103 protein-coding genes and 1 tRNA gene (1 of these 104 only partly in view) are annotated in these 115,343 nt (G+C 61.9%); 44 read left to right on the forward strand and 60 right to left on the reverse strand.

What is annotated here, in order from left to right; genetic code table 11:
• Together J2045_RS03485 and J2045_RS03490 are read left to right on the forward strand one after the other, a co-directional pair.
• Nucleotides 1-1,185, forward strand: the 3' portion of a protein-coding gene (locus J2045_RS03485; protein ID WP_307369447.1) for a phosphoethanolamine transferase. Its footprint begins 543 nt before the window's first position; only the last 1,185 of its 1,728 coding nucleotides appear in the window; its start codon lies beyond the left edge, outside the window; it ends in the stop codon at nt 1,183-1,185.
• Nucleotides 1,182-1,571: a diacylglycerol kinase gene (locus tag J2045_RS03490; RefSeq protein WP_307369450.1), complete on the forward strand. Its 390-nt coding sequence runs from the start codon at nt 1,182-1,184 to the stop codon at nt 1,569-1,571. The genes J2045_RS03485 and J2045_RS03490 overlap by 4 nt, the downstream gene beginning before the upstream one ends.
• Nucleotides 1,572-1,682: 111 nt before the next feature.
• Here J2045_RS03490 and J2045_RS03495 read toward each other — a convergent pair whose 3' ends face one another.
• Complete coding sequence (locus J2045_RS03495) at nt 1,683-2,222, reverse strand: cytochrome b/b6 domain-containing protein (protein WP_307369452.1); 540 nt, start codon at nt 2,220-2,222, stop codon at nt 1,683-1,685.
• 3 nt (nt 2,223-2,225) lie between these two features.
• Entirely contained in the window at nt 2,226-2,492 is a 267-nt protein-coding gene (locus tag J2045_RS03500) for a PepSY domain-containing protein (protein ID WP_307369456.1), read from the reverse strand.
• Nucleotides 2,493-2,647: 155 nt separating this feature from the next.
• Between J2045_RS03500 and J2045_RS03505 the strand changes: the two genes are divergently transcribed.
• Together J2045_RS03505 and J2045_RS03510 are read left to right on the forward strand one after the other, a co-directional pair.
• A complete protein-coding gene (locus J2045_RS03505; protein WP_307369458.1) occupies nt 2,648-3,316 on the forward strand; it encodes a response regulator in 669 nt (222 codons plus the stop codon).
• Nucleotides 3,306-4,661 (forward strand): sensor histidine kinase, encoded by a 1,356-nt coding sequence (locus tag J2045_RS03510; protein WP_307369460.1) that lies wholly within the window; start codon nt 3,306-3,308, stop codon nt 4,659-4,661. The genes J2045_RS03505 and J2045_RS03510 overlap by 11 nt, the downstream gene beginning before the upstream one ends.
• Before the next feature lie 144 nt (nt 4,662-4,805).
• Here J2045_RS03510 and J2045_RS03515 read toward each other — a convergent pair whose 3' ends face one another.
• From J2045_RS03515 to J2045_RS03535, 5 genes are all read right to left on the reverse strand, one after another.
• The gene (locus tag J2045_RS03515; RefSeq protein ID WP_307369463.1) at nt 4,806-6,434 is read right to left on the reverse strand and encodes an FGGY-family carbohydrate kinase; all 1,629 of its coding nucleotides are present in this window, start codon (nt 6,432-6,434) and stop codon (nt 4,806-4,808) included.
• Nucleotides 6,435-6,487: 53 nt separating this feature from the next.
• Nucleotides 6,488-7,216 (reverse strand): SDR family oxidoreductase, encoded by a 729-nt coding sequence (locus J2045_RS03520; protein ID WP_307369466.1) that lies wholly within the window; start codon nt 7,214-7,216, stop codon nt 6,488-6,490.
• 21 nt (nt 7,217-7,237) lie between these two features.
• Nucleotides 7,238-8,500, reverse strand: coding sequence for a sugar ABC transporter permease (locus tag J2045_RS03525; RefSeq protein ID WP_307369468.1), 1,263 nt, complete (start codon nt 8,498-8,500; stop codon nt 7,238-7,240).
• Entirely contained in the window at nt 8,497-9,318 is an 822-nt protein-coding gene (locus J2045_RS03530; RefSeq protein WP_307369470.1) for an ATP-binding cassette domain-containing protein, read from the reverse strand. Before J2045_RS03530 ends, J2045_RS03525 begins: the two co-directional genes overlap by 4 nt.
• A 73-nt stretch (nt 9,319-9,391) precedes the next feature.
• Nucleotides 9,392-10,438, reverse strand: a complete 1,047-nt coding sequence (locus J2045_RS03535; protein WP_166600756.1) for an ABC transporter substrate-binding protein — start codon at nt 10,436-10,438, stop codon at nt 9,392-9,394.
• A 276-nt stretch (nt 10,439-10,714) separates the two neighbouring features.
• Between J2045_RS03535 and J2045_RS03540 the strand changes: the two genes are divergently transcribed.
• The 3 genes from J2045_RS03540 to J2045_RS03550 all read left to right on the forward strand — a co-directional run bounded on the left by J2045_RS03540 (nt 10,715) and on the right by J2045_RS03550 (nt 14,034).
• Nucleotides 10,715-11,725, forward strand: coding sequence for a LacI family DNA-binding transcriptional regulator (locus J2045_RS03540; protein ID WP_307369472.1), 1,011 nt, complete (start codon nt 10,715-10,717; stop codon nt 11,723-11,725).
• Between the two features lie 192 nt (nt 11,726-11,917).
• Nucleotides 11,918-13,420: a dihydrolipoyl dehydrogenase family protein gene (locus tag J2045_RS03545; protein WP_307369474.1), complete on the forward strand. Its 1,503-nt coding sequence runs from the start codon at nt 11,918-11,920 to the stop codon at nt 13,418-13,420.
• Nucleotides 13,417-14,034, forward strand: a complete 618-nt coding sequence (locus J2045_RS03550) for a CDP-alcohol phosphatidyltransferase family protein (protein ID WP_307369476.1) — start codon at nt 13,417-13,419, stop codon at nt 14,032-14,034. The genes J2045_RS03545 and J2045_RS03550 overlap by 4 nt, the downstream gene beginning before the upstream one ends.
• A gap of 17 nt (nt 14,035-14,051) precedes the next feature.
• Here J2045_RS03550 and J2045_RS03555 read toward each other — a convergent pair whose 3' ends face one another.
• Nucleotides 14,052-14,660 (reverse strand): RNA polymerase sigma factor, encoded by a 609-nt coding sequence (locus tag J2045_RS03555; protein ID WP_307369478.1) that lies wholly within the window; start codon nt 14,658-14,660, stop codon nt 14,052-14,054.
• A gap of 187 nt (nt 14,661-14,847) precedes the next feature.
• Between J2045_RS03555 and J2045_RS03560 the strand changes: the two genes are divergently transcribed.
• The 10 genes from J2045_RS03560 (at nt 14,848) to J2045_RS03605 (ending at nt 26,225) form a co-directional block, all read left to right on the forward strand.
• Entirely contained in the window at nt 14,848-15,612 is a 765-nt protein-coding gene (locus J2045_RS03560) for a TVP38/TMEM64 family protein (protein ID WP_370872989.1), read from the forward strand.
• A complete protein-coding gene (locus tag J2045_RS03565; protein WP_307369483.1) occupies nt 15,609-16,319 on the forward strand; it encodes an SDR family NAD(P)-dependent oxidoreductase in 711 nt (236 codons plus the stop codon). Before J2045_RS03560 ends, J2045_RS03565 begins: the two co-directional genes overlap by 4 nt.
• Nucleotides 16,316-17,053 (forward strand): SDR family NAD(P)-dependent oxidoreductase, encoded by a 738-nt coding sequence (locus tag J2045_RS03570; protein ID WP_307369487.1) that lies wholly within the window; start codon nt 16,316-16,318, stop codon nt 17,051-17,053. The genes J2045_RS03565 and J2045_RS03570 overlap by 4 nt, the downstream gene beginning before the upstream one ends.
• Before the next feature lie 75 nt (nt 17,054-17,128).
• On the forward strand, nt 17,129-17,398 hold the full coding sequence (locus J2045_RS03575; RefSeq protein WP_307369490.1) for an anti-sigma factor family protein: 270 nt from the start codon (nt 17,129-17,131) through the stop codon (nt 17,396-17,398).
• Nucleotides 17,399-17,480: 82 nt separating this feature from the next.
• Complete coding sequence (locus tag J2045_RS03580) at nt 17,481-18,710, forward strand: ABC transporter substrate-binding protein (RefSeq protein ID WP_307369491.1); 1,230 nt, start codon at nt 17,481-17,483, stop codon at nt 18,708-18,710.
• A 21-nt stretch (nt 18,711-18,731) separates the two neighbouring features.
• The gene (locus tag J2045_RS03585; RefSeq protein ID WP_307369493.1) at nt 18,732-20,441 is read left to right on the forward strand and encodes an ABC transporter permease; all 1,710 of its coding nucleotides are present in this window, start codon (nt 18,732-18,734) and stop codon (nt 20,439-20,441) included.
• Between the two features lie 3 nt (nt 20,442-20,444).
• Complete coding sequence (locus tag J2045_RS03590) at nt 20,445-21,116, forward strand: ATP-binding cassette domain-containing protein (protein ID WP_307369496.1); 672 nt, start codon at nt 20,445-20,447, stop codon at nt 21,114-21,116.
• Nucleotides 21,109-22,221: an FAD-dependent oxidoreductase gene (locus J2045_RS03595; protein ID WP_307369498.1), complete on the forward strand. Its 1,113-nt coding sequence runs from the start codon at nt 21,109-21,111 to the stop codon at nt 22,219-22,221. Before J2045_RS03590 ends, J2045_RS03595 begins: the two co-directional genes overlap by 8 nt.
• 197 nt (nt 22,222-22,418) lie before the next feature.
• A complete protein-coding gene (locus J2045_RS03600) occupies nt 22,419-23,348 on the forward strand; it encodes a FecR domain-containing protein (protein ID WP_307369501.1) in 930 nt (309 codons plus the stop codon).
• 6 nt (nt 23,349-23,354) lie between these two features.
• Nucleotides 23,355-26,225 (forward strand): EAL domain-containing protein, encoded by a 2,871-nt coding sequence (locus tag J2045_RS03605; protein WP_307369503.1) that lies wholly within the window; start codon nt 23,355-23,357, stop codon nt 26,223-26,225.
• Here the strand turns inward: J2045_RS03605 and J2045_RS03610 are convergent.
• Entirely contained in the window at nt 26,200-26,562 is a 363-nt protein-coding gene (locus J2045_RS03610) for a YbaN family protein (protein ID WP_307369506.1), read from the reverse strand. The genes J2045_RS03605 and J2045_RS03610 overlap by 26 nt on opposite strands.
• A 166-nt stretch (nt 26,563-26,728) precedes the next feature.
• Between J2045_RS03610 and J2045_RS03615 the strand changes: the two genes are divergently transcribed.
• The 4 genes from J2045_RS03615 (at nt 26,729) to aguB (ending at nt 31,813) form a co-directional block, all read left to right on the forward strand.
• Nucleotides 26,729-27,982: an NAD(P)/FAD-dependent oxidoreductase gene (locus J2045_RS03615; RefSeq protein ID WP_307369508.1), complete on the forward strand. Its 1,254-nt coding sequence runs from the start codon at nt 26,729-26,731 to the stop codon at nt 27,980-27,982.
• Nucleotides 27,983-28,265: 283 nt separating this feature from the next.
• Complete coding sequence (locus J2045_RS03620; RefSeq protein ID WP_307369511.1) at nt 28,266-29,624, forward strand: glutamine synthetase family protein; 1,359 nt, start codon at nt 28,266-28,268, stop codon at nt 29,622-29,624.
• A 9-nt stretch (nt 29,625-29,633) separates the two neighbouring features.
• Nucleotides 29,634-30,932 (forward strand): NAD(P)/FAD-dependent oxidoreductase, encoded by a 1,299-nt coding sequence (locus J2045_RS03625; protein WP_307369514.1) that lies wholly within the window; start codon nt 29,634-29,636, stop codon nt 30,930-30,932.
• Between the two features lie 11 nt (nt 30,933-30,943).
• Nucleotides 30,944-31,813, forward strand: coding sequence for an N-carbamoylputrescine amidase (gene aguB / locus J2045_RS03630; RefSeq protein ID WP_307369516.1), 870 nt, complete (start codon nt 30,944-30,946; stop codon nt 31,811-31,813).
• Nucleotides 31,814-31,823: 10 nt separating this feature from the next.
• Here the strand turns inward: aguB and J2045_RS03635 are convergent, their stop codons facing one another.
• The 3 genes from J2045_RS03635 to rirA form a co-directional block, all read right to left on the reverse strand.
• Nucleotides 31,824-32,351 (reverse strand): gluconokinase, encoded by a 528-nt coding sequence (locus tag J2045_RS03635; protein WP_307369518.1) that lies wholly within the window; start codon nt 32,349-32,351, stop codon nt 31,824-31,826.
• Between the two features lie 50 nt (nt 32,352-32,401).
• The gene (locus J2045_RS03640; RefSeq protein WP_307369520.1) at nt 32,402-34,066 is read right to left on the reverse strand and encodes a GMC family oxidoreductase; all 1,665 of its coding nucleotides are present in this window, start codon (nt 34,064-34,066) and stop codon (nt 32,402-32,404) included.
• A gap of 188 nt (nt 34,067-34,254) precedes the next feature.
• Nucleotides 34,255-34,731, reverse strand: a complete 477-nt coding sequence (gene rirA, locus J2045_RS03645) for an iron-responsive transcriptional regulator RirA (protein ID WP_166600735.1) — start codon at nt 34,729-34,731, stop codon at nt 34,255-34,257.
• Nucleotides 34,732-34,942: 211 nt separating this feature from the next.
• On the opposite strand from rirA, the gene J2045_RS03650 reads away from it, so the two are divergent.
• Nucleotides 34,943-35,941, forward strand: a complete 999-nt coding sequence (locus J2045_RS03650) for a Fe(3+) ABC transporter substrate-binding protein (protein WP_307370086.1) — start codon at nt 34,943-34,945, stop codon at nt 35,939-35,941.
• Between the two features lie 74 nt (nt 35,942-36,015).
• Here J2045_RS03650 and J2045_RS03655 read toward each other — a convergent pair whose 3' ends face one another.
• Nucleotides 36,016-37,644 (reverse strand): thiamine pyrophosphate-binding protein, encoded by a 1,629-nt coding sequence (locus J2045_RS03655; protein WP_307369522.1) that lies wholly within the window; start codon nt 37,642-37,644, stop codon nt 36,016-36,018.
• 200 nt (nt 37,645-37,844) lie between these two features.
• Here J2045_RS03655 and J2045_RS03660 point away from each other — a divergent pair, with 200 nt between their 5' ends.
• Nucleotides 37,845-38,315 carry an Lrp/AsnC family transcriptional regulator gene (locus J2045_RS03660; RefSeq protein WP_307369524.1) on the forward strand — a complete coding sequence of 157 codons (471 nt, stop codon included), beginning with the start codon at nt 37,845-37,847 and terminating at the stop codon, nt 38,313-38,315.
• 39 nt (nt 38,316-38,354) lie between these two features.
• On the opposite strand, the gene J2045_RS03665 is transcribed toward J2045_RS03660, so the two are convergent.
• From J2045_RS03665 to J2045_RS03685, 5 genes are all read right to left on the reverse strand, one after another.
• Nucleotides 38,355-39,416 carry a M48 family metallopeptidase gene (locus J2045_RS03665; protein ID WP_307369525.1) on the reverse strand — a complete coding sequence of 354 codons (1,062 nt, stop codon included), beginning with the start codon at nt 39,414-39,416 and terminating at the stop codon, nt 38,355-38,357.
• Nucleotides 39,406-40,473, reverse strand: a complete 1,068-nt coding sequence (locus J2045_RS03670; protein WP_307369528.1) for a YjgN family protein — start codon at nt 40,471-40,473, stop codon at nt 39,406-39,408. The genes J2045_RS03665 and J2045_RS03670 overlap by 11 nt, the downstream gene beginning before the upstream one ends.
• Before the next feature lie 115 nt (nt 40,474-40,588).
• Entirely contained in the window at nt 40,589-40,981 is a 393-nt protein-coding gene (locus tag J2045_RS03675; protein WP_307369531.1) for a GFA family protein, read from the reverse strand.
• Nucleotides 40,982-41,090: 109 nt separating this feature from the next.
• A complete protein-coding gene (locus J2045_RS03680) occupies nt 41,091-42,587 on the reverse strand; it encodes a CoA-acylating methylmalonate-semialdehyde dehydrogenase (RefSeq protein ID WP_307369534.1) in 1,497 nt (498 codons plus the stop codon).
• 106 nt (nt 42,588-42,693) lie between these two features.
• Entirely contained in the window at nt 42,694-43,599 is a 906-nt protein-coding gene (locus J2045_RS03685) for an NAD(P)/FAD-dependent oxidoreductase (RefSeq protein WP_307369538.1), read from the reverse strand.
• A 136-nt stretch (nt 43,600-43,735) separates the two neighbouring features.
• Between J2045_RS03685 and J2045_RS03690 the strand changes: the two genes are divergently transcribed.
• Together J2045_RS03690 and J2045_RS03695 are read left to right on the forward strand one after the other, a co-directional pair.
• Complete coding sequence (locus tag J2045_RS03690) at nt 43,736-44,197, forward strand: Rrf2 family transcriptional regulator (RefSeq protein WP_307369540.1); 462 nt, start codon at nt 43,736-43,738, stop codon at nt 44,195-44,197.
• A gap of 33 nt (nt 44,198-44,230) precedes the next feature.
• Nucleotides 44,231-45,112, forward strand: a complete 882-nt coding sequence (locus tag J2045_RS03695; protein WP_307369542.1) for a LysR family transcriptional regulator — start codon at nt 44,231-44,233, stop codon at nt 45,110-45,112.
• An 18-nt stretch (nt 45,113-45,130) separates the two neighbouring features.
• Here J2045_RS03695 and J2045_RS03700 read toward each other — a convergent pair whose 3' ends face one another.
• A complete protein-coding gene (locus tag J2045_RS03700; RefSeq protein WP_307369544.1) occupies nt 45,131-46,093 on the reverse strand; it encodes a helix-turn-helix domain-containing protein in 963 nt (320 codons plus the stop codon).
• A gap of 130 nt (nt 46,094-46,223) precedes the next feature.
• Between J2045_RS03700 and J2045_RS03705 the strand changes: the two genes are divergently transcribed.
• From J2045_RS03705 to J2045_RS03720, 4 genes are all read left to right on the forward strand, one after another.
• A complete protein-coding gene (locus tag J2045_RS03705) occupies nt 46,224-47,069 on the forward strand; it encodes an alpha/beta fold hydrolase (protein WP_307370087.1) in 846 nt (281 codons plus the stop codon).
• Nucleotides 47,070-47,288: 219 nt separating this feature from the next.
• Nucleotides 47,289-47,918 (forward strand): HupE/UreJ family protein, encoded by a 630-nt coding sequence (locus J2045_RS03710; RefSeq protein WP_307369546.1) that lies wholly within the window; start codon nt 47,289-47,291, stop codon nt 47,916-47,918.
• Between the two features lie 160 nt (nt 47,919-48,078).
• Nucleotides 48,079-49,182, forward strand: coding sequence for a branched-chain amino acid aminotransferase (locus J2045_RS03715; RefSeq protein ID WP_307369549.1), 1,104 nt, complete (start codon nt 48,079-48,081; stop codon nt 49,180-49,182).
• Nucleotides 49,183-49,347: 165 nt separating this feature from the next.
• Entirely contained in the window at nt 49,348-50,211 is an 864-nt protein-coding gene (locus J2045_RS03720; RefSeq protein WP_307369551.1) for a DUF6671 family protein, read from the forward strand.
• 28 nt (nt 50,212-50,239) lie between these two features.
• On the opposite strand, the gene J2045_RS03725 is transcribed toward J2045_RS03720, so the two are convergent.
• The 3 genes from J2045_RS03725 to J2045_RS03735 all read right to left on the reverse strand — a co-directional run bounded on the left by J2045_RS03725 (nt 50,240) and on the right by J2045_RS03735 (nt 51,413).
• Entirely contained in the window at nt 50,240-50,542 is a 303-nt protein-coding gene (locus J2045_RS03725) for a hypothetical protein (RefSeq protein ID WP_307369553.1), read from the reverse strand.
• Between the two features lie 188 nt (nt 50,543-50,730).
• Nucleotides 50,731-50,807: transfer RNA gene (locus J2045_RS03730), tRNA-His, on the reverse strand.
• Nucleotides 50,808-50,972: 165 nt separating this feature from the next.
• Nucleotides 50,973-51,413 (reverse strand): phasin, encoded by a 441-nt coding sequence (locus J2045_RS03735; RefSeq protein ID WP_166600720.1) that lies wholly within the window; start codon nt 51,411-51,413, stop codon nt 50,973-50,975.
• Between the two features lie 245 nt (nt 51,414-51,658).
• Here J2045_RS03735 and J2045_RS03740 point away from each other — a divergent pair, with 245 nt between their 5' ends.
• The gene (locus J2045_RS03740; RefSeq protein WP_307369555.1) at nt 51,659-55,402 is read left to right on the forward strand and encodes an ATP-binding protein; all 3,744 of its coding nucleotides are present in this window, start codon (nt 51,659-51,661) and stop codon (nt 55,400-55,402) included.
• A 21-nt stretch (nt 55,403-55,423) separates the two neighbouring features.
• Here the strand turns inward: J2045_RS03740 and J2045_RS03745 are convergent, their stop codons facing one another.
• The 3 genes from J2045_RS03745 to J2045_RS03755 are packed head-to-tail and all read right to left on the reverse strand — an operon-like array spanning nt 55,424 to nt 58,665.
• Complete coding sequence (locus tag J2045_RS03745) at nt 55,424-56,440, reverse strand: sensor histidine kinase (RefSeq protein ID WP_307369557.1); 1,017 nt, start codon at nt 56,438-56,440, stop codon at nt 55,424-55,426.
• Nucleotides 56,440-57,138, reverse strand: a complete 699-nt coding sequence (locus tag J2045_RS03750) for a response regulator (RefSeq protein ID WP_307369560.1) — start codon at nt 57,136-57,138, stop codon at nt 56,440-56,442. Before J2045_RS03750 ends, J2045_RS03745 begins: the two co-directional genes overlap by 1 nt.
• Nucleotides 57,139-57,186: 48 nt before the next feature.
• Entirely contained in the window at nt 57,187-58,665 is a 1,479-nt protein-coding gene (locus J2045_RS03755; RefSeq protein ID WP_307369561.1) for a DUF4153 domain-containing protein, read from the reverse strand.
• 312 nt (nt 58,666-58,977) lie between these two features.
• On the opposite strand from J2045_RS03755, the gene J2045_RS03760 reads away from it, so the two are divergent.
• Both J2045_RS03760 and J2045_RS03765 read left to right on the forward strand, forming a co-directional pair.
• Nucleotides 58,978-59,622, forward strand: a complete 645-nt coding sequence (locus tag J2045_RS03760; protein ID WP_307369563.1) for a LysE family translocator — start codon at nt 58,978-58,980, stop codon at nt 59,620-59,622.
• A 190-nt stretch (nt 59,623-59,812) separates the two neighbouring features.
• Nucleotides 59,813-61,387 carry an ABC transporter permease gene (locus J2045_RS03765; RefSeq protein ID WP_307369565.1) on the forward strand — a complete coding sequence of 525 codons (1,575 nt, stop codon included), beginning with the start codon at nt 59,813-59,815 and terminating at the stop codon, nt 61,385-61,387.
• Between the two features lie 253 nt (nt 61,388-61,640).
• Here J2045_RS03765 and J2045_RS03770 read toward each other — a convergent pair whose 3' ends face one another.
• Nucleotides 61,641-63,593, reverse strand: a complete 1,953-nt coding sequence (locus J2045_RS03770; RefSeq protein WP_307369567.1) for an acetoacetate--CoA ligase — start codon at nt 63,591-63,593, stop codon at nt 61,641-61,643.
• Between the two features lie 225 nt (nt 63,594-63,818).
• On the opposite strand from J2045_RS03770, the gene J2045_RS03775 reads away from it, so the two are divergent.
• Both J2045_RS03775 and J2045_RS03780 read left to right on the forward strand, forming a co-directional pair.
• Nucleotides 63,819-65,627, forward strand: coding sequence for an AsmA family protein (locus J2045_RS03775; protein ID WP_307369569.1), 1,809 nt, complete (start codon nt 63,819-63,821; stop codon nt 65,625-65,627).
• Between the two features lie 94 nt (nt 65,628-65,721).
• Nucleotides 65,722-65,955 (forward strand): DUF6460 domain-containing protein, encoded by a 234-nt coding sequence (locus J2045_RS03780; protein WP_307370089.1) that lies wholly within the window; start codon nt 65,722-65,724, stop codon nt 65,953-65,955.
• A 21-nt stretch (nt 65,956-65,976) separates the two neighbouring features.
• Here the strand turns inward: J2045_RS03780 and J2045_RS03785 are convergent, their stop codons facing one another.
• The 5 genes from J2045_RS03785 to J2045_RS03805 all read right to left on the reverse strand — a co-directional run bounded on the left by J2045_RS03785 (nt 65,977) and on the right by J2045_RS03805 (nt 71,632).
• On the reverse strand, nt 65,977-66,798 hold the full coding sequence (locus J2045_RS03785; RefSeq protein ID WP_166600712.1) for an ABC transporter permease: 822 nt from the start codon (nt 66,796-66,798) through the stop codon (nt 65,977-65,979).
• A 10-nt stretch (nt 66,799-66,808) separates the two neighbouring features.
• Complete coding sequence (locus J2045_RS03790; protein ID WP_166600711.1) at nt 66,809-67,714, reverse strand: ABC transporter permease subunit; 906 nt, start codon at nt 67,712-67,714, stop codon at nt 66,809-66,811.
• Nucleotides 67,715-67,724: 10 nt separating this feature from the next.
• The gene (locus J2045_RS03795; RefSeq protein ID WP_307369572.1) at nt 67,725-68,879 is read right to left on the reverse strand and encodes an ABC transporter ATP-binding protein; all 1,155 of its coding nucleotides are present in this window, start codon (nt 68,877-68,879) and stop codon (nt 67,725-67,727) included.
• An 87-nt stretch (nt 68,880-68,966) separates the two neighbouring features.
• On the reverse strand, nt 68,967-70,067 hold the full coding sequence (locus tag J2045_RS03800) for a polyamine ABC transporter substrate-binding protein (RefSeq protein WP_307369574.1): 1,101 nt from the start codon (nt 70,065-70,067) through the stop codon (nt 68,967-68,969).
• Nucleotides 70,068-70,204: 137 nt separating this feature from the next.
• Complete coding sequence (locus J2045_RS03805) at nt 70,205-71,632, reverse strand: helix-turn-helix domain-containing protein (RefSeq protein ID WP_307369579.1); 1,428 nt, start codon at nt 71,630-71,632, stop codon at nt 70,205-70,207.
• Between the two features lie 239 nt (nt 71,633-71,871).
• Here J2045_RS03805 and aceA point away from each other — a divergent pair, with 239 nt between their 5' ends.
• Together aceA and J2045_RS03815 are read left to right on the forward strand one after the other, a co-directional pair.
• A complete protein-coding gene (aceA, locus tag J2045_RS03810) occupies nt 71,872-73,161 on the forward strand; it encodes an isocitrate lyase (protein WP_307369581.1) in 1,290 nt (429 codons plus the stop codon).
• Nucleotides 73,162-73,341: 180 nt separating this feature from the next.
• Complete coding sequence (locus J2045_RS03815) at nt 73,342-73,590, forward strand: SMc00767 family acetate metabolism repressor (RefSeq protein WP_054150807.1); 249 nt, start codon at nt 73,342-73,344, stop codon at nt 73,588-73,590.
• Nucleotides 73,591-73,695: 105 nt separating this feature from the next.
• On the opposite strand, the gene J2045_RS03820 is transcribed toward J2045_RS03815, so the two are convergent.
• Nucleotides 73,696-74,571: a LysR family transcriptional regulator gene (locus J2045_RS03820; RefSeq protein WP_307369588.1), complete on the reverse strand. Its 876-nt coding sequence runs from the start codon at nt 74,569-74,571 to the stop codon at nt 73,696-73,698.
• 89 nt (nt 74,572-74,660) lie between these two features.
• Between J2045_RS03820 and J2045_RS03825 the strand changes: the two genes are divergently transcribed.
• Nucleotides 74,661-74,885, forward strand: a complete 225-nt coding sequence (locus J2045_RS03825) for a hypothetical protein (protein ID WP_307369590.1) — start codon at nt 74,661-74,663, stop codon at nt 74,883-74,885.
• Nucleotides 74,886-74,940: 55 nt separating this feature from the next.
• Here J2045_RS03825 and J2045_RS03830 read toward each other — a convergent pair whose 3' ends face one another.
• From J2045_RS03830 to J2045_RS03845, 4 genes are all read right to left on the reverse strand, one after another.
• Nucleotides 74,941-77,466, reverse strand: a complete 2,526-nt coding sequence (locus J2045_RS03830) for a methyl-accepting chemotaxis protein (RefSeq protein ID WP_307369592.1) — start codon at nt 77,464-77,466, stop codon at nt 74,941-74,943.
• A gap of 217 nt (nt 77,467-77,683) precedes the next feature.
• Nucleotides 77,684-80,212, reverse strand: coding sequence for a methyl-accepting chemotaxis protein (locus J2045_RS03835; RefSeq protein ID WP_307369594.1), 2,529 nt, complete (start codon nt 80,210-80,212; stop codon nt 77,684-77,686).
• A 292-nt stretch (nt 80,213-80,504) separates the two neighbouring features.
• A complete protein-coding gene (locus J2045_RS03840; RefSeq protein WP_307369596.1) occupies nt 80,505-80,654 on the reverse strand; it encodes a hypothetical protein in 150 nt (49 codons plus the stop codon).
• A gap of 173 nt (nt 80,655-80,827) precedes the next feature.
• Entirely contained in the window at nt 80,828-82,009 is a 1,182-nt protein-coding gene (locus J2045_RS03845; protein ID WP_307369598.1) for a BaiN/RdsA family NAD(P)/FAD-dependent oxidoreductase, read from the reverse strand.
• Nucleotides 82,010-82,131: 122 nt separating this feature from the next.
• Here J2045_RS03845 and J2045_RS03850 point away from each other — a divergent pair, with 122 nt between their 5' ends.
• From J2045_RS03850 to J2045_RS03875, 6 genes are all read left to right on the forward strand, one after another.
• On the forward strand, nt 82,132-83,568 hold the full coding sequence (locus J2045_RS03850) for a glutamine synthetase family protein (protein ID WP_166600702.1): 1,437 nt from the start codon (nt 82,132-82,134) through the stop codon (nt 83,566-83,568).
• 13 nt (nt 83,569-83,581) lie between these two features.
• Nucleotides 83,582-84,868 (forward strand): NAD(P)/FAD-dependent oxidoreductase, encoded by a 1,287-nt coding sequence (locus tag J2045_RS03855; RefSeq protein ID WP_307369602.1) that lies wholly within the window; start codon nt 83,582-83,584, stop codon nt 84,866-84,868.
• 184 nt (nt 84,869-85,052) lie between these two features.
• Complete coding sequence (gene zwf / locus J2045_RS03860; protein WP_307369604.1) at nt 85,053-86,525, forward strand: glucose-6-phosphate dehydrogenase; 1,473 nt, start codon at nt 85,053-85,055, stop codon at nt 86,523-86,525.
• An 11-nt stretch (nt 86,526-86,536) separates the two neighbouring features.
• The gene (gene pgl / locus J2045_RS03865; RefSeq protein WP_307369607.1) at nt 86,537-87,235 is read left to right on the forward strand and encodes a 6-phosphogluconolactonase; all 699 of its coding nucleotides are present in this window, start codon (nt 86,537-86,539) and stop codon (nt 87,233-87,235) included.
• A gap of 122 nt (nt 87,236-87,357) precedes the next feature.
• The gene (gene edd, locus J2045_RS03870; RefSeq protein ID WP_307369609.1) at nt 87,358-89,175 is read left to right on the forward strand and encodes a phosphogluconate dehydratase; all 1,818 of its coding nucleotides are present in this window, start codon (nt 87,358-87,360) and stop codon (nt 89,173-89,175) included.
• A gap of 277 nt (nt 89,176-89,452) precedes the next feature.
• Nucleotides 89,453-91,249, forward strand: coding sequence for a methyl-accepting chemotaxis protein (locus J2045_RS03875; protein WP_307369613.1), 1,797 nt, complete (start codon nt 89,453-89,455; stop codon nt 91,247-91,249).
• Between the two features lie 206 nt (nt 91,250-91,455).
• Here J2045_RS03875 and J2045_RS03880 read toward each other — a convergent pair whose 3' ends face one another.
• From J2045_RS03880 to J2045_RS03915, 8 genes are all read right to left on the reverse strand, one after another.
• The gene (locus J2045_RS03880) at nt 91,456-92,784 is read right to left on the reverse strand and encodes a DUF2778 domain-containing protein (protein WP_307369615.1); all 1,329 of its coding nucleotides are present in this window, start codon (nt 92,782-92,784) and stop codon (nt 91,456-91,458) included.
• A gap of 185 nt (nt 92,785-92,969) precedes the next feature.
• A complete protein-coding gene (locus J2045_RS03885; protein WP_307369617.1) occupies nt 92,970-93,674 on the reverse strand; it encodes an SDR family oxidoreductase in 705 nt (234 codons plus the stop codon).
• A gap of 121 nt (nt 93,675-93,795) precedes the next feature.
• Complete coding sequence (locus J2045_RS03890; protein ID WP_307369619.1) at nt 93,796-94,203, reverse strand: hypothetical protein; 408 nt, start codon at nt 94,201-94,203, stop codon at nt 93,796-93,798.
• Nucleotides 94,204-94,362: 159 nt separating this feature from the next.
• A complete protein-coding gene (locus J2045_RS03895) occupies nt 94,363-95,451 on the reverse strand; it encodes an ABC transporter ATP-binding protein (RefSeq protein WP_307369620.1) in 1,089 nt (362 codons plus the stop codon).
• 14 nt (nt 95,452-95,465) lie between these two features.
• On the reverse strand, nt 95,466-97,121 hold the full coding sequence (gene bglA, locus J2045_RS03900) for a beta-galactosidase BglA (protein WP_307369622.1): 1,656 nt from the start codon (nt 97,119-97,121) through the stop codon (nt 95,466-95,468).
• A 38-nt stretch (nt 97,122-97,159) separates the two neighbouring features.
• Entirely contained in the window at nt 97,160-98,302 is a 1,143-nt protein-coding gene (locus tag J2045_RS03905; protein WP_307369624.1) for a carbohydrate ABC transporter permease, read from the reverse strand.
• Nucleotide 98,303: 1 nt separating this feature from the next.
• Nucleotides 98,304-99,314, reverse strand: a complete 1,011-nt coding sequence (locus J2045_RS03910) for a carbohydrate ABC transporter permease (protein ID WP_307369626.1) — start codon at nt 99,312-99,314, stop codon at nt 98,304-98,306.
• 122 nt (nt 99,315-99,436) lie between these two features.
• Complete coding sequence (locus J2045_RS03915) at nt 99,437-100,795, reverse strand: ABC transporter substrate-binding protein (protein WP_307369629.1); 1,359 nt, start codon at nt 100,793-100,795, stop codon at nt 99,437-99,439.
• A gap of 280 nt (nt 100,796-101,075) precedes the next feature.
• Between J2045_RS03915 and J2045_RS03920 the strand changes: the two genes are divergently transcribed.
• Nucleotides 101,076-102,101, forward strand: a complete 1,026-nt coding sequence (locus J2045_RS03920) for a LacI family DNA-binding transcriptional regulator (protein ID WP_166600689.1) — start codon at nt 101,076-101,078, stop codon at nt 102,099-102,101.
• A 24-nt stretch (nt 102,102-102,125) separates the two neighbouring features.
• Here the strand turns inward: J2045_RS03920 and folD are convergent, their stop codons facing one another.
• From folD to rem, 16 genes are all read right to left on the reverse strand, one after another.
• Nucleotides 102,126-103,025, reverse strand: coding sequence for a bifunctional methylenetetrahydrofolate dehydrogenase/methenyltetrahydrofolate cyclohydrolase FolD (gene folD, locus J2045_RS03925; RefSeq protein ID WP_166600688.1), 900 nt, complete (start codon nt 103,023-103,025; stop codon nt 102,126-102,128).
• Nucleotides 103,026-103,147: 122 nt separating this feature from the next.
• Entirely contained in the window at nt 103,148-103,972 is an 825-nt protein-coding gene (locus tag J2045_RS03930; RefSeq protein WP_307369633.1) for a WecB/TagA/CpsF family glycosyltransferase, read from the reverse strand.
• A gap of 137 nt (nt 103,973-104,109) precedes the next feature.
• Nucleotides 104,110-104,649, reverse strand: a complete 540-nt coding sequence (locus J2045_RS03935; protein ID WP_166600686.1) for a flagellar basal body-associated FliL family protein — start codon at nt 104,647-104,649, stop codon at nt 104,110-104,112.
• Nucleotides 104,649-105,014, reverse strand: a complete 366-nt coding sequence (locus J2045_RS03940) for a hypothetical protein (RefSeq protein WP_112240379.1) — start codon at nt 105,012-105,014, stop codon at nt 104,649-104,651. The genes J2045_RS03935 and J2045_RS03940 overlap by 1 nt, the downstream gene beginning before the upstream one ends.
• A gap of 29 nt (nt 105,015-105,043) precedes the next feature.
• Nucleotides 105,044-105,598, reverse strand: a complete 555-nt coding sequence (locus J2045_RS03945; protein WP_307369635.1) for a rod-binding protein — start codon at nt 105,596-105,598, stop codon at nt 105,044-105,046.
• Between the two features lie 33 nt (nt 105,599-105,631).
• Nucleotides 105,632-105,985 carry a hypothetical protein gene (locus J2045_RS03950; protein ID WP_205911169.1) on the reverse strand — a complete coding sequence of 118 codons (354 nt, stop codon included), beginning with the start codon at nt 105,983-105,985 and terminating at the stop codon, nt 105,632-105,634.
• Between the two features lie 67 nt (nt 105,986-106,052).
• On the reverse strand, nt 106,053-106,802 hold the full coding sequence (gene fliR / locus J2045_RS03955) for a flagellar biosynthetic protein FliR (RefSeq protein ID WP_307369638.1): 750 nt from the start codon (nt 106,800-106,802) through the stop codon (nt 106,053-106,055).
• Nucleotides 106,799-108,886 carry a flagellar biosynthesis protein FlhA gene (gene flhA / locus J2045_RS03960; protein ID WP_307369640.1) on the reverse strand — a complete coding sequence of 696 codons (2,088 nt, stop codon included), beginning with the start codon at nt 108,884-108,886 and terminating at the stop codon, nt 106,799-106,801. The genes fliR and flhA overlap by 4 nt, the downstream gene beginning before the upstream one ends.
• 117 nt (nt 108,887-109,003) lie before the next feature.
• Nucleotides 109,004-109,270, reverse strand: a complete 267-nt coding sequence (locus J2045_RS03965) for a flagellar biosynthetic protein FliQ (RefSeq protein WP_166600681.1) — start codon at nt 109,268-109,270, stop codon at nt 109,004-109,006.
• 59 nt (nt 109,271-109,329) lie between these two features.
• Complete coding sequence (flgD, locus tag J2045_RS03970) at nt 109,330-109,800, reverse strand: flagellar hook assembly protein FlgD (RefSeq protein ID WP_307369644.1); 471 nt, start codon at nt 109,798-109,800, stop codon at nt 109,330-109,332.
• The gene (gene flbT / locus J2045_RS03975) at nt 109,791-110,240 is read right to left on the reverse strand and encodes a flagellar biosynthesis repressor FlbT (RefSeq protein ID WP_166600679.1); all 450 of its coding nucleotides are present in this window, start codon (nt 110,238-110,240) and stop codon (nt 109,791-109,793) included. Before flbT ends, flgD begins: the two co-directional genes overlap by 10 nt.
• On the reverse strand, nt 110,237-110,584 hold the full coding sequence (gene flaF / locus J2045_RS03980; protein ID WP_307369648.1) for a flagellar biosynthesis regulator FlaF: 348 nt from the start codon (nt 110,582-110,584) through the stop codon (nt 110,237-110,239). Before flaF ends, flbT begins: the two co-directional genes overlap by 4 nt.
• Before the next feature lie 36 nt (nt 110,585-110,620).
• Complete coding sequence (locus J2045_RS03985) at nt 110,621-111,682, reverse strand: flagellar hook-associated family protein (RefSeq protein WP_307369651.1); 1,062 nt, start codon at nt 111,680-111,682, stop codon at nt 110,621-110,623.
• A gap of 6 nt (nt 111,683-111,688) precedes the next feature.
• Nucleotides 111,689-113,143, reverse strand: a complete 1,455-nt coding sequence (gene flgK / locus J2045_RS03990) for a flagellar hook-associated protein FlgK (protein WP_307369653.1) — start codon at nt 113,141-113,143, stop codon at nt 111,689-111,691.
• Between the two features lie 21 nt (nt 113,144-113,164).
• A complete protein-coding gene (locus J2045_RS03995) occupies nt 113,165-114,373 on the reverse strand; it encodes a flagellar hook protein FlgE (RefSeq protein WP_307369655.1) in 1,209 nt (402 codons plus the stop codon).
• Nucleotides 114,374-114,498: 125 nt separating this feature from the next.
• Nucleotides 114,499-115,170, reverse strand: a complete 672-nt coding sequence (rem, locus tag J2045_RS04000; protein WP_166600675.1) for a transcriptional activator Rem — start codon at nt 115,168-115,170, stop codon at nt 114,499-114,501.
• Nucleotides 115,171-115,343: the final 173 nt, after the last annotated feature.

Consider the following 115,343-nt stretch of genomic DNA (forward strand, 5'->3'; position numbering starts at 1 on the left):
GTCAACATGATGATCATCCTGCCCTGCCTCGTGGTGTTCGGGCTTGCCGGGCTTTCGAACAGCGGAACCTTCATCTTCAACATCCGCCAGCATCGGGACTGGTTCCGGACCCTGAACCCGGTTTTTCCGATGGCGAGCGCGGCCGGTTTCTTCATCGGTGAAAGCAAGGAGCAGACCATCGTTGTCCAACCCCTGGGCACCGATGCCAAGGTCGTGGAAGAGGCGGCAGCAGGCCATCGCAAGCCGCGTGTCACCGTCGTCGTGGTCGGCGAGACCGCACGGGCCATGAATTTTCAGCTCGGCGGCTATCAGCGAGAGACCAATCCGGAGCTTTCGAAGCGCGATATCGTCTATTTCACGGATACGTCGAGCTGCGGCACAGCGACCGCAGTTTCGGTGCCGTGCATGTTCTCCGTCTTTGGCCGCACCGACTACTCCCACGCCAAGGCGATGGCAACGGAGGACTTGATGGATGTGCTGGCCCATGCCGGGATCAAGACCGAATGGTGGGACAACAATACAGGCGACAAGCACGTGGCCGACCGGATCCGGAAAACGGACTTCTTCAAGTCCAACGATCCTCGCTTTTGCTCCGGTGGAGAATGCCTGGACCAGATCCTGGTGGACGGTCTCGACACATGGCTCGACAAGGTCGACGGCGATGCGGTTCTCGTTCTTCACCAACTCGGCAATCACGGGCCGGCCTACTATCTGCGCTATCCGTCGGAGTTCGGGAAATTCCTGCCCGATTGCCGCTCGGTGGATTTCGACACCTGCACGCCCGAGACGATCACCAATGCCTATGACAATGCCCTGCTCTACACTGACCACATCCTCTCGGAAGTGATCGACAAGCTGGGCTCCCATGGCGACCGGCTCGATACCGCCATGATCTACATGTCGGATCACGGAGAATCGCTCGGGGAAAACGGCCTTTATCTGCATGGGGCGCCCTACCTGTTTGCACCGAAGGAGCAGACCCATGTTCCCTTCGTGCTCTGGACCTCACCGGGTCTTCGGCTGGCTACAGGGATCGACAAGCCATGCCTTTCGGCCAAGGCGGATGAACCGCACTCCCATGACAATCTCTTTCACAGCGTTCTGGGCCTCATGCGGGTGAAGACTTCGGTCTACGACCCCGCCCTGGACATCTTTGCGGCCTGCCGGAGCGGGGTATCCTCATGAGGCAATCTCCGGAATTCGCCCCTCCCAAACGCGCCGGCCTGGCGCATCTGTGGGCGGCGACGGGATACTCGGCCGGTGGCCTGATCCGTCTTGCAAAAGAAGCCGCCTTCCGCCACGAGGCCGTGGCGGGCGTCGGCCTGATGGCTGCCTATGCGACCATGGACGTCACGGCGGCGATCCGGTTGTCCGCTGCGATCCTGTTCCTGGTGCTGGTCGCCATGGAGGCCGTGAATACGGCGATCGAGGAGATCATCAACCACATCTCGCCCGAGGTTTCGGACACGGCAAGACATGCAAAGGACCTGGGCTCGCTTGCAGTCTTCTGCCTGATCTCGGCCAATTCCATCCTGCTTCTCTATGCCCTCGCCGTGCACCTCCAGGTTTGACTGGGCTCGCCCCAAGGGCTGCCGAAAGGCAGGCTCTCCAGCTTACGGTCAGCAAGACAGAAAAGGACGCCGCAATCTGCGGCGTCCTTTTCCTGTTGCGGGCGATCGGGCTCAGAGAATATCGCCAGCCGCCGGTGCGCGCTTTCGGCCGGTGATCATGGCGAGAGCGAGGTTCTCATGGTGGCGGAGGCTGGCATGGATTACGCCTGCGACGTGCAGGGCAATCGCCACCAGCAGCAGTTCGGCCAGCGTTTCATGGGTTTCTTCCACCCATTCGACACCCCAATAGGCGTCGGTCGTCTGCATCCAGCCGGTGAGCGCGATGCCACCGACTATGACCAGCAGCAGCATCACCATGGCCGCACCAAGCGGGTTGTGCCCCAGATAGCGGGGCTCCCGATGGCGAACGACATCCCCGGCATAGAGCAGCGTTCGCTTCGGCGAGCGAATGAACTGGCTGAAGCGGGCGTATCGGGTGCCGGCGATGCCGAGGACGAACCTCAGGCCGATCAACCCGGCTGCCGCATAGCCTGCCACTTCGTGCAGGCTCTGCAACTCGTCCGCCGTCAACCAGCACAAGGCCACACTGCCCGCCAGGCTCCAGTGAAAGAACCGGACCGGACGATCCCAGACCTTGACTGTCGACGCCATGGATCAGTCCTCGATCTTCATGTCGATGGACTGGAAGGTCTGCGGGTTGAAATAGGCTTCGACCTTCTTGCCTTCGCCATTGATGGCATAGGCCTCGTAACAGCCGTCCTCGGTCTTGATCGAACGAACCTTCCAGCCTTCGCCCTCAAGCTTCGCCTGGAGCGCTTCGCGCGGCTGCCAGTCGGCCATGGCCACATTGCATTTTTCCGCAGCGAATGCGGTGCCGCTGAAGCCTGCTGCGAGGCTGAGAGCGATGATGATCTTGCGCATGGGATGTGCTCCTTTCCTGTTTTGGACACGCTTGGAAGATCAACGGGCAAGCTGACAGCCACCTGAAGGCGCAGGGACACAGCTTGCGGGCGGTTCAGCAGCCTGTCAGTTTCAGATGCGATGAGGGAGCACGACTTCTGGATAGGGACTAATGCATGCGGGTCTTGCTGGTGGAAGACGACGAGATACTGGGCGATGCGGTGAAGACGCATGTACACCGCCAGGGGCATGCCGTGGATTGGGCGCTTTCGCGCGACGAAGCCGAGGCAAGCCTTGCGGCCGCCACCTACGATCTTGTCCTTCTCGACCTGCGTCTGCCGGATGGCAGCGGGCTCGACATCCTCAACGCGCTCCGTGCCCGCCGCTGCGAAATGCCAGTCATCATCATGACCGCCCATGACCAGGTCTCGGACCGGATCGCAGGACTGAATGCAGGCGCCGACGATTACCTGGTGAAACCCGTCGATCTCGGCGAATTGCAGGCACGCATCCACGCCGTGTCGCGGCGCTACGGAACGCACAAGCTCCCGGCGCTCACAGTCAAGGACCTCTCGATCTATCCGTCAGAGCGGCGGGTTGCCGGTGCGGACGGGGCAGAAATCCAGCTTTCTTCCCGCGAATGGGCGGTGCTCGACCGTCTCATCGCCCGCAAACGTGCAATCGTGTCCAAGGGACAGATCGAGGAGGCGCTCTACGCCTTTGGCGCGGAGGTCGAAAGCAACACGGTCGAGGTCTATGTCAGCCGGTTGCGCCGCAAGCTCGGCAAGGATGCCATAGAGACCGTCCGCGGTGTCGGTTACAGGATTTCATCTGATGCGAACTGAACCCAGCAGCCTTGCAGGTCGGCTCGTCCTGTCGATTTCGATCCTGCTCATCGTGTTCTGGACCGTCGGTGTCGGGCTCGCCATCCACGTGATGCGCTCCGAGTTCGACGAAGTCTTCGACAGCGCCTTGCAGGAAACCACGGAACGGCTCGCCCCCCTCGTCGTCGACGACTATTTTCGCCGGGACGAGGGCACAGGGCCGAACCAGGTCGCCGCCCTCAACCCTGGCACGGCAGACGAATACCTGACCTATCAGGTGCGCGACGCATCGGGACGCGTGCTTCTGCATTCGCACAATGTCGGCTCCGAACCCTATCCGGCGCCCTTGCGCCCCGGCTTCTGGAGTGACGAGGACCGCCGGATCTTCACCATAGCGACCGTCAGCGACAGCCTCTTCGTGCAGGTCGCGGATTCGCTCGCCCATCGTCGGGAGGCCACGCTCGAAAGCGCGCTGACCCTCTTGCTGCCGATCCTGCTGCTGCTGCCGCTCGGCATGTTTGCGACCCGTTGGATCGTCGTCAGGGCAACGAAACCCGTCAGTGACCTGCGTGACGAAATCAGCATGCGGGACGGGACCAATCTCGACCCCATCCCCCTTCAGGGCCTGCCGCGCGAAATTGCCTCGATTCCCGGCTCGGTCAACACGCTTCTCGGTCGCCTCAAACACGCCTTGCAGGCCGAGCGGGACCTCGCCGCCAATAGCGCCCATGAGCTCAGGACACCGCTGGCCGGTGCCCTGGCGCAGATGGAGCTGCTGGCTGGTCAATTGACCCAGACGGAGGACAGGGCACGGGCAGAACGGGTGCTGGAGGCGCTCAGGCGCCTGTCGCTGATGCTGGAAAAGCTGCTGCAGCTGTCCCGCGCCGAAGCGGGGATCGGCCTTTCGCCGACGCCCGTCGATCTGGTCGGTCTCGTCGCGCTGCTGGTGGATGGCTTCCGCCGGTCCAATCCTGCCGCCATGGTCGAGGTGGAGCTGGCGCCGGGCCTCGGCAAGCTTCCCCGTGCGGTGGACCCCGACGCCTTCGCCATCGCCTTTAACAATCTGCTCGAAAATGCCTTCCGCTATGGCATGCCAGATAGACCGATCACGGTCTCTCTGGGCGCGGACGGGCGCATTTCCGTGACCAATGCCGTATCAGGCCCGCTGGATCCTGACGTCGATACATACCGCGCTCGCTTCAAGCGGGGCCAGACGACCAAGCCCGGTTCGGGCCTTGGTCTTGCGATCGTCGACAAGCTGATGGCACAGATGAACGGTCACATGAGCCTGCGGGTGCTGGCCATACCAGGGGAACCGAGGCGCTTTCAGTGCGAACTGTCCTTTGCGGGAGAACGCCGAGCCTGACGCCTGTGGCTCCTGCGCAGCCTGTGACTCACAATCACTCGGGAGGGCCTACCGGCCCCCTGCCTATGAAATTCCGATGCGGTGGATGCCTGGCGCCCTATGGTTCAATGTCGGTCGCCACGCCCCCGACGACAGAGCGGAGGTCTATCGTATCCTTCGCGCGACATCCTGAAGACTGAGAAACGCCTGATACCGATGGGCATGGGTTTCAGCCACCCCGCCGCCCGCTGGCGCATAGACCGACGCCACGGACGAGAGCGCTTCCATGGCATTGCGAACATTGGGAAACGCTCCCGCAGCCACACTACCTAGGATGGCCGAACCGAGAAGAACGGGCTCGTCGGCGGCGGGCGCGATGACCGGTTTGCCACAGGCATCCGCCAGGATCTGCCGCACCATCGAACTTGCGCCGGCACCGCCGCTGATCACCACGCGTTCGACAGATGCCCCCGCCTTCGCCTGGGTCTCGATGATCTGGCGTAGCCCGTATCCGATGCCGCAGAGACCGGCGACGTAGAGTGCGACAAGATTGTCGATATCCCGCTCCATGCCGAGGCCCGCGACAATCGCCCGAGCATGGGGATCGGCGAAAGGCGCCCGGTTTCCAAGAAACTCCGGCACGACATGCAGGCCATTGGCCAGCTCCACCACCTCTGAAGGCTTTGAAACCATCCCTGCCGCGACCTCGCCCACGAAGACAGGCAGTGACTTGCCCTGCAAGCGGGCCGCCTCCGTCGCGTCTCCGGCTGCCGGGTGAAAGGACAGCAACTGGTCGATCGCGGCACCGGCGGCACTCTGGCCACCCTCGTTCAGCCACATGCCCGGCACCATGGCCGAGTAGTAGGGTCCCCAGACGCCAGGCACGAAGACAGGCTCGACGGTGGAAGTCATGGTGCAAGACGACGTGCCGAAGACATAGGCGAGGTTCTCGGCCGGCTTGCCGCCGATCCCGACCGTGCCAATACCCCCGGCATGCGCATCGATCATGCCGGCCGCCACCGCCGTACCAGGCTTCAGACCCATGGCATTTGCGGCTTCGTCTGTCAGGCCACGACCCAGGCGCGTGCCGGGCTCGACGATCTCGGTGCCGATCCGGGCGAAGTTCTCGTTGGCCAGTTCACCAAGTCCGATCGCTTCAAAATAGCTCGCATCCCAGCGCGCCTCATGGGCCAGATAGGTCCATTTGCAGGTAACCGTGCAGGTCGAGCGGGAGAGGTCACCAGTCGACTTCCACGTCAGGAAATCAGCGAGGTCGAAGAACTGCCAGGCGGAGGCGAATGTCTCATGCCGGTTTTCCTTGAGCCAGAGGATCTTCGGCGTCTCCATCTCAGGCGAGATGCGTCCGCCGACATACCTCAGCACCTCATGGCCCATCGCGTTGATGCGCTCTGCCTGGCCAACGGCGCGGTGATCCATCCAGACGATGATGTCGCGTTCGGCCTTTTCCGAGGGCCCTACCGCCAACGGCTTGCCGCCCTCCCCCAGAACCACCAGCGAGCAGGTGGCGTCGAAGCCCAGCCCGACGACCTGCGCCGGATCGACACCGGCCGACGAAACCGCTTCGCGAATGATGGCGCAGACAGCGTTCCAGATCTCCGTGCTCGACTGTTCGACGATCGAGCCCGCCTCGCGAAACAGCGAGATATCACGTTTGGCCACCGACAGCATGTGACCGCTGAGGTCGAACAAGCCCGCACGGGCGCTGCCCGTTCCAACATCGACGCCGATGACGTAACGCGGGGGTCCCTCGGGCGAAATGTCGGCTGGGTTCATGATCTTATGCTCTGCTGTCGGCTGTTCATGGGCATGTTGGGGTCCGGCTGGCGTCAAAGATCGACGCTGTTGGGCAGGATCACCAGGTCTCGGATCGTCACGTTGCGCGGCCTCGACAGCATGAAGAGAACGGCCTCGGCCACCTCCTTCGGCTGCATGAGGCTTCCATTGGCGAGCGCTTCCTCCATCTTGGCCTTTGGCCAGTCATCAAGCAGTGCCGTCACCACCGGTCCTGGCAGAACCGCACCAACACGCACGCCATGCGGAGCCACCTGGCGGCGGGTCGAATGGACGAAGGCTTGCACCGCGAATTTTGACGCCGTGTAGATTGGCTCCCAGACAACCGGAACAACGCCGGCGATCGAGCTCGTGAACAGGATATCGCCGGACTTCTGCGCGATCATGTGCGGCAGCACCGCATGCACCGAGCGGAAGGCGGCATTGATGTTGAGATTGAGCATGCGATCCCAGGCATCCGGATCGCCTTCGGCCACAGGGCCGCCGATATAGGCTCCGGCATTGGCGTGAAAAATGTCCAGCCGACCGGTCCGCTCAAGGATCCGCGGCAGCATGCTCGAGACATCCGCGCCATCCAGCAGGTCGACGACCAGCGGGACTGCACGATCACCGAGTTCCTTGCAGAGCGCCTCGAGCTTGTCCCCGGCGCGATCGACCAGCACAACCGTTGCGCCTTCGGCAAGCAGGGTGCGGGCGCATTCCAGGCCGATCCCCGAGGCTGCTCCGGTGATGGCCGCGACCTTGCCCTTCATCAGTTCTGTCATATCAAGTCTCCAGTCTTTGGATCAGGCGCGGCCATGGCTGACGCGCGAACGGCGGGCGAGCGAGTCGACGATGACGGCGATGGCGAGCACCGCCCCGGTGATCATGTAGCGGAGCGACGAGCTCAGGTTGAGGAGTGTCAGCCCGTTCGAGATCGCCTGGATGACGATAATGCCGAGGAGGGCGGAATAGGCGCTGCCGCGACCGCCGAAGAGGCTGGTGCCGCCGATGACGGCTGCCGCGATGGCATTCAGGTTGACGTCGCCGGTACCGGCCTGCTGGCTCGACGATGCCAGGCGCGATGCCGACAGCGTGCCGCCGAGGGCTGCGAGCGTCGAGCAGAGCATGAAGGCGCTCATGTAGATGCGGCGAACATTGATGCCGGAGCGGCGGGCGGCTTCGCGGTTGCCACCGACAGCGAACATCGAGCGGCCCCACTGGGTTCTGGTCAGCGCATAGTTGAGGATGACGACGAGCGCCACGAACAGCCCGAACATCCACGGCACGCCGCGCCCCAGGTTCAGGTAGTAGACGGCGACCTGCAGGATGACGGTGAGAAGGGACGCCTTGACGATCAGGCTGCTCAGCGGCTGCGAGGACAGGTTCACTGCCTGGCGACGCGCCCGGATCACGAGGCCCGTGACGATGATCACCGCACCCGGCATCAACGCCACCAGATGCGACAGCCAGTCCGGCATGACCAGGATCTGGCCGAAACGAACGAGCGGCGAGGCATAGGGCAGATTGATGCTGCCCGTGGGGCCAAGGATGTACAGCTGCAAGCCAAGAAGCGCCAGAAGACCGGCAAGCGTCGCGACGAAGCTCGGCATACCGAGCCTGTTGTACAGCATCGCATAGAGCGCGCCCACGGCCGCCCCGGTGACCAGTGCGGCGCCAATGGCGAGCGGCAGCGAGATGCCGGAATTGACCCAGAGCACGCCGATGATCGCTGACGCAAGGCCGCTCATCGATCCGACCGACAGGTCGATCTCGCCGAGGATCAGCACACAGACGATGCCGAGCGAGATGATGCCGACGGTGGCGCAGTCAAACAGCAGGTTCACCAGGTTGTTTGGTGCCAGGAAGATCGGGTTCAGGATGCTGAAGACCGTCGAGATGACAATCAGGCCGATGGCGACCGGCAGCATGCCGAGGTCGCCGGAGCGGACGCGGCTCACAAAGGCGCGGATCATGCCGCCGATGCCGTCGGCATGGCTGACACGCTCGTCGCTGCGGTCAAGCGCAAGGGAAGCGGGCTTGGTGTTGGGGGACATATCGGTGCTCATGCATGGCTCCCGTCAATTTCGGCCTGTTCGACGGCCTTGCGGCCGGCCCGGCGAGAGACAGAGTTTTCCGTGGCACCGGTGATGGCAGCCACGAGTTCCTGATTGGAGGCGTCGGGTGTGAAGACGCCATTGTTCTTGCCGAGCCTGAGGACGACGATACGGTCGGCAACGGCGCGCACATCTTCCATGTTGTGGCTGATGATGATCACCCCGAGGCCGCGCTCGCGCACGCGCTCGATCAGATTCAGGACCTCAGCCGTCTGGGCGACACCGAGGGCTGCCGTCGGCTCGTCGAGCATGATGATCTTCGGATCGAGCAGAAGCGAACGTGCGATCGCAACCGTCTGGCGCTGACCGCCGGAAAGAGATGCGATGGGTTCCCTGACCGAGGGAATGCGGGCGGCAAGCTCACGCAGAAGCGTCCAGGCGCGGACCTCCATGGACACTTCGTCGAGGTTCCAGGGTGAGAGCTCGTGACCCAGAAAGAGGTTTGCAACAACGTCAAGATTTTCGCAGAGCGCCAGGTCCTGGAAGACGGTCGCAATGCCGAGCTCGAGCGCGCGGCTCGGGCTGTCGAGCGACACGTCCTGGCCACAGAACTCGATCCGGCCGGAACTCGGCTGATGGACGCCGGCGAGAACCTTGATCAGCGTCGACTTGCCGGCACCGTTGTCACCAACAAGAGCAACGACCTCGCCAGCCTTCACTTCCAGATCTATGTCGCTCAGGGCGGATACCGCGCCAAAATTCTTCGAGACATTGCTCAGCTTGAGGATGGTCGTGCCCTTGGGAGGCAGACCGATGTCATTTCGTTGCATGACGAGGCGCTCTTCTTTCCGAATTGGGTACGCCCGGCCGGAGCAAGCCCCGACCGAGCGCCTTGGGAGATCATTAGTTGGTAATGCCGAGCTTCTTGCAACCCTCGGCGTATTCCCCGGTGCAGACGTCCTCGGGCTTCTGGATGCCCTTGTCGAAGATTTCCGCCTTGATGTTTTCCGCCGTGACGACAGCCGGCACGAAGAGCTCGGACGGCGTGTTGTACAGCGTCGTCTTGGCTTCCGGGGTCTCGCCCTTCAACAGCGTGACGGCGACGTTGGCGGCAGCCGCCGCAACGATTTCCGAAGGCTTGGAGATCGTGTTGTACTGATCACCCGAGATGATCAGCTGCAAGGCAGCAATCGTCGCGTCATTGCCGGTGACGGGCGGAACGGGGTTGACGCCAGCCGCCTTGAAGGCAGCGATGGCGCCGCCGCCGGTACCGTCATTGGCCGCAACCACGCCCTTGATCTCGGCGCCAAAGCGGGTGATCTGGCCGGCGGCCCATTCCTGGGCCTTCGGCGGCGCCCATTCCGGCGTGTCGAATTCGGCCAGCGTCTTGTAGCCGGAATCCTTCAGGCCACGATGGATACCGTCACGGATGAGGCCTGCAGCCGCATCCGTCGGCGAACCATTGATCTGCAGGACGCCGGAACCTTCCGGCACGCCGCTTGCCTTCATGTGATCGACGAGCGACTTGGCGATGGCATGGCCGATGCCTTCATTGTCGAAGGAGACGTAGTAGTCGGCAGCCTTGTCCGGGATCGGGCGGTCATAAGCGATGACCTTGACGTCCTGGGACTGGGCAATCTCCACGAGAGCGGCAGCGGCAGCGGAATCAACGGGGTCGAGAACGACGACCTTGGCACCCTGAGCGATCACCGAGTTGAACTGCTGCTGCTGGAGCGCGACATCCGCATTGGCGTTCTGATAGATGACGGTGCAGGACGGGCAAAGCTTGGCCATCTCGGCCTTGAAGCCCGGATAGTCGTGCTCTTCATAGCGCGTGGATGCCTGGTCGGGCATCAGGAAGGCGACTGTCGCCCCTTCCTGCGCGAGAGCGGAACCGGAAAGCATTGCGGCGAAACCGACGGTCGCCAGCAGCATGGAACGAATTTTCATTTCTCATTCTCCTCCTTGAATGGAACAGCCCGCGTCGAGAGACCACTCCGGACCTTCGCTCGCCAAACCCATTCCGCGTCGCCTGACATGAGGACGCAGAACATCGTCCGTCGCCGAACACCTCGGCGCCGCAAGAATTGGTCACTGGCTGAACGCCTCCCGGTCAACCCTCCACAGCCAACCTGTATCATCGATTGAGCACCTTTGCTCAATCGATGAAGCAAGAATTGCCACCTCCTGCGTTTGATGTCAAGTTGGGTTCCGCAGGAGGAATTCGTGAATCAGCAGCATCCGCAGAAGAAGACGACGATCTATGACCTTGCCGAGCTCGCCGGAACGTCGGCGAGTGCCGTCAGCGCCGTTCTCAACGGCAACTGGAAAAAGCGACGGATCAGCAGCCAGCTCGCCGAGAAGATCACCCGGATCGCCGAGGAACAGGGCTATGCAGTCAACATGCAGGCGAGCCTCCTGCGGCGAGAAAAGTCCCGCATCATCGGCATGATCGTGCCGAAATACGACAACCGCTATTTCGGCTCGATCGTCGAGACATTCGAAATCATGGCGCGGGAACGCGGCCTTTTCCCGATCATCACCTGCACGCTGCGTGACCCCGATCTCGAGGTGGAGGCGGCGAGGACAATGCTGTCCTACCAGGTAGAATGGCTGATCTCGACCGGCGCGACCGATCCTGATCGCATCACCGACATCTGCCTGGCCGCCGGCACCCGCAGCCTCAATCTCGACCTGCCGGGAACCAAGGCGACGTCGATCATATCGGACAATTTCGCCGGGGCGCGCGAACTGACGAAGCGCACGCTGACCAACCTCAAGCGCAAGACAGGTGGGATGTCGCCGCTGCTGTTCATCGGCGGCCGCGGCAGTGACCACAACACCGCAGAACGTATTCGCGGTTTCCGCATGGCGCACCAGGATCTCGGCGTCCCGATCGAGGAGCACCATATCCTGGCCTGCGGCTATGCGCCGGAGAAGGCGGCGCAGGCCCTCAACATGATGGCAACCGCCGAAGGCAGCGTGCCGCGCGGCATGTTCGTCAACTCGACCATATCTCTGGAAGGGGTCATGCGTTGGATCCAGTCATCGGCGCAGTTCGTCGGCGCACCGCCCATCATCGGCTGCTTCGACTGGGATCCGTTTGTCGCCCTGCTCGGACACGATATCGAGATGGCGCAACAAGATGTGTCCGGCATGCTCAAAGCCGCCTTCGACGTCGTTGAAAAGGATGGCGGGGACAGACGGTTGATCGAGATTCCTCCGATCTTCGCGTGAACGAGGTTCCCGGCCGCCGGTCTGGGCAGGCCTGTCACCCTCGCAACCTCTCCTTTTCGCCCCCTCATGTCGCGCCCTGCCCGCCACGCGCCAGGCGTCTCGGGCCGGGCGCGGAGTTTTTTTCGACTGGGTCGCGTAACGGAGGCGGATCTCGGAAGTCTCTTTTGTGTACGCCTCTTCGACGGAGCCCGCATGATGCCGACAGAACAGACCGCACAACCGGCCTGGACACGTCCGAGACGGTTCGACCGCAATCTGGTGGTGATCGGCGCGGGATCGGCGGGGCTGGTATCTGCCTATATCGCGGCAGCGGCCAAGGCCAGGGTGACGCTGGTCGAGGCCCACAAGATGGGCGGCGACTGCCTGAATTTCGGCTGCGTTCCCTCCAAGGCGCTGATCAAGAGTGCCAAGGTGGCGCATCAGATGCGCCATGCAGACCAGTATGGTCTCGAAGCCGTCGAACCAAAGGTCCCCTTCTCCGCCGTTATGGAACGGGTGCACAAGGTGATCACCGAGATCGAGCCGCATGACAGCGTCGAGCGCTACACGAGGCTTGGTGTCGAGGTGCTGCAGGGCTATGCCAGGCTCGTCGATCCCTGGACGGTGGAAATCGCACTCAACGACGGAGGAACCCAGCGCCTGACGACCCGGGCGGTGATCATCGCAACCGGCGCGCAACCCTTCGTGCCACCCATACCCGGGATCGACGCGGTCGGTTACCTCACGTCCGATACGCTGTGGGAGCGCCTGCGCGACCGGCCGGCAGCGCCGAAGCGGCTGGTCGTTCTCGGCGGCGGCCCGATTGGCTGCGAAGTGGCACAGAGCTTCGTAAGGCTTGGCTCCAAGGTCACGCAGATCGAGATGGCGCCGCGGCTGATGATGCGTGAAGACGAGGATGCATCGGCGCTGGTCGAGGCTTCGCTCAAGGCGGACGGCGTTCATGTCCTGACGGGCCACAAGGCCGTCGCCTGCGGGGTCGAGGCTGGCGAGAAATGGATCGACGTCGAGCATCAGGGGACCCTTCAGCGCGTGTTCTTCGACGACATCATTGTAGCCGTCGGTCGTGCGCCCCGCCTGAAGGGCTTCGGGCTCGAGGAACTCGGCATCAAGGTGGACCGCGTGGTCGAGACCAACGCGTATCTGCAGACGCTTCATCCCCATATCCTCGCGGCAGGCGATGTGGCAGGTCCTTACCAGTTCACCCATGTGGCGGGGCATCAGGCCTGGTTTGCGGCGATGAACGCACTGTTTGGCGATCTCAAGCGCTTCAAGGCCGACTACAGCGTCATCCCCTGGGCCACCTTTACCGATCCGGAAGTGGCGCGGGTCGGGCTGTCTGAAACGGAAGCCAGGGAGCAGAAGATCCCTTATGAGGTCACACGCTTCGGCATCGACGATCTCGACAGAGCGATTGCCGATGGCTCGGCCCGCGGTTTCGTGAAAGTGCTGACCGTGCCCGGCAAGGACAGGATCCTTGGCGCGACGATCGTCGGCGAACATGCCGGCGACCTGTTGGCGGAATTCGTCTTCGCGATGAAGCACGGCCTCGGCCTCGGCAAGATCCTCGGCACGATCCACATCTATCCGACGCTCGCGGAGGCCAACAAAATGGTCGCCGGCCAGTGGCGTCGCGCCCACATCAATGGCTTCCTCCTGTCGCTGCTCGAACGTTTCCAGACCTGGAGGCGCGGATGATCGACGCCCGGATCCTGCCGCTGCAAAGGGCCGCCCTGCAGCCGATCGCCGTCTTTCTGGCGCATCGTGGCGTGCCGGCGGATGCGCTGAGCCTGATCGGCTTCCTTGCCGGTCTTGGGGCGTTCACCGCCCTGTGCCTCGGGCAATGGCTCCCGGCACTCCTGCTGATCCTCGCCAACCGGCTATTCGACGGGCTGGACGGGGCCGTGGCCCGGATCCAGGGGCCGACGGACCGAGGAGCCTTTCTCGACATCGCGCTCGACATGGTCTTCTATGCGCTCATCCCACTCGGGTTTGCCGTGCAGGCGCCGGAAGTCCATGCGCTGCCGGCAGCCGTGCTGATCGTGTCCTTCGTCGGTACCGGCTCGTCCTTTCTCGCCTTTTCGGCGGTTGCCGCAAAGCTCGGTCGCAAGGCACCGGATTTCCCCACCAAGGGCATCTACTATGCCGGCGGCTTGGCGGAGGGCTTCGAGACGATCGCGGTCTTCGCCGCCATGTGCCTGTTTCCTGCCAATTTCACCGTGATCGCCTACGGGTTTGCCGCTCTTTGCGGGCTAACAACCGTCATCCGCTGGCGCCAGGGTTGGATCGCGTTCTCGGAGGGCGATCGATGAATGCCTCCCTGCCAACGTCATCCGCTGCTGTTGAGCCGATCGAGCGCGTTGCGCACCGTCACCCGCGCCCGGTGCAGGAGCACGCGCATGTTGCCTTCGGATATTTCAAGAAGGGCGCAAACGTCTACCGGATCGAGTTCCTGCTGGCCGCGCAGGATCAGAACCGCACGCTGCGCCGGCGGCAAGGTGTCGATCACGGCTTCGACATGCTGCAGGACGCTGCGTCCCTCGACATGGCGCTCCGGCGTCAGGTTCTCCCAGAGTTCGGGCATGCTGCGCCAGTGACCGCGCCCGTCGAAGGCGTCAGCAAGGGCGTCGCCGTCGCCGTGGTCATCGAAGAAAACCGTCCGGCCCTCGCGACGGGCCCGGGTCCGCGCCTTGTTGATCAGGATGGTGTAGATCCAGCTGGTGAGGGAACTGCGGCCCTCGAAGAGATCGATGCGCCCGAGCACGGCCACCCAGGTGTCCTGCACCACCTCTTCGGCGAGATGACGCGCCTGCACGATGCCCATGCAGAAGCGGATCATGGCGGCGTTGTGGCGGCGAAACAGCTGATCGAACGCCGCTTCGTCTCCGTCGACCAGACGGGCGAGCAGTGCAGCATCCTCGCTCTCGACCTTACCCACGAATACTCCCGCCCTCATTCGCGGGCCATTAGCAAAACAAACATCCTCGAAGTCCAGTCGCATTCCATCCGATCAAGCCATAGTGACTGCCCGGTGGGACAGTCGTGGCGGGCGGACCGATCTTACAGAAGAAGAGAGATTTTGACGGGAGACGTCCGTGCCTGACAGCAGTCCCCATCAGCAAGACATGCCGCCATCGAGCAAGAACGGCTCATCGGCCGGAAACATCACGTCAGGCCGCCGTGCCTCGCGATTCATCCCCGTCGTCATCGTCGCCGCCGGGTTGCTGCTCGGTTATGCGTTCGGACTGCAGCACTATCTCAGCCTCGGCTTCCTGGCGGAACAGCGGCAGGCGCTGAGAACCTATGTCGATGCCAATTTCCTTTGGTCGGCCGTGGTCTTCCTCACCGTCTACATCATCGCCGTTGCCTTCTCGTTCCCGGCAGCGTCGGTTCTGACGATCTTCGGCGGTTTCCTGTTCGGCTGGATGATCGGCGGCGCGCTGGTCGCCGTCGGCGCCACAATCGGTGCGTCCATCCTGTTCCTCGCCACCCGCTCGGCCTTTGGCGGCTTCCTGCGCCACAGGGTGGACGGCGTGATCCGGAGGCTGACAGACGGCTTCCGCGAGAATGCCTTCGGCTATCTCTTCGTCATCCGGCTGGCGCCGGTCTTCCCCTTCTTCGTCGTCAACATCGCCGCGGCCCTGTTCGACATCAGCCTCGGCCGCTTCTTCATGGCGACATTTCTCGGCATCCTGCCCGGCACATTTGCCTATGCCTATCTCGGACAGGGGGTGGACAGCGTGCTCATCGCTGCGCAGGCAGCCGGCAGGGAGGCCCAGATCTCGGATCTGGTCACACGCGACATCACACTCGCCTTTTTCGCGCTGGCGCTCGTGGCCTTGATCCCGACCATCGTGAAGCAGGTGCGCGGAGGGGGAGGTGCCCGTTGAACGCCAAGCGAAATCCGCCGACCTATTTCGTCACCGGGGCATCTTCGGGGATCGGTCTCGAGATCGTCCGAAGCCTTCATGAACGGGGCGCGGCGATTGTCGCAACAGGGCGGCGGCCTGCCCGGGAGTTGGCGAGCGACTTTCCCGATATTCCCTACCATTCAGCCGATCTCGGCGATCGGGCGGCGCGTGATCGTATCCTGGCTGCAATTCCGGCTGCGCTCGACAGGGCGATTCTCTGTGCCGGGCGCGGACACTACCGCCCACTTGCGCACGAAACGGTGGCAGACATCCGGGATGTGGTGGAGGTCAACCTGACGGCAGGCCTGCATCTCGCGCATGGCCTGCATAAACCGCTCTCGTCGACCTCCGGCCGGATCGCCTTCGTCGGCTCCGTCGCGCGCAAGGGGGCCGGCGGCATGCCGGTCTATGCGGCAAGCAAGGCGGCTCTGGACGGGCTCGCCCGTTCGCTCGCACTCGAGTGGCAAGGACGGATCACGGTGAAGGCCCTGCATCCGGGGCCGACGGCGACCGACATGTCTGTCCGCGCGGGGCGCCCTGCCGATCTCGTGAACCGGCTCATGCTCTCCCCGGTCGCGGTTGCGGGAGCGATCATTGCAGCGCTCGAGGAAGACGGCAGCACGCACCGGACGATCTCCTACGGCAAGATCCTCATGGACAGCCTCTGGCGGAGGAGGCGCGCATGAACATGCTGATCATCGGAGGCGCCTCCGGCCTCGGCAGGGGGCTGGTCGATCTGGCCCTGCTCCGTGGCCACGAAGCCTGCGTCCTCGACCATGACCAGGCGGGACTGATGGCGCTGCCTGCGGCGGTTGCGACGACCGTCTGCGACATCTCCGACCCCGGCAGCATCGATGAGGCTCTGGATACCGTATCGGAACGATCGCCGTTCGATCTCGTTGCGATCACGGCCGGCATCAGTGCCGTCGGCCGGTTCGAGGAAATCGATCCGGCTGCCATGTACCGCGTCACGGCAATCAACCTGACAGGGACGATGATGATGACCCATGCGCTCGTCAAACGCGGCCAGCTGGCCCGCGGCGGACGACTGGTGCTGACAGCGTCGCTGTCGCATTTCGTCTCCTATCCGGGCGCCAGCGCCTACGCGGCCACAAAGGACGGCGTGATCGCATTCGGTCGAAGCATCCGGCGGGAACTGCGGCGCAATCACGATGTCACGGTGCAAATCGTGGCGCCCGGCCCCATGGATACACCCCATGCGGCACGCTATGCGCCGCCCGGCAGCCGCGCCGATCGCCGCGCGAAACCAGAAACCGTCGCCGCTGCGATCCTCAGCCGACGACGGGGCGGGCTGTTCGTTCCGGACCTCGCCAGCCGAAGCGCGGCCATCGCCGGATGCCTGATGCCGGCATTGGTCGGGCGGATCATGCGCAAGGCCATTTACATGAGGCTGCCATGAGCAAGGGAAACCCAGGCACAATCAAAAGTTCAGGCCGCAGTGTAACGAACGGCTCAGGCGGGAGTCTTCGTATGCATGATCAAGACAAGGATTCTTGAAATGTTGCGATGCCGCGAAGTCGCAGAGCGTGCCGATCGACTGATCGACGGTGAGCTCGGCCATTGGGAGCGCCTCAACATGAAGCTGCATCTGGTGATGTGCCGAGGCTGTCGAGCCTTCATCCAACAGATGCGGGCCACCCAGAAACTGACCCGTGAGGCAGATGTCCCCGACGACACGGTCATCGGGGACGACATCATGGCCGCACTGGCGCAAAGACGTGCCAAATTCGGCAAGCGACCGTGAGATCCGCTGGATCTCGGTGGCGTAGTCAAAAGGACCGGGACACCGCGTGTCATCCGGTCGCCAAAAGGGAGAACGACAGAATATGCGCTTCATCACCCAACTTCTCGCCGCCGGCGTGATCGCGGCCGCAAGTGCTATCTCCGCGACCGCAGCGAGTCCTGACCTCAAGGACTGGGCTGCAATCGAGAAGGCCGCCTCGGGACAGACGGTCTACTTCAACGCCTGGGGCGGATCGGAAAACATCAACGCCTATCTCGAATGGGTGGGTGGCGAAATGCAGAGGCGCTACGGCGTCGAGGTCATCCAGGTGAAGCTCGACGATACCGCGAGTGCGGTGGCGAAGGTGCTGGCCGAAAAGGCCGCCGGAAAGAGCGAAGGCGGCTCCGTCGATCTCATCTGGATCAACGGCGAGAACTTCGTGTCGATGAAGAAGCAGGGACTGCTCCTGACGCCGGGCTGGGCGACATCGCTGCCCAACTGGCAATATGTGGACGTCGAGAACCAGCCGACCATCCTCACGGATTTCACCGAACCAACGGAGGGACTGGAAAGCCCCTGGGGGGGCGCCAAGATGGTCTTCTTCTATGACAGTGCCAGAACGGATGCCGGCACTGTGCCGGATAGCGCGGCCGAACTGCTCGACTTTGCAAAGAAGAACCCCGGCCGCTTTTCCTATCCGGCGCCGCCCGATTTCATCGGATCCTCTTTCCTCAAGCAGGTGCTGAGCGAAGTGATCGACGATCCGGCGAAGCTTGCACGGCCTGTCGACGAGGCCAGCTTCGAGCGTGATGTCGAACCGCTGTTTGCCTATCTCGACCAGTTGCACCCGGTGGCATGGCGCGGGGGCAAGGCCTTTCCGCAGAATTATCCTGACATGAAGCAGAAGCTCGCCGACGGGGAACTCGACATCATCTTCGCCTTCAATCCGGCGGAAGCCTCGGCGGGGATCAAGACCGGCGAACTGCCGGACACGGTCCGCTCGTTCACCTTCTCCGGTGGCACACTCGGCAACACCCATTTCGTCGCGATCCCCTATAATGCAAAGGCCAAGGAGGCGGCGCTGTTGACCGCGAACTTCCTGATCTCCCCGGAAGCCCAGATGCGCAAGCAGGATCCAACCTACTGGGGTGATCCGACCGTGCTATCCATGAGCAAGCTGCCGGACACCGAGCGTGCGGCCTTCCAGTCACTCGACCTCGGCGTCGCCACGCTTGCTCCCGACGCGCTCGGACCTGTCATCGCCGAGCCGCATGCGAGCTGGATGGACCGGATCGAGGCCGAATGGCGGCGACGCTACGCCAGCGGCAACTGACCGGTGTCAGGGGCGCTGCGGATGGATCGTGCCGTCGAGGATCGAGGGGTGGCGCTCGTCGCCAGAAGTGCGGTGTTCCTGACGCTTGCATTCCTGGTGCTGCCCATCAGCTTCGGTCTGCTCGGCACGCTGCTGCCCGCATTCGGCTACCTGCCGGCACTCGGCGGACACGAGCTCGGCCTCGACAGCTTCCGCGCCCTCTTCGCCACGCCGGGTCTCTCGTCTGCCGTCCTGCTTAGCCTTGCGACAGGACTGGTTGCCACCGCGCTTTCGCTCATCACGACCCTGATCTTCATCGCGGGCTTTGCCGGGACACCCGCGCTCTCTCGTTTGCAGCATCTGCTTTCGCCGCTGCTCGCCGTGCCGCATGCGGCGGCGGCATTCGGGCTCGCCTTCCTGATCGCACCTTCGGGTTACCTCATCCGTCTGGTGGCCCCCTTGCTGGGCATCGACCGTCCACCTGACATCCTCATCCCGCATGATCCGATGGGGTTGGCGATGATCGCGGGCCTGGTCATCAAGGAAACACCGTTCCTGTTTCTGGTCACGCTCGCCGCCCTGCCGCAGGTCGATCTCGGCTCGGCCCGCAGGCTGGCGGCGTCCTTCGGCTACGGGCGGATCGCGGGTTTCGTCTACCTGTTATGGCCAGCGCTCTACCGGCAGATCCGCTTTGCCGTCTACGCCGTCATCGCCTATTCGACCTCGGTGGTGGATATGGCCCTGATCCTGGGCCCCAACCTTCCCGGCACGCTGGCCACTCGACTGGTCCAGTGGATGAACGACCCTGATCTTTCGGCGCGGTTCCTCGCATCCGCAGGTGCCGTGCTGCAGCTTTCGGTCACACTTGGCGCTCTGATCCTCTGGAAAGGGCTGGAACGCTTGAGCGGTATCCTGCTCCGCCTCTGCCGGGAAGGCGGATTGCGCTTCGTTCACGATGGCGGCTTGCGCCTCATGTCGGCGATCTCGGTTGGCGCCATCGGCGGAACCGTGTTTGCCGGCATCGGCCTCCTGGCCCTCTGGTCCGTGGCCGGGCTGTGGCAGTTTCCAGACCTTTTGCCGCAAGCGCTCACCCTTCGGAGCTGGATGAGTGCCCTGCCACGCATCGTCGATCCTCTGGTGACGACGCTGGTCATCGGATGCGTCTCGACGCTGATCGCCGTCACGCTTTCGCTCGGATGCCTCGAACGCGAGACGGATACGGGGCGAACCGGCGGAGAGCGCAGCCTGTTCATCCTCTACCTGCCGCTGATCGTGCCGCAAATCTCCTTCGTTTTCGGCCTGCAACTGCTGTTCATCGGCAGTGGCAGCCAACATCGACTGGCTGCGCTCATCCTCGTGCATCTGGTCTTCGTCCTGCCCTATGTCTACCTTTCCCTTGCCGAGCCCTGGCGAGCCCTCGACCGGCGCTACGAGATCATCGCCACGGCGCTCGGAAAGTCGCGCATGGCCGTCTTGCTTTCGATCCGGCTACCGATGCTGATCCGTCCAATCCTGACGGCAGGCGCCGTTGGTCTGGCGGTCTCCATCGGGCAGTATCTGCCCACACTGCTGATCGGTGAGGGTCGTCTTGCAACGATCACCACCGAGGCCGTCGCCCTCGCTTCCGGCAACAACCGTCGCGTCATCGGAGTCTATGCCCTGCTGCAGACCATCCTGCCCTTCCTCGCCTTCACCCTGGCGGCGCTCCTGCCAGCGGTTCTCCACCGCAATAGACGCGAAATGAGGGTCTGAGCGATGCTGCACGATAACAGAGCCAAGGGACTGACGTTGGCGGACGTGGAGATCCGCCTTGACGACAGGCCTCTGATCGCGCTCTCCCAGCGCATCGCGCCGGGCAAGGTGCTGACGGTGATGGGCCCATCCGGCTCCGGCAAATCGACATTGCTTTCCTTCATAGGCGGCTTCCTCGATCCGGCCTTTGCCGCACGGGGCGAGGTCCATGCCGCGGGCGTGGATCTGCTTGCGCTGCCGCCCGCGGAGCGGCGGGCGGGCATCCTGTTCCAGGATCCACTGCTCTTTCCGCACATGTCGGTCGGTGCCAATGTCGCCTTCGCCATCCCGCCCGACATCCGGGATCGGCGCGAGCGCTGGCGCATGGCCGCCGAGATCCTTGCAGACATGGATCTGGCCGGTTTCGAGGATCGCGACCCGGCAACCCTGTCGGGCGGGCAGAAGGCGCGTGTCGCGCTGGCCCGCGTGCTGGTTTCCCGGCCCCGGGTGCTGCTGCTCGACGAGCCGTTTTCGAAACTGGACATGGAGTTGCGCGTTCAAATGCGCAGCCTGGTGTTCGAGCGAGCCCGGGCCGCCGAGCTGCCCGTCATCCTGGTGACCCATGACGAAGCCGATGCCGAGGTGGCGGGCGGCGGCGTGCACCGTATCGGAGCGAACGGGGACGGCCATGGGTGAACCCGACCCACGGGACAAGCCGATCATTCTGCTCGGCGGCGGCCACGCGCATGTCGAGGTTATCAGGCAGCTCGGGCTTATCGACGATCTCGGTCGCGAGATCATCCTCATCTCACCGTCACGGCACGCGCCCTATTCCGGCATGCTGCCCGGATATGTGAGCGGCCAGTATCGCTTCGAGGACTTTCACATTGATCTCGTGGCGCTGTGCGCCCGCTACGGGGTCACCTTCCTTGCGACAACCGCGCGTGGGATCGATCCGGAGCGACGACAGGTCAGCCTTTCTGACGGACGAGTGCTCGACTACTCCCTGATGTCCGTCGATATCGGCTCGACGCCATCGCTTCCGCCCGGAGTGTCCGGCGGTATCTCGGTCAAGCCGATCGCGAGCTTCACGCAGCGTCTGGAACAACTCGACGCACTTGTCGCCGACAAGACGGGTCCGCTGCGGCTCGCCATCGTCGGGCAAGGTGTCGCCGGGGTGGAGATGGCCTTTGCCCTGCAAAGAAGACTGGGGCGAAGCCGGGTGGAGATCCTGCTCGCAGGACGGGCCGGCGACGTCGTTGCCGAACGCAGCCGCCTCGCTCGCCGGATGGTGGAACGGGAACTCGAGCGCGCCGGCATTGCGCATCATCCAGATTTCGACGTGACGGGCTTTCGCGCGGGCGAACTTGTCGCCCGCGACGGGCGCAGGCTGACGGTCGACGACGTGGTCTGGACGACATCGAGCGGCGCACCAAGCTGGCTTGGCGAAACTGGACTTGCCCTCGATGCCAGCGGCTTCATCCGCGTCGATCCTGCGTTGCGATCGCTGTCACATCCCGACGTCTTCGCAGCCGGTGATGTCGCCTCTCTGCCCGATCCACGGCCCAAGGCCGGCGTCTTCGCCGTCCGTCAGGGACCGGTGTTGGCCGATAACATCCGCCGGAGTCTGTGCGGTGAGGAGTTGCAGGCCTTTCGACCGCAAAGGCGATGGCTGGCGCTGATCTCTCTCGCCGACGGGAGGGCGATTGCCGACAAGTGGGACCTCGCTGCTTCAGGGCGCTGGGTGGCAATTTGGAAGCACTGGAACGATACGCGATTCCTTCGCCGCTATGCGGGATAGGCCGTCCGCATCTGCCCTTTCCTTCTCAATTATCCAAGGCCGGTCCTGCCGAAACCAGCGCCATGCAACCATTGCAATTTATACATAACTCCCCACACGCAAGTGCAAAAACGAGACAGCTGGTAAAATCGACCCACAAACTTCAGAGGAATCTTAAGAATACCATGCTCAATTAGGGTCTCCAGGGAGAACCCATCATGCGCCTTTTCGTTTCCACTATCCTTTGCCTGCTCACCCTGTCTGTTCCCGGGGCACTTTCGACCGCCCCGGACACATGGGTCGCGGTAAGGGCGACGATCCAGGTGACCTACACGCTCGACAAGACGACGTGGATTCCTCTGCGCAAGGGCATGAGCGTTCCGAACAAGGCATGGATCTCGACCGGACCGCGAGGGCGCTTGCAACTCGTGCGCGGCAGCGAAAGCATCGCCTTCCAGCCCAACACTCTGGCTGCCATCATCACACGCGGCGGCGGCGCGACCCGAAAGACCGAGGTCGTGCAGCAGGTCGGCGAAATCAGTCTCGAAATCGAAAAAAGGCAACAGCCACACACGACTGTGCAGACGCCGTTTCTCGCCGCAGTCGTGAAAGGCACCCGCTTCACGGTGGAAGTCGGCGCGGGCAATGCTGCGGTCGCCGTCGATCGCGGATTGGTGCAGGTCACCAGCTTCGAGAGCGGAGAACGCAGCGATCTCGGTGCAGGCCAGGGTGCGCGTGTGGATGGATCAGGCATGACGGTTGCCGGCCTTGGCGCAAAACCACGCATCACGCGGGTCGCTCCATCCAAGCCGCGGGTTCCTGCTACCATGACCGGCAAGCCTGCTGCGACGTCCCAGGTCACCAGTGCGTCGACAGAGACGCCCCAGAGCGAGACAGGCGCGGAAAAGAGCAAGAGCTCGTCGAACAGCAACGCCGGGGGCAACGGAACCGGAAGCGACAACGGAAACGGCAATTCCGGTGGCAACGGTAACGGCAATGCCGGTGGAAACGGGAACGGCAATGCCGGCGGAAACGGGAACGGCAATGCCGGCGGAAACGGGAACGGCAATGCCGGCGGAAACGGGAACGGCAATGCCGGCGGAAACGGCAAGGGTAAGGATAAGGACAAGGATGACGACGATGACTAAGGCCGCATGCTTGGAACCGTGCATGCGCCTGGTCTGCGCATGACGGGCGACCTCATGGCATCGCGCGGAACCCTGTTGTCGTCTCTGGCTTCTATCCGTTTCGTCATGATTGCCGTGATCATGGCGCTGCCCTTCCTGCTGCCCTCCCTTTCGGTGGTGCAACACCTGGACAACGAGCTGGTCGAGTTCCGCGCATCGGGCGCGCCCCGGACAGCCTCCGGCGACTATGTCTTTGCAGCCATCGACAAGAAGAGTTTGACGGAGGTTGGGATATGGCCATGGCCACGCGAGGTGCATGCCGACCTGATCGACAAGCTGAGTGCGGCCGGCGCTCGCGACATATTCCTCGACATCGACTTCAGCACCCCCTCCAGACCCGAAGGGGATCTGCGGCTGGCGCAGGCGCTTGAGGCGGCTGGCGGCGGTGTCATACTGCCGATGTTCCGGCAGCACTTCGGGACGAAACCGACCGGTGAGCTCTCGCTGACGCAACCCATTCCGCTTTTTGCCGACCGCGCATGGCCCGCGCTCGTGGATGTTGCCCTCGATGCCGACGGGCTGATGCGGTCGTTTGTCGTTTCCGGGATCATCGACGGTGTCCCCACGCAGGCCGCAGCCGCCGTGCTTGCCGGCTACAGCGACGCGCGCACCAGCCGCCTCGACATCGATTTTTCCATTCGTCCGGAAAGCGTTCCGACGTTTTCGGTCTCGGACATTCTCGCCGGCACCGTCAGAGCGGAGGAGATCCAGGGCAAGGCGGTGGTGGTCGGAGCTTATGCGACGGAGCTGAAGGACCTCTTTGCCGTGCCCGTCTACGGTATTCTCAGCGGGCCCATGCTGCATATCCTGGCGGCAGAAACGCTGGTCCAGGAACGGCAGCTCAAGCCACTGCGGAGCGAGCCGATCGCCGTGCTGCTCGCCGCGCTTGTCATCGCCTATACACTGGCTTTTCACCGGCTTTCGCTCGCCGTCCCGCTCGCCGGCGCCGCCGCGTTGATCACGGTCGGGGAAGCCGGGGCTTTCCTGTTGTACAAACATGAGGCACTCGTCTTCCACACCGCCAGTCTTTGGCTACTCCTCGGCTACGGTTTCGTCATGCTGATGGCCGAGAAGATCGGCCTCAACGGCTGGCTGGCAGAGTTGGCCATTGCCGAGAACCGCGACATCCGTCGGGTCCTCAAGCAGGTGATCCGGGACAGTGTGGATCCCGTCGTTGTCCTTGACCAGAGATTTGCGCTGCTGGATGCAAGCCAGACACTGGCCGGGATGCTGGAACGAGACGAGCCGCTCATCCGTGGCAGCAACCTTGCGAGCTTTGCGCCGACAGCCCTGATGGATGCCGTTCTGGCTGTAGAAGCGCGGCACATGGCGGAGCCGGCGCAGATGCACAGCGAGCAGGTGGCCCTCGACCTGCCGGGGCGAAAGGGTCGCCGGCACCTTGAAGCGGCCATCACGATCTCGCCCTTCGAGACCCGTGGAGGTCGCGGGCTTTCGTCCGTCGGCTCCCATGTGATTTGCATCAGCCTTCGCGACGTGACCGCACGGCGCCTCTATGAAACCAAGCTAGAGGAGATGGCGCGGGTCGACGACCTCACCGGCCTCATGACCCGCCGGGGCCTCTGCGAAGCGATGACACAGGTGGGTACCGGTTTCTCCGTGTTTGCGATCGACCTGCACCGTTTCGCTCACCTCAACGAGACGCTCGGGCGAGAAAAGGGAGACGCAGTCCTGCAGGCCGTGGCCGCAAGACTGCGCCGCCATGCCGGGATCGGCGGTCTGACCGCACGCCTCGCCGGCGACATTCTTTGCCTTGCCACCCCCGGCATCGATGATGAACAGGGCCTTGCAGAGAGCGCGACAAGGCTTCTCGCACTGTTCGAAACTCCCTTCGGCGTCGACGGGATGAAGATCGAGCTGAATGCCCGCGTCGGAGCATGCAGCGGAACGGTCGAAATCGGCGATCCAGGCAAGTGGCTGGAAGCCGCCGAGCTTGCGCTGAGCGAGGCAAAACGCGTCGGTGGCAGCGGGTGGCGGGCGTATGACCCGACATCTGCCCTTCGACGCGCGCGTTCGCGCCTGCTGGAGGCGGAAATGCGCAACAGCCTCGAACAGGGCGAGTTCTTCCTGCTCTACCAGCCCCAGGTTTCTCTCACCACCGGTCGGCTGATCGGGGCGGAAGCCCTGCTGCGCTGGCAACACCCGGTGCTGGGCATGATCTCGCCGGCGGAATTCATCAGCATCTCGGAAGCGAACGGCTTCATCTGTGATCTCGGGCAATTCATGTTCACGGAAGCCTGCAGGGCGGCTACCGGTTGGCCTTCCCATGTCAGCGTGGCGGTCAACATCTCGCCCGTGCAGTTCCAGCGCGGAGATCTGCTCGCTGATATCCGCGCTGCCCTCGCGAAGAGTGGGCTTGCGCCGAACCGCCTGCATGTGGAGATCACCGAGTCGATCTTGATCGAACGTTCGGAGGAACTGTTTGCGACGCTGGAGGCCCTGCACGCGCTCGGCGTGACCATCGCGCTCGACGACTTCGGTACAGGCTATTCGTCGCTCGGCTACATTTCGAGCCTGCCGCTCGACAAGCTGAAGATCGATCAATCCTTCGTTCGCGACATGGTGAGCGATCCGACCGCCCAGGCAATCGTGCAGGCCGTGACGACACTCGCGCATGGTCTCGGTCTCAAGGTCGTCTGCGAAGGCGTGGAGAACGCTTTGCAATGCGAAATGCTGGCGGCGATGCGCTGCGAAGAGGGTCAGGGCTATTTCTTCGGTCGACCACAACCGGCTCGCCAGGTCCAGGCGCTGTCAGCGGCCCACTCGCTGCTCGCGGGCGGCGAGGCGATCGGTGTCAGCGCCCTGGCACAGGCCGGCTGAGGATAAAGGCCGCGCAGGCGACGAGGATCGCGCCAACGATAAGCTTCAGCCAGACCTGCGGCGGACCCGCAAACACCACGATACCATAGCTCACGGCCATCAACGACACGGACGCTATCTTCGCCCTCAGGGAAATCGCCCCCTCCCGACGCCAATCGATCAGGGGCTGGCCGTAGCGCGGGTGATCAAGAAGCCACTGCTCGAAACGCGGCGAGGAGCGTGCAAAGAGTGCGGCGGCGAGGATCATGAAGGGCGTCGTCGGCAGCACCGGCAGGAAGACACCGATGACACCGATCGCGACCATCAGCCAGGCGAGGGCAAGAATGAGGAGGCGCATCGCATTTCCTTCGGTAGTTGCCTTCGCATGGGCGAGAGATATCGCATGATTCGGATCCGGCAAGGATTTTGAGGATTGCGGCAAATGCGGCGATTTTTCGTTTGCGCCGCAATAGGCTGAAATGCATCCTTGACCGCGTAATCCCACCTGCAGGAATTCAACTCCCATGTCCAAGGTCACCCTCGTGCTCGGCGCCGGCATCATCGGCGTTTCCACAGCCATCCATCTCGCCCGTCGGGGGCGTTCGGTGGTGCTGGTGGATCGCCGGGGTGCCGGCGAGGAAACCTCCTTCGGCAATGCGGGCCTGATCCAGCGCGAGGGCGTCGTGCCCTACGGCTTTCCGCAGGAACTTGGCATGCTGATCCGCTACGGTTTCAACAATCGGATCGATGCGCATTATCATGCGAGCGCCATCCTGAAGCTCGTGCCGTTCCTGTCGCGCTACTGGTGGCATTCGAACAAGAGCCGGCATGAGGTGATTGCCCGCGCCTATGCGCCGCTCATCGAAAACTCGATCACCGAGCATCAGGACCTGATCCAGGCTGCCAAAGCCGACCACCTGATCCGCAAGGACGGCTGGATGGAGATCTTCCGGACGACGGCCAAGCGCGACACCGAGCTTGCCGAAGCGGCTCGCCTCGCGCGCGAATACGGCGTCAGCTACCGGGCGCTCAACCGCGAAGAGCTTGCCAAGGAAGAGCCGCATATCCGGGGCGACTTCGTCGGCGGTCTGAAGTGGAACGACCCCTGGTCGGTCACCAATCCGCATGGTCTGACGCAAGCCTATCTTACCTATTTCCAGTCGCTCGGTGGACGCTTCGTCAAGGGTGATGCCACATCGCTGGAAACGGGCGCTTCCGGCAAGGGCTGGCGCGTGAAGACCGATGACGGCATGGTCGAGGGCGACGATGTGGTGCTGGCACTTGGCCCCTGGTCGGAGGAAGTCACCCGCAAATTCGGCTACCGCTTCCTGCTCGGCGTCAAGCGCGGCTACCACATGCATTACGCGCCCGAAGGCAATGCTGTTCTCAACAACTGGACCATGGATGCCGAGCGCGGCTATTTCCTGGCACCCATGGAGAAGGGCATCCGCCTGACGACGGGTGCGGAATTTGCCAATCGCGATGCGCCCAAGTCTCCCGTCCAGCTCGCCCGGGCGGAAAAGGTGGCGCGCGAGATCTTCCCGCTCGCCGACCGGCTGGACGCCGATCCCTGGATGGGTGCCCGCCCCTGCACGCCCGACATGATGCCGGTCATCGGCAAGGCGCCGCGCCACGAGGGCATGTGGTTTGCCTTCGGGCATGCGCATCACGGCCTGACGCTGGGGCCCGTGACGGGCCGTCTAATCGGGGAAATGATGGATGGGGAAAAGACATTCATCGACGCCAAGGCCTGGAGCCCTGAGCGTTTTCGCCCCTGAAAAACAAAGCTTTTCTAGCCCCCTTCTCAGGGGGCTAGCCTTTTTGGCGCCGAGGTGGTACTCATTCCGAATAATTTGATCAAATTGTTTCCCGGTGGAAACAGGCCGGAACGAAGCACGCGTCGCAAGAACGCCGCCGGTCGAGGGGATCAGGAAAGACGGACAGTGGCATGCGCCGGTGTTTGATCCATAACGCGAAAAGCGTCTATCGTTAGCGGACCAGCATCCGTTCGCGCTCCATTGCGCGTTTCGAACCCGATCGACATCAGCCACACGGTGATCCATGGACATGGCCGAAGAGGCACGCGAATTCTTCGCGGCAAATCCCGATATTGAAGTACTTGAAGCATTCGTCATCGACGTGAACGGCGTCCCACGCGGCAAGTGGATCCCACGCGAGCGGGCCATCGACGTGTTGACCAAGGGCATGGCGATGCCGCGCTCCGTCTATGCGCTCGACGTCTGGGGCCGTGACGTCAATGCGGCGGGCCTTGCCGAAGGTACGGGCGATCCTGATGGCATCTGCTTCCCCGTCCCCGGCACACTGTCGCGCGTGACCTGGCTGTCGCGCCCGACGGCGCAGGTGCTGTTGCAGATGTACACCCCGGAAGGCGAGAGTTTCTATGCCGACCCGCGTCAGGTGCTCGGCCATGTGCTCGACCGCTTCAAGGCGGCGAAACTGACGCCGGTCGTTGCCACAGAACTCGAATTCTACCTGATCGACCCGGTGCGCTCGGCGCTCGACCCGGTGCGCCCGCCGAACACCCGAGATGGGCGCTGGCACACCGGCCAGACGCAGGTGCTGTCGATCTCCGAACTGCAGGACTTCGAAGAGGTCTTCCACGGCATTTCGACGGCCGCCCGAGCGCAGAACGTGCCGGCCGACACGACGCTGCGTGAGAACGGCCCTGGCCAGTATGAGATCAACCTCAACCACGTGCCGGACGCGCTGGCGGCTGCCGACTATGCGGTGCTCCTGAAGCGCATCGTCAAGGGCGTGGCACGCGCCAGCGATCTCGACGCCACCTTCATGGCCAAGCCCTACGGCACCCAGGCCGGCAGCGGCATGCATGTGCATTTCTCCGTTCTCAACGAGAAGGGCGAGAACATCTATGTCGGCGAGAACGGCCCATCGGACGCCCTCTTCCATTCGGTCGGCGGGCTTCTCGAAAGCATGGGCGAGAGCATGGCGATCTTTGCACCGCACCAGAACTCCTATCGCCGGCTGCGCCCGTCCGAACATGCGCCGACCTATGCATCCTGGGGCTTCGACAATCGGTCTGCCGCCGTGCGCGTCATCACCGCGTCGAAGCCTGCGACCCGCATCGAACATCGCGTCGCGGGATCCGACACAAATCCCTATCTCGTTCTGGCGATGATCCTGTCGGCGGCACTCGCCGGCATGAAGGAGAAGCTTTCGCCCGGTGGCGCGATCTCCGGCGACGACCATGCCGTCAACCACGAGCCGCTGCCGACCAACTGGGACTACGCCCTGCAGCGCTTTGCCAAATCGAGCTTCGCCTATGCGGCGCTCGGGCCGAAATATCGAAGCCTTTATACCGCCTGCAAGCAGCAGGAACTCTCGGAGTTCTCGCTGCGTGTGACCGACGTCGAATACGACGCCTATATCCGGACCGTGTGAGGTGAAGCCATGACAAAGTCGATCGGACCCAATCCCGGCCATGCGGCCACGTATTACGCAGCCTCTGCCCGCGACAAGCGGGTGCGCCCGAAACTGGATGGCCAGCACACGGCCGATATCTGCATCATCGGCGCCGGCTTTACCGGCATTTCGGCAGCCCTTGAGCTGTCGGAAAAGGGCTATGCCGTCATCGTTCTCGAAGGCGATCGCATCGGCTTCGGCGCTTCGGGTCGCAATGGCGGCCAGATCGTCAACGGCTATAGCCGTGATCTTGAAACGATTGCCAAACGCTACGGTCAGGAAAAGGCGGATCGGCTCGGCGAGATGTCGCTCGAGGGTGGCCGGATCATCCGCGAGCGCGTGGCGAAATACGGGATCGAATGCGATCTCGTCGACGGTGGCTTCTTCGCAGCCTTCACCGACAAGCAGGTGAAGGAGATGGCGGACGTCCGGGCGAACTGGATGAAGCACGGGCATGACGGGCTGGAGATGGTCTCCAAGGCCGAGGTCGCCAAGTATGCGAAAACCGATCGTTATGTCGGCGGCATGATCGATCGCCACGGCGGCCATATCCATCCGCTCGACCTGGTGCTCGGCGAAGCGGCAGCGGCCGAAAGCCTCGGTGCCAAGATCTTCGAGAATTCCAAGGTTGTGCATCTCGACACCGGCCCGCAGCCCTTCGTCTGCACCGAGGGCGGCATCGTCAGGGCCAAGCACATCCTCGTCTGCGGCAATGCCTATATGGCCGGGATCGCGCCGAAGGTGACCGAGAAGATGATGCCGGTTTCCAGCCAGGTGATGGCGACTGAGCCGCTGGACGCCAAGCTGATCGAGGAACTGCTGCCCTCCAATTACTGCGTCGAAGATGCCAATTACGTGCTCGACTACTACCGCCGCACCGCCGACAACCGCCTGCTTTATGGTGGCGGCATCGGCTATGGCGGGCAGGATCCGAGCAACCTGACCGGCGTCATCCGGCCGAACATGCTGAAGACCTTCCCGCAACTGAAGGACGTGAAAATCGACTATGCTTGGAGCGGCAATTTCGCGCTGACGCTGACGCGCATCCCGCATATGGGCAAGCTGTCGGACACCGTCTACTTCTCGCATGGCGACAGCGGCCACGGGGTGACGACCACGCATCTGCTCGGCAAGATCCTCGGCGAGGCCGTGCATGGCCAGATGAGCCGCTTCGATGTCTGGTCGTCGCTGCAGGCCTACCCCTTCCCCGGTGGCCGCATTTTCCGCGTGCCGTTTACTGCGCTCGGCGCCTGGTATTACGGTCTGCGTGACCGGCTCGGCGTATAAGGAGAGAATAGATGACCCGCACCGTCACCGTCGCCGCCACGCAGATGGCCTGCACATGGGATCTGCCCGCCAATATTGCACGGGCCGAAAAGCTCGTGCGTGACGCTGCCGCCAAGGGCGCGCAGATCGTGCTGATCCAGGAGCTGTTCGAGGCACCCTATTTCTGCCAGGATCAGGTCGCGGAGTTTTTCGATCTCGCAAAGCCTGCGCATGACAATGCCTTGATCGAGCACTTCGCATCACTGGCCGAAGAGCTGAACGTGGTCATTCCCGTCAGCTTCTTCGAGAAGGCGGGGCAGACCTTCTTCAACAGCGTGGCCATCGTCGATGCGACCGGCGACGTACTCGGCATCTATCGCAAGAGCCATATTCCTGATGGTCCCGGGTATACCGAGAAGTTCTACTTCTCGCCCGGCGATACCGGTTTCGAAGTCTGGGAGACCCGGCATGCGGCGATCGGCGTCGGCATCTGCTGGGACCAGTGGTTCCCGGAGGCGGCCCGCGCCATGGCGCTGCAGGGGGCGGAACTGCTCTTCTATCCGACCGCGATCGGCTCGGAGCCGCAGGATGCGAGCATCGACAGTTCCAGCCACTGGCAGCGCGTCATGCAGGGTCATGCTGCGGCCAATGTCATGCCTGTCATCGCCTCCAACCGGATCGGCAAGGAAGACGGTCGCAAGGGGACGTCGCTCACCTTCTACGGCTCGTCCTTCATCTGCGACCAGACCGGCGCGATGGTGGCGACCGCCGATCGAGAGACGGAGACGGTGCTGACCGCGACCTTCGATCTCGACGGCATTGCCCGTCAGCGCGCCAGCTGGGGCCTGTTCCGCGACCGTCGTCCGGAGCTTTACGGTCCGCTGATGGGCTACGAAGGCTGAGCCTCAGACTTCAGGCACCAAGACCCTTGAGGGCGTCGGCAACGATGCCCTCGACCGGCTGATCGATGGTGACAGTGACCACGCCGGGCTCGCCGGTCGGCACTTCGAGCGTCGCAAGCTGGCTGTCGAGCAGTGCCAGCGGCATGAAATGGCCGGAGCGGGCGCCCATGCGGCGGCCGAGCAAGTCCCGCGATCCTTCGAGATAGACGAAAGACAGGCGGCCGCCGGTCGCGGCGCGCAGGTGGTCGCGGTAGATCGTCTTCAGCGCCGAGCAGGAAACGACGATGCCCTCGCCGCGCGACAAGGCATCCGCCATCCGCTCGCCGATCACAGACAGCCAGGGCCAGCGATCCTCATCGGTGAGCGGCGTTCCGGCCGCCATCTTCGCGACATTGCTTTCCGGATGCAGCACGTCGCCTTCAATGAAGGAAAGCCCGAGCCGCTGTGCCAGCGCCTCTCCGACCGAAGACTTGCCGCAGCCACTGACGCCCATGACGATCACCGCCTGCGGGGCAGCGGGCACGTTTTCCTGCGGCATTCTCTTCCTCTTCCTGACCCCTCGTCCAAAGGACGCGACAATAGGAAGGTTCAGGCGAAATGCAATCCGCTCTTGCTGGCTGCGTCTCTCGCCGCCCCGCGCTCTTTTGCGGGCCGCTGCTCTGAACGAATAGATGCCGCGATCTTCTCGGCCATCATGATCACGGGCGCATTCGTGTTGCCTCCGATCAGGCGCGGCATGACGGAGGCATCGACGACACGCAGCCCCGCGATGCCATTGAGCTTGAGTGCCGGATCGACCACAGCATCGGCGTCGGACCCCATGCGGCAGGTGCCCACCGGGTGATAAATCGTATCCGCCCGGGCCCGGATGGCGGCATCCAGTTCGGCATCCGTGCTGCCGGCAGGATAGACTTCACGGCCACGATAGCGGTCGAAGGCAGGCGCTGCCATGATCTCGGCCATCATCCGAGCGCCCTTGCGCAGGGTGACAAGATCGCGTGGGTCCGACAGGAAGGCGGGATCGATCAGGGGGGCGGCAAGCGGATCGGCGCTGGCCAGCCGGACAGTGCCGCGCGAATGCGGACGCAGCATGCAGACATGGCAGGAGTAGCCATGGCCCCAGTGCATCTTGCGGGCATGATCGTCGACCATGGCAACAAGGAAATGCAGCTGGATATCAGGGCGATCGAGGGCGGGGTCGGTCTTCAGGAAGGCACCCGATTCGGCGCAGGTGGATCTCAGATGCCCCATGCGCTCGTTTCGCCATTCCATCGCAGCCTTGAAGAGGTCTCGGGTCCCCGTCATGCCAAATCCGAACATGTCGGTATCGGGCGAGCGAAAGATCACCGTGTAATCCAGGTGGTCCTGCAGGTTTTCACCGACCTGTGGCCGATCGAGCACCACCGGAATTCCGCAGGACGCAAGATGATCGGCAGGGCCGATGCCCGACAACATCAGGATCTGGGGCGATTGCAGCGCACCGGCCGAGAGCAGCACCTCCCGACCAGCACGCACGACGCGCTCCTCCTTTCCGCGACGATAGGCAACGCCCACTGCCCTGCCCTGCTCGACGATGATGCGCGCAACATGGGCCTCTGTGACAACCGTCAGGTTCCGCCTTTGCAGGACATCGTGCAGATAGGCGGCGGCGGCCGAGCATCGCTCGCCACGTTTGGGGCCATTCCAGAACTGGGTGGCCTGATAGACGCCAGCACCTTCCTGTTGCGGTCCGTTGAAATCGTCGTTCTGCCGGTGGCCGTTCTGCTCGCAGGCTTTCAGGAAAGCCTGGTTGATCGGCCTTGTCCAGTTCTGGTCGCAGACCTGAAGCGGGCCACCGCGTCCATGGAGATCATCAGCCCCGCGGATATTGTCTTCGGCCCTGCGAAACCAGGGCAGAACCTCATCCCAGGACCAGCCTTCGCAGCCGAGATCGGCCCATTCGTCATAGTCCCGTGCGTGGCCGCGAACATAGAGCATGGCGTTGATCAGGCTCGATCCGCCAAGACCCCGCCCGCGGGGCTGATAGCCGATGCGCCCGTTCAGCTCTTTCTGCGGCACGGTGGAAAACCGCCAATTGCTGCTCTTGACGTGGCCGGGAACGACGGCCGCCGCGGCCATCGGCACACGGGCAAAAAGGCCATCGCCGCGGCCACCAGCCTCCAGCAGGCATACCGTGACGGACGGATCTTCACTCAGGCGCGCCGCAAGAACGGAACCGGCCGAGCCTCCCCCGATGATCACGTAATCGTACATTCTCTCCCCCCAGAGAGCCGCAGTTGCGCGGCGGTACATTCACAGCCATCTAAATTAATCAGATTTAAATTGCCGTTCACGTAAGCGTAGCACAGACGGGCGGCGACGCAAGCCGAGCGCAAACACCTGATCAACAAAGAAAAACCCGCCTATAGGCGGGTTTCGCAAGTCAGCGATGAAGCTGGGGGTCAGGCGGCGGGGGCCTGGACAACCCGACGCGGCTGAAGATCGTCTATCCCGAGCAGGAAGTTGATCTGCGGGCGGGCCTTGACCAGGTCATCGATCGTATACTCCGACAGAACGTCGAAAAAGGCGTTGAGCGCCTTGCGCAGAGCCGAGTTCAGGCCGCAGCTGTCGATCAGCGGGCATTCGACCTCACCATCATCCTCGAAACACTCGGCCATGGCGAAGCTGTCTTCCGTGACCTTGACGACATCAAACAGCGTGATCTTTTCGGCGGGGCGGCCAAGGCGAACACCGCCATTGCGGCCACGAACGGTCTCGACCAGACCGGCCTTGTTGAGAGGCTGAAGAATCTTGAAAAGGAAGAGTTCAGAGACGCCATAGGCCTTGGCAATTTCCGGAATTCGGCTCAACTGAGTGTTGTTGGCTGCGCAATACATGAGCATGCGCACGGCGTAATTTGTCTGCTTTGTCAAACGCATGCACGATTCCTCTGTTTTCAGAAGGCTTATATAGCGCCTTTTGCAGTTTTGAACAATTCCAAAATACTCAAGTTCTCGACTCACGTATCCGTGAGCAAAGTCGACTGGAATTGACAGCTTATATCAATTCATGAATATGCGCCTCAAGAAAGCAACAAGGGAGGCTTCTTCGATGTCATCAATCCGCACGCTCACCCTCGGTACCGTCTCCATGCTGGCCATGTCAGCCGGCGCGGCCTTTGCCGATGGCGAAGTCAACATCTACTCCTACCGCCAGCCGGAGCTGATCAAGCCGCTGACGGACGCCTTCACCAAGGAAACGGGCATCAAGACCAATGTGCTCTTCCTGGACAAGGGCCTGGTCGAACGTATTACGGCTGAAGGCGCAAACTCGCCGGCAGACGTCATCCTGACAGTCGACATCGCTCGCCTGACCGAAGCCAAGGATGGTGGCGTCACGCAGCCGCTGGCCGACGAGGGCATCAACAGCCAAATCCCGGCGCAGTATCGCGATCCCGAAGGCAACTGGTTTGGCCTGACGACCCGTGGCCGCGTGCTTTATGCCTCCAAGGACCGCGTTTCCGAAGATGCGATCACCTATGAAGAGCTCGCCGACCCGAAGTGGAAGGGCCGCATCTGCATGCGCGACGGCCAGCACGCCTACAATATCGGCCTGTTCGCCTCGATGGTTGCCCATCACGGTGCAGAATACACTGAAAAGTGGCTCGCCGGCCTGAAGCAGAACCTCGTCAAGAAGCCTGATGGCAACGACCGCGCCCAGGCCAAGGCCATCCATGCCGGCGAATGCGATCTCGGCCTCGCCAACACCTATTATCTCGGTCTGATGAAGACCAACGAGAAGGAGCCGGAAGAAAAGGACTGGGCCGCTTCGGTCAAGGTTCTCTTCCCGAATGCTGGCGATCGCGGCACCCATGTCAACATCTCCGGCATGGCGCTGACCAAGAATGCGCCGAACAAGGACAATGCCGTCAAGCTGATGGAATTCCTGGCGTCCGACGAGGCACAGTCGATCTATGCCGAGCAGGTCTTCGAATATCCGGTCGGCGCAAATGCCAAGGTTTCCGAGATTGTCGCCGGCTTTGGCCCGATCAAGGCCGATCCGCTGCCGCTCGCAGAGATCGCCGCCAACCGCAAGGTCGCTTCGGAGCTGGTCGACAAGGTCGGCCTGAACGAAGGCCCAACGCAGTAACACCGCAACAATGATCGGGGCACGCGGCAGATCGTGTGCCCCGATCATCCACCCGAAGGACATATGGGTGGCAATCAGGTCCGCATGCGCGGCACGTCATTCGGATCAAGGCGAAGCTCGATCAGCAACGGCACCTTGCGATCCGCAATCGCCTCGATTGCCAGATCAAGTTCATCAGCAGATGTCACCACGATCCCGCGACCGCCGAGCGCATTGGCAACAGCGGCAAAGGATGGCCATTCGAAGGTCGTCAGACCCGGGTCCATCTTGCGGTCGACGAACTGGATATGCTCGGCGCCATAGGCGGAATCGTTGCACAGGATGACGATGAGATCGAGGCCGAGCCGGACTGCGGTATTGAACTCGTTGATGCCGCCCATCATGAAGCCGCCGTCACCGGTAAAGAGCACGACAGGCCTGTCTGGAGCGGCAATGCCTGCTCCGATCGCTTCCTGCAGACCGAGCCCGATCGAACCGAAATTCGCCGTCACCAGGAAGCTGCCGGGATCGGGGGCGGAGATTCGGCACCAGACCTCGGTCATGAACCGGCCACCATCCGTGACGAGAACCCGTTTGTCGGGAAGGCTCTGCTCCAGCGCTTCCAAAGCCCAGACATAGTTGACGCTGCCCGGTTTCGCCTTCTCCCGGTCGCCCGACGGATGCGCGGTCAAGGCCGTGATGTCCAGTTCATGGGTAAATCCGCTTGGCGGGATCTCGGCCTGATCCAGCCAGTAGACCATATTGTCCGCCGTGAGCCCCGCATCCGCGACCAGGGCGACATCGGGATGCAGGTTGTGGCCGATCTTGCGCGGATCGACCTCCACCTGCACAAGCCGCTTGCCACGCAGCAGCGTACCGCGGTCGGTGGTAAAATCATGCAGGCCGGATCCAAAGCAGATGATGCAATCGGCCTTGGCCATCACGCCGTAGGCAGCCGGCGTGCTAAGCGTGCCGAAGATCTCCATGTTGAACGGATGTCCGGAAAACAGTCCCTTCGCCTTCAGCGTGGTGGCGAGCGGTGCTTCGAGGCGATCCGCGAGACGGATGATCTGATCCCGCGCACGGCATGCTCCGGCACCCGCCAGGATCAGCGGGCGCTTCGCCGACGCGATCATGCCGATTGCCGTATCGAGGGCGTCACCCTCGGGAACAAGGGCCGGCGCGTCAAAAACGGCATGACGGAAGGCCTCGTAAGGTTGCCGGTGCCACATGAAGTCTGCGGGCATATTGAGGACAATCGGTCGCCTCTCGGCACGGGCCCGATAAAAGGCCCGCGCGACATCCTGGGTGGCCGTTTCCGGTGCGCGCATCTGTTCGAACCCGGCGCCGGTGGCCTTGACGACCTCGCGCTGGTCGATGCTCTGGAGATGTCTTGGATGCAGCACCGGTGTATCGCCCGCCAACAGCACGAGCGGAATGCCGCCCCGCGCGCCTTCGGTCAATGCGGTGACACAATTGGTGAGTGCAGGCCCGTGTGTGATCGAGGCGACACCGACCCGATCCTGCACGTGAGCATAGGCAAGCGCCATCAGCACGGCGCTGCCTTCATGGGCCGCCGGAACGAAGCGGCCGCCGCATTCCCGGACATAGTGATCGATCATGAAGAGATTGGCGTCACCCATCAGGCCGAAGACCGTTTCGGCTTGGTGATCCCAGACCGCACGCGCGATCACCTGAAATACGTAGCTGTCCGATTGCGTCATGTCTGCCCTCCCTCAACGGTGGGGCCTGCCGTGCGCGGCCATCCCCTTCCTGGGAGACGATAGGCGGGCCTAGATGCAAGAGGCATGCGATCTTGTCGCCCCAAGGCACAAATTGCGCACAAATCATGCATCTTTATTGAAATACCTGCGCATATCGATCACCATGTAGCGCATCACCGCACAGTCAACGGATCGATGTCATGCCTCTGGATCGTTACGACCGCGCCATTCTCGATGCGCTGCAGAAGGACGGCGCCCTGACCAACGGGGAATTGTCCGAGCGCGTCCACCTCTCCCCCTCACAATGCTCCCGGCGACGATCCGCTCTTGAGGAGGCGGGTCTGGTGGAAGGCTATCGGGCCAGGCTGAATGCCGGCAAGCTGGGCTTCAAGGTGCGGGTAATCTTGCGCGTCAATCTGCGCATGCACGGACAGGACAGCGATACGGAGTTTTCGCGCTGGCTGGGACGCCAGCCGGAAGTGCAATCGGCCTTCTCGGTCTCCGGAGATGCGGACTACGTGCTGGATGTCCGGGTGCGCGACCTCGAAGACTATTCCAATTTTGTGCATGAGCGCCTGCTGATCCAGCCGCAGGTCGCGCAGGTGCGCTCGGACTTCGTCCTGCGGACGCTGAAAGACAATGCGTTCCTCGACCTGTTCTCCGAGGCCTGAGACCTTAGCGGGCAAGGGCCATGCCGGATCTGACCTCGATCAGGTCCCCGGCGTCGCCGTCACAGATTTGGCGTGATCATCGATCGCCTGACGACGCTCTGCGGTGCCCGGATGGGTCGAGAGGAAGGATGACTCGCCATCAAGGCCAAGCTTTTCCTCCAGCCGGGCGAAGAAGCGGCCGATGGCGCGGGGGTCGCGCCCCGCCCTGGCCATCAGTTCCACCGAGATGCGGTCGGCCTCGTTCTCAGCATCGCGCGAGTGAGACAGCGTCATCAGCGCCGCGCCATTGGTCAGGATATCTTCGCCGGCGGCACCAACGTCACCGGCGATCAGCATGATGAGACCGGCTACACCGGCGGCCCGATACAGCTGTCGCAGCGAATGTTCCCGCTCGACATGGCCGATCTCGTGAGCCAGCACGCCGACGATCATGTCCATGTCGCCCTCGGCGAGTTCGATGAGTTCGTCAGTGATGACGAGCGTGCCATCCGGCAGCGCGAAGGCGTTCGGGCCGATGGGGCCGCCCTGGCGGAAATTGAGGTTGTAGCCAGCCACGCCACGGGAGGAAAGCGCAGCCACTTGGTCGAAAGCCTCGCGGATCTCCTTATGCCGGCTCTCGGGCAGTCTGCTTTCATTGAAAACCACCTGATCGAGCGACAGCAGGGTGCCGCTCGCCATCCACTGGGTGACCGCCGGCGGTGTCACCAGAACGGCCACCTCGACCAGCGCCGGCACCGCATAACGATAGATCAGGCCGGCAAACAGGAAGACGGCAAGCACGAATGCGATCAGCCGCGGATGGAAGCGCTCCAACTCGTGGACGAAGCCGCTTTTCCCATGCCTTTTCAGCCAGAGATCGACGGCATCGTTGTCTTCGGTCTCGAACAACGAGCCGTCGACAAAACTGATCCTGCGCGGAATGCGACCGACCCGGGCGGATATCTCCGTCCGGGCCAGATCTCCGATAGAGACAGAATCGCCCCCTGCAGCCAGCCGGACATAGAGCGTTTTGCTCTCGCCCAGCAGGACGGCTGGCTCCGCGCGGCTGGAGCCGGGCGGATGCCAGTGGCCAGAGGCGATGGGCTTTTCGTCAGAAGCCAAAGTCGAACCCTTCAAGGTCGAGATATTCTGCCGTGACGGCAGAACCGGAAGCCTGCATCGAGGATACCACATCATCGAGTTCGCCATCGACCAGGATGCCGGAATGCTCGATCACATAGCGGTGCTCGCGGACCGCGGCCCAGGGGCGCATCAGGCTGAGGGTGAGGACGGTGACAACAAGGTTGGAGATGACGATCCAGAAGTAGCGCAGGCGGCCAAGATCCGAAAAGAGGGAATGGCGGGTGTCGAAGCGGGCTGAGTTCATCACCACGTTGCGTACGCCGATGCGGTAGAAGATCGCGGCAACGCCCCAGAGAACGAGCGCCGGGACCAGTGCGCCGTAGATGCCGAGAATGAGATTCAGTTCCGGATCCGTGCTCGTGTCGGCGCTTTGTACCGCACCGTAATAGGCCATCACGCCGAGAAAGCCGCCGACGACAGCCCCCACCAGCATCAGCAGGAAAGCAGGCAGCCAGACGCGGTAGAGCGCGCCAATCTTCGGATCGGTCTCGAAGGCGCGGTCGCCGTAACGCAGGTTGTTGAAGATGTAGCGATAGAGCCAGCGGCTGGCGAAGGGTGCCAGAAGCCCGAGCGAGAAAAAGGCGAGGAGACCGCCGAAGATGATCGCGACGAAGGCGCCCCAGGTCTTGCCGACAAAGTCGAAGCGGATGTTGCGATAGCTCGTGACGCGGGCGTTGAAGCGCAGGCTGCGCATGACGATCCAAGGCAGGAAGACAAGCATCAGCAGCGCCAGGATGCCGCCAGCGATCGGGCTGAAGGTCAAAAGCACATTGTAGGCGATGATGTAACCAAAGACGATGGCACGGCCGATGAAGATCTGCAGGCCACGGGCGTGGTAATCGAAGGAGTGGCCGTCAATGAAAGAGTTGCCGTAGAAATAGCGGTTGCGCCGGACCTTGGCCCAGGCTGAATAGATGCCAACCGTGATGATGGTCAGCAGGATGTTGACGATCCAGATCCCGAAATACTCACCCGCGCTACCGCGAAATTCGCCGCGGCGCAAACTGTCCGTGCGGCCGAAAACTGCCTGTTGCATGAAAAGTCCCTCATGAAAACAAATCGCGCGCGTCGCAATCCCCCGCAACACCCCGCACATTGATCACGAGACCGTCATCCACTCAAGTGCGCTTGGACACTTGTGCCGCCGAGTTTCAAGCCTCGCGGATTTCGATGCACCACCATTTCGGGCGACCACCCTTGTAGGAATGATAGGTGGGTTTGAGATCCTGAGCGCTGGTGCGATCGAAGCTGCCGAGCAGAAGAGCCACCGTCGGCTGGTCGTCGATCGCGCCGAGCGAAGAGCCGCAGGTCGAACAGAAGGCGCGCGAGGAAAAGTCGGAGGAGCGCCATGTGGCCGGGGCGCCTGCAGGACCGACCCAACGAACAGCGTCACGCGGAAACTCAACCCAGGTTGCCGTGAGGCTTCCCGTATGGCGCTGGCACATCTTGCAGGAACAGGTGTGTGGCCGCCCCGCCGGCGCATCGGCCTCGAAGCGCACTGCCCCGCAAAGGCAACCGCCGGTATGGATCTTCTTTTTCGGCATGATCAGCCCTCCCCTCGGAGACAAGCTAGCAGCCGGTTTCATGCTGGCAAGAGAACGCCACCCCGCCTTGCGACGGGGTGGCGCAAATGTGATCGATTTATTTCTTCGCTTATTTCATCGTCGGCATGACGAATTCGGCACCGTCCTTGATGCCGGACGGCCAACGGCTGGTCACCGTCTTGGTGCGGGTCCAGAACTTGATCGAGTCCGTGCCGTGCTGGTTGAGATCGCCGAAGGACGAGGACTTCCAGCCACCGAAGGAGTGGTAGGCGAGCGGAACCGGGATCGGCACGTTGATGCCGACCATGCCGATGTTGATGCGCGAGGCGAAGTCACGGGCAGCGTCGCCGTCGCGGGTGTAGATCGCGACACCATTGCCGTATTCATGCTTCATCGGCAGATCGAGGGCTTCCTCATAGGTCTTGGCGCGGACGACCGAGAGGACGGGTCCAAAGATTTCGGTCTTGTAGATGTCCATGTCGGGCGTGACGTGGTCGAAGAGGCAGCCACCGACGAAGTAGCCGTTCTCGTAGCCCTGGAGCTTGAAGTCGCGACCATCGACGACGAGCTTGGCGCCGGCTTCGACGCCGCTATCGATCAAGCCCTTGATGCGGGCCTGGGCTTCCTTGGTGACAACAGGACCGAGATCGGCCTTGTCATCGGTGTAGGGGCCGATGCGCAGGGATTCGACCATCGGGGTCAGCTTCTCGATCAGGCGGTTGGCGGTTTCTTCACCGACCGGAACGGCAACCGAGATCGCCATGCAGCGCTCGCCGGCAGAACCGTAGCCGGCACCCATCAGCGCCTGGGCGGCCTGATCGAGATCGGCGTCCGGCATGATGATCATGTGGTTCTTGGCGCCGCCGAAGCACTGGGCGCGCTTGCCGTTCATCGCGGCCGTTCCATAGACGTAACGGGCGATCGGGGTCGAGCCGACGAAGGAGACGGCCGAGATATCAGGATGGGTCAGGATGCCGTCGACGGCGGACTTGTCGCCGTTGACGACGTTGAGGATGCCGGCTGGGAGACCGGCCTCGATCATCAGTTCGGCCAGGCGGATCGGCACGGACGGATCGCGCTCCGAGGGCTTCAGGATGAAGGCGTTGCCGCAGGCGATTGCCGGGGCAAACATCCACATCGGGATCATGGCCGGGAAGTTGAACGGCGTGATGCCCGCGCCGATGCCGACAGCCTGGCGGATCGAATACATGTCGATGTTCGGGCCAGCACCTTCGGTGAATTCGCTCTTCGACAGATGCGGGATGCCGATGACGAACTCGCAGACTTCCAGACCACGGACGATATCGCCCTTAGCGTCTTCGATGGTCTTGCCGTGTTCGCGCGAGAGGGTCTCGGCGAGGCTATCCATGTTGTCGTTCAAGAGCTGGACGAACTTCATAAAAACGCGGGCGCGGCGCTGCGGATTGGTGGCGGCCCACTTGGCCTGAGCTGCCTTGGCGTTTTCAACCGCTGCATTCAGCTCCTCGGCGCTGGCGAGCGAAACTTCGCCCTGCACTTCGCCGGTAGCCGGATTGAAGATGGCCTGCTTGCGGCCCGAAGTGCCGGCGACATGCTTGCCGCCGATGAAATGGCCTACCTGATACATGGGTGTCCTCCTGGATTGTTGTGGAGGCAGTATGCGCTTTGATTTCTACAAATCAACGCGATGATTTACGCATCTGTTGTGCGTGGATTGATGCACGATGGTTTCCTCATTCCCATAGGGAGGCCTCGACCAAGGCACGATGGGCCGAAATGCCGGCCATCACGCCCGATGCGCTGGCGAGCGTTGCATTGTGCATAGGACTTGCCGCGTCGCCGGCTGCAAATACCCCGGGCTCGCTGGTGCAGCCCATATGGACCTTGATGTGAAAACCTTGCGGCCCCTCTTCCAGTTCAAGGCCGAACTGAGATGCCAACGGCGAGGCGATGGACACCTTTGACTGGGCAAACAGGGCGTTTATTTCCACGATGCGTCCGTCAGCCAGGCGAACGGCTTCAAGCCCCTGCCCTTCGCCGATCAGCTCCACGACGCGTTCGGTCTCGATCGTGACACCTCGCGCGGCGAGCATGGCCTGTTGTTCTTCGTCGCAGGTTACCCCGGGTTCGACAAACATGGTCGTGCGGCCCCAATCCGGCAGGATGCTGCCCTGATGGGCCGCAAGCGGCGACGAGGCGAGGATGCCGATCGGGCCGCCGCCGATTTCGTAGCCATGGCAATAGGGGCAATGCAGGACCGTCAGGCCCCAGCGCTCGGTGAGGCCCAGGATCGACGGGAGGGTATCGGTGACACCGAGAGCAAGCACGAGAACCTGTGCCTCGACAAAGCGGCCGTCGGCCATGCCGACCCTGAACCCGCCCAGGCAGCGTTCCGCGCTCTGAGCCTCCCCTTCCAGAAGGGTGAAGTTCGGATAGCGGGTAAGCTGCTCCAGAGCCCGGCGGCGGATCTCCGACGGTGCCACTCCATCCTGTCCGAGGAAGCCATGAGAGGCTTCGGCGAACCGATTGCGCGGGCGCGCCGCATCGACGAGCAGGATATTGCGGCGGGTGCGGGTGAGCTGCATGGCGGCCGAGAGACCGGCGAAACTTCCACCCACGACGACGGCATCACACTTCATGAGAGACCCTTTCATGTAACTTTTGATGTTATGTATCTTATTAAGTTACGTGACGCGCCTCCGTCAAGTGATGTAACTTGACTTGTTGCATGACGCTGGCTGGGCTACGGATAAGGCAACAAGGGAGAAAACGCCGATGCGCGGGGATAGCCGCCTGTCCCGCATGCTGCATGTGCTGATCCATCTCGGACGTCGCAAGCAAGCGGCAACGTCGGAGATGATCGCCAAGATGCTCAACACCAATCCCGTGGTCGTTCGCCGGACAATGGCGGGACTGCGCGAGCGCGGCTATGTGCAATCCGAGAAGGGGCATGGCGGCGGGTGGAAGCTCACCAAGAGCCTGGACGAGATCAGTCTGCTCGATGTCTATGAGGCGCTTGAGCGACCGGAACTCTTCTGCCTCGTCAGCGCGTCTGACCATCCAGGCTGCCTTGTGGAGCTATCAGTCAACGAGGCCCTCGAGGATGCGCGGCGGGAGGCCGAGGCACTGTTGCTCTCGCGGTTTGCGACGCTCAAGCTCTCGGACATCGCCGGTAACTTCGACAGGCGGATGGACATGCTGGGCTTGAGTAGCGGCGCGCATGGCTTCGATGCGTGATCCCCTAAGCGACGAAACGGAGGAGGCCTTGGCATGAACTGGGATGACGTTCGCATCTTTCTCGCCGTGGCGCGCACCGGCCAGATCCTGGCTGCCTCGAGACGTCTGGGCCTCAATCACGCCACGCTGTCGCGCCGGCTGACGGCGCTGGAGACGGCGCTCAAGACGCGGCTCTTCATCCGCCGCACCAATGGCTGCGAGCTGACCGCCGAGGGCGAAGCCTTTCTCGCCTCCGCCGAGCGCATGGAAACGGAAATGCTGGAGGTGCAGGCCAGGCTTGGGCGGACCGACACGCAGGTCGCCGGCACGGTGCGCATCGGCGCGCCGGATGGTTTCGGCGTGTTCTTCCTTGCCTCGCGGCTGGGAGCCCTGATCGAGCGGCATCCGGAACTCAAGATCCAGCTGGTGCCGGTGCCGCGCTCGTTTTCGCTGTCGCAACGCGAGGCGGATATTGCCGTGACCCTGGAGCGACCGGATCAGGGGCGGCTCGTCTCCTCGAAGCTCGTCGATTACACACTCGGGCTCTATGCCTCGAAGGGTTATGTCGAGGCGAACGGCTTGCCGGCAACGCCGGAGGAACTGAAGGCGCATCGGCGGGTCGGTTATGTCGAGGACCTGATCTTCACGCCATCGCTGAATTTCACCGGCGAGGTGATGCGCGACTGGAACGCGGGCTTCGAGATCTCATCCGCCATTGGCCAGACGGAGGCGGTGCTGGCGGGTGCGGGCATCGGCATCCTGCACAGCTATATTGCCCGCCAGCATGAGAGCCTCGTGCGGGTGATGCCGGAGGTGACGCTTCGGCGCGCCTATTGGACAACCTTCCATGAGAGCGCGCGCGAGCTGGTGCGGGTTCGCGCGGTCGTGCAATTCCTGCAGGATGCGGTGGATAAGGATCGAGTGATCTTCGGTTGAAGCCTTGCACGCAGGCGATCAACGATGGGTCCGACGCAGTGTCTCGGACGGCAGTTCACCGAAGAGGTCCCGGTACTGGCTGGCGAAGCGGCTGAGATGCCAGATGCCGAAGCGGGCGGTGACATCACCGATCGTTACCGGCCCCTCACCCGACAGGGCCTGTCGAACGGCATTGAGCCGTCGACGCTGGATGTAGTGGGCGGGGCCGAGGCCGACGGCCTCGTGAAAGGCATATTCCAGCGCCCGCCGGCTGACGCCGACATCACTCGCCAGCCGCGAAACCGGCAAATCCCGATCGAGATTTGTTTCCACGATACGCATTGCCTGGGCAAAAACGCGGCGGTGGGGCGGGGCGCCCGCAGGGTCCTGCTTGTTCGGCGGCTCACCGGAGAGGAGCTTTTGAACCTCATCCTCCAGACGCAGCCCCAGGCGGTCAATCAAAGGTGCCGCCTTCAGGTCGCCCCGCTGACGCCCATCTTCCATCGTTCGAGCGGCGGTCGCGACAATTCCAGGGATGGGGCTACGACCCTGACGAACCATCAGGCTGCCACCTTGACCGAGGCGCTGGTCGCCCTCCGGCCATCGTCCCACCAGGCGATCGACAGAGAGCGAGACAACACAGACCACCGTATCGAGCGCGTTGCGAAACTGGATCTCGGCGCCCTCCCCGAAGAGCGCCATGTCGCCCATGGCAAAATCGAGGCTGCCCAGCCGACAGAGCGCCTGGCCTGAGAGAAGAAAGAGGGCGGCGATCTGGCCACGGGGAACGGCGGCCGTCTGCTCGATGACCTGATTGACACGTTCGATGTGAACGCCCTCGTGGCCGGGCAGGACAAGCGAGGAAAACCGACCGGAAAAGCGGCCCTTGCTCATCTGTCGGTAGGACTGATCATAGCCAGAGAGTTCGGCGGCCTGCCGATCGATGTCGTCAAAGCTGCGCTCGTGAAAAAGCCCGTCGGAATGGCGGATTTGATCAGACATGTCCGCTCCTCCTTCTGCGCAAAACGGCTAACGACCCGCCGTTGCCGCTGGCTATCCTTCACGTCTGACCATCAAAGATTGAGCCTCAACAAAACAAAGAGCGCAAGAGCGAAGGGGATTTTCGATGCATATGACCGATTGGTTGAAGACGGCGGCGGTCGCCGGCAGCATGTTCCTCGCCGGGTCTGCCGGTGCCGAAGAGCGCTGGCAAACCTTGCCGGAGCCGCCCGCGATGCCGGCTGCCACCCAGAGCGGGACGGCGCCTGTCAACGGTATCGAGATGTATTATGCGGTCTACGGCACCGGCAAGCCGGTGCTCCTCATCCATGGCGGCCTCGGCTATGCCGATATCTGGGCCAATCAGGTCAGTGACCTTTCCAAGGACCACATGGTGATCGTCGCCGATAGTCGCGGACACGGTCGCTCGACGCGGAGCGATGCCCGCTTCGGTTACGACCTGATGGCGTCCGACTACCTCGCCCTGCTGGACTTTCTGAAAGTCGACAAGGTCGTGCTGGTGGGCTGGAGCGATGGCGGCATCATCGGCCTCGATATCGCGATGAAACATCCCGAGCGGCTGACAAGCCTGTTCGCCCAGGCCGCCAACTCGAAGATCGACGGCGTGAAGCCGGACGTGATGGAGAACAAGACCTTCGCGACCTATATCGACAATAGCGGCAAGATCTATGCGAAGGTCTCCCCGACGCCGGACCAGTTCGATGCCTTCGTTACCCAGATCAGCGAGATGTGGTCGACCGAACCCAACTGGACGGATGACCAGTTGAAGACGATCAAGACCCCGACGGCAATCGTTCTCGGCGATCATGACGAGGCGATTACCCTTGAGCATACCGAGTATCTCGCCAAGACCATTCCCGGCGCCGAACTCGTCATTCTGAAGGATGCCAGCCACTTTGCCATGCTGCAGGATCCCGCCGGATACAACGCCGCCGTCCGGGCCTTCATCGACAAGTGAGTGCGATGACAGCCCGGTGGGCCGCCCAGACGGGCCCGTCGGGCTGCCATTCGAAAGACAGGCAAGTGCGCTGTGCTTCTTTCGGTCGCAAACGGTCAGGCACGTGCGATCCCGCCACGACTTTATCCGAATCGGTCGAAATTGTAGGGGAAGGGTTGCGCCCGACGGTTGGGGTGCTGTGCCTGATCCGGGCGATGCGACAGCGGAGAGACGAAACCGATGACACGAGTGCGAAGCCTATCGATCCTTGCGGGACCCAGGGCCGCGATTGCGGTGCTGATGGTCCTCGTGCTCTCGTCCGCATCGCCGGCCTCGGCGCATGTGATGGACGGACCGCTGGGCGGATTCGGCTCCGGCTTCGGCCATCCGCTGGCCGGTTTCGACCACCTGCTTGCCATGCTGGCGGTCGGGCTCTGGGGTGCGCAGATGGGCGGGCGATCGGTCTGGACCCTGCCGGCGACATTTCCGATGATCATGTGTGTCGGCGGCATCATCGGCATGACCGGCGTTCTCCCCGACCAGCCGATCGAATACGGGATCGCCGTTTCGGTTATCGTTCTCGGCGGGGCGATCGCCGCAGCCTGGCGCGCACCGGAATGGGCGGCGCTGATGCTGATTGCCGCCTTCGCGCTGATGCATGGTTATCCGCATGGGGTGCTTGCGCCCCGCGCCAGCGACCCGGCGGCCTTCACCGTCGGCTTCGTCGTTTCGACCGGTGTCATCCATGTGATCGGCATTGCGATCGGGGCAGCGCTGAAGCCGATCGGTGGCGGGCGTTTGGTGCAGGCGCTGGGGGCTGCCATCTCGCTTGCGGGCCTTTGGTTCCTGTTCAACCTGCTGACCGCCTGAGGCGGCCTTTGCCCCTGTAAAGGAGGCGTTTTGCTGCATCGCGATTGCATGGTTTCAGTTGACAAACCACCGTCAAACTGGACAAACGACGGCACCGGTCGCCGTCCAAGATCCGAGGCGCGGCCAGCGACACCGTGAACATCTCAGGCATAGGCTCTCCATGACCACGAATACCGCACTCACCGACTTCAAGATCGTCGCGAATGCCTCGCCCATGCCGGAAGCGGAGCGGCTGAAGGCTTTCGAAAACCTCGGCTTCGGCACGCTGTTCACCGACCACATGGCCGTGGTGCATTGGCATGTCGACAAGGGCTGGCACGGTGCGGAAGTCTCGGCCCGCAAGCCCTTCCAGGTCGATCCGGCCGCAAGCGTGCTGCACTACGCCCAGGAAATCTTCGAAGGCATGAAGGCCTATAAGGGTGCGGATGGCCGCATCACGCTCTTCCGCCCGGAAGAAAATGCCCGCCGCTTCAACCGTTCCGCCGAGCGCATGGCGATGCCTGACGTGCCGGAAGAGCTTTTCCTGAAGGCGGTCGAGGAACTGGTCAAGATCGACGCCAAGTGGGTTCCGGAAGGCGAAGGCAGCCTTTATCTGCGCCCCTTCATGTTTGCCAGCGAAGCCTTCCTCGGCGTTCGCCCGTCGCGCGAATACGTTTTCTGCGTCATCGCCTCTCCTGTTGGTCCCTATTTCAAGGGCGGCAGCAAGCCGGTGACGCTCTGGGTCAGCGAGCACTATACGCGCGCAGCCCCCGGGGGCACGGGTGCTGCCAAGTGCGGCGGCAACTATGCGGCCAGCCTTCTCGCCCAGAAGGAAGCGTCGAGCCGTGGCTGCGACCAGGTCGTCTTCCTTGATGCCGCCGAGCACAAGTGGATCGAAGAGCTGGGCGGCATGAATGTCTTCTTCGTCATGGATGACGGCACGGTGGTGACCCCACCACTGTCCGGCACGATCCTGCCGGGCATCACGCGCAACTCGATCATCAAGCTTGCCGGTGACAACGGGTTGAAGGTCATCGAGCGCCCCTATTCCTTCGACGAATGGATGGCGGATGCCCGCAGCGGCAGACTGCGCGAGGCCTTTGCCTGCGGCACGGCCGCCGTTGTTGCTGCGATCGGTACCGTGCGCCATCCGGGCGGCGAATTTGTCATCGGCAATGCCGGCACGGGGATCGAAACGGAAAAGCTGCGCACCCAGCTCACCGGCATCCAGCGCGGTTCCGTGGCGGATACACATGGCTGGGTGAAGGACGTGACACGCGCCTGACGACAGGCACAGTCACACGCTTTGAAACCCCGTCATGGCAACATGGCGGGGTATTTCGTTTGTCCGACACCTCCGACAATGGAACGGACCGGCTCAAGCAATGAAGGTCCGACACGAAAGAGAAGACGGCACATCTGCGGCCCGGAACAGATGCAGGGAGACAAAATGACGAACGGTCGGTCCGCCTCGGACTTTGTGCTGCCGCGACGGGTGGCCATGGCGACGATGCACGGAAAGGAGCGGGCTCTCTCCGCGTCGTTCGCAGCCATCGGTATCGACCTGGTACTGCCATCGGCCCTCGATACCGATCAGTTCGGGACCTTCACCCGGGATCGGCCGCGATCCGGGACGATGCTGGAGGCGGCACGGGCCAAGGCGCAAGCCGCCATGCAGGAAACCGGTCTGCAGGCAGCGCTTGCCAGCGAGGGCGCCTATGGCCCCCATCCAACCATTCCATTGCTCGCGGTCGGTCGGGAACTGTTACTGTTCGTGGATGCGGCGCAGGGCTTCGAAATCGCTGAGATGAGGATCGACGAGCAGCCAACATTCGGTCACTGCCCTGCCGTTTCGGTCGGGGATGCAGACGCTTTTCTCGGGCGGATCGGCTTTCCGGAGCAGGGCCTAGTCGTCGCGCCCGTGGGTCGGCTGAACGCACCGGTGGCCAAGGGAATCTGCAGTGTTCCGGATCTCGAAATCGCAATCGAAACTGCGGTCGGGCTCTCCCCGACCGGACGTGCGCATATCGAGACCGACATGCGGGCTTTTATGAATCCCCGGCGAATGGTGGTGATTGGCGAGGTTGGACGGCAGATGACGGCGCGCCTGTCGACACCTTGCACGTATTGCCGCCATCCCGGCTGGGGCAAGGTCAGAACCGAATACGGTCTGCCCTGCAGCCTCTGTGGCTGTCCGACATCGCTGCCGCGGCATGATGTGTTCGGCTGTGTTTCCTGTGGCGTGGAGGAGCGCCACGCGCAATCCCCCGGCGCCGTTGCGGACCCGACCTACTGCCCGCTCTGCAATCCGTGACGACGCGGCACCCTGAAGGCCTCAATCATCAGATCCTCGAGGGGTGCAGGAGGTAGGGGCGGATCCGGCTATTGACCGCTGCCGTCTTCCAGTTGCGTATCCGCGCTCCGATCTTCTCGTCCTGCTTCCAGATGATCTCGGCATGCAGAACACCGAACAGGTCGCAATAAAGGACAAGCGGCTCCCGATCCGCAAGTTCGACGCCTTCGGAGAGCACAAGACCAAACCCCTTCGGGCTGCAATCGGAAATCCATCCCCGGACATGGCAGCCGAACATCAGGACCAGCGAATCCAGTTCGCAGCGCTGTCTTATCTCGTTGCGACGTTCCATCGGACCTCCGCTCATCTGGTTCAAGTGAGAGCACCAAAAGGTCGAGGTTCAAAGCGGGAACTGTCTGAAGCCTTGTTTTCAGGTTAACGTGAACGGTCGCATTTTAGGCTTTGAAGAGCATGCGGACACACAGACGGGCCGCGCCAAGCGGGCGCTTCGGATTGCTTCAGTATCAACCAGGGAGAAAATGGTACGGTTGGGGGGTCTCGAACCTCCGACCTCAGGTGCCACAAACCTGCGCTCTAACCAACTGAGCTACAACCGCACATGACCGCGTCGCTGACGCCGTCGAGGGGTCACATACGAGCAGACGGATTTTTTTTCAAGCCCTTTCTGCGCATTGCGTAAAAAGGCTCGGGATAAGAAAAAGGCCGGGCTCTCAAGCCCGGCCCAAGATCCTTGGGAGGATTTTAAAAGTCGTGTCAGGCGATCAGGCGACCTTGAGCGAGGACATGACCTTTTCGGCAGCTTCCTTGCCCGGCTTGGTCACGGTTTCGGCAACCTTCTTGGCGGTTTCCTGGATGGCCTTGGCCTGTTCGATCGTCACTTCAGCCTGCTTGCGGATGAAGGCGGTCTGCAGCTCGACCAGCTCGGCAACCGACTTCACGCCGAGAAGCGCTTCCATGTGCGAAAGCGAGAGATCGGCATTGGTGCGCATGGCGTCGATGGCCTTGAGGCCGAGTTCGACCGTGCCGGCCTGAGCCGTCTGGACGGTGGCTTCCACGGTCTTCGTGGCTTCTTCCGTCGCAGTCTTCATCTTGGCATAGGCTTCCTTCGACTGGGCTGCGCCCTTTTCGGCGAAGTCACGGAAGCTTTCCTGCATCTTCGAGGGGTCGAAGGTGGAGAAAGAGAACATATCCTTGGTATTCATGGCGCATTTCCTCTCGTCACGGTCCGTCGGGACCCTTTGTTTCATTCATGACCTCCATATAGCACCTCCTATTGTGCATTGCAATATTATTGTGCGCCGCACAATTAGTTTTTCTGCATATTTCAAGCCTGGGCGGATTAACCTTATCAATCGATAAGCGGCCCCTCTTTCTGGACCCGGGGGCACTGCCTAGCTATTAAAAATCTGTTAATTTGTTCGCAGGCCAAGAAGCGACAGGTCCAGGAATGCCCGCTCAATACCCATTCATCGATGTCGCCGTGCACGACCTCATCCGCCCGCGTCTCGCACGCGGAGAGGCGCTGGCGCTGTTTGCGCCGGGTCTGGACCGTGCGCTGTGGTGCAATGGCGCCGGCGCGCAGTTCTTCGGCTCTGCATCGATCTACGACTTTCTTGAGGACGGGCCTGTTCGCAGCGACATCACCTTCCGGCAGATCGAGACCGTGGCTCGGCAACTGACGACGGTCGGCGAGAGCCGCAGCCTGATGCTGCGAGTCACCTCCGGTTTCCAGAAACTGCCCGTCACGGCAACGCTGGAGTGTATCGCGGTGCGCAAGGGCGAGCCCGTCATTCTGCTAGCCGTGCCAGCGGTCAAGCGTGCGACAGGTGACGTCCGGTTGCTGGCCAGCGAATTGATGAGTGGCTTCGACGATCCCGATACGCATATGGCCGTGATCGATGGCGACGGCGCCGTGATTGCAAGCTCCGAGGGGTTTGCCGGCCTCGGCATCACGCCTCAGACGGCCCGCATGCTGGTCAACCTGGTCGAGGCGGATGCCGACCGGCTGGTCAAGCGGCCGATCCCGACCGGGCGCGGCTATCTGCCAGCGGCGATCGGCAAGATCTCGGATGCCCCTGCCCTGCATCTGCTCTTCACCGTGGAGACGATCCTCGGCCAGATGGATCCAAGCGACGGCTTCTCCGACGATGCCGATGCCGATCTGCCCACGGCTTTGGCGGAACCGGTGCGCGCCGACGACACCGTCGAAGACGAGATCGAGACGGAAGATGCCGACCATCCCGAAGACGAGACATTCGTCGACGGTCCGGAGACCTCCTCGCCGACAGCGCGCTTTGACAGCGTCATCGCCGCGCTCGGTGATATAGAGGAGATCGAACCCGACACGGACGAGCTCGACGAGCAGGCGGAACCGGACCCGACTAACGAGGATGATGCTGCGGTTATCCTGGACACCCCGGCCTATGACAGTGTCGATAACGACGACAACGCAGGAGAGGTCGTCGCGGAGGACACCGTCGATCCGACCACAGACACATTGCAAACAGCCGACGAAGTGCCGATGCAGCCGGCGGAGATGTCCCCTGCAGAGCCACCGGCACCTGCAGAAGTACCCACACAGGCGCCGATCGCCGCGATGGCACAGTCTGGCGAGACGTTCGTGTTCAGCCAGGACCGCCGTGCCAGCCGCTTTGTCTGGAAGATCGATGCCGAGGGACGCTTCAGCGAGGTTTCGCCGGAATTCGCCCAGGCGGTCGGGCCGCGCGCGGCCGACATCAACGGTGTTGCATTTTCCGATCTCGCCGCACTGTTCAACCTCGACCCGGAGGGCAAGATCGGGGAACTCCTGAAGAAGCGTGACACCTGGTCGGGCAAGACGATCTACTGGCCCGTCGAGGGAACGCGGCTGGTTGTTCCCGTCGATCTCGCTGCGCTGCCGACCTATACCCGCAATCGCGACTTCGATGGCTTCCGCGGATTCGGTATCGTGCGCGTCGCCGATGCACAGGAAGATCCGGATGCGATTGGCATGACCTTCGTCCGGGCAGAGCTCTCAAGCGAAGCCGACAGCGTGATGCACGAGACTGCCCATCATGATCGCGAGGACGAACTCGAAGAATTTCTGACCGAGCTCAGCGAGGGCGAGAGCCATCCGCCCGAGGATTTCGTCGAGGAACAGATCGCGGACGCCGGTGAGGAAACGCTGGACGCGAGGCTCCTGGATGCCGCGGCCGAAGAGGGCGACGAGGACATCGACGCGATTGATGGCGATGGCGATGACGGCGAGACCGAAGACCTCGAACAGCCCCAGGAGAACGAACTGCCCGTTGAGCGCCCGGCAACTTTCGAGCCGCCGGTGCTGCGCATCATGGAACCGCGCAAGCCCAGCCTGCCGGACAAGGTGGTGCAGCTCGAGGAGCACCGGACCCGCAATCGCGACAGCCTGACCCCTGGCGAACAGGCGGCGTTCAACGAGATCGCACGCAAGCTCGACCCACTCGGTCTGCGTGCGCGGGTCGAGCAATCCCTGAACCCTTCAGAGCCCGCGGCCCTGCGCCCCGCGCCGCAGGCTCCGGAAAAGCAGATCGACGACAGGTCTCAGGTCGACAGTACGCCTGAGACCCCGCCAGTCCAGAGCGAGCCGACCAAGCCGGAGCCGCTCGTCGGGCTGACGCCGCCGGACATGCCGACGGAGCGGATCACGGCCAAGCGCGAGCGCAGCCTGACCGCCGAGATCATCGATCTGATGCCTGTCGCGCTGCTGGTGCATGTCGGCGACCGGCTGATCCACGCCAATCCCGAATTCTTCAATCTCACCGGTTACAAGACGCTCGACGAGCTGGAGCGCGCCGGAGGACTTGAGACGCTGATCCAGCGACAGGATCTGGAGACCCCCGGCGACGAAGCCGGACAGGTGGTCGCGCTCTGCGCCGATGAACGTTTGCTGCCGGTGACCGCCCGTCTGCAGTCGGTTCGCTTCGAAGAGACGACGGCCCTGATGCTGGCGTTGATCGCGCAGCCGGAAGAGGCTGCACGCAGCGAACCAGAGCCTCCGGTCCAGACCATCGCTCCGGTTTCGACACCGGCACAAGCTGGCGAGCTCGCCCGTCTCAAGGTCGAGGTGGACGAGTTGCGCTCGATCCTCGAGACCGCGACCGACGGCGTGGTCATCCTCGATTCCGACGGCGACATCCGCTCGATGAACCGGGCCGCGAGCGCGCTGTTCAACTTCGACGATATGGAAACGCGCGGCAAGCCGTTCGTCATGCTGTTTGCCCATGAGAGCCAGAAGTCGATCCTTGACTATCTGAACGGTCTTTCCGGCCATGGCGTGGCCAGCGTGCTGAACGACGGGCGCGAAGTCATCGGACGCGAGGCCTCCGGCGGTTTCCTGCCGATGTTCATGACGATCGGCAAGCTCAACTCCTCGAACGGCTACTGCGCTGTCATCCGCGACATCACACAGTGGAAGCGCACGGAAGAAGAGCTGCGCAACGCCAAGCGTGCCGCCGAGACGGCGAATGCGCACAAGACGGATTTCCTTGCCCGCGTGAGCCACGAGATCCGCACGCCGCTCAATGCGATCATCGGCTTTGCCGACATGATGGCCAACGAGCATTTTGGTCCTGTCGGGCATCCGCGCTATGGCGAATACGCCCATGACATCGTACGCTCCGGCCGCCACGTGCTCGATATCGTCAACGATCTCCTCGACATCTCGAAGATCGAGGCAGGTGAAATGGAGCTCGACTTCTCCTCCGTCGGATTGAACGAGATGGTCCAGGCTGCGGTCTCGATCGTGCAGCCGCAGGCGAACAGCCAGCGGGTGATCATCCGCACGGCGCTGTCGCAGGCCGTCCCGAATGTCGTGGCGGACGGGCGGTCGATCAAGCAGATCGTGCTCAACATCCTCGCCAATGCCATCCGCTTTACCCCGTCCGGCGGGCAGATCATCGTTTCCTCGGCCTACGAGCCGAATGGCAGCGTGGTGCTCCGGATCCGCGATACCGGTATCGGCATGTCGCGCAGCGAACTGGAACAGGCGATGAAACCTTTCCGCCAGGTCTCGACCGGCACGCCGCGCAATCGTGGCGAGGGCACAGGCCTCGGCCTGCCGCTCACAAAGGCCATGGTCGACGCGAACCGGGCGCAGTTTGCGATCTCGTCAACGCCAAACGAGGGCACGCTGGTCGAAGTGACCTTCCCCTCGCCGCGCGTGCTCGCCGATTGAGGCGCCGAAGACCAGCGAGCGTCAGCCGGCGCGCGGCATCGTGATCTGGAACGCGGCGCCGCTGCGGTAATCGTGGTCGAGTTCGATCCTCGCGCCATGGACGGCAAGCAGTGCCTCCACGATCCGCAACCCCATACCCGTGCCACCCTCGGCCGCACGTGTGGTGTAGAAGGGGCGGAAGATGGCCTCGGCATTCTGTTCCGGTATCCCCGAGCCATTGTCCTCGACCCGCAGCAATCGCTGGCCATGATCGTCGAGAAGCGTGATCCGGACCCGGGACGCTCCATGCTGCAGGGCGTTCTCGGCAAGGTTGGACAAGCTGATCACGGCCGCCTCGACAGGCAACGGAATGCTTGCCGTCTGGTCAGCGTCCCATGCGAAATGAAGTTCGGGGAAGCGATCGGCAAGGATTGCCATCACTCCGGAAAGGGTCGTTGACCCGCTCGCGACCGGCGTTTCGGCATGGGCCAGTTCACGCAGGCGCCCCAGCAGTCGATCAAGGCGGCGGGCGTCCGAGACAATGTTGTCGAGAAACAGACGCCGCTGCGCTGGCGTCATGGGGTCGCCATCGGCCTCGGCTTCCCTCAGCAGCTCTGCGGCACCGGAGATGGCCGTGAGGGGGGACTTGAGCTCATGCGACACATGGGCGGCGAAGGTGCGCACGTAATCGGTGCGTTCGACGAGATCACCGGCGAAATCGAAGATCCCCTGGGCGAGCGTCGCGACCTCCCGCGTTCCGTAGCTTTCGAGCGGCTGGATGGCCTCGCGACCGTGGATGGCGATCTCGCGACTGCGGGCCACCAGCGCATCGAGCGGAACCTTGATTGCCCGCAACAGCACGAAGCCGATGAGCAGGGTGAAGGCGAGGACCACGAGCAGAGCGCCCAGTTCCGTTGCGGCAAGGGGCTTGATGTCGATGGCCGTGGGTCGAAACCAGGCGAGTAGAAGCACGGGAAGCGCCATCACCGTGAGCAGGACCGAGTAGATCACGAGCGCGAGCGGCGGGCGCCATTTGTCCCGGATCGTCAACCTCTGCATCAGGAATTGTCTCCGCCGGCGTTGAAGCGAAAGCCCACTCCGTGGACCGTCGTGACGACGGGAACCGAGGAGACACGGGTGGCCTTGGCGCGGATGTTGCGGATATGGCTGTCGATGGTGCGATCCGCGACATGCATGCCCGGACCATAGGCGGCCTGCATGAGCTGCTCGCGGGTGAAGACCATGTTCGGCCGCGCCATCAGCGCCTCAAGGATGCTAAATTCCAATGCCGTCATCTGCAGGGAATGCCCATCGACTGCAACGGCGCGTCCGGCCCGATCCAGGGTCACCGTTCCGACAGCCAAAATCGCATTCGGGTCGGCTACAGCGGCACCAGGGACACTGCGCTTCAGGATCGCACGAATGCGGGCGATCAGCTCGCGCGGACTGAAGGGCTTGGTCACATAGTCGTCACCGCCCATTTCGAGGCCCAGGATACGGTCTATCTCCTCGTCACGAGCCGAGAGGAAGAGAATGGGCAGGGCGGAGGTCTTGCGGATCTCCCGGCACACTTCCAGGCCATCGAAATCCGGCAGGCCAACATCCAGCACGACGAGATCGGGGCGGGCGCGACGAAAGGCCGTCAACGCCTCCGAGCCTGACCGGGCGATCACGGGTCGCATGCCGGCCCGTTCGATCGCAAAGCAGATCACGTCGCGGATATGCGGCTCGTCGTCGACCACCAGTATCTGCTGCATCCTGCCTGTCCCTGACCGGTTATTTGGATTTGCGGCGCCACCAACCGTCTATTCGACCGTGACTGGCGTCGCCAGATAATTCTCCAGCCGCTGCGCCCGCCAGGTCCAACTGCGCCAGTCCCGGGGCCGGTTCTGGAATTGCAGCAGAAGATGGCTGCGGATCTCCTGCATGCGCACATGTTTCCAGGGATAAAGTTGGCGAATTTGCGGCTGGGCAAGGTAGCGGTTGATCGCCGGCAGGGCGCTCGGCCCGAGCTTTTCCAGATAGTTTGCATCAAGCGGCAATCCATCGCCATCCAGTTCGCGGGCCTGGCTGACATTGTACTGCGCAACAAAGGCCTCGGTATCGACGAGCGACACACCGAGGAGCAGGACAGCCAAGCTTGCCGCATTCATCGCAAACAGCCAGGCATTGTTCTTGTGCAGCCAAATCCGCAGCAGGATCAGCGCCAGACCGATGGCCACAAGACACATCCACAAGCCTGCAGCCACCCGCATGCCGGTCAGGGAATAGGCCTCGACATAGAGATCGAGCCGCAGGATGGCAGAGATGCACAACAGGATGTTCTGCACGATCCAGAGCGTGACGAGTTTGCGGATCAGCGAAGCCTCCGATCCGGATCGTTCCGGGCGGATAGCCAGAAGAACGAAGAGTGCGGCCAGCAGGGCGGTGACCACAAGCGGATAGGCGCCGCGATGGGCATACTCAGCATAGGACATGCCATCCGGCAGAGCGACGCCGCCCCAGAGATAGGCCATGTCGAGCATTGTCTGCACGGCGAAGAGAAGATTGAACAGGATCAGGGCGCGCAGCAGCACCGGTTCACCGATGATGGTGCGAGATTGGCTCGGCTCCGTGCCGCGCCGGGTCCTACAGCAACGACCGGCCAGCTTTGGGCGCAGCAGGACCCAGGCGATGCCGCCCATGAAGGCCCAGAAAAACAAGCGCTCGACATTGATCAGGGACCAGAGCGCAGCAAGATCGATGGAGGCCAGGGCCTTTTCGATCAGCGGATTGGCGCCGGCGAAGAGCGTCAGAAAAACCGCTCCAATCGCAAGCGGCAGGATCCAGAAGCGCAGTTCCGTCCCAATCCCGCGTGCGGCGCCGGGCATAGCGCCGGATCTGACGACTTGCCCCACGCCCCCGACCATCCGAAGAGGCACTTTCAGAAGCAACCTTGCCAGGACCGGCGGGATCGAGGGCAGCGTTTTCGGCAGGAGGCCGGATGCCACGAGCGACAGGATCATCAGGCTGAGGCTTGCGACAAGCGTGGCGGGCCAGGACGGCGCCTCGACAAGCGGCAGCAAGGCACAGAGTGCAAACGGCGCGCATTTAACAGACCGTGCAAACCTGGCCGGACGCGCCACGAGCAGAATGCAGATGCAAAGGAGAAGACACCAGGCAAAGAGATTGAGGCCAGGTTCCTGCCGGAAGACAAGCACATCGGATGCGAACACGAGAAAGCCGAGAAGCAGCACAGCCGAGGACTGTGCGCGTCGAGACGATGAGTGGAATTTGGTCAGCACGTCTTGCTCCTGGGTTCGGAAGGGTTCGAAACACAAAGCCGAAGCGGCGGGAATGGGGAGCTGCGATCCGCTGTCGACTGAGTGTCTTCCAAGAGCCACCAGCCATCTTTCAAGACGCGTGGTGGAAGCTTGAATGTGGGGCAGGTCTCAGAATGGGGCGCTGTTTTCATGCGGGGAGAGTGGCTGGGGCATTTGCAGATTTCGTGCAGGCGCGCAGCATGTTTTGAGGAATGTGCCTGTGGTATTCGGCGCTTGCGAAGCCCCCGTTGCGGGGATAGCCTCCCTCAATCAACAAAAAGAACAGGATCGGTCATGGCGAGCGTGGGCATTCTTGCAGGCATCCTGTTCGCGATTGCGATCGGGGCGATGAGCCCGGGACCGAGTTTCATCCTGGTGTCGCGAACATCCGTGCTGCATTCGCGCCTGCATGGGCTGGCATCGGCGCTTGGCATGGGGCTGGGTGGCGCCGTATTTGCGACTTTGGCGCTGGTTGGTCTGGTCGCTCTGCTGCAACAGGTGGCCTGGCTCTACCTTCTGCTGAAAATCGCAGGTGGGCTCTATCTGATCTATCTCGGCGTCCGGATCTGGCAGGGAGCGCGGGTTCCGCTCTCTGACACGCAAGGCGAGAGCCTAGGCCAACGGCCTTCGGTCTGGCGCAGCTTCGGCATGGCCTTTGCCACGCAGGTCAGCAACCCGAAGACGGCGGTCGTCTATGCCAGTATCTTTGCCGCCCTGATGCCGGCAGATCCACCAACTGTGCTGCTTCTGGCCTTGCCGCCGGCGATCTTTGCGGTCGAGGCTGCATGGTATGCGATCGTTGCACTGGCATTTTCGGCCCCTCGCTCACAGCGCGTCTATCTGCGTTGGAAGACTTGGGTCGATGGTCTGGCAGCCCTGGTGATCGGCGGGCTTGGCCTCCGCCTCGTCGGGGAAGGTCTGGTTCTCTTCCGGCGATAAACGGGGCGTGACAGTCGCAGCGGTTTCCATCGTCGTCGCTTTCGGCTAGAGGAGAGCCATTCCCGCTTTTGCAAGGGCCGACCACTTGTCCATACTCCCGCGCCCGGGCACAGCCCATCCCATATCTCCCGCCGGAAAACGGATCGGATCTTCAACCATTGCGGCGCTTATCGCCGCCACGATCGTGTTCATGCCGATCGCCGCCATCTTCGTCATCGGCTTTTCCGCCGACCCCGAGAACTGGCGGCACATGATGACGAACGTCATCCCGCGGGCGGGGGTCAGAACCTTCTGGCTGCTGTTTTTTACAGGTCTCGCGACGGCAGTCGTCGGGATCGGGTGCGCCTGGCTGGTGGCCGCCTGCGAGTTCCCATTCAGGCGGTTCCTGTCTCCAGCGCTTGTCCTGCCACTCGCCATTCCCTCCTATCTCGCTGCCTATGCCTTCGGAGAGTTTCTCGATTTCACCGGACCGGTGCAGAGCGCCTACCGGGCAGTCTTCGGCTTCACATCGGCGCGCGACTACGACTTCTTCGACGTGAAGTCCCTGCCGGGTGCGGTGCTCGTGATGTCGGCCGTGCTCTACCCTTACGTCTATCTCGCCTGCAGATCGATGTTCCTGATGCAGGGGCGCGCGGCAGCGGATGTGGCTCGCACGCTCGGCTCCAGCCCCTTGCGGGTCTTTGCGCGCATCCAGGTGCCGATGGCGCGGCCTGCGATCATGATCGGCCTGACGCTTGTGATGATGGAGACGCTGAACGACATCGGCGCGGTCGAATATCTTGGCGTCCAGACGCTCACCTTCTCGGTCTACGATACCTGGCTCAACCGTGGGAGCCTCGCGGGCGCTGCGCAAATCGCCTGCGTGATGCTGTTGATCGTTGCCGGCCTGCTGGTCGTCGAGCGGATGGCCCGACGGCGCCAGCGATTCAGCAGTCACAAGACAACGGCAATCGTTCCTGATGCGGTTCGGCTTCGGCTCACCGGAATGAAGGCATGGCTGGCCGTGCTGTTCTGCCTCGTTCCGATCCTCGTCGGCTTCGTGGTCCCCGTCTTCGTGCTCGGCGGCTTCGCGCTCAGGCGGGTCGAGGAGTTCTTCGAGCCACGGCTGCTGGATGCGTTGTGGCACTCGACGCTCGTCTCTTCGGCTGCGGCCGTCATCACGGTCCTCCTCGCCTTCGTGCTCTCTTATGCCGCCCGAACAGATCGCTCCCGTCTCGCCAAGGCTGCTGGACGGCTCGCCTCACTCGGCTATGGCATTCCCGGCACCGTGCTCGGCATCGGCGTGCTGATCCCGCTCGCGAGCTTCGACAATGCCGTGGACGGCTGGTTGCGGCAGAGCTTCGGCATCTCCACCGGCCTCCTGCTGTCTGGCACCGGCTTTGCGATCGTCTATGCCTATACCGTGCGTTTCCTGACGATGGCCGAGGGCACCATCGATGCCGGGTTCCAGAAGCTCTCACCGCATCTCGACATGGCGGCCCGTACGCTCGGCCGATCGGGCCTGCAGACGCTGCGCCAAGTGCTGCTGCCCAATCTGCGGCCTGCGGTTCTGACGGCGGCGTTGCTGGTGTTCATCGAGACGCTGAAGGAGCTTTCCGCCACCATTCTGTTGCGACCCTTCAACTTCAACACTCTCGCGACACTCGTCTACGAGGATGCGTCGCGGGGCATGGCCCAGGATGCATCGGTGGCGGCGATGATCATCATTGCAGCGGGATTGATTCCGGTCATCCTGGTGTCTCGGTCGCTCGACGAGCGCCGCTGAGCCGACGCCCCACAGGACAAAAAAAGAGGCGGCCGAAGCCGCCCCCAGTCAATGCTGTCGAACCGGAGTGATAGAGCGATCGACATGTTGTCGGAGGCGTTGTGTAACGGCCTCACTGCGTCTGATCGCGCATCTCCAAGTTGGTGCCAGTCTTGCCGAATGCCAGTTAAGAGAACCTTACCGTGTCAGGCAGCCAGGTACCCAACATTTGAGGTATTGCCCTGAAATTGCTGCCTTTCGGTACACGTTTTCGTCAGGAGCGCAGTTGCGGCAGGTCGGCAAACAGGCTGAGTGCCTCCGGATTGGCCAATGCTTCCTTGTTCTTCACCGGGCGACCATGGACCACCTCGCGGACCGCAAGCTCGACGATCTTGCCCGACTTGGTGCGCGGAATATCGGCAACTTCTATCACCTTCGCCGGCACATGGCGGGGGGATGCTCCCGTTCGGATCTTCGCCTTGATCGCCTTTTCGAGTTCTTCGGTCAGCGTGATGCCCGGCGCCAGACGGACGAAGAGGATGACGCGAACATCGTCCTCCCAGTCCTGACCGATGCAGATCGCCTCGACCACTTCATCCATCTGCTCGACCTGGTTGTAAATCTCGGCCGTACCGATGCGCACGCCACCCGGATTGAGGGTCGCATCGGAACGCCCGTGGATGACGATACCATCATGCTCCGTCCACTCGGCGAAATCGCCATGGCACCAGATGTTGTCGAAGCGATCGAAATAGGCGGCGCGGTACTTGGCTCCATCAGGATCATTCCAAAACATGACCGGCATGGAGGGGAAGGCCCGGGAGCAGACGAGTTCACCCTTCTCGCCGCGCACCGGTTTGCCGTCGTCGTCCCAGACATCCACGGCCAGGCCAAGGCCCGGCCCCTGGATTTCGCCACGCCAGACGGGCTTCAGCGGATTGCCGAGCACGAAGCAGGAGACAATGTCGGTGCCGCCGGAGATGGAGGCCAGCTGGATATCATCCTTGATGCCTTCGTAGACGAAGGAAAAGCCTTCGGGAGACAGCGGCGAGCCGGTCGAGGTCATCAGCCTCAGGCTTGAGAGATCATGCGAGACTTTGGGTGTCAGGCCGCCCTTGCGCACGGCGTCGATATATTTGGCCGAGGTGCCAAAGATCGCGAATTTCTCGTCGGCAGCATAATCGAACAATACGTTGCCGTCGGGATAGAAGGGCGAACCGTCATAGAGGCACAGGGTCGCGCCACAGGCGAGACCGGAAACCAGCCAGTTCCACATCATCCAGCCGCAGGTGGTGAAATAGAAGAGTTTTTCGCCCGCCTGGAGCCCGCAATGGAAACGCTGCTCCTTCAGGTGCTGCAGCAGTGTGCCGCCGGCGGAATGCACGATGCACTTGGGCACACCGGTCGTGCCTGAAGAAAAGAGGATGTAGACCGGATGGGCAAAGGGCAGCCTGCGGTATTCGATATCCTTGACCGAGAAGGGAGCTATGAACTGGTCAAAGCTGCGGCCATCCGAAAGCCGGGAGAGGAGCGCTGGGGTGTCCCCCGCATAGGGGATCACAAGAACGGGAATGTCGAGCTTGGCGGCAACAGCCACCACCTTGTCGGCGACATCCTGACGCTTGCCGTTGTACCAGTAACCATCACAGGCGACGAACAGCTTGGGCTCAATCTGACCGAAGCGGTCGAGCACGCCCTGATCCCCGAAATCGGGCGAGCAGGACGACCAGATCGCACCGAGTGACGTGGCTGCCAGCATCAGGGCGACGGTTTCAGGCATGTTGGGCATCATCGCCGCGACGCGATCGCCCTCGCCGATTCCCATGGCCGCGAGGGCCTGTTGCAGACGTGAGACGGTTGCCGTCAGACGCTGCCAGGACCAGCGATCAGACGCCTTGTTTTCACCGCGGAAGATCATCGCATCGCCCTCGCCCGCATGGGCCAGGAGGTTTTCGGCAAAGTTCAGCTTCGCCTGCGGGAAGAACCTCGCTTTCAGCATGTCCTCGCCATCGGCGAGCGCAATCTCTCCCTTGTCGCCCCGGACGCCGCAATAGTCCCAGACTGCCGACCAGAAGCCCTCCCTGTCTTCGATCGACCAGCGATAGAACTGCTCGTAGTCATCGAAGGCAGTCCCATGGCGACGGCCGCACCACTGCATGAACAATGTCAGAGGCTGTGCCGCCTTGAAGGCGTCAGAGGGTGTCCATAGGGCTGCTGGTCCGGTCATGCTGTTCCTCCACAATGATGGTTCGGTATAACATACTGCGGTGCAATATAAAGACGGGCACAGCGCCTGAACCGGACCATTTGTTTGCACCTTTGGTGCATTTCCTATATCCGGCGACAAGAGTTCGACCAACCTGCCGGACCCGTAAGCGATATGACGACTTCACCAAGCAACGGCCATTCTTCAAGCCCGGTGGCTCAGCGCCCCGTCTGGCGACGCCGAGGCTTGATCAGGCTTGGCCTGTCGTTGATCGCCCTCATCCTTGTCCTGTTCTTCGCACTGCGCCTGACAGCCCCCTATCTGATTTCGAGTTCCGTTGTCCGCTCCGCGATCGCTGCGTCAATCGCGGAATGGACCGGGCACGACGTGTCGATTGATGACGTGCCCGAGGTGCGCTTCTGGCCGGAGCCCGAGGTCACGCTGACCGGCGTCACAGTCAGCCGCACCATTGGCGGCGAACGCCAGATCCTAGGCGAGATTGACAGGCTGTCCGCCCGCTTCGGCCTGCTGTCATCGCTCAGGGGCAAGCCCGACTTCAGCGCGTTCCGGTTTGAGCGTCCCCGCATCCGCATCTGGCGGGGTGCGGATGGCCGGCTGGACTGGACCAATCAGGGCCGATTGAGCGAGGCCGTGCGCGCGGCGCTGGCGCGAACGCAGAACACACTGCCTGCCCCGGAAGCCACCGATGCGGAAATCGGATCGGTGGATGTCGTGGATGGCGAAATCATCGTGGTCGATCGCGGCAGCGGTCACCATGTCGCCCTCAATGCCGTCAGCGCCAGGATCGAATGGCCGGAACTGTCGGCGCCGCTCTCCGGCAAGGCAAGCTTCCAGCTCAACGACCGTCCGGTTACCCTGTCACTCCAGACGCCGACACCGCTCCTGTTGATCGGCGGAGAAGACAGCCAGATCAACCTGTCGACCAGTGTATCCGGCATCAACGGGGCGATCGATGGTCTCGTCAACACGCGTCACAGCAGCATCGTGGCCGCCGACATCGACATACAGGTCGCGGACGTGCCGCAAACCTCGGCATCTCTCGGTGTCCGGCTCGCGGGGACGGAGCGCTGGCGCAGCGCCTCGCTCAAGGCCAGCGTGACTGACGCCGGCCAGGAATGGCAATTCGAAGGCCTCCGGGTCGAGATCAACGACAGCCGCGGCGACGGCATCCTGACCCTGAAAAAGCGTCCGGACGGCAAACCGCTTCTGAGCGGGACCTTGGCGCTCGACCACCTCGAAATCGGCGACCTTTTGCAGGCGCTATCGATCGATGTGGGGGATCGCGCGAATGTCCGGCTGCCGAGCCTCACCGGTTGGGTGGACGTGGATATGCGGCTTTCGGCTTCTACGGCAGCCTTCCAGGCTTTTCGCCTCACCGACCTCGGGGCCAGCCTGGTCGGGCGGGGAGATGCATTGACGCTGGTGATCGGCGACACGCGCTTTCTCGGCGGTATGTTCTCGGCCCGTCTCTCCGGTAGTGGCGAAGGCTTCGACAGGGGAGCACAGCTTTCGGTGATGATGGAGAAGGTGGATCTTGCATCGCTGATGTCGGGCTTCGCGATCGAGGGGCCTTCGCTGAAGGGAACCGGCACGCTGACGCTGGATGCCAAGCTGGTCGGAACCGGCTGGCGGCAAAACGTGGAGGCAATGTCGGGAAAGCTGGAGATTGCCGCCGACAATGGCGAAATCCTCGGCTTCGATACTGAGGGCCTGAGGCGGCTCTCTGCCGACAGGGCCTATTTCCAGCTGAGTGCTGCAGGATCGGGTGGCTTTGACTATCGCAGCTTCGACATGTCATTGCGGTTCTCGGATGGCTCTGCGGAAGTGGAGAAGGCGCGGATCGTCGGCGATAGCGAAACGCTCCTTCTGAGCGGCATCGTTCCCTATAGCCGCAAGGCGCTCGCGTTGACCGGGGAACTGTCCGACACCGCCGCTGAGCCGGGAACCACAATCCCGCTGCGCTTCTTCATCGGCGGCGGATGGAGCGATCCGGTGATCTCGCCGATCCCCCCGGTACCGGTCGCGGGGCAATAAAGGTCCGGTCGTCTCGCTGCGCGCTGTTCCATTCGTGTTTTCAGATACTAGAATGGTCCGAATCGCTGCGACACGGGGACGATACGTGCAGGCAATGCTATCCGGCTTTATGAAACTGGCGCTGGCGTCGCTGCTGGCGGGCACCCTGCTGTCGTTCTTCGGCATTACCCCAAGGGCCGTTCTCGACAGCGTGGGCGTGACGGCCGAGGATATTCAAAACGGACTTGTCTCCACCTTTGCCTGGGCTGCACCACGCATGCTGATGGGCGCCGCAGTGATCCTTCCCATCTGGCTGGTCACCTATCTGCTGATGCCGCCCCGGGCGTGACCGGAACGGCAGGAAGCGCAATCAGACCATAGTGCCACGGGCGGCGACATGCTCGTCACGCTGGCGCTGCAGTTCGCGCTGCTTCGTCCCGATCGACGCGATGATCACCCCGATGGTGACGATCCCGATCAGGATCGTGCAGACCGCGTTGATCTCCGGCGTGACACCGAGGCGAACCTGCGAATAGATCTTGATCGGCAGCGTGGTCGCACCGGGGCCCGTCGTAAAGCTCGCGATAACGAGATCATCCAGAGACAGGGTGAAGGCAAGCATCCAGCCAGAGATGACCGCCGGCAGGATGAGCGGCAGGGTCACCTTGAAGAAGGTTTTGACCGGTGGGCAGCCAAGATCCTGGGCGGCCTCTTCCAGGCTCATGTCGAAGGTGAGAAGCCGCGACTGCACGACGATGGCCACGTAGCACATGGTGAAGGTGGTGTGCGCGATGACCACAGTGAGCAGGCCACGGTCGAGTCCGACCGCGACGAATAGGAGCAGCAGCGACAGGCCGGTGATGACTTCCGGCATGACGAGAGGCGCGTAGACCATGCCGGAAAACAGCAGGCGACCGCGGAAACGGCCATAGCGCACAAGTGTCAGGGCCGCCAGCGTGCCCAGAACCGTGCCGAGCGAAGCACTGAGCAGCCCCACCTGCAGCGTGACCCAGGCCGCACTCATAAGCCCGTCATTGCGCCACATCTCGCCATACCATTTGAGCGAGAAGCCGCCCCAGACCGTGACCAGCTTCGACTCGTTGAAGGAGTAGATCACGAGGATCAGGATCGGGATGTAGAGGAAGGCAAAACAGATCGTCAGGATCGTGCCATCGAATTTTCCGGGTTTCATCGATCCGCCCTCACACTTTCTGCTGCTGGTTCTGGAAGATGGCGATGGGCACGACCAGAATGAGGAGGAGAAGCACTGCGACGGCGGATGCGAGCGGCCAGTCGCGGTTGCCGAAGAACTCGGTCCACAACGTCTTGCCGATCATCAGGGTGTCGGCGCCACCGAGCAGATCGGGGATGACGAATTCACCGGTGATCGGGATGAAGCAGATCATCGATCCGGCGATCACGCCCGGGATCGAAAGCGGGAAGGTGATCTTCCAGAAGGCCTTCCAGGGCGGGCAACCAAGGTCGCTCGCGGCTTCCAGCAGCGTTCCGTCCATCTTTTCCAGGGCGGAGTAAAGCGGCAGGACCATGAAGGGCAGATAGGAATAGACGATGCCGATGAAGACGGCGATCTCGGTGCGGAAGATCTGGACCTGGCTGCCTTCATCCATGAGACCCACCGACTGCAGCAAGACGGTCAGAAGGCCTTCCGGCTTCAGGATGCCGATCCAGGCATAGACGCGGATCAGGAAGGAGGTCCAGAAGGGCAGGATGACCAGCATGACCAGGGTCGGGCGGATGGTGACCGAGGCGCGTGCCATGGCCAGCGCCATGGGGTAGCCGATCAACAGCAGGAGAAAGGTGGAAATCACCGCGATGCGCAGCGACGACACATAGGCGTTGAAGTAGAGCGAATCTTCGGTGAGGAAGATGTAGTTCTCGAAATCCAGTTGCGAGATGAAGTCGCCGATCGCGGCAAACCCCTCCAGCACCGGCGTGTAGGGCGGCATGGCGATCGCCGTGTCGGACAGCGAGATCTTCACGATGATCAGGAAGGGCGTCAGGAAGAAGAGCGCCATCCAGAGATAGGGAATGAGGACAACCAGCCAACGGCCCGGCCCTGCCTTGGATGCGACGATGCTGTCGGCCATGGCGCCCTCCTCAGCGTGTCAGGACGAGGCCGGCATCCGCCGACCAGGACAACCAGACCATATCCCCGAAGGTGATCGGGCGATCGACGAGGCGGGAGACATTGGCCTGTGCGGCCCGGAACATGCGACCGTCGTCAAGACGGACGATGAACACGGAAAAGTCCCCGAGATAGCCGATGTCCCAGACCTCACCATGCAGCGCGTTGGAGGCCGTTCCTTCGGGCTGCGAGGTCGAGATCCGGATCTTCTCGGGGCGAATGGCGAAGGCGACATTGTCGCCCGAATTCGCCTCGCAATGCTGCTCAACAGCGATTTTCACGCCGTCGCTGTCGATCCGCACCAGGTCTCCGGCAGCATGGCTTTCCTTGGATTCGACCCGGGCCTCAAGAATGTTGATGTCGCCGATGAAGTCCGCGACGTAGCGCGAGTTCGGCGCCTCGTAGATTTCGGCGGGTGTCGCAACCTGGACGAGGATGCCCTTGTCCATCACGGCGATGCGGTCGGAGACGGTCATCGCCTCTTCCTGGTCATGGGTGACGATAAGGAAGGTGAGACCGAGCTTGGTCTGGATGTCCATCAGCTCGAACTGGGTTTCCTCACGCAGTTTGCGGTCCAGCGCGCCGAGCGGTTCGTCGAGCAGCAGGACCTTGGGGCGCTTGGCCAGCGAGCGGGCGAGCGCCACGCGCTGGCGCTGACCGCCGGAGAGCTGGTTGGGTTTGCGCTTGGCGAACTGGTCGAGCTTCACCAGCTTCAGCATTTCCTGAACGCGGGCCTCAATCTCGCCCCTCGGCAGGTTGTCCTGCTCGAGGCCAAAGGCGATATTCTTCTCGACCGTCATATGCGGGAACAGCGCATAGGACTGGAACATCATGTTGGTTGGCCGCTTATAGGGCGGCACACCGGAGAGATCCTGTCCCTGCAGGAGGATCCGACCGGAGGTAGGTTCTTCGAAGCCGGCCAGCATGCGCATGAGCGTGGTCTTGCCACACCCGGATGGACCGAGCAGCGAGAAGAATTCGCGCTCGTAGATGTCGAGGCTCAAGTTATCGACGGCGACGAAATCGCCGAAGCGCTTGGTGACGTTTTCGAAGCGGATGAAAGGAATGGCATCCGGATCGGTCCAAGGAGAGAATTTACGCTTAACAGGTCCCAGTGTCTTCGCCATTACCAAACCCAGCCGTTCTTTTCTTGTTACCCCGAGCATGAAGAAATTCGCCGGGCGCTTGGGGCGCCCGGCGAGTTGTTTCTCTGATCAGCTACCGGTCTTGATCTGAGTCCAGACCCGGTTCAGCACGCGTTGTTCGCGCGGACCGTATGGAGAGATGGTGAAAAGTTTGGCCATGACGTCTTCCGGCGGATAGACGGCCGGATTGTCCTTGACTTCCGGATCCAGCAATTCCTTGGACGCCAGGTTGCCGTTGGCATACTGAACGTAGTTGGAGGCCTTGGCGATGACGTCTGGACGCATCAGGAAATTGATGAACTCGTGCGCTTCGGCGACATTCTTGGCGTCTGTCGGGATCGCCATGTTGTCGAACCACATATAGGTGCCTTCCTTCGGGATCACGTAGTTGATCTCGACACCGTTCTTGGCTTCCTCGGCGCGGGCCTTGGCCTGCAGGATATCGCCCGACCAGCCGATCGTCACGCAAACGTCGCCATTGGCTAGGTCATCGATATAGGCAGAGGAATTGAAGGTGCGGACCGAGGGGCGGATCTTCTGGTAGACTTCGCCACCGGCTTCCAGATCAGCCGTTTCCTTGCTGTCCGGATCCTTGCCGATGTAGTTCATTGCAATCGCAAAGGTCTCGTCCGACGCATCGAGGATGTTGATGCCGCAGGCCTTCAGCTTCTCGGCATTCTCCGGCTTGAAGATCGCATCCCAGCTGTCAACGGCGAAATCGGCGCCGAGCGCTTCCTTGACCTTGGCGACATTGTAGCCGATGCCCGTGGTGCCCCACATGTAGTTCACGGCATATTCGTTGCCGGGATCGTATTTTGCCAGCCTTTCCGAAACCATCGGCCACATGTTCGCCAGGTTGGGGAGCTTCGACTTGTCGAGCTTCTGGAAGACGCCGGCCTGGATCTGACGTGCGAGGAAGGGGGCAGTGGGGACCACAACGTCATACCCCGAACCGCCGGCCAGCAGCTTGGTCTCCAGCAATTCGTTCGAATCGAAGACGTCATAGACGACCTTGATGCCGGTCTCCTTGGTAAAGTCTTCCAGCACCGACTCGTCGATATAGTCCGACCAGTTGTAGACGTTGACGACGCGTTCCTGCGCCTGGACAGCCGATGCGATGAAGATCGTCGCCAGTGCTACCGACGCCGTACGGATGAAATGAGCCTTCATTTTTTCTCCTGTTCCAGCCGGAGAGCGATTAGCCCCCGATGCCATTCCCGTTGTTTTTTTAAGAGACTAGAAAGGAATTGGACGGGCGACAAGCGAAAATCTTCGCAGTCGCGAATGCTTTATCGGGCGCTGTCATGTCACTGGAAATCGAAAGCGGAGAGGCCCGTGACCATTTCGTCCAGTCCGAGTGGCCGGGTGAGCGGCGGCTCGGCGCGCGCGAGGCAGCCGGATCTTTCACACAGTCGACAGGCGGAGCCTATCGCAATTGCCGGCACGGCACGATCCGGCAGAGCGGCCGCATAAGCGACCTCGTCGCGGTTCGCGGTATCGCAGCCAACCAGGAGTGCCGTACGCCGGATACGCTCACCGAAAGCGGCTTGCGGGCCCTCGAGCGTTCGAGAGATGGTCAGGAAGCCACTTCCATCAGGCATCTCGACCTGCTCGACCAGAACCTGACCCGGCTGGGAGAAGGCGGCATGCACATTGAGCTTGGGACAGCCGCCGCCGAACTTCGAATGCGGGAAGCCTGCTGCGCCTGCCCGGCGGAAGCGGTTTCCGGCATTGTCGATCTCCATCATGAAGAAGGGCACGCCTGTTGCGCCAGGGCGCTGCATCATGGTCAGTCGGTTCGCGGCCTGCTCGAAGGAGACATTGAAACGGGCTCGCAGCACATCGATGTCGTAACGGCCTCGGATGGCGGCCGAGAGGAATGCGCCATAAGGCATCATCAGGGCGTGCGCCGTGTAGCGCGCCAGTTCGAACCGGGCGATGCGGCGCGCCTCGCCGGACGACAGCTCAAGGAGCTCAAGCTCTGCCTGGACATCTTCGCCGAGCGCCAGAAGCACCACTTCCATGGCAACCTCGCGCAGTTGATCAAACGGCGACAAGCGCTCCGAGAGGAAGAGGCGCATGGAATGGCGATCATAGCGGCGCCGCAGTGAGGGCATGGTCTGGACGGGAAGCGCGCGGACCACGATGCCATGGGTCGAACGAAGCCAGGCCTTGAGAGCCACTGCCAAGTCATCTCCCGGAGACAGACCAAGACCGGCATGGAAACTCTCGGCCGCCTCGTCGAGCCGGGCGAAATAATTCGGTCGGCGCTCGAAGACTTCGCGGACCTCATCGATCGGCAGGCGGGCGCCTGACAGAGAGGTCTCGTGCCCCTCGCGGGCGAGGAGATCGGCGAGATCGGAGAGGCGTGCCGCCTGTTCTCGATAGGCGCGGTAAAGCTTGACAATACCACTTGCAGCATTGGGCGCAGCCTCCGCCACTTCGATCAGCTCCTGATCGCCGGGGAGTTCGCCTGACAGCAGCGGATCAGCGAAGACTTCGCGCAACTGGCTCGTCGAGCCGCCCGCCTCACCCTGCAGCTCATCCAGATCGACCTTGTAGACGGAGGCGAGCTTGAGCAGCAGCTGGACCGTGAGCGGGCGCTGATTGCGCTCGATCAGATTGAGATAGGAGGGAGAAATCTCGAGCGCCTCGGCCATGGCTGTCTGAGTGAGGCCCAGGCCGTTCCTGATACGGCGGACACGCGGGCCTGCGAAGATCTTGCGCTCTGCCATTTTACAGCTCCTTTACAAGATTTGCCGAACTCGGCGCCTCACTCTTCTTGACTGAATTTACAAATTTACACGCGCACCTTGTCAAAGACAAGACAGCCTAACCTCTTTCATCCCGTTGTTTTATCGAATTTTCTGGCCGTGTTTTGCAGTGCGATGTAAATCTAGTCACATCAGAAGCGACCAAGCACACCCGAAGAACTTCACTTGGTCAGCGCCTCGCAGTGACAGGGAGACACGTCATGACTGAATTTTACAATCTCGTTCCGAATGCCCCGAAGGGCCGCTATGACGGTATCGATCGTCCCTACACTGCAGCAGACGTCAAGCGCCTGCGCGGCTCCGTCGAGATCAAGTACACGCTTGCGGAAATGGGTGCGAACCGCCTGTGGCAGCTGATCAACGAAGAGCCCTTCATCAATGCGCTCGGCGCGCTCTCCGGCAACCAGGCCATGCAGATGGTCCGTGCGGGTCTGAAGGCCATTTATCTCTCGGGCTGGCAGGTCGCTGCCGATGCCAACACGGCGTCTGCAATGTATCCGGATCAGTCGCTCTATCCGGCGAATGCCGCACCGGAATTGGCCAAGCGCATAAACCGGACGCTCCAGCGCGCCGACCAGATCGAGACGCAGGAAGGCAAGGGCCTGTCGGTCGACACCTGGTTCGCCCCGATCGTTGCCGATGCAGAAGCCGGTTTCGGCGGACCGTTGAACGCCTTCGAAATCATGAAGGCCTTCATCGAAGCCGGTGCTGCAGGCGTTCACTTCGAGGATCAGCTCGCTTCGGAAAAGAAATGCGGCCATCTGGGCGGCAAGGTTCTGATCCCGACGGCGGCTCATATCCGCAACCTGACGGCTGCCCGTCTTGCCGCCGACATCATGGGTGTTCCGACGCTGATCGTTGCCCGCACCGATGCGGAAGCCGCGAAGCTGCTCACCTCCGACATCGACGAACGTGACCAGCCCTTCGTCGACTATGATGCGGGCCGCACGGCGGAAGGCTTCTATCAGGTGAAGAACGGCATCGAGCCCTGCATTGCACGTGCAATCGCTTACGCACCCTATTGCGACATGATCTGGATGGAGACCGGCAAGCCGGATCTCGAACAGGCCCGCAAGTTCGCGGAAGCTGTTCACAAGGTCCATCCGGGCAAGAAGCTCGCCTATAACTGCTCGCCTTCCTTCAACTGGAAGAAGCATCTCGACGACGCGACGATCGCCAAGTTCCAGCGTGAACTCGGTGCGATGGGCTACAAGTTCCAGTTCATCACGCTCGCCGGCTTCCACCAGCTGAACTACGGCATGTTCGAACTGGCGCGCGGCTACAAGGATCGCCAGATGGCGGCCTATTCGGAGCTGCAGGAGGCGGAATTCGCCGCCGAGGTCAACGGCTACACCGCGACCAAGCACCAGCGCGAAGTCGGCACCGGCTATTTCGACGCAGTCTCGCTTGCCATCACCGCCGGCCAGTCCTCGACAACAGCGATGAAGGAATCGACCGAAACCGAGCAATTCAAGCCGGCGGCTGAGTAACCTGGGCGATCGCCCCTCACCCTACCCTCTCCCCGCAAGCGGGGAGAGGGAGCCCTGAGACCGACGCGTCGTCGTGCGTCTTCTCCCCGCTTGCGGGGAGAAGGTGGCGGCAGCCGGATGAGGGGCCGAGCTTCACGAGATCAACAGTTCAAGAACCCCAACACCAAGAGGAGAAATGCCATGACACCCCAGACCCGAGTCAAGGAACGCGCCGAAGAACAGTCCTCGGCGATGAGCACCGATCAGCAGGCGATGATCCGCATGCTGGCCAACGACCTGCACCGTCTCAACCATTCGATCATGAAGGCCGTCGATGCCGGCGTCTCGGTTGAGCTCGTTCGCTCCGCCCGCCATCATGGTGGCGACGGCAACTGGGGTGATCTGCTGATCCCCGTCATCGTGACCCAGGGCAACCATCAGGCCGCCTGAACTACCAGCCTATCCCCCGTCCGGCACCTGACCTCCGGACCGGTTCCCGCACGATGATCGCCTCGGGGGAGGAGCGGATCGTCGTGCGGGGTTTTTCCTTTGTATTCAGCCGCTGGTGCTGGGGCGCTTGCCCGCCAGAATATCCCGGTGGGACTTCAGGAGTTTCGCAAGCCGGTCGGCGACGGTGCGGATATCGCTGCGGTGACGGTCGTCATTGTTCATCACGATCCACTGGCGATGGCGCAGCTCCGGGATCTCCTCACCGGCCCGTTCAAGCGTCGGATCGAGATCGCCGACAAAGCAGGGAAGAACGGACAGACCTGCGCCTGCCCTGATCAGATCTCTCAGCGAGCGCGGCCTGTTGACGGACACCGCGATTCGGTCGGTCGCTTGCTGGCGCGGCCAGCGCAGGTAGGCAGAGACAGCGTTCTCATCGTCCACCGCGACCCAGGGCTCAGGCCCCAGCCATTGCCTGTTGCGCGCCTTGTAAGCCGCATAGGCCACCTCGCCAGCCGGGATGGCCGCGAGGTTCGGTTCTTCGGGTTCAAATGCACGGATGCCGACGTCACTTTCACGATGGGCGAGCCGGGCACGGTGTTCGGCGACATGAAGGTCGATGCGAAAGTCATCGCGTGGGGTGCGGATCACCGACATGTTCTGGCAGAGAAGCCAGGCGATCCAGGTGCCCAGGCTGATGCGGACAAGGGACTGGCCCGAGGCACCGCGGCGCCATTCTTCAACCCGCCGGCTGCCGGCCTCCAGTTCAACCAGATGCTCCAGCAACTGGCCACCGTCCGCCGTCAGACGGTACCCGGTCTGGCTGCGCAGAAAGAGCTCCCGTCCCAGCGCCTGTTCAAGTTCGACCATGCGCCGGCCAAGGGTCGCCGCACTCAGACCCGTCACCTCGGCGGCTGCCGTCAAGCCGCCCTGGCGGGCGACAGCGAGAAATAGCTGATAGGAATCCCAGGCTATTCTTTTCATAGATGAAAGACATAGCACAAAGACTGATGTTCATGCATCCGAATTTGAGGAATAGAAGAGAGGACGGCATCCACGAGAGGACATCCGTCATGCATGAAGTCTATGCGGCATATTCCATCATCATCCTTCAACAACAACTGGGCGGACGCGAGCGCCTGTCCGAGGACGAATTCTACGCCAGCTACAGCGAACCGCCGTGGCGGGGGTGGTCACGGGGCATCCGCGCGCTGTTCGACCGTTCACAGCGGGTGCGGCAGAGAGAGACCATTCCCAACCCCGGAGACAGCCAGGCATGCTGCCTGAAGGAAGCCTGACGCAAAGAAGCCCGACGCGATGCGCCGGGCTTTCCTATTCATCCGAGGAGCAAAATCAGGCGGCGCGGCTTCCGAAGCGCTGCCGATCCGCCTCGACGCGGAACTCCGTCAGCAGGCCGACGAGCTGGTCGGCTTCATCGGCCAGCATGCGCGATGCTGCCGATGTCTCCTCCACCATCGCCGCATTCTGCTGCGTCAGCTGATCCATCTGACCAACAGCACTGTTGACCTCCTGCAGCGCGACGGACTGGTCTCGGCTCATCGCGGCGATTGCCTCGACATGGCCAGTGATTTCGGTGATCTGGCTGGCAATGGTGCCAAGTGCCTGGCCGGTTTGTTGCACGAGCTTGGCACCGGCGCTGACTTCCGTGGAGGACGTGTGGATGAGCGCCTTGATCTCGTTGGCGGCGCGACCGGAGCGCTGGGCGAGTTCGCGGACTTCCTGCGCCACGACGGCGAAGCCCTTGCCCGCCTCCCCGGCGCGGGCGGCCTCGACGCCGGCATTCAGTGCGAGAAGATTGGTCTGGAAGGCGATATCCTCGATGACGTCGATGATCTGCTCGATCTGGCCGGAAGCCTGTTCTATGCGGGTCATGGCCGTGACGGCGTCGGTGACCACCTTGGAGGAACTCTCGGCATTGCGCCTGGTATCCTGTACGATCCCATTCGCCTCGCGCGCCTTCTCGGCGGCGGCGCGGACATTGCTCGTGACCTCGTTGACGGCTGCGGCGGTTTCTTCCAGCGAAGCCGCCTGGTTTTCGGTGCGGCGGGAGAGTTCGTCGGTCGAATGCGCCATCTGGCGGACATTGCCCTGGATCGCACCGACATTCGACTGGATCTGGCGGATGGTATCTTGCAGGCGGGTCAGCGAGCGGTTGAAATCGAGGCGCAAGCGTTCGAGGCCGCCCGTGAAGGGCGTGTCAATCGTGGCGGAGACGTCGCCTGAGGCGAGCCGCTCGAGGCCTGCGGCGAGGGCATGGACCGCGAATTCCACCTGCTGCTCGGCCTCGCGCTTCTGGGCTTCGTTTGCCAGACGTTCGGCCTCGGCAGCGGCGCGGGTCTTCTCGCTCTCCTCTTCGACACGAATCTTGGCGATGGCATTCTCCTTGAAGACGCCAAGGGCCCGGGCCATCTCACCGATCTCGTCGGCACGGCCATCGGCGGCGACGGCAGCGTCGAGGTCGCCGGACGCCAGGCGACGCATGGCGGCGGTGATCTGGTTGATCGGTCCCTTGAAGGTAACGACCAGACCGATGCCTGCGAAGACGGCAATGACGACACCGAGGAGGGTTGCCGTCAACGAGATCTGGTCGACGGCATCGCGGGCGGACCCGGCAGCATCACGCTGGACGGCGGCGAAACGCGTCAGATCCTGCCAGATGGAATCGATGTCGGCAGCGGCAGCCTGATAGGCGGCAAGGCGCTCGGCCGAAAGGGCGACAAGCTCGCCGGCCCGGGTTTCGACAGAAGCGGCGAGTGGAAGGATTGCTTCAATGCGGGTCTTGACGTCAGCGGAGGCCGGCACCTTGCCAGCCAGTCCATCGGCGGAGACCTTCACAGCTGCCAACGCCTCCTCCAGCGCCTGGAGATTGCCCGGGGAGGACTGACCGAGGAAGCGGGCAGCGCGGGAATCGGCGGCATTGACCACCTCGACCAGATCTCGCGTGGCATCGAGCAAAGCGGTCGCTGCGGCCATCGGCTGATCAAGGGAACCGAAAACCTGGGTTGCCTGGCGCGACTTCATCGTCGAAGCTCCCTGAAGCTTGATGCCGGCGGGGCGCATGATGTTGACGGCGCGGTCCACGACGCCGATCGTCTGATCGTTGAAGACGCCGGTCTCCAACTGCTTCCGGATCTGCACGAGACTGTCGGTAATTGCCGAGCCAACGACCTTCTGGTCGACCGGCAGCGCTTCATTCACTTCCGTCGAGGCGATTTCCAGTGCCGGAAATTCGCGCTTGATCAGCTCCATCTTCTCGGCGGGCGTCGCGAGGTTGTTGAAGTCGGAGACGATCTTCGAAATGCTGTTGGCACCGCGGGTCAGCCGCTCGGCCTCGCGCAACAGTCCTTTCGCCTTGGCCTCGTCGGCGGCGAGGCCATCACGAACAGTGGTCGCGTATTGCAGCAGTCTGTCGCGCTCCTCCATCAAAGCCGCGAGATCCGACTCGACGCCCTGGCGCAGCGTCACCTCCTGCTGATAGCTCGTCCAGAGATCAGCAGCTTTGGTGGTGATGGCTGCAGTGCCGGCGATGGCCTTGCGGATCTCCGCCTCGCCTTCCTGTCCGGCAAGACCTTCGGCAGCCGTCGCGAGAGCCGTTGACTGCGCTGCCAGCTCCTGGTCGAGCGCCGACCTCGTTTCCTCATTGGTGGTCTGCAGGAATCGGGTCATCCCGACATAGACCTGCTTGAAGCCGCTCAAGGTCTGCAGAACCGTGTTGGAGATATCCATCCGGCCCTGCAGCATGTTCGACGCGTAGAGGCCGGTGAAACCAACAGCGGAGATGCTGATGACAAAGGGCAAGATGAAAACCAGAACCTTCGTCTGGATCTTGAAGCGTGCCAACAGGCGATCAATGAACATTCTGTTCCCCTCGGTCTCAAACGCGCCGATCTTCCGCCCATTTTTGGGCTAGATCGACTGTGGACCTCGGATCTTAAAGAAATCCTGAACGACCTAATTCATTCATTCTGCAGCATATTCGACAGATCTCAGGCAGGGGATCAAAACAAAGGCGCCCGCTCCTGCCGAAAGCAACAGGTCCGGACATGTCCGGGCCTGCATCGTCAGGACTGCCGCGTCAAGCGGCAGCCCGGCCGGATGCCCCTCGAACGTCCGCCTCGATGCGGAACTGCTGCAGGAGATCGCGCAACATATCGGTCTGGCCGGAGAGATCCTGGGTTGCCGCGGTGGCTTCTTCGACCATGGCAGCATTCTGCTGGGTCATCTGGTCCATGCGCCCGACGGCCCCGTTGACCTCGTGGAGCGCACCCGATTGCTCGCGGCTGGTCTCGGCGATTTTTTCGATGTGCTCGCTGATCGTCGCGATCTGGGTTCCGATACGCGACAGCACCGTGCCCGTCTGCTGGACGTGGGTGGAGCCATTCGCCACCTCTTCGGCCGAGCGGTTGATCAGCGCCTTGATCTCCTTCGCAGCACCGGCAGAGCGCTGGGCGAGTTCGCGGACTTCCTGCGCGACGACGGCAAAGCCCTTGCCTGCTTCGCCCGCACGGGCTGCTTCAACACCAGCGTTGAGGGCCAGCAGATTGGTCTGGAAGGCGATCTCGTCGATCACGCCGATGATGTTGGAGATCTGGCGCGAGGCCTCCTCGATGCGGCCCATGGCCGAGATGGCGCTGCCGACGACGACAGCGGATTCATCGGCGTTCTTCTTGGCTTCGCGGACGACGCCATTGACCATTTCGGCACGCTCGGAGGACGAACGGACAGCAGCGGTGATCTCATCGACGGCGGCGGCGGTCTCTTCCAGGGACGCCGCCTGCTGTTCGGTGCGGCGGGCGAGATCGAGCGCCGACTGGGCCATCTGGCGGCCGTTGTTCTGGATCTGATCGACGTTGCCGGAGATCTGGTGCATCGTGTCGCGCAGGCGGGCAAGCGACAGGTTGAAGTCGTTGCGCAACTGTTCCAGGCGACCATGGAAGCGGCCTTCGATCTCGAAGGAGATGTCGCCATTGGCGAGACGCTCCAGCGCCTGGGCTAGCTTACCGACGGCATGTTCGATCTCTCGGTCGAGCGCCTGCTTTTCCTCGTCATTGCGGCGGCGCTCGGCTTCCGCTTCCATCTGCTCGCGCTGACGCTCGGATTCAATCTCGAGCTTGGTGCGGGCGTTCGTCTTGAAGACGGCGAGCGCACGCGCCATGGCGCCGATCTCGTCGCCACGCTTGTCACCGGCAATGCCTGCCTCAAGGTCACCCTCGGCGAGGCGCTGCATGGTGGCGGTGATGCGTGTGATGGGCCGCTGCAGTGTCAGAACCAGTGCGATGCCGCCGATGACGGCGAGCACGACACCAGCGATCATGGTGCCGATCGACAGGCGGTTTGCTTCCTGGCGTTCGGTGCCGGCCACATCCTTCTGCAAGTCTGCAAACGAGGTGAGCGATGCCCAGATTGCATCCATGGTGCGGCTTGCTTCATCAAAGCTTGCGATCCGGTCGGCGCTCGTCTTGACCAGCGCTTCGGTGTCGGCGGTGAGCGAGGCAAGCAGCGGCGTGATGGCCGCCGTCAGGCTGTCATAGAAGGCCTTGTCGGAGATGCTGCCGCCGAGAACAGTAAGATTGTCGCCGATCAGCCTGATCTGGCGAAGGATCGGCTCGCGCGTCTTGTCGTCCTTCACATTGAGGAAGGTCGCGGTCATGATGCGCAGATCGTAGACATCGGCAATCAGGGTGCGGCTACCGACGAGGATATCGGCGGCCTGCACGGCACTGGTCTCGACCGCTGCAAACTTCTGGACGGATTCGGCGTATTTGGTGGCGGCGCTCTCCTGCAGAATGGCCTGGAAACCGCGGAAGCGGGCGAGGATGCTGCCCACAGTGCGGCCAGCTTCCATGCTGGTGTCGCCTGCTCCAACCACTTTCTTGATCTCATTGATCGCCGTCTGAAGCTCCTTGCCCATGCCCTTGTGCTCGGGGGGCAGCGCATTGGCGATCTTGCGATGAGTCTTGACCAGTTCCGGCACCTGCTTCTGCAGATACGGGAATTGTTCTTCCGGTAGCCCAGCGGAGAAGTAACCATTGCTCACCTCTGCCAGATGACGGGCAGCAGCAGACAGGCGATCCGCCTCCTTGAGTGCGCTTTTGGCGTCGTTCTCGCCCGCGAGAACCGCACGCTGGAGTTTCTGCGCCTCGTCGGACACGCGGATCTGCTGGGCCATGAGGCCCTTGAGGTGTTCCTGGACCGCGGCGGCGAGCTTGACCTCGGCTTCATGCAATTGCCAGAGCGTGTCGATCTTCTGATTGACGGCACCCGTTCCTGATATCGCTTCGTCGAGGAACTTGCGACCCGTACCGTCGGTGCCGATTTCAGAGATGTTCTGATTGAGCGTGGCCTGCTGGCCAGAGAGTTCGGAGACCACGGTGGCGCGTGTCTCTTCGGAGGTGTGATCAAGGAAGCGCGTCATCGCAGTGGTGACATTCTTGAACCCGTTGAGCGAGCGCATCGTGCCGTTGGAGATCTCCATGCGCTGCTGCAGGAGGCCGGATGCATAGAGGCCCATGAGACCGACTGCGGTGATCGACAGGACGAAAGGAAGCACGAAGGCCAGCACCTTGGTCGAAATCGAAAAACGCGAAAGAATTTGATCGATCAAACTAGTCCCTCCAAAAGAGGACGGCGCAATCACTGCGCCCGCCCTTCAAACACATCGACAGAACGACAGTCGTCGTCGCCGTCTACACTCCACTCCACTCCAAAGAGAAGAGTTGCAGTAAAAGTCTCAAGACGGAGTTAAGGCCGGGCTGGGCGTCCCGAAGCGGGAAGTTGATCAACAGCCGAGGAAAGTGGACCACCGATGACGGTGGTGGCCGTGCGCAAAGGCGCGGTCTGGCAGCATGCAAACGCATGCGGGCACTGTCATCCTCAGGGACGACAGGAAACCAGGATCAGCCGAGAAGACCGAAAGCGAGCGCTGCAAGGGCACTGGCAGCGTAGAGGCAGACGATGCTCAGATGGCGAACGCGGGCACGCTCTTCGTCACGGGCACGGGTTGCGGCAATGGCAATGGCACGGGGCTTGCGGGTCTCATGGGTCATGGGGCGCGGTCCTTGATGCGGCCAGGAAAGGTCATGCCCTTGCGGGCTTTTGCCGGCCAGACCTCATGTCGCGACATCTGGAGATGTCACACCGGCATTCGGGCAGGATGACCGACGCATGTTAACAAGCCCTGAATTACCGATATAAGCTTGTCCGAAGCGGGAGACTTCCCTCAAATGTTTTCGCCGACGGCATGGCCCGAGGCCCAGGCCCATTGAAAATTAAAGCCGCCGAGCCAACCGGTTACGTCAACGCATTCGCCGATGAAATAGAGCCCCGGCACGGATTTCGCCTGCATGGTGCGGCTGTCCAGGGCATCCGTATCCACACCGCCCAGGGTCACCTCGGCCGTGCGATAGCCTTCCGAGCCTGCCGGCTTGATCGGCCAGCGGCGGATCCTTTCGGCGAGCGAGGACAGCGCCTTGTCGGGCAGGTCGGCAAGCGAGCGTTCCAGTTTGGCCGTTTCCGCGAGATATTGGGCCAGCCGCTTGGGCAGATGCTGGGCGAGAACCGTCTGCACCTGCTGGCGACCATTTTCACGCTTGGCCGTCTTGAGCTGCTCGGCAAAATCCACCCCAGGTTCAAGCGAGAGGGTGACCTCGTCCCCTTCCCGCCAGTAGCTGGAGATCTGCAGGATCGCAGGGCCGGAAAGGCCTCGGTGGGTGAAAAGCAGTGCCTCGCGGAATCGGGTCTTGCCATGCGCGACATCCGCATCGATGGCGACGCCTGACAGTTCCGACAGTTCGCCCAGAAGATTGGGGTCCAGCGTCAGCGGAACGAGCGCCGGTCGGGTCTCGGTGACAGGCAGACCGAATTGCTCGGCAATGCGATAGGCGAAGCCGGTGGCGCCCATTTTCGGGATCGATTTGCCACCACAGGCGACCACGAGGTTTTCGGCGATAACAGGGCCTTCACTGGTCGACAGGCGGAAGCCGTCAGCGCCCTTACCCACCTCCGAGATCTCGCAGGAAAGCCTCAGATCGACATGCACAGCCCGCATCTCTTCGAGCAGCATGCGGATGATGTCCTTGGCGCTGTCGTCGCAGAACAGCTGGCCGAGGGTCTTTTCATGCCAGGCGATCCCGTGGCGATCGACCATGGCGATGAAATCTGATGGCGTGTAGCGGGCGAGCGCCGACTTGGCGAAATGCGGGTTCTGCGAAATGTAGTTCTTCGGCCCGGCATGGATATTGGTGAAGTTGCAGCGACCGCCGCCGGAGATGCGGATCTTCTCGCCGGGAGCCTTGGCATGGTCGAGGACGATGACCGACTTGCCGCGCCGGCCGGCGGTCAAAGCCGCCATCATGCCGGCGGCACCGGCTCCGATGATCGCGACGTCGTACTTGCTGGCCATGACACTGCTCCCGGGGATCCGTGGTCTGTCTCGACAAACTTATGATCAAAGTCAACGCGTCCCCCTCGCCAAAGCCCAAACTCCGGCTATGATGGCCAACATCAACAACCAACCGGTGAGACATGCCCGCGAAGAAGTCCATGCTGAGACCCCAGAACGCGTCCTCCAAGAAAGCGGCTATCCCGCCGGATCCCGGATCGAAGCGCGGTGTCTCGAGCTGGAAGGAAGCGGCAACCTGGCTGCGGGCCCGCGGCATCGAAGACATCGAATGCATCACGCCCGACCTCGCCGGCGTTCCGCGCGGCAAGATGATGCCGTCGTCGAAGTTCACGTCGAACACGTCGCTGGCGCTTCCCTCGGCGCTCTACCGTCATACGATCTCGGGCGAATATCCTGATGAGACGGAGAACTTCCGCTACGAGCCGCGCGACAGCGACCTGAAGCTGCTCCCGGATCTTTCGACGCTGTCCGTCGTGCCGTGGGAGACCGATCCGACCGCCCAGGTGATCTGCGACATCGTCGATGTCGACGGCAAGAACGTCTCCTATACGCCGCGCAACGTTCTGAAAAACGTGCTGCGCCTCTATGACGAAAAGGGCTGGAAGCCGGTCGTCGCGCCTGAGATCGAGTTCTATCTCGTGGCGATGAATGACGACCCGGACTATCCGCTGCATCCGCCGAAGGGCCGTTCCGGTCGCTCGATCATCGGTGGCCAGGGTTATTCGATCGCCGCCATCAACGAATTCGACGAGTTGATCGACGACATCTACCACTTCTCGGAAAAGCAGGGGTTGGAGATCGATACCCTGATCCACGAGGAGGGACCGGCGCAGCTGGAAATCAACCTGCGCCACGGCAATCCGATCGAGCTTGCCGACCAGGTCTTCATGTTCAAGCGCACGATCCGCGAGGCGGCGCTCAAGCATGGCATCTATGCCACCTTCATGGCCAAGCCGATGCAGGGGCAGCCGGGATCCGCGATGCACATCCACCAGTCGGTGGTCGATGCCAAGACGGGCAAGAACGTGTTTTCCAACCCCGATGGCTCTGCCTCACGGGAGTTCTTCCACTTCATTGGCGGCATGCAGAAATACGTGCCGAGTTCGCTAGTGATGCTGGCGCCTTACGTGAACTCCTATCGCCGGCTAACGCCTGACATGGCCGCCCCCGTCAACAATGCCTGGGGCTATGACAACCGCACGACGGCCTTCCGCGTGCCGGTTTCGGATGCCGCTGCACGGCGTGTCGAAAACCGTCTGCCGAGCTCGGATGCCAATCCCTATCTGGCGCTCGCGGCTTCACTCGCCTGCGGTTACCTTGGCATCATGAAGCAGATCGAACCGACGGCTGCGGCTGAAGGATCGGCGAATGAAGGGTCTGTCGACTTGCCGCGTGGCCTCTTGGAGGCAGTGGCACTTCTCGAGGGAGAAGCCGACTTCCACGAGGTCTTCGGGTCCGAATTCGTCGGTCTCTATGCCGGCGTGAAGCGCGGCGAGTTCGAGACCTTCATGCAGGTGATCAGCCCGTGGGAACGCGAATTCCTCCTGCTCAACGTATGAGGATAGCAATCCGATGACATGGCAAAGCCCGATTGCGCCGGGAATTTCCTGGTATCAGGCGAGCGTCGGCGAGCGGCCGGAGTATCCGGCCCTCGACGGCTCTGTCACCGCTGACGTCGCGATCATCGGCGGCGGCTTCACAGGACTGCAGGCGGCCTACAATCTCGCGCGTCTCGGAGTCTCCGTTGTTCTCATCGAGGGCGGTCGTTTCGGTGACGGAGCATCGGGGCGCAATGGCGGCCAACTCGGCACAGGCCAGCGAGCCTGGCCGGCGGAACTTGAGGCCGAACTCGGTTTCGAGCGGTCGAAGGCGCTGTTCGACCTGGCGGAGAACGCGAAGCACTATCTGCTCGACTTCGCCGAACAGCACGGCATCGACATCGACTATCTCCCCGGGCAGATGAATGTCGCGCACAAACGCGGCTGGGAATCCGACTATCGGAAAGATGCCGAGGTCATGGCATATCGCTACGGCTATCCGCATGTCTCCTTCATGGACCGGGAGGAAACGCATGAACGCATCGGCTCGACCCGTTATCACTACGGCGTTCGCGACACCGGCACCGGGCATATCCATCCGCTGAAGCTGCTGGTTGGTCTGGCGAAGGTCGCGGCAGCGGCCGGGGCTCGTATCCACGAGATGACGTCGGCAAGCGCGATCCGTCAGGCTGGTGGCAAGACTGTCATCGATACGCCGAAGGGCACGATCACGGCGGACCGCGCGCTGATCGCAACCAATGCCTATATCGGCAATCTGGAGCCTGTGACGGCAGCCCATGTGATGCCGATCCGATCCTTCATCGGCGCCACGGAACCGCTCGACCGCTTTCCGCAGGTGCTGAAGGGCTCCGAGGCAGTCGCCGACAGCCGGTTCGTGGTGCGCTATTTCCGCAAGAGCCGGGACGGACGGTTGCTGTTTGGCGGGCGCGAGGCCTATACGGCCGACAGCCCGCGCAACATCTCCACCCATATCCGCCGGCAGATCGCGGAGATCTATCCTGATCTCAAGGACATCGAGATTACCCACGGCTGGGGTGGCTCGGTTGGCATCACCCTGCCGCGCAAGCCATTTTCCCGGGACGTGATGCCGGGTGTGACCTCACTTGCGGGTTATTCCGGACACGGCGTGATGCTCTCCAACTATTCCGGCAAGATGTATGCAGACACGGTGGCTGGCAATGCGCGGGAACTCGATCTGTTGAAGGACCTGAAGATCCCACCCTTCCCCGGAGGGGCCCGCTTGCGCAAGCCGCTGCTCTTCCTGGCGCTGACCTGGTACGCGCTTCGGGACAGGTTCTGACCTTGCATATCCTCGCCGACATCCGCTAATGCGCGTTGCCGGCAGGTGTGTTCCATTGTCGCAGAACACGCTTTGTTCATCCTTCTCGCGACACGGAACGACAAAATCCACCCCATCGGGGTGGCTTTTTTAAATCGATTAGATTAGAACCGGTCCAACCAAATTGCCGAACGAGAGATGCCGCATGAGCAGCCAGATCATCCCCGTTGAACCCTTTGATTACGTCGTCTTCGGCGGCACCGGCGACCTGGCCGAGCGCAAGCTTCTGCCGGCGCTGTTTCACCGCCAGCTGGCCGGCCAGCTGACCGAGCCGACCCGCATCATCGGTGCGTCCCGTACCGCTATGTCCAACGAGGACTATCGCAAGTTCACCCTCGAGGCATTGCAGGAACATCTGAAGGCTGAGGAGCTGGAAGAAAACGAAGTCGCAAAGTTCCTCCAGCGCGTCCACTATGTCTCGGTCGATGCGAAGTCGGACCAGGGTTGGGAAGACTTAAAGAAGCTGCTCGACCAGGGCAAAGACATCGTTCGCGCCTTTTATCTCGCCGTCTCGCCGTCGATCTTCGGCGACATCGCCGACAAGATCCGTGACCACAAGCTGATCACCAAGTCGACCCGCATCGTCGTCGAAAAGCCGATCGGCCGTGACCTCGCCTCGGCGCAGATCCTCAACGACACGATCGGCAAGGTGTTCAAGGAAGAGCAGATCTTCCGCATCGACCACTATCTCGGCAAGGAGACGGTGCAGAACCTGATGGCGCTGCGCTTCGCCAACGCGCTTTACGAACCGCTGTGGAACTCCGCCCATATCGACCATGTGCAGATCACGGTTGCCGAATCCGTCGGTCTCGAAGGCCGCGTCACCTATTACGACAAGGCGGGCGCGCTGCGTGACATGGTTCAGAACCATATCCTGCAGCTGCTGTGCCTCGTCGCCATGGAAGCCCCCTTCTCGATGGATGCCGAGGGCGTGCGCGACGAGAAGCTCAAGGTGCTGCGCTCGCTGAAGCCGATCACCGAGGCGAATGTCGAAAAGCTTACCGTGCGCGGACAGTATCGCGCTGGCGCCTCTGCCGGCGGTGCCGTCAACGGCTATCAGGAAGAACTGGGCTCGGCCTCCGACACGGAAACCTTCGTAGCGATCAAGGCCGAGATCAACAACTGGCGCTGGGCCGGCGTTCCCTTCTACCTGCGCACGGGCAAGCGTCTGGCGACCCGCATGTCGGAAATCGTCATCGCCTTCAAGCCGATCCCGCATTCGATCTTCGGCGATGCTGCCGGTCGTATCGAGGCCAACAAGCTCGTCATCCGCCTGCAGCCGGACGAAGGCGTCAAGCAGTGGCTGATGATCAAGGATCCGGGTCCGGGCGGCATGCGCCTGCGCCACGTCTCGCTCGACATGAGCTTTGCCCAAGCCTTCGACGTGCGCAATCCTGACGCTTACGAGCGTCTGCTGATGGACGTCATCCGTTCGAACCAGACGCTGTTCATGCGCCGCGACGAAGTAGAGGCGGCGTGGAAGTGGTGCGACCCGATCCTGAAAGCCTGGGAAGAGATCGGCCAGAAGGCTCAAGGTTACACCTCCGGCACCTGGGGTCCGAGCCAGGCCATCGCACTCATCGAGCGTGACGGCCGTACCTGGCACGAAAACGACTGAGGCCGGGGTCTATGGCGCATCAGATGAAGACATTCGAAAGCGGAGCTGCCCTTGCGGCTGGCCTCGCTGATACGGTCGCTTCGGCCTTGTCCGCAGCGATTGCACGAAGCGGCGAAGCGACGCTTGCCGTCTCTGGCGGCTCGACGCCCAAGGCTTTCTTCGAGGCTCTGTCGACAGGAGCTCTCGACTGGGCCAAAGTGAAGGTGACGCTGGTCGACGAACGTTTCGTGCCCGAAGACAATCCGCGTTCGAACCATTTGCTGGTGAAGACGCATCTTCTGAAGAATGCCGCGGCGGCCGCCCAATTCGTGCCGCTCTACCGCCCGGAAGCGACGATCGAGGAGGCTGCGAAAACGGCATCCGGGATCGTGCCGGGCATGAGCCAACCCTTCGACGTGGCGATCCTCGGCATGGGGACGGATGGGCATACGGCCTCCTTCTTCCCCGGCGGCGATCATCTTGCCGCAGCGCTTGATCTTTCGCTGCCGCGCCGTGTCATGACCATGGAAGCGCCGGGGGCGGGCGAGGCTCGCCTCACCCTCTCGTTCTCCGCACTTCACGATGCCGGCCTGCTGGTCGTGCATATCGAGGGCGGCGAAAAGAAAGCCGTGCTGGACCAGGCGCTCGCCGGTGACGACGAGCAGGACATGCCGATCCGGGCTGTTCTTGAACGGGCTCGGACCACACCCGACATCTACTGGGCGCCCTAAGGGAGAGCCCTCGCCTGCCGGGGCGTTTCGGCAGGTGATGCGCATAAGACGAGTTTCCCGGCCTGACAGGCCTTTGCGCGATGTGCGCCTCAGCGCCCGCGCCAGATGAGGAGCCATATCCGATGAGTGCAGACCACCGTATTGAAGCCATCACCAAGCGGATTGTCGAGCGATCGAAGCCGACCCGCGAAGTCTATCTTGACCGCACACGCCGGGCGATCTCCAAGGGCGTGCATCGTTCGACGCTGTCCTGCGGCAACCTCGCCCATGGCTTCGCCGTCTGTTCCCCCAAGGACAAGGAAGCCCTGGCCGGCGACGTGGTGCCGAACCTCGGCATCATTACGGCCTATAACGACATGCTCTCTGCTCATCAGCCCTTCGAGACCTATCCTGCACTGATCCGCCAGGCGGCTTCCGAAGCGGGCGGCGTGGCGCAGGTCGCAGGCGGGGTTCCCGCCATGTGTGACGGTGTCACCCAGGGCCAGCCCGGCATGGAACTCTCGCTCTTCTCGCGCGATGCAATTGCCATGGCTGCCGCCGTCGGGCTCAGCCACAACATGTTCGATGCGGCCGTCTATCTCGGCGTCTGCGACAAGATCGTGCCGGGCCTGATGATCGCAGCCCTGACCTTCGGTCATCTGCCGTCGATCTTCGTGCCCGCCGGACCGATGACCTCTGGCCTGCCGAACGACGAGAAGTCGCGCATCCGCCAGCTCTATGCCGAGGGCAAGGTCGGCCGCGCCGAATTGCTCGAAGCGGAATCCAAATCCTATCACGGCCCTGGCACCTGCACCTTCTACGGCACGGCCAATTCCAACCAGATGCTGATGGAGATCATGGGCTTCCACCTGCCCGGCGCCTCATTCATCAATCCGGGCACGCCGCTGCGCGATGCCATGACCAAGGAAGCGACAAAGCGGGCGCTCGCCATCACCGCCCTTGGCAACGAGTTCACGCCCGCCGGCGAGATGATCGACGAGCGTTCGATCGTCAACGGCGTCGTTGGCCTGCACGCAACTGGCGGCTCGACCAACCACACTATCCACCTGATCGCCATGGCGCGTGCCGGCGGCATCCAGCTTACCTGGCAGGATATATCGGAACTGTCCGACATCGTGCCGCTGCTCGCCCGCGTCTATCCGAACGGGCTTGCCGACGTGAACCACTTCCACGCGGCCGGCGGCATGGGCTTCCTGATCAAGCAACTGCTCAAGGCCGGCTATGTGCATGACGATGTGCGCACGGTCTTCGGCCAGGGTCTTGCCGCCTACACGATCGACCCCAAGCTTGCCGACGACGGCACCGTGCATCGCGAGCCGGCAGCGGAGGTGAGCGGCGATCCGAAGGTTCTGACGACCATCGACAAGCCGTTCCAGGCCAATGGCGGCTTGAAGATGCTGACCGGCAATCTCGGCAAGGCGGTCATCAAGATTTCGGCGGTCAAGCCGGAGCGCCATGTCGTCGAAGCCCCCGCGATCGTCTTCAACGATCAGCAGGCGCTGCAGGACGCCTTCAAGGCCGGCAAGCTGGAGAAGGACTTCGTCGCCGTCGTGCGCTTCCAGGGTCCGAAGGCCAACGGCATGCCGGAGCTGCATCGCCTCACGCCGCCGCTCGGCGTGCTTCAGGATCGCGGTTTCAAGGTGGCTCTCGTCACGGACGGTCGCATGTCCGGCGCATCGGGCAAGATCCCGGCAGCGATCCACCTGACGCCCGAGGCGGTCGATGGCGGCGCGATTGCCAAGATCAAGGACGGTGACATGGTTCGTCTGGATGCCGTGGCCGGGACGCTTGAGGTCCTGGTCGATGCCGCCGAGTTTGATGCCCGGCCACTGGCGACCACCAATCTCGACGACAATGAGTTCGGCATGGGTCGTGAACTCTTTGCAAGCTTCCGCCGAATCTCCGGGCCTGCCGATCAGGGCGCCAGCGTTCTTTTCTGAGGCGCGGACGAGAGATACCACGACAAAGGCCGCGAGCGATCGCGGCCTTTTTTGTTGGACATGCTGCGCCCGAAACCTTGGCTGAAGGCCAAGTCGACAACTGCGAAATTAATATAATATATACTTCTAATTTTATATATATTGAAAATAAAATTCGTTCTGAATCACCAAGCTATTCACAGTTCGGCAAAATGGGGCGATCACCCTGCTGCTTGTCTACCTTCGACTGCTCTGCGCACGGAGCAAACTGTGGAAGCTCGACCAAAGGACCAAAACCATGTTCGGCACATCCTCTCACAATCGCGCCCAGCTGCAGTCACTGGAATTGATCACCGCAAACATCATGATTGCGGACGACAAGCTCAACATCCGCTACATGAACTCGGCCGCCAAGGATCTGCTCAAGGAAGCGGAGAGTGACCTCAAGAAGGAGTTACCCCGTTTCGACTTCAACAAGTTGATCGGCAGCAACATCGACATCTTTCACAAGGATCCAAGGCATCAGCGCAACATGCTGGCCAGCCTGAAAGACCAGCACAAAGCGACAATCTGGGTGGGGCACCGAGCCTTTGATCTGATCGTGACCCCGTTGAAGAACGGCACCACGACGACCGGCTTCGTGGTGGAATGGGCGAACGCCAAAGAACGTCTGCAAAATCTCGACTATACGAACCAGATGGCCGCGATCAGCCGTGTGCAGGCAATCATCGAGTTTACACCCCAGGGCGAGGTGGTCTCGGCGAACCAGAACTTCCTCGATGCCCTCGGTTACCGGATGGAGGAAATCAAGGGCAAGCCTCACAGCATGTTCGTGGATGCCGACTATGCGCGCAGCCCCGACTATGAGGCGTTCTGGACGCAGCTCAGGGCCGGCAAGTTCCAGGCTGCGGAGTTCACCCGCTATGGCAAGGGCGGCAAGAAGGTCGTGATCAATGCGTCCTACAATCCGATTCTTGACGATCGCGGGCGCGTGACCAAGGTGGTGAAGTATGCAACCGATGTGACCGAGCGCGTGAATGCGGTGGACACAATCGGCGGGGCACTGAGCCGGCTGGCGAATGGTGATGTGAGCTTTATACTCGACAAGGCCTTCGCGCCCGACTTCGAAGCGCTGCGCACAAATCTGAATGAGGCCGTCTCGCAGCTGGCATCAACCCTCGGCGCGGTTGCCCGCTCGACCGACCAGATCGACAGCGGCAGCCGAGAGATCAGTTCGAGTGCCGAGGATCTCTCCAAGCGTACGGAGCAGCAGGCAGCGTCGCTTGAAGAAACGGCTGCGGCGCTGGACCAGATCACCGTCAACGTCAACAATGCCTCGAAGCGGGCAGAGGAAGCCCGCCACGCGACCCAGGCCGCCGACACCAGCGCCACACGATCCGGCCAGATTGTCGCAGAGGCCGTCGGGGCCATGGCGCGGATCGAGCAGTCTTCGAACCAGATCTCCAACATCATTGGCGTCATCGATGAAATCGCCTTTCAGACGAATCTGCTTGCACTCAATGCCGGCGTCGAGGCGGCCCGTGCCGGCGAAGCCGGCAAAGGCTTTGCCGTTGTTGCCCAGGAAGTGCGCGAACTGGCGCAGCGATCAGCCCAGGCAGCAAAGGAGATCAAGGACCTGATCCGCAACTCGTCGGAAGAGGTTAAGAATGGAGTAAAACTGGTCAGCGAGACCGGCGAGGCCCTGAGGACAATCCAGGACAACATCGTGGCGGTAAACGATCACATGCAGGCCATTGCCAGCTCCGCGCGCGAACAGGCCACCGGCCTGTCCGAGGTGAATTCGGCGGTCAACCAGATGGATCAGGTCACGCAGCAGAACGCCGCGATGGTCGAAGAATCGAATGCGGCGAGCGCGACATTGGCGAACGAAACGCAACGCCTGCGCCAGTTCATTTCCCGCTTCACGCTCGGCAAGCATTACAGCGGCAAGCTCGCACCTGCCGCTGCAAGCCACGCCGCGCCGCGGGTCGCCACACCCGCCGCACCAACGAGCGCGCCGCAGCGAGCGCCGGCGCGTCCGGCGCCAGCGCTCGGAAACGCTGCCATCAAGCAGGACGAATGGCAGGAGTTCTAAGACACGGACCTGTCGCGCGCCTTCCCCAGCGAACCTGAAAACGGGAGCTGTGAGGAAGGCGGCTGACATCAATGCAGCACCTGCGGCGATGATGTCACCCACGCTGATCCGGGTCATTCAGACCACACGGACCATGGCAATTGCAGCCAGCGTCCAATGGACAGGAAGAAAGAAGGCCTCCGTGACTTGTCTCGGAGGCCTTGTCGTCAGAGCATCGCCATGTATTTCGGGAGATCGCGCATGCTGGGCACGACAATGAGCGTTTGCACATGCCCCCGCTTGTAGGCGTTGAGAAAACGGTTGTAGTCCTCGAACACCACGCATCCGGAGCTGTCGCCTCGACGGCGGAGCAGGTAGGTGTGGGTGAGGAAGCCGTCACGATTGTACATCTTGGCGTCACCGACCGGGTTCATGCGGATCGCCTCGATGCCGTGAAAGCGGGCTTCACGCATGCGCAGGCTGTAGACGTTCGGCGGTGTGGGCCCGAGGTTTTTCACATGAACGTATTTCGGATTGTCACGCATGTGACCTCGACCGGAATGGGCTCGCAGTTTCTCGCCGTTTGGCATATGCACCACGGCATCCTCGATCACATAGACCGCGATGCGGCTGCCCGGACCGGGCAGGCTGTTCTTGCGGTTGAAGATGCCCCCTGCCCCGTCATCCGTGGTGATCGGATTGTCCGGCTTGGCATAGGCCAGCATGTTCATCAGAGTTTTCTTCGGCTTCTCCGAAGCAGCCGCCGCAGGCGGCGCCTCGGGCGCCGGGATACGCTCGACACGCGGTTTTGCCTGCGGCTTGGCGCCGGGAACCGGGCCGTCATCCGGAAGGGCTCCGTGATCCTCGCCCTGGGGCTCGGACAGAAGTTCCTCGAAGGGCTCCTCACGCGGATCGGCAGCCGCCATGATCTCCGGCGCAGACGGCACTGCGGCATAGCCGAGGGCAACGGGCGCTGATGCGGTTGGTTCACGGGAGATGGACGCCGTCACGACGGGATCGACATCGTCCAACCCGCTGCGACGTTCATGGGCAACGGATGCCAAGGCGGCCTGCTGTCGCCCGGCTTCCGCCCTCACCAGCGCCTCGCGCAGAACGGCCAGGGCCTGGGAGTCTGTGACGCTTTCGACACGGGCGAGCAGGAGACGATCGGACTTGTCGACCTCGGCAAGGCGCATGGCCGCCGGCAGCATCAGCAGACCAAGGTGATCGGTCGCGGCGATGGCCTCGGCGAAGCGATCGCGCATCTCCTCGATGGCCGCAAAGTCGGGCGCATCCGCCGACAGAACGCGTAGCGGAAACGGCTTGACCAGCGTAATGTCCGGCCTTGGCAGATTATGGCCGGCGACGGCCGGGACTTCGATGCTGGACGACGACAGGCCCTTGAAGACGGCGAGGCTCGCTGTGCCCCAGAAGAGGCAGGCCAGTCCAATGCCCAAGACCGTCGGCAGGCTGGAGCCGCGCTTCTTTCTGCGCGACTTCATCATTTGTACGGCGACGCCATTGCCGCCGGTGACCTTACGGGTCGAGGACGCCATGATACTTGAACTCGCTTACCAAGACTCTGGGAGCCGGCGACCTAGCAGCGGAAGCCGACCTTACTGAGACAGGGTTGTGGCAATGCCGTCCTGTCGACTGCCCTAAAGAATGAAGAAGTTTGGTAACCAAGAGGTTTACGCCGGGCGGATTCTGTCACATTCCGAACGCCCGGCGCGAAATAGTTTCAGACGTGACGGGTTAACCCGCCGTCGACCTTCAGGTTCTGACCGGTGATGTAGGCTGCTCCATCAGAGGCCAGGAAGGCGATTGTGGCCGCGATTTCCTCGCTCGTGCCGTAGCGTTTCATCGGCACGCCATCCCGCCGCTCCTCGGTCGCCGGCAGGCTGTCGATCCAACCGGGGAGGACATTGTTCATGCGGATGTTTTCCGCCGCATAGGTGTCTGCGAAGATCTTGGTGAAGGATGCGAGGCCGGCGCGGAAGACGGCCGATGTCGGGAACATCGACGATGGCTCGAAGGCCCAGGCGGTGGAGATGTTGATGATGACGCCGGATTTCTGCCGCTGCATGATCGGCGTGACGAGACGGGTGGGACGGATGACATTGAGCAGGTAGACATCCATGCCCTTCACCCATTGCTCATCGGTGATTTCCAGGATCTGCGCACGGGGCCCGTGGCCGGCGCTGTTGACCAGGACGTCGATCCGGCCATAGCGCTCCATGGTGCCGTCGACGAGACGCGCGATGTCCTCCGGAGACTGATTGGAGCCCGTCACACCGAAGCCGCCGAGTTCGGCGGCCAGCGCCTCCCCCTTGCCGGAGGAGGAGAGGATGGCGACCTTGAAGCCATCGGCGGCAAGCCGGCGCGCGGCCGCTGCCCCCATGCCGCTTCCCCCTGCCGTGACGATGGCTACCTTCTGACTGGTCATTCGATATTCTCCCTTGAATGTGTCCGGAAGATCGAAGGTCCTGTTGCCGAAGTCCAGTCAGAAATGCTGAAGGCCGGTGCAGCTTGCGCCACACCGGCCTTCTGAAACGGGATAGCAGCCTTTACCAGCTGCGGACGTCGAGCACGCGGTCCTTGTGGGCCGGATGGGTGGAGAAGACGAAGATGCGGTCCAGCTCCTTCTGCGTCAGCAGGCGCAGGAAGCGGATCTCGGCGGTGTTGTTGGCAAAGGTCTTCATCAGGACGGCACCCACCTTGGTGATGCGGGCGTCCGGGATGTCGAGATAGAACTGCTTGGGCAGATTGACCTGGGTGATGAGGGCGACCACCGCACCGCTCATGGAGATCCGGATGACGTCGCAACGGCGGGCGGCCATATGTGTCATGCCGTTCTCGGTGTATTCCAGACGTCCGGCATTCATGGTGTCCTCCATGCGGTACCGGTTCTCCCGGTCATACATGAAGGATTCTTCCTTCTTCAGGAAATGAGACCCGCCGTTTGCCGTTCTCATCGTTGCTGCCCTCGTCATTATTCCCACTACTTATGGGGGGAAAAGCTAGCAGGGACAGCTTAACAGTCGGTTTTGGTTCCATGGCCATTCGCTGCAACAAAAAGCCCTGTTCCCGATAAGGATAACAGGGCCTTAAGCGGATCGAGGCCGTAACCGTCATCAGCTGCGATAGGTCTGCCCCGACGCATCGAAGAGATGCAGTTTCGTCTTGTCAGCAGAGAAGCGCAGGCTCTGGCCCTTCTTCACGTCGACAATGCCTGGAAGCTTGACGACAACAGGCTCTTCCTCGACCGGCCCGTTGACGTAAAGCAGCGTGACCTCGCCCAATGCCTCGACGATCTCGACCGTGCCTTCGAAGAGGAAATCCTCGCCCGTGGCAATCGCGAGGTCCTCCGGGCGAACGCCGAAGCTGGCAGCCTTGCCCTGTTCCGAAGAACCCGTTGCAACATCGACAGTAACTTCGGAGCCGTCCTTCAGCCTGATGCGGGTCGCGTCCCCGGTTCCGGTCACTGTGACCGGCATGATGTTCATGGCCGGCGAGCCGATGAAACGGGCGACGAAGAGGTTGGAGGGGCGCTCATAAAGTTCGAGCGGCGGGCCAACCTGCTCGATACGCCCTGCCGAGAGCACCACGATCCGGTCCGCCAGCGTCATCGCTTCGACCTGGTCGTGCGTGACGTAGATCATCGTCGTGTCTGGCATGCTGTCGTTGAGCTTGGATATCTCGATGCGGGTTGCCACGCGCAGGGCTGCATCGAGGTTCGACAGGGGTTCGTCGAAAAGGAAGACCTTAGGATCACGGCAGATGGCGCGACCGATGGCGACACGCTGACGCTGGCCACCGGAAAGCGCCTTCGGCAGGCGGTCGAGATAAGGGCCGAGCTGCAGGATGTTGGCGGCCGAGCGGACGCGGCGGTCGATCTCTTCCTTGTTTTCGCCCGCGATGCGCATGCCGAAGGCCATGTTGTCATAGACTGTCATATGCGGATAGAGCGCGTAGGACTGGAAGACCATGGCGATACCGCGCTTGGAAGGCGGCACATCGTTGACGAGCTGGCCGTCGATATACATCTCGCCGCTGGTGATATCCTCAAGGCCAGCGATCATGCGCAAGAGCGTTGACTTGCCGCAACCCGAGGGGCCGACGAAGACCACGAACTCGCCTTCCTTGATCTCCAGATCGATGCCGTGCAGGACCTTGACCTGCCCGTATGCCTTGCGGATGTCCTTGAGAACCAGACCCGTCATGCTTTCCTCCCCTGTCAGGCGTGACGCGCGAAATAGGCGCCCCAAGCCGGCAACTCTACCTTGTTATCGTTGACTGCACTCTCAAAACCATGGCCTTCAAGCGCGATCCATTCCCCCGTCGGCAAGGCGATCGAGGTCGGTTCTGCGGTCATGTTGAAGACGCAGAGCAGCCTCTCGTTGCCGAAGGCGCGCGTATAGACCAGCTGGCCGTCGCCAGCGTCGTGGAACGTGATGTCGCCCTTGGCAAAGGCCGGATACTGGCGGCGGAAGGTGAGGAAGCGACGGTAGTGCTCGAGCACAGACTCCGGCTTGCCGACCTGGGTATTGACCGCGCGAAGCCCATGTTCGACCGGGATAGGCAACCATGTCTTCTGCGCTGTCGAGAACCCCGCCTGGGTCGCGTGGTCATCCCAGACCATCGGCGTGCGGCAGCCATCGCGGCCCTTGAATTCCGGCCAGAACTGGATGCCGTAAGGGTCCTGCAGATCTTCGAATGCAATCTCGGCCTCCGTGAGGCCAAGCTCTTCGCCCTGATAGATGCAAACCGAGCCGCGCTGAGTGAGCAGCAGGGCAGAGCTCATCTTGGCATAAGCGTCGCGGTCGACAACCGTTGCACCCCAACGGGACACGTGGCGCACGACGTCATGGTTCGAGAAGGCCCAGCAAGCCCAGCCTTCGGGTGCCGCCGTGGCGAAGGCGTTCTGGGTGTTTTGTACCACTGCAGGGGTGAGCGGCTCGGGCGCCAGGAATTCGAAGGCATAGCACATCTGCATCTTGTCGTTGCCGGAGGTGTATTCGCCGACGATCTCCAGACCGCGCTGGCTATCACCGACTTCACCGACGGCCGCGATCGCCGGATACTCGTCCAGAAGCGCACGGAAGCGTTTCAGGAAGGCGATGTTTTCCGGGCGGTTCTTGTCGTAGATGTGTTCCTGGAAATTGTACGGGTTGACGGCCGGTGCGGTCGAGGCATTGCGGCGCTCGGGTGCCAGCGGCGGATTGTCCCTGAGTTCCTTGTCGTGGAAATAGAAGTTGATCGTGTCGAGACGGAAACCATCGACACCGCGCTCCAGCCAGAAGCGGGTGGCGGAAAGCAGAGCATCCTGCACTTCCGGATTATGCAGGTTCATGTCCGGCTGCGAGGTCAGGAAGTTGTGCATGTAGTACTGCATGCGGGTCGGATCCCACTGCCAGGCAGAACCGCCGAAGATCGACAACCAGTTGTTGGGCGGCGTGCCGTCCGGCTTCGAATCGGCCCAGACATACCAGTCGGCCTTGGGATTGACGCGGCTCGAACGGCTTTCGACGAACCAGGCATGCTGGTCCGACGAGTGCGAGATCACGAGGTCGATCATCACCCGGATACCGAGGCGATGGGCTTCGGCGATCAGGCCGTCGAAATCGGCGAGCGAACCGAACATCGGATCCACGTCGACATAGTTCGAGACGTCATAGCCGAAGTCCTTCATCGGCGAGGCGAAGAAGGGCGAGATCCAGATCGCATCGGCGCCGAGGTCGGCGATATGCGCCAGACGGGCGGTGATGCCCTTCAGGTCACCGATACCGTCACCGTTGGAATCCTGGTAGGAGCGCGGGTAGATCTGATAGATCACCGCACCGCGCCACCAATCCTTGTCGGCGACCAGCGTCGATTGCGTCGTGGAACTCATTCTTTATCCTCGTAGATGTCAGTTGACGAAGGCTCCGCTCAACCACCCTTGACCGAGCCCGCCAGCAGACCCCGGACGAGGTAGCGCTGGAGACCGAAGAAGACGAGGAGCGGAACGATGATGGTGATGAAGGCGGATGCCGTCAGGATTTCCCAGTTGCCGCCGCGCGAACCCAGCAGGTTGACCAGGCGCCCGGTCAGGACCAGCTCGTCATTGCCGGTGCCGAGGAAGACCATGGCCACCAGCAGGTCGTTCCAGGTCCAGAGGAACTGGAAGATCGCGAAGGAGGCAAGCGCCGGATAGGAGAGCGGCAGGACGATCTTGATGAAGATCTCGAAATCGGAGGCGCCATCGACGCGGGCCGATTCCATGATCTCGCGCGGCAGGCCGGCGATGTAATTGCGCAGCAGGTATATGGCGAGCGGCAGGCCGAAACCCATATGCGCAAGCCAGATGCCGACATAACCCTTGGCCGGAACGCCGAAGAAGGTTCCGACATCGTTATACATCTTCAGAAGCGGGATCAGCGACATCTGCAGCGGCACGACGAGCAGGCCGACGATCACAGCGATCAGGATCGAGCGCCCCGGAAACTTCATCCAGGCAAGCGCATAGGCCGCGAAGGCCGCCACCAGGATCGGGATGATCGTGGAGGGGATGGCAACCGTCAGCGAGTTGATGAAGGACTGGCCGATGCCTTCGGCCGTCATCACCGTCTGGTAGTTCTCAAGCGTGAAGCGCGGCGGCGTCTCGGCGGTGAAGAAGATACGCTGACCGCGCGATCCCTCGAAGGCTGTCGGCGATTCCAGGCGGAAGTCGCCGTTTTCCTCAACGGTCAGTTTGTGGCCGTCGCGGATATCGGCGGTTGCACCTGCTGCGAAAGCCGCAGGTTCCTGGCTGGTCGCCCCGAAGGCGGAGACCGCACCAGGTCCCCCTTCAAAGACATTGCCCTTGATGACGTAGACACCGTTTTCCTGGGCCTGCGTTTCAGGTCCGGGGGCACGGTAGATCTCGTTGCGTGTGGAGGACGACAGTGCCGTCCACCAGCCGGAAGCGACGATCTGGTCCTTGTCACGCAGGGACGAGATCAACAGGCCGGCGGTCGGCAGCGTCCAGGCCGCCACCAGAATGAGAACGGTGAGGTTGACGACGATCGTCAGCGGAGAAAGCTTGCGCGTCATGTCAGCGTCCTTCCATTTCCCGGCGGGCATTGCGGATGTTCCAGATCATGATCGGGATGACCATGACCATGATGACGACGGCAATCGCCGCGCCACGGCCAAAGTCACCGCCGCCGCGGAACATCCAGTCGAACATCAGGTTCGCGAGAACCTGGCTCTGCCACTGGCCGTTGGTCATCGCCAGAACGATGTCGAAGACCTTGAGGACGAGGATGGTGATGGTGGTCCAGACGACCGCAATGGTGTTCCAGATCTGCGGCACCTTGATCTTGATGAAGATCTGCCACGGATTGGCGCCATCGATGACGGCTGCCTCGATGGTCTCTTCCGGAATGCCGCGTAGGGCCGCCGACAGAAGGACCATGGCGAAACCGGTCTGGATCCAGATGAGGATGACCATCAGGAAGAAGTTGTTCCAGAAGGGCAGCGCAATCCAGATCTGCGGGTCGCCGCCGAAATAGACGACGAGCGCATTGAGGATGCCGATCTGCTCGGAGCCGGCGTCACGGTAGTCGTAGACGAATTTCCAGATGACGGAGGCACCGACGAAGGAGATCGCCATCGGCATGAAGATCAGCGATTTGGCGATATTGCCCCACCAGATGCGATCGGTGAGAGCTGCGATGATCAGACCGAAGAAGGTGGAGGCCGCAGGCACCACGATCAGCCACAGCATGTTGTTGAAGATCGACTGGCGGAATTCCGCGTCACTGAGCATCCAGCGATAATTCGCGAGCCCGACGTAGTTTTCACCGCTTCGGTCCATCACCGAATAGAGGACCGAGGAGAAGAGCGGGTAGATCAGGTAGATTGTCAGCGATAGCAGAGCGGGGCCGAGAAAAAGCCAGGGGCGGATCAGAGCCGCACGCCGCAGGTTTCTTGAGGCTTTCTGCGTATCGGCGATGCGGGACGGGAAAACCATGTCCAGCAGAAGATTCGAGCCGAAAAAGTATCCGATTGCTGCCGCAACGCCGACGACGATCGTCAGCAAGGCAAAAAGTAGCTGCTCCAAAGACGTCCCCTCCCTGTCGATTGCTCCGGATCACCCTTGGGCGCCAGATGCATTATTCTTCTTGATCGACGTCCGGGCCGCATCCCTTGCGAATGCGGCCCGGCATGCAATGCGGGAAGGGCTTACTTCAAGCCATCCCAAGCCTTCTGGATGTCGCCTGCGACATCAGCCGCAGCCTTGCCACCGGAATAGTCAACCATACCCGTCCAGAATGCACCAGCACCGATCTTGCCCGGCATCAGGTCGGAGCCGTCGAAGCGGAAGGTGGTCGCGTTCGTCAGGATCTCGCCCTGCTTGCGCAGCGCATCGTTGGCGTAAGTTTCCGGCTTGGCGGACTTGAACGGCGTCAGGAAGCCGGTCTGTGCCATCCAGACTTCATGGGCGATCGGGGTCTTCAGCCACTCGATGAAGGCGCGGGCGGCAGGCGTGTCCTTGGTGATCGACACCAGCGTGCCGGCACCGAGAACCGGGGTGCCGAGGTTCTTTTCGGCATAGGCCGGGAAGTAGAAGAAGTCCGCATCCACGCCGAGTTCAGTGCCTTCCGGGAAGAAGGACGGGATGAACGATGCCTGGCGGTGCATGAAGCACTTCGGCGGCGAGGAGAAGAGACCCTTCGGGCTGTCGCGGAAGTCGGTCGAGGCCACGGCCTTGGAGCCGCCGTCAACGAACTTGTCATTGCGGGCGAACCAGCCGAATTCTTCGATTGCGCCGACAACGGCCGGATCGTTGAACTTGATCTCGTTGGTGACCCACTTGTCGTAGACGTCAGGCGACTGCGTGCGCAGCATCATGTCTTCGACCCAGTCGGTGGCCGGCCAGCCGGTCGCACCACCCGAGCCGAGACCGATGCACCAGGGCGTACCGCCGTCAGCCACGATCTTCTCGGTCAGAGCCTTCAGCTCTTCCATGGTCTTCGGCACTTCGTAGCCAGCGTCCTCGAAGTTTTCCGGCGAGTACCAGACGAGCGACTTCAGGTCGGCCTTGTAGGGGAATGCGAAGAACTGTTCGGCGCCAGCCTTGTCCTTATAGGTGCCGAGGCTGACCCAGCTGTCGCCGGCGGCGTAGTTGGTCTTCATCCAGTCGGCCGATTCCGTGCCGAGCGGAACGAGGAAGCCCTTGGAAGCGAGGTCGGCGAGCAGACCAGGCTGCGGCAGAACCGCGATATCCGGCGGGCTGCCGGCCTGCGTGTCGATGACAATCTGCTGCTCATAGTTTTCAGAGGAAGAGTAGCTGACGTCGATACCGGTGGCATTTTCGAAATAGGAGAGCATGGATTCAACCAGAACCTGGTCGTCACCGCGCCACGGTCCGAAGATCTTCAGCGTCTGCCCCTTGAGATCTCCATGCGCCTTCTTGAACTCTTCGAACGTCGACCAGCTGAACTTGGCGTCCTCACCCGGAGCGAACTTCAACTCCTGCGCGCTGACCGAGCCGGCCACGAGCGCGGCAGCCGCCACGGTCATCAAAAACATCTTCTTCATGTGATTTACCTCCCATCACATCGGACGGCCAGTCGTCCTTGGTCCGCGCATCTTCCTCAAAGCGCTTTGGCCCCTATTTCATCACATTGCGTTCCATGGTGAGTCAAGGGCTTTTGTGGATTTGCCGCAATTAGACGCATATACCTGCCCGGCATGAGGCAGATGCATTTGTGGCGTTCAAATTTCTCTTGTCGCGAGCCTCGCGTCTGCGCCATATTCGAAGCGCTTTGACCGCATGCTGGAGGAGGCCAAACGGTCGGGCGAGGAGAGGAAATCCGCAGTGAACCTGAAAGAATTGTCCCAGATGCTCGGCCTGTCGCAGACGACGATTAGCCGAGCGCTCAACGGTTATCCCGAGGTCAGCGAGGAAACGCGCCGCCGTGTCATGGAGGCCGCCAAGGAGACCGGATACCGACCCAATCGCGCCGCCCAGCGTCTGGCGACCGGCAAGGCCGGATCGATCGGGCTGATCATGCCGATTTCTCCCGACCACAGCTCCGACATGCATTTCGCCGAGTTTCAAAGCGGCTTGGCCGAGGCCGCGATCCTGCACGACTTCCATTTCGTCATCATGCCCTCAACGGCCGAGGACGAGGCGCAAGCCATCCGCTGGCTGGTCGCCAGCGGCAGCGTAGACGGCTATTATCTGGCCTATGTCCGCGAGAAGGATCCGCGGATCGCCATGGCGAAGTCGCTGTCCCTCCCCTTCATCGTCCACGGGCGGTCCTCGGGTCTTGATCTCGACTATCCGTTCCTCGACGTCGACAACGAGGGGGCTTTCTACGACGCCACCCGTTTCCTGCTGCAGCTCGGGCACGAGCGGATCGCACTCCTCAATGGTCAGGCAGATCTCGATTTCGCCCATCGTCGCCGGCTCGGAGCCGAGCGAGCGCTCGCCGAGAAAAGCCTGCTGCTCGATCCACGCCATACGCGACACAGCTTCATGGGCGACGAGCAGGGCTACCGCGGAATGAAGGAGATCCTGGCAGGCCCCGACCGGCCCACGGCCGTGCTCTGCGCGAGCACCGTGCTGGCGCTCGGCGCGGTGCGCGCAATGAACGAATTCGGACTAAAGCTCGGGACCGACATCTCGCTGATCGCCCATGATGACGAACTGCCGCTGCTCAAGCCGGAGAACTTCTCGATCCCGCTCACCACAACGCGCTCTTCGCTGCGTGCAGCCGGCAAGCGAATTGGCGACCGGCTGATCGCCATGATCAACCAGAGCGATCCCGCGCCTCCGGAACAGGAATTGTGGAAGGTGGAGCTGGTGGTCAGGGCCTCGACCGGGCGGGCGCCGGCCTGAACCGGCGCCGCGCGGAAGACCCCGTCAGAAACGCGGAGCTGCGACACCCGCCCGACGATGGGCAGCGATCACGGTGTTGGCCATCAGCATGGCGATGGTCATCGGCCCGACACCGCCCGGAACCGGCGAGATGGCCTTGGCCACCGGCTTGCACTCAGCAAAGGCGACGTCGCCGACCAGCTTGAACTTCCCCTCACCCTTTTCGGGTGCCGCCACGCGGTTGATGCCGACATCAATGACGGTCGCACCCGGCTTCAACCAGTCGGCCTTGACCATTTCCGCGCGGCCGACGGCTGCGACCAGGATGTCGGCCTGACGGGCGAGTTCGGGCAGATCGCGGCTTCGCGAATGGCCGATCGTGACGGTGGCGTTTGCATTGAGAAGGAGCTGCGCCATCGGCTTGCCGAAGAGGTTGGAGCGGCCGATGACCAGGGCATTCAGGCCCGAGAGATCATTGCCGTGGATCTGGCGCACCAGGATCATGGCGCCGGCCGGCGTGCAGGACAGAAGTCCGGTCTTCAGGTCGCCGGTCGCCAGCTTGCCGGCATTGACGATGTGCAGACCGTCGACATCCTTCTCCGGCAGGATCGACTGGATCACCGGATCGCTATCGAGATGCTTCGGAAGCGGAAGCTGCACGAGAATGCCATCAACCTGCGGATCCGCGTTCAGTGAGGCGACCAGCGTCATCAGATCGGCTTGAGATGTATCCTCAGGCAGCGTGTGCTGGATGGAGTTGAAGCCGCATTGCTTGGCCATGCGGCTCTTGGCGCCGACATAGGCATGGCTCGCCGGATCATCGCCGACGATAACAACCGCCAGACCGGGCTTGCGATGTCCCGATGTTTCCAGCGTCGTCGCCGCTGAGGTTACCGCTTCTATCACCGAAGCGGCGGCTGCCTTTCCGTCGATTACCGTGGTCACTGTGCTTTATCCCCGTCTTCAACTCGCCGCAGGCTAGCGCCAACACAGAGGCACTGTTTGCCTGTCCCCGTCCTATGCTGTCAAATTGCGGCATATTGCAAGGCAGGAATTGGCCGAGACGGTCAGGCTGACGGCGCGTGCGGGTGGAGCAGACGGTGACGCAGGACATGGATGAGGAAGACGGGAATGCCCAGAACGTATCGTCGCCAAAGACGCGAAGGTTCGAGCCAGAGACGGAAAAGCCATTCGGAGCGGAGCCGGCGGACCCAGCCGGGAGCCCGCGCGACGCGACCGGAGACGAAATCGAGCAACGCGCCCACGCTGACCACGACGCGGGCGTGATCCGACGTCAGGTGACGGTCGACCCATTTCTCCTGCAGCGGCGTGCCCATGGCGACGAGAAGAAGATCGATACGAGCCGCCTCGATGCGCTTCAGAATAAGAGCCGGGTCGGCACGATCGAAGTAACCGTCGGAAATCTCCACGAACTCGTGCCATGGCGTATGCCGGCGAAAATTTTGGGCGGCGGCTTGCAGGACGTCGGAGGTAGCCCCCAGCAGACCGATACGCAGCGGCCTGGAGATGAAGGTCAGGGCCGCCGGAACAAAGTCGGTGCCATTGAGATTGGCCGTGAAGCGACCGCCATGGAGAAACTTCGCGGCGATGTCGACGCCAATTCCATCAGGTAAGACGAGGCAACGGCTGAGAACGTCGCGATAGGCAGGATCCTGCACCATCACATTGGCATTGTTCGCGTTGAGGAAGGCGATATGGGTAAAGCCCGTGCGGGATACCAACTTCTCCTCGAGCAGTGCGAGCGCCTGGTTCCAGCCAAGATCATGCACCGGCATGCCGAGGATCGGCAGCACAGGCACAGGTGGCTGGTCGGCACCGCCCGGAGATGCGTCGGCCGAAAGTTTCAAGGCTGAAGACGAGGAAGATGGCATGGCTGGTCCCGAGGATCGATCTCCCGGAGACTATCAGCCACAGCTGAAATTCAGGTGAAGAGCGGCCTTCGGATTTTCATCGCGCCATCCATCATTCGTTTACCAGAATGACGGATGGGCGACGGTCGATAGCCTGCTCAGTGTCCTGAGGAGGCTGGCTTTTCCTCGACCTGTTCACCCTCGACGACCGTCGTCTTCTCCATCGGAGCCGAGCCGCCGGCTGCCGCCTTGCGGGCCGATTCCTTCGACACGTAGTCGAGCTGCTCGATCAGGACCTGGTCGATCATGCCCTCGCCGAGACGCGTGTTCATCTCGGTCTTGATCTTTTCCCGGAAGGCATTGACGTCGAAGCTGGAGACGTTGGCGATATCGACCATCTTGTTGCCGACAAGCAGCGTAAACAGCTGGTCGGTCATCAGTTCGGTCGTCGGCAAGGCCTGGCCCTTGACCTTTTCCTTGTCCATCATGAAGGAGATGCGCGCCAGAAAGTAGCCCGACACGTCACCGCCCCCAAGCACAGGGATGGTGATCGGCTCACCACGCACCAGTTCGAGCGCGGCCTTCTTGGTCTCTTCCTCGCTCGGGCCGGCCGGGGCTGTCGCCAGGTAGATCGAGCCATAGACGGCCCCCAGCGTGACGATGCAGACCCAAAGGCCGATTCCGAGTATCTTGCCCATCAGAACTCGCTGAACTGGAACTGTTCCTGAGAATAGGTGCCGTCACCATCGGCATCGCGGACAGCATTCTTCAAGAGATCGGCAACGGCGCGCACGGCCGATAGATGCGCTTCGACACGACGTGCATTGAGCGCGAGCTTTTCCTTGAGGACATGCAGCTGCTCGACGTAGTTGACGGCGAATTCGCGGGGGTCGGTGTCGCGGAACAGCATCGTCAATTCGTAAAGGCAACGGCTCTTGTGGGCGTTGGAGACCTTGAAGTCGAATTCCGGGTCCTTGCCGATCCGTTCGTTCTCATTGTCGATGATGCGTTCCAGCCGGCTGAGAACCGTCTTCACGCGGTATTCGCTCGAAACAACTTCCATGAAATTCTGCCCTATGGTTCGAAAATCGATCAATTCTTCTCGTCTACACCGGCACCCAGCGTGCGGCGCTCGAGGTCGGTCACCCAGCTCATCGCAAGACCGCGGTCCGACTCGTCGGTGGCGACGTTGATGCCGTCTTCACCGCGGACACGCTGGAGGGCTTCCTCATACATCTGCTGAGCAATGCCGACGCCGCCGGATTCGGCCAGTGTCGAGCCAAGCTGTTCCGCCATCATGCTCTTCCACATCTCGCCTGCATTGCCCTTGCCGTAGATTTCCTCACTCTCATCCGGCAACATGCTCTGGACGAAATTGGTGAGATAGACGGCCTCGAAGTCGCGATAGACCTTCGGTGGCTTCCCGGCGTCTTCGACCGTCTCTGCTGTCGCCTCAATGCGAGCCGCATTGGCCGTGCGATTGAGAATATCGACAGTCGCGCCAAAGCCTGCACCCTTCTCGGCGAGACTGGTGGCCATGAAGTTGGCGCGGTTGGTCTTCATCTGTTCCTGGGCAGCGGCAACCTGCGCCGGATCTGCGGCACGGATCACGTCCAGCACCAGATCGCTCGGAGGAGAAATGGCCACGGTGACATCCTCGATTATTGTTCGAGGCGACTATCACTCCTGAACCTTGCTGGAGGCTGGTGCGGCGAACTGCATGTCGATCAGGTCATAGATCGCATCGTCGTCACGCTGGCGCTCCTCGTGGTCACGTGCTTCCTTCATGTTGTCTTCCAGGCGGTCACCCTTGGCGCGCTCGCGCATCAGCTTCATTTCCTGCACCTGCTGCAAACCGTGCAACTGCTTGTCCGTGTTGGACAGCCGGTCAAAGCGGTCGGCGTAGTTCTGGGCGAACAGGCGATGCAGGGGATCAAGCGAGCCGATGGCCTCCATTACCGTCTCCATCGAGCGGGCATTTTCCTCGATTCGCTGCGCGGTGATGCCCAGATCGCTCTCGGCCATCCGCTCCATGTGACGCTGTACCGCCACGAGTCGTTTCAGCTTGTCTGATTTCTTCTGCGGTCCCACGGCACCCTCGTCAGAAATTGAAGATCATCGGGAAATACTGGCCGAACTGCATCACCATGGCACCAATGGTGAAATAAACCAGCAACAGGCCACCCAGCAGCAGATACGGCGTCGAGATGTAAAAGACGGGCACCTGCGGGGCGAGCTTGTTCACCAGGCCAACCGCGAAGTTGAACATCAGACCGAAGATCAGGAACGGGCTGGCCAGACGCAACATGATCATGAAGGTCTGCGACAGCGTATCGGTCAGGGTGATCAGCATCTTCTGGCTGTCGGGCATGCCGCCCAGCGGCATCACCGTATAGGAATCGACCAGAGCGCGAAACACGACGTGGTGGAAATCCAGCATGAACAGGACGAGCAGACCGGCAAAGGAGATGAGGCTCGTCATCTGGTTGTCGGGTGTGTCTTCGAGGACATCCGAGGCCCCGGGGGTGTTGAGGCCTATGGCCATGGAAATGGCCGAGCCGGTGAACTGGAGCCCGAGCACGTAGAAGCGGGGCACCAGGCCGTACATGATTCCGATCAAGAGTTCCGCGACGATCACCACCACCAGCGAGCTTCCAGCAGCGGAGACACGTGGATAGATCGTATCGAAAAGCAGCGGGGTCATGGCCATCGACACGGCAAAGGCCAGGAAGAACCGTATGGTCATCGAGATGCGGGCCGATGAGAAACCCGGCAGGGTCATGATGCAGGCGCCGATGCGACAGAAGATCGCAAACAGTACCAGCACGGTCCCCTGCGGGTCAGCAATCATGAGATGGAGCCCAGAATCTTGATCTCGATGCCCTTGGCGAGTTCGACATGTGACAGAACCGGCAAGGTGGCAAAGAGTCGTTCAATGATCATGCGCACATAGGACCGCGTTTCCGGCGACGTGACAAGAACGAAGGGCAGTCCCCGGTCCATGAATTCACGGATAACCTGGCTCGCCTGCTCGGAAAACTCCTCGAGGCTGCGCGGATCAATGTCGAACTCGACGATTTCGCCCTTGGCGTCGCGCTTCAGCGCCTGGTGGAAGACGAGGTCCCACTTGGAGCCGAGGCGCAGGACACGCAGCACACCATTGTCGGTCAGGTCGCCACACAGCTGCTGGGCCATTCGCACACGGACATGCTCGACGATCTGTTCAGTCTTGCGCACATGGGGTGCAAGTTCGGCGACCGCTTCGAGAATGAGGTGCAGGTTGCGGATCGAGACGCGTTCGGCAAGGAGGAGCTTCAATACCGCCTGCAGGCCAGAATAAGACATGTGCGACGAGCAGATCTCGTCCGCCAGCTTCTTGTATTCCGGATCGAGACGATCGATCAGCACCTTGACGTCCTTGTAGGACAGGAGCTGCGGCAGGTTGTTTCGGATGACTTCGCTCACATGGGTGAGAACCACGGAGACGTTGTCGATGGGGTGGAAGCCTTCGCGCTTGAGTTCCTCGGTGAAGGTTTCGAGGACCGAGACCGCCGGCATGCCGAAAGCCGGTTCGCGGATCTCGTCGCCTGGTACGTTTGGCTTGCGGCCCGAACCTGTCACGACCAGAACTTCACCGACGCGCAGGTTGTTCGATGCGACCGTCGTGCCGTGGATACGGATCTGATAGGCCTTTTCCGGGATCGCGATATCGTCGGTGACCTTGATCTCAGGCACGACGAAACCGTACTGGCTGGCGAACTTCTTGCGCATCTTGCCAACGCGGAAGGCGAGTTCCTGATGGGCCCCGAGAAGGCGGGTGGAGACGAGCTTGCCAAGCGCCAGTTCGATCTCGGAGGTCTTGAGAACAGACTTGACCGAATCCTTCTCGGCCTCCTTGTTCTGGATGACCTTCTTTTCTTCCTGTTCGCGCTTGATCTGATTTTCGGCCTCGAGTTGGCGCGGGATGAACCAGGCACCGAAGGCCATCAGACCACCAAGGGCGACGAACGGAATGAACGGCAGCCCGGGCACAATCGCCAGGGCGCCCATCAGGCCAGCCGCCACGGAGAGCGCGCGAGGATAGCCGCTCAGCTGATTGACCACGGCCTGGTCCGTAGAGCCAGGAGTGCCGCCACGAGAGACCAGAAGGCCGGCAGCGAGCGAAACGATCAGGGCCGGAACCTGCGAGACGATACCGTCGCCGACGGAGAGCTTGACGAAGACGTCGGCGGCTTCGCCGAGTTCCATGCCGTGGCGGAAGTAACCGATGATGATGCCGCCGACCACGTTGATGGCAGTGATGATCAGGCCGGCGATCGCATCGCCGCGAACGAACTTGGAGGCACCGTCCATGGCACCGAAGAAGGAGCTTTCCTGCTCCAGTTCACGGCGCCTGTGCTGCGCTTCTTTCTCGTCGATGATGCCCGCTGACAGGTCGGCGTCGATCGACATCTGCTTGCCGGGGATGGCATCGAGGGTGAAGCGGGCGCCGACTTCCGCGATACGGGTGGCGCCCTTGGTGATGACAATGAAATTGACCGTGATCAGGATCAGGAAGACGATCAGACCGATGACGAAGTCGCCGCCCATCACGAGGTTCGAGAAGCCTGCGATGACGCCGCCAGCGGCGTCGTGGCCCTCGTGACCATGGGTGAGGATAACGCGCGTCGTCGCGATGTTCAGCGACAGGCGGATCATCGTTGCGATCAGCAGGATCGTCGGAAAAGACGAGAAATCAAGAGGTCGCTGGATCCAGAGCGCGACCATCAGGATCAGAACGGAAAGCGCTATCGAGAAGGCCAGACCGACGTCGATCAAAAATGGCGGGATTGGCAGGAACAGGATGCACAGGATCATCACGATCCCGATCGCGAAGCCGATGTCGCGTCCGTTCGGGCTTGCCTTTGGAATTACCAGTGCAGGGGGTTGCGCCATGTCCAGTCCATCTCTTCATGAGAAGTCATCCGGAAGCACGCTTCCGGCAGTCTGCCTCGGAGAGATAGAGGATGAAGCTTGCGCGAGGATGTCAGCCGCGCCAACGGGACGGCGCCGTCAGAAGCCGGATTCGACCCGTGAAAATACGAGCGTGGCAAATAGATTGATCTGGGCCCCGACAAAGGGAGCAGAAATGCCGATGGTGATCATGATCGCCAGGATCTTCGGCACGAAGGTCAGGGTCATTTCCTGGACCTGGGTCAAGGCCTGGATCAGGGCAATGACGACGCCGACGATCATGCCGGCAGCGACCGCAGGGCCAGACGCCACGATGATCGTCCAGATCGCGGCCTGCAAAATATCGAGGGCATCTGCCTCATTCATGAGACGGTATCCTTTTCGGAGTGGCGAATCATGCCGCCCACTCCGAAAGGCCTAGCATGTCACGAGCCGGTCGTCGTGTCGGTTGTGGGCTTTGTTCCGACGCGGACACCCACCGTGATGGGGATATCCTTGCCTTCGGTCGTGGTGGCGACCATGGTGTCACTGTAGACGCGAACAGAGGCGATGACGCCGGAAGTCTTTTCATCGGCACTGGTGATGGTCTTGCCGATGTAGGACGACGCGTTGGTCAGCGCGTTGCCGGTAATCAGGGTCTCAAGATTCGAGTTCGTCTGGATCGACTGCTCGACCTGGGAGAATGTCGCGAGCTGCGCGATCTGCTCCGTCGCGTCCATCGGCTCCGTCGGATCCTGGTTCTTCATCTGGGCGATGAGGAGGGTCAGGAAGCTGTCGTAGTCGAGGGAGGCCTTGGCGGCCGCCTGGCTGGAGGTGCTGCTTGTCGAGGTCGTGGTCTTCGTCGTCGTAGCCGCACTCGTCGCGGATGTCGTTGCCGAGGTACCGTCTACCGCCATGGGGCAATCTCCTTGCGAATCTGCTCGATCGTGGCCGGGGCCATTTCCTGATTGTTCAGGATGCGGTCCTCGATCGGGTAGAGCTGGCGAATGGCCTTGAGTGCATCAAAGGCGCGTCCGGAAGACACCATTCCATCGATCCGCTTCAGTTCGGCAAGGATTTCCTCGTTCTCGAAGCAGGACAGAAGCATGATGACCGACTTGCGGAACATCGCCAGCGACTGGTCCTTGCCATCCGGGTTGATCAGCATCATCTGGGCGATGAAGTACAGCTGACGCAGCGGGGTCGTGGCCTGCTCCGGCTGCAGCACGTGATTTTCGAGCAGGAAAGTCACATCGTTCAGGAACTCGAGGGCAACCTTGCGGTCGACGCGCAGAACCGCTCCATTGATGAAAATACGTTCGCCCGACTTGAGCGAAATGCGCAAAGTGCTCTTCATTTAAGTCCATCCCTGATGATGGTTGTCACGTCGATTATGCCCTGGAAGTTTTCCGACTCGCGTTTGCGGATCCGGTCACACTCTTTCAAAATCCAGATGGCGATGGAAATCAGATTGGCGCGGATTTCCTCGCCCAACTGGTTTTCAGGGTTTTGCAGATCTTCGATCAGCCGGACCCAGACCCGGCGGGTATAGAACAAGGCCTCGATCGCCTCGCGGGAGTAACCCTTCTTGTCCCGAGCCGCGCTCAGGAGCTGGATGCAACGGTCAAGGGCCTGCCGTTCGCGCTCCTTGGCGTCAGCGACGCCATCCTCCATGATTTCGGCATATGAGAACTGGTACATTCAGTTGCCCTTCAATTTCATTTCACCCTTTGCTCATCAAAGGTAGTTGACAAGGCTCAAGCCCTGGATACGCGAGGTCAGCGTGTAAGATGCTTCCACCATGGAAAGCAGAGAGTTAACGCGAGTCGAGGCTTCGTACGCATCTACTTCAATTTTGCTCGACAGGCTGGTTTCTATTATATCCACCTGAACCTTGAGCGAGGCATCCGCCTTGTCGATCCGGTTCTCGGAAAGTCCAAGTTCCGAACGGGTCGCATTGATGCCGGTGATGGCGCGGCCGGTGTAGTCGATGGCCGAATTGATCGCGACGGTGACGGCGTTTGCCGGCGCCCCGATGGTGAGAAGCTCCTTGGTGACGATCGACGCCAGCGCGAAGTAACGGAAGCCGTCCTCGTTGGCCGACGCCGAGGTCTGCACCGTTTCGGACTGTGTGATGCGACTGGTCATCGCCTCGTCAGTGGCGTTCGACCAATCCGTGCTCCAGTCGGGGCCGGTGTACATCGGCTCGAGTACCGAGGAGATGAAATCCTCCATGCTCGGCACCCCGGTCGCCGCAATCGTGGCCGTGTTCGCTGTATCCGTCGGCGCGAAGCCGAAATAGCCAGTGAAGGCCGCATCGAAGCTGAGTTTTGCCGGCGACGTATCGGTGTATTCATTCAGCGGCTGCACATCGGTGTTGATGCCGGCGAACAGAAACTCGCCGTTGGCCGACTGATTGGCCATGCTGGTCATCGTCGACAGCGAATTGTTCACGGTCATCACCGTGGTGTTGATCGTGTCGCTATTCGACGAACCCGAGATGGTGATCAGAGCGTTGTTCATCTCCTCGGCAGCCGTTGCAACCTGTTTCAGCGCCTCTTGTGAAGCAGACAGGCGCTGCGTCGCGATCGAGTTGTTGCTGATCATCGAATTGAGCCGCTGGCTCTCCCGATTGAGGTCGACCACCGTCGAGGTCTTGCTGCCGAGTTCCGCGCCGACGTCCGCAAAAAAGCCGGTGCTGACCTCTTGCTGCGCCTTCAGGAGCTCATTCTGCGCCTGGCGGATTGTCAGGCGCATCGATGTCTGGATCGACAGGTTGGAAACGCTCGCGGTCGACATTAGGGATTACCCAGCCATTTCGAGAACGGCCTTCAGCATATCGTCCACCGTAGAGACGAGCTTTGCCGCGGCCTTGTAGGACTGCTCCACATCGAGCAGCAGAGAAAGTTCCTCGTCGAGACTGACTGCCGTCTTCGCCGAATAGGTCTGGAAGGTGCGCTCGTAGAGCGCCTGCTTGTTTTCGTTCGCCGTCGTTGCATTCGACCGCAGTTCCTCAAGCCAACCAATCGAGTTGCTGGCGAAGGAGAGGACGCTTGCATCGGTCTTCAGATCGGCATCTGCAGAGAAGCTTCTGTTGGCAGCGAGTTCATCGACATAGCTGTTGATGAGATCGGTAAAGCCGGATGAGGCGGCCGTGTTCTTGACGTAGGCGGCACCGTTGATGCCACCGTCGCGAATGAGCATCGGATCGCCGCTGGCATCGGAGCGGACGGCAGGGTTGACCTGGATGAGGGCCGCGAGACCGGGCTGAACTGTTCCTGTCGGGGGTACCGTGCCACCGGGCCAGGTAAACAGGCCGGGGAGCTCGTTCGCGCCGCCCGCATCGGTTTCCTGAAAGGCTTCAATGAGGCCGCGAGCAATTTCGTCGAGCTGGGTCTGGAAGGTCGGAGCTACGACATCACGCAGCTGGACCAGGGCGGCGAGCGATCCCTGCCCGTCCGTGTTGCCGCCGACGCCGGCGCGAACCGCAGTCCCATCGATGAAGATCGCGTTGCCGCTGACCGTCGAGTCATAGGTAAATGTGCGGACGAACGTGACCTCTCGCGGATCGGTCTCGAACAGTGTCGTGCCGTCTGAGGTGTAGAGGACCATGTCGCTGTTTTCGCGCATGTTCACGGAAACGCCAACAATCTCGGAAATTTCCTTGAGCAGGGTGTCGCGACGATCGAGGTAGTCGTCAGCATTCCCGCCAGTCGCGGTCTGACGAACCACGGTGTCGTTGACGATCTTGAACTCGGCGAGAAGCTTGTTCAGCCTCTGCACCTCCTCGAAGATCTGCGCATCGGCATCCTCACGGACTTCCTGGGTCGTCGCTGTCGCATTGTTCAGCGAGTTCGCAACGTCGATTGCATCCGTAACAACCGTCGAGGCCAATGCATACTCGCCCGGGAGCGCCGCAAACGACTGCAGGCTGCTCTGGAGGTTGGCGAGATAGGAGGATGGAGACAGCTGATACTCGTTGCCGCCGAGGGCATCGGAGAGCGTCGTCAGTCCTTCCAGGAGCGTCGACTGAGCGCCCTGCTGCGATGTCGATGAAGACATCTGCCGCAGCAGGGCCATCTGCTGAGATCGCTCGTTCTGCACCGTCGAGGCGCCGTAGATGGTCTGAACCACAACGGCCTGGCGACGGACATAATTCTCATTGCCGTCATTGGCGATATTCGTGGACAGCACGGAAGTCTGTTGCGACGTGTTGCGGAATATCGAATTTGCCGTGTTGAGCGACGATGCAAGCGACATAGGACTAACCTACTCTTTCGATTATCTCTTCAGGTTGACCAGGACTTCCATCAATTCGGAGCCGGTCTGGAATACCTTGGAGTTCGCGGTGTAATTCCGCTGGGATTCGATCATGGCGGTCAGTTCTTCGGCGATATCGACGTTGGAATCTTCGAGCGCGCCGGAGATGATCGAACCAAAGCCACTGGACCCGGCGTAGCCGAGAATAACGACGCCCGAATCATTGGACTGGGTGTAGAGGTTGCCGGCCACCGGATTGAGATTGTCGGGGCTCTGGACGCTGGCCAGGGCCACGCGGAACTTCGGTACCAGGTCACCATTCTCGTAAGCGATAGAGACGATGCCCTTCTCGTCGATCTCATAGCCCTTGACCTTCGAGGCCGCATTGCCGTCGACCTTGCCTTCTTCAACCGAGAAAGGCGAGGCAAGCTGCGTCGTGTCACCGATCTCCAGCGAAATGGCAGGAACTTCCGCGCCATCGATGGTGAAGGTCGCCAAAGCAAGCGGCGTCGGGCTCAGCGCCGTATCGAGCTGGCCATCGGTGTCGAAGAACAGGGTCGTGGGCGCCAACACGGTTGCCGGCGTGCCCGGGCCCGTCGCTTCCACCGTCCACTCGTTGTCCGCAACCTTCGTGTAGGTGAATTCGATCAGGCGGCTGGAGCCCTGGCTGTCGAAGACCTTCAGAGAGGTTGTCTGGACGAAGCCGTTGGCTTCGCCATTGGGCAGGTTGACGTTCAGTGTTCCGGTTGTCGATGCGACTGCCGAGATGCCGGAGCCGGACAGATCGACGTCTTCAAGGCCATCGAAGCCGTTGACGACGATGGTCGGGTCAGCGGTCGAATCGTATTCGTAACCCTGCAGCGTGTAACCGGCAGTGTTCTTCAGCGTGCCATCTTCCTGCAGGACGAATGAGCCTGCACGGGTCATGTAGGGCGTGCCATCCGTGCCCTTGACGATGAAGAAGCCGTCGCCGTTGATGGCAAGGTCGGTCTCGGACGTCGTGTAGCTGAAGGTGCCCTGACTCGAAATCGAGTAACGAACATCCGTCTCGACGCCGCCGGAATTGTAGGCGCCGTTGGTCGTTGGCAAAATCATGGATGAAAATTGCACCGAGGCCTTCTTGTAGCCAACCGTTGTGGAGTTGGCGATGTTGTCGGCGACAGTGCTCAGCCGGTTCGACTGGGCGTTCATGCCGGAGACACCCGTGCGCATCGTTCCGTAAAGGCTCATGTCAAAATCCTCGTTTCGTAGTCAAATGGGAGAGTATGAGGTGGGCCTTGCGTGAAGCTGTCTGGCATGGCGGCTCTCCAGATCAATGCGGGAGAGCCGCAGCCGCACGAGGCCGGCCGGAGCGATCAGCTCCAGTCGATGCAGTAGCCGAGGAAGCGCTTGGAATCGACGGGATCGAAACCGAGCTTCTTGCGCAACTTCTTGCGCAGCTTGGAGATATGGCTTTCAACGACGTTCTCTTCGACTTCCTCGTCGAAGATGCCGTAGATCGCATTGAAGATCTGGGTCTTGGAGACACGGCGGCCACGGTTGGCGACCAAGTATTCCAGGATACGGCGCTCACGGCGCGGCAATGGAAAGACGTCGCCGGCGATCTCGGGATCGCGACCGTCGGAGAAGACCTTGATCGGGCCGATCTCGGTGAAATTGGTAATCGCCTTCAGACGACGACGGATGGCCGCCGCTCGCGCCAGGATCTCCCGGGGATGAACCGGCTTGCGCACGACATCGTCGACGCCGCAATCAAACAGTGCCAGGGTCGCCTCAAGTGAAGGCTGATCGCTGACAGCGATCACCGGTGCCTGCGTCCTGTCGCGGATCGCCCGCGGCAGTTCGAGGGTCGTCTCACCCTGTCCGATCAGGAATGCCTCGACCGCCGCAATATCGGAATCGGCCGCCGTATGGACCCATTCGCCGAATTCCCGCGGGTCGAAACCCGTCGAAGGAATTCCCTCGCGCCCAAATAGTGATGTGTATCCGTCCTTAACGAGCTCGCGCTCATCAACCACTACGATCATTCGTCCGCCTCCGAATCAGTGTGGTGTTTCGATAGACAATGCGTACGAATCGGGGGATTCAGGGACAACTAGGAGAAATTAACCACAGTAATTAACGGTTGATTAACCAATTGGTGCCGATTTGATCTATATATAGTGGGTACAGCGCAAGCTCGACACAAGTTTTTAGTGGA

The sequence above is a fragment of the Peteryoungia aggregata LMG 23059 genome (assembly GCF_030814435.1).
Taxonomy (GTDB): Bacteria; Pseudomonadota; Alphaproteobacteria; order Rhizobiales; family Rhizobiaceae; genus Allorhizobium; species Allorhizobium aggregatum.

Excerpts from the sequence above, each read along its gene's own strand:
- J2045_RS03825 (WP_307369590.1), top strand. The coding sequence starts at position 74,661 with ATGCATGAAGTCTATGCGGCATATTCCATCATCATCCTTCAACAACAA.
- J2045_RS03780 (WP_307370089.1), top strand. The coding sequence starts at position 65,722 with ATGCTATCCGGCTTTATGAAACTGGCGCTGGCGTCGCTGCTGGCGGGC.
- J2045_RS03875 (WP_307369613.1), top strand. The coding sequence starts at position 89,453 with ATGTTCGGCACATCCTCTCACAATCGCGCCCAGCTGCAGTCACTGGAA.
- rem (WP_166600675.1), bottom strand. The coding sequence starts at position 115,170 with ATGATCGTAGTGGTTGATGAGCGCGAGCTCGTTAAGGACGGATACACA.
- rirA (WP_166600735.1), bottom strand. The coding sequence starts at position 34,731 with ATGCGTTTGACAAAGCAGACAAATTACGCCGTGCGCATGCTCATGTAT.
- J2045_RS03495 (WP_307369452.1), bottom strand. The coding sequence starts at position 2,222 with ATGGCGTCGACAGTCAAGGTCTGGGATCGTCCGGTCCGGTTCTTTCAC.
- J2045_RS03950 (WP_205911169.1), bottom strand. The coding sequence starts at position 105,985 with ATGGAGCGGATGGCCGAGAGCGATCTGGGCATCACCGCGCAGCGAATC.
- flaF (WP_307369648.1), bottom strand. The coding sequence starts at position 110,584 with ATGTACCAGTTCTCATATGCCGAAATCATGGAGGATGGCGTCGCTGAC.
- J2045_RS03680 (WP_307369534.1), bottom strand. The coding sequence starts at position 42,587 with ATGTATCAGGTAGGCCATTTCATCGGCGGCAAGCATGTCGCCGGCACT.
- J2045_RS03595 (WP_307369498.1), top strand. The coding sequence starts at position 21,109 with ATGGGTGAACCCGACCCACGGGACAAGCCGATCATTCTGCTCGGCGGC.
- bglA (WP_307369622.1), bottom strand. The coding sequence starts at position 97,121 with ATGAGTTCCACGACGCAATCGACGCTGGTCGCCGACAAGGATTGGTGG.
- zwf (WP_307369604.1), top strand. The coding sequence starts at position 85,053 with ATGAGCAGCCAGATCATCCCCGTTGAACCCTTTGATTACGTCGTCTTC.
- flgD (WP_307369644.1), bottom strand. The coding sequence starts at position 109,800 with ATGGCGGTAGACGGTACCTCGGCAACGACATCCGCGACGAGTGCGGCT.
- J2045_RS03965 (WP_166600681.1), bottom strand. The coding sequence starts at position 109,270 with ATGAATGAGGCAGATGCCCTCGATATTTTGCAGGCCGCGATCTGGACG.
- J2045_RS03675 (WP_307369531.1), bottom strand. The coding sequence starts at position 40,981 with ATGCCGAAAAAGAAGATCCATACCGGCGGTTGCCTTTGCGGGGCAGTG.
- J2045_RS03590 (WP_307369496.1), top strand. The coding sequence starts at position 20,445 with ATGCTGCACGATAACAGAGCCAAGGGACTGACGTTGGCGGACGTGGAG.
- J2045_RS03800 (WP_307369574.1), bottom strand. The coding sequence starts at position 70,067 with ATGAAGGCTCATTTCATCCGTACGGCGTCGGTAGCACTGGCGACGATC.
- J2045_RS03770 (WP_307369567.1), bottom strand. The coding sequence starts at position 63,593 with ATGACCGGACCAGCAGCCCTATGGACACCCTCTGACGCCTTCAAGGCG.
- J2045_RS03880 (WP_307369615.1), bottom strand. The coding sequence starts at position 92,784 with ATGGCGTCCTCGACCCGTAAGGTCACCGGCGGCAATGGCGTCGCCGTA.
- J2045_RS03700 (WP_307369544.1), bottom strand. The coding sequence starts at position 46,093 with ATGTCTGATCAAATCCGCCATTCCGACGGGCTTTTTCACGAGCGCAGC.
- J2045_RS03890 (WP_307369619.1), bottom strand. The coding sequence starts at position 94,203 with ATGAGAACGGCAAACGGCGGGTCTCATTTCCTGAAGAAGGAAGAATCC.
- J2045_RS03840 (WP_307369596.1), bottom strand. The coding sequence starts at position 80,654 with ATGACCCATGAGACCCGCAAGCCCCGTGCCATTGCCATTGCCGCAACC.
- J2045_RS03930 (WP_307369633.1), bottom strand. The coding sequence starts at position 103,972 with ATGCCATCTTCCTCGTCTTCAGCCTTGAAACTTTCGGCCGACGCATCT.
- flbT (WP_166600679.1), bottom strand. The coding sequence starts at position 110,240 with ATGAAGAGCACTTTGCGCATTTCGCTCAAGTCGGGCGAACGTATTTTC.
- J2045_RS03995 (WP_307369655.1), bottom strand. The coding sequence starts at position 114,373 with ATGAGCCTTTACGGAACGATGCGCACGGGTGTCTCCGGCATGAACGCC.
- J2045_RS03640 (WP_307369520.1), bottom strand. The coding sequence starts at position 34,066 with ATGTACGATTACGTGATCATCGGGGGAGGCTCGGCCGGTTCCGTTCTT.
- J2045_RS03515 (WP_307369463.1), bottom strand. The coding sequence starts at position 6,434 with ATGAACCCAGCCGACATTTCGCCCGAGGGACCCCCGCGTTACGTCATC.
- J2045_RS03705 (WP_307370087.1), top strand. The coding sequence starts at position 46,224 with ATGACCGATTGGTTGAAGACGGCGGCGGTCGCCGGCAGCATGTTCCTC.
- J2045_RS03655 (WP_307369522.1), bottom strand. The coding sequence starts at position 37,644 with ATGACGCAATCGGACAGCTACGTATTTCAGGTGATCGCGCGTGCGGTC.
- J2045_RS03750 (WP_307369560.1), bottom strand. The coding sequence starts at position 57,138 with ATGCAGCAGATACTGGTGGTCGACGACGAGCCGCATATCCGCGACGTG.
- J2045_RS03545 (WP_307369474.1), top strand. The coding sequence starts at position 11,918 with ATGATGCCGACAGAACAGACCGCACAACCGGCCTGGACACGTCCGAGA.
- J2045_RS03580 (WP_307369491.1), top strand. The coding sequence starts at position 17,481 with ATGCGCTTCATCACCCAACTTCTCGCCGCCGGCGTGATCGCGGCCGCA.
- J2045_RS03620 (WP_307369511.1), top strand. The coding sequence starts at position 28,266 with ATGGACATGGCCGAAGAGGCACGCGAATTCTTCGCGGCAAATCCCGAT.
- edd (WP_307369609.1), top strand. The coding sequence starts at position 87,358 with ATGAGTGCAGACCACCGTATTGAAGCCATCACCAAGCGGATTGTCGAG.
- aguB (WP_307369516.1), top strand. The coding sequence starts at position 30,944 with ATGACCCGCACCGTCACCGTCGCCGCCACGCAGATGGCCTGCACATGG.
- J2045_RS03855 (WP_307369602.1), top strand. The coding sequence starts at position 83,582 with ATGACATGGCAAAGCCCGATTGCGCCGGGAATTTCCTGGTATCAGGCG.
- J2045_RS03660 (WP_307369524.1), top strand. The coding sequence starts at position 37,845 with ATGCCTCTGGATCGTTACGACCGCGCCATTCTCGATGCGCTGCAGAAG.
- J2045_RS03830 (WP_307369592.1), bottom strand. The coding sequence starts at position 77,466 with ATGTTCATTGATCGCCTGTTGGCACGCTTCAAGATCCAGACGAAGGTT.
- J2045_RS03570 (WP_307369487.1), top strand. The coding sequence starts at position 16,316 with ATGAACATGCTGATCATCGGAGGCGCCTCCGGCCTCGGCAGGGGGCTG.
- J2045_RS03550 (WP_307369476.1), top strand. The coding sequence starts at position 13,417 with ATGATCGACGCCCGGATCCTGCCGCTGCAAAGGGCCGCCCTGCAGCCG.
- J2045_RS03765 (WP_307369565.1), top strand. The coding sequence starts at position 59,813 with ATGCCGATCGCCGCCATCTTCGTCATCGGCTTTTCCGCCGACCCCGAG.
- J2045_RS03740 (WP_307369555.1), top strand. The coding sequence starts at position 51,659 with ATGCCCGCTCAATACCCATTCATCGATGTCGCCGTGCACGACCTCATC.
- J2045_RS03605 (WP_307369503.1), top strand. The coding sequence starts at position 23,355 with ATGCTTGGAACCGTGCATGCGCCTGGTCTGCGCATGACGGGCGACCTC.
- J2045_RS03905 (WP_307369624.1), bottom strand. The coding sequence starts at position 98,302 with ATGACGCGCAAGCTTTCTCCGCTGACGATCGTCGTCAACCTCACCGTT.
- J2045_RS03615 (WP_307369508.1), top strand. The coding sequence starts at position 26,729 with ATGTCCAAGGTCACCCTCGTGCTCGGCGCCGGCATCATCGGCGTTTCC.
- J2045_RS03885 (WP_307369617.1), bottom strand. The coding sequence starts at position 93,674 with ATGACCAGTCAGAAGGTAGCCATCGTCACGGCAGGGGGAAGCGGCATG.
- J2045_RS03735 (WP_166600720.1), bottom strand. The coding sequence starts at position 51,413 with ATGAATACCAAGGATATGTTCTCTTTCTCCACCTTCGACCCCTCGAAG.
- J2045_RS03935 (WP_166600686.1), bottom strand. The coding sequence starts at position 104,649 with ATGGGCAAGATACTCGGAATCGGCCTTTGGGTCTGCATCGTCACGCTG.
- J2045_RS03490 (WP_307369450.1), top strand. The coding sequence starts at position 1,182 with ATGAGGCAATCTCCGGAATTCGCCCCTCCCAAACGCGCCGGCCTGGCG.
- aceA (WP_307369581.1), top strand. The coding sequence starts at position 71,872 with ATGACTGAATTTTACAATCTCGTTCCGAATGCCCCGAAGGGCCGCTAT.
- pgl (WP_307369607.1), top strand. The coding sequence starts at position 86,537 with ATGGCGCATCAGATGAAGACATTCGAAAGCGGAGCTGCCCTTGCGGCT.
- J2045_RS03915 (WP_307369629.1), bottom strand. The coding sequence starts at position 100,795 with ATGAAGAAGATGTTTTTGATGACCGTGGCGGCTGCCGCGCTCGTGGCC.
- J2045_RS03725 (WP_307369553.1), bottom strand. The coding sequence starts at position 50,542 with ATGGAACGTCGCAACGAGATAAGACAGCGCTGCGAACTGGATTCGCTG.
- J2045_RS03685 (WP_307369538.1), bottom strand. The coding sequence starts at position 43,599 with ATGAAGTGTGATGCCGTCGTCGTGGGTGGAAGTTTCGCCGGTCTCTCG.
- J2045_RS03895 (WP_307369620.1), bottom strand. The coding sequence starts at position 95,451 with ATGACGGGTCTGGTTCTCAAGGACATCCGCAAGGCATACGGGCAGGTC.
- J2045_RS03785 (WP_166600712.1), bottom strand. The coding sequence starts at position 66,798 with ATGAAACCCGGAAAATTCGATGGCACGATCCTGACGATCTGTTTTGCC.
- J2045_RS03600 (WP_307369501.1), top strand. The coding sequence starts at position 22,419 with ATGCGCCTTTTCGTTTCCACTATCCTTTGCCTGCTCACCCTGTCTGTT.
- J2045_RS03720 (WP_307369551.1), top strand. The coding sequence starts at position 49,348 with ATGACGAACGGTCGGTCCGCCTCGGACTTTGTGCTGCCGCGACGGGTG.
- J2045_RS03760 (WP_307369563.1), top strand. The coding sequence starts at position 58,978 with ATGGCGAGCGTGGGCATTCTTGCAGGCATCCTGTTCGCGATTGCGATC.
- J2045_RS03845 (WP_307369598.1), bottom strand. The coding sequence starts at position 82,009 with ATGGCCAGCAAGTACGACGTCGCGATCATCGGAGCCGGTGCCGCCGGC.
- J2045_RS03850 (WP_166600702.1), top strand. The coding sequence starts at position 82,132 with ATGCCCGCGAAGAAGTCCATGCTGAGACCCCAGAACGCGTCCTCCAAG.
- J2045_RS03795 (WP_307369572.1), bottom strand. The coding sequence starts at position 68,879 with ATGGCGAAGACACTGGGACCTGTTAAGCGTAAATTCTCTCCTTGGACC.
- J2045_RS03635 (WP_307369518.1), bottom strand. The coding sequence starts at position 32,351 with ATGCCGCAGGAAAACGTGCCCGCTGCCCCGCAGGCGGTGATCGTCATG.
- J2045_RS03535 (WP_166600756.1), bottom strand. The coding sequence starts at position 10,438 with ATGAAAATTCGTTCCATGCTGCTGGCGACCGTCGGTTTCGCCGCAATG.
- J2045_RS03695 (WP_307369542.1), top strand. The coding sequence starts at position 44,231 with ATGAACTGGGATGACGTTCGCATCTTTCTCGCCGTGGCGCGCACCGGC.
- J2045_RS03500 (WP_307369456.1), bottom strand. The coding sequence starts at position 2,492 with ATGCGCAAGATCATCATCGCTCTCAGCCTCGCAGCAGGCTTCAGCGGC.
- J2045_RS03940 (WP_112240379.1), bottom strand. The coding sequence starts at position 105,014 with ATGGAAGTTGTTTCGAGCGAATACCGCGTGAAGACGGTTCTCAGCCGG.
- J2045_RS03815 (WP_054150807.1), top strand. The coding sequence starts at position 73,342 with ATGACACCCCAGACCCGAGTCAAGGAACGCGCCGAAGAACAGTCCTCG.
- J2045_RS03670 (WP_307369528.1), bottom strand. The coding sequence starts at position 40,473 with ATGCAACAGGCAGTTTTCGGCCGCACGGACAGTTTGCGCCGCGGCGAA.
- J2045_RS03625 (WP_307369514.1), top strand. The coding sequence starts at position 29,634 with ATGACAAAGTCGATCGGACCCAATCCCGGCCATGCGGCCACGTATTAC.
- J2045_RS03560 (WP_370872989.1), top strand. The coding sequence starts at position 14,848 with ATGCCGCCATCGAGCAAGAACGGCTCATCGGCCGGAAACATCACGTCA.
- J2045_RS03715 (WP_307369549.1), top strand. The coding sequence starts at position 48,079 with ATGACCACGAATACCGCACTCACCGACTTCAAGATCGTCGCGAATGCC.
- J2045_RS03650 (WP_307370086.1), top strand. The coding sequence starts at position 34,943 with ATGCTGGCCATGTCAGCCGGCGCGGCCTTTGCCGATGGCGAAGTCAAC.
- J2045_RS03505 (WP_307369458.1), top strand. The coding sequence starts at position 2,648 with ATGCGGGTCTTGCTGGTGGAAGACGACGAGATACTGGGCGATGCGGTG.
- J2045_RS03525 (WP_307369468.1), bottom strand. The coding sequence starts at position 8,500 with ATGAGCACCGATATGTCCCCCAACACCAAGCCCGCTTCCCTTGCGCTT.
- fliR (WP_307369638.1), bottom strand. The coding sequence starts at position 106,802 with ATGATTGCTGACCCGCAGGGGACCGTGCTGGTACTGTTTGCGATCTTC.
- J2045_RS03575 (WP_307369490.1), top strand. The coding sequence starts at position 17,129 with ATGATCAAGACAAGGATTCTTGAAATGTTGCGATGCCGCGAAGTCGCA.
- J2045_RS03820 (WP_307369588.1), bottom strand. The coding sequence starts at position 74,571 with ATGAAAAGAATAGCCTGGGATTCCTATCAGCTATTTCTCGCTGTCGCC.
- flgK (WP_307369653.1), bottom strand. The coding sequence starts at position 113,143 with ATGTCGCTTGCATCGTCGCTCAACACGGCAAATTCGATATTCCGCAAC.
- J2045_RS03520 (WP_307369466.1), bottom strand. The coding sequence starts at position 7,216 with ATGACAGAACTGATGAAGGGCAAGGTCGCGGCCATCACCGGAGCAGCC.
- J2045_RS03610 (WP_307369506.1), bottom strand. The coding sequence starts at position 26,562 with ATGCGCCTCCTCATTCTTGCCCTCGCCTGGCTGATGGTCGCGATCGGT.
- J2045_RS03530 (WP_307369470.1), bottom strand. The coding sequence starts at position 9,318 with ATGCAACGAAATGACATCGGTCTGCCTCCCAAGGGCACGACCATCCTC.
- J2045_RS03510 (WP_307369460.1), top strand. The coding sequence starts at position 3,306 with ATGCGAACTGAACCCAGCAGCCTTGCAGGTCGGCTCGTCCTGTCGATT.
- J2045_RS03690 (WP_307369540.1), top strand. The coding sequence starts at position 43,736 with ATGCGCGGGGATAGCCGCCTGTCCCGCATGCTGCATGTGCTGATCCAT.
- J2045_RS03790 (WP_166600711.1), bottom strand. The coding sequence starts at position 67,714 with ATGGCCGACAGCATCGTCGCATCCAAGGCAGGGCCGGGCCGTTGGCTG.
- J2045_RS03585 (WP_307369493.1), top strand. The coding sequence starts at position 18,732 with ATGGATCGTGCCGTCGAGGATCGAGGGGTGGCGCTCGTCGCCAGAAGT.
- flhA (WP_307369640.1), bottom strand. The coding sequence starts at position 108,886 with ATGGCGCAACCCCCTGCACTGGTAATTCCAAAGGCAAGCCCGAACGGA.
- J2045_RS03985 (WP_307369651.1), bottom strand. The coding sequence starts at position 111,682 with ATGTCGACCGCGAGCGTTTCCAACCTGTCGATCCAGACATCGATGCGC.
- J2045_RS03710 (WP_307369546.1), top strand. The coding sequence starts at position 47,289 with ATGACACGAGTGCGAAGCCTATCGATCCTTGCGGGACCCAGGGCCGCG.
- J2045_RS03805 (WP_307369579.1), bottom strand. The coding sequence starts at position 71,632 with ATGGCAGAGCGCAAGATCTTCGCAGGCCCGCGTGTCCGCCGTATCAGG.
- J2045_RS03745 (WP_307369557.1), bottom strand. The coding sequence starts at position 56,440 with ATGCAGAGGTTGACGATCCGGGACAAATGGCGCCCGCCGCTCGCGCTC.